This window comes from Nocardioides sp. AE5 (genome assembly GCF_031844485.1).
Lineage (GTDB): Bacteria > Actinomycetota > Actinomycetes > Propionibacteriales > Nocardioidaceae > Nocardioides.
In genome coordinates this window covers 1-111,105 of the sequence record NZ_JAUZVI010000011.1, presented here as the reverse complement: position 1 = coordinate 111,105, position 111,105 = coordinate 1, and the positions used below count along the sequence as shown (strand labels likewise).

Below are 111,105 nucleotides of genomic sequence, written 5' to 3'. Positions count from 1 at the left end.
CGCGGGAGATGCCCTTGCCGTACATGATGTCGAACTCGGCCTGCTTGAACGGCGGCGCGACCTTGTTCTTCACGACCTTGACCCGGGTCCGGTTGCCGACCATGTCGGTGCCGTCCTTGAGGGTCTCGATCCGGCGCACGTCCAGGCGCACCGAGGAGTAGAACTTCAGCGCCCGGCCACCGGTGGTCGTCTCGGGCGAACCGAACATCACGCCGATCTTCTCCCGCAGCTGGTTGATGAAGATCGCGGTGGTGTTGGAGCTGTTCAAGGCACCGGTCATCTTCCGCAGTGCCTGGCTCATCAGGCGGGCTTGGAGGCCGACATGGCTGTCGCCCATCTCGCCCTCGATCTCGGCGCGCGGGACCAGTGCGGCGACGGAGTCGATCACGATCAGGTCCAGGGCACCGGAACGGACCAGCATGTCGGCGATCTCCAGCGCCTGCTCCCCGGAGTCGGGCTGGGAGACGAGCAGGGCATCGGTGTCGACGCCGAGGTTCCTGGCGTATTCGGGGTCCAGCGCGTGCTCCGCGTCGATGAAGGCGACGATGCCGCCCGCGGCCTGGGCATTGGCCACCGCATGGAGGGCGACGGTCGTCTTGCCCGAGGACTCCGGGCCATAGATCTCGACCACGCGGCCCCGGGGCAGTCCGCCCAGGCCCAGCGCCACGTCGAGGGCGATCGACCCGGTCGGGATCACCTCCAGGGGGGCACGGGTCTCGTCGCCGAGGCGCATCACCGACCCCTTGCCGAACTGCTTCTCAATGTTGGCCAGCGCTACGTCCAGCGCCTTGCCACGATCTCCAGCCATGTGCTTCACGTCCTTCTCAGGGTCGGGTCGATGTTGGTGTCCTGCGTCATCACTGACGCTAGGGGGGACCACCGACAGTTGGGTGCCGACCACCTTCAGGGTTGTGGAGAACCCCGGCCGACGGGATCAGCCTAGGCGAACATGTGTTCGATCAGCCCGCGACACGCGGAACGATTTCACCGATCCCGCGCGGGCAGTCCCAGCTCCTGCCACACCGCACGCCACACCAGCCGCGGCTCCTCCCCCGCAGCCAGCGCCTCCTCGACGGTGCGGGAGCCGAGCCCGGGCACGGTGTGTTGCTCGGCCCACGAGCGCGCGTAGCCCGACCCAAGCGCGGCGTCCATCCGCTGCCAGAACTCCGTGTGCCTCATCGCGGGTGCGCATCCCAGGCATGGTGGACCAGGTCGTGCAGGTGGTAGCGCGCGATCGAGTCGACCGTGAACCGCGACCCGTCCGAGCGGCGTCCGGTGCGCTGCCAGGCAGCCGGGCCGTCGCCATGGTCGGCGACCGCGTCATAGGCCGCGGCCACGGTGCCGGCCGCGGCAAGCAACTCGGTGGCCACCTCGCCAGGGTCGCTGGCGGCGTACTCACCCTCGATCGCGGCGTGGTCCTGGTCCCAGGCCGCGAGTTCGGGATCGACCCGCTCCAGCATCAGGGCGACGCGCTCGGCGAAGAGCCGGTTGACGTCGCGCACGTGGCAGGCGTACTCGAGGGGTGACCACACACCGGGAGCGGGTCGCCGGGCCACGTCGGGACCCTTGAGCACGGTGCGCCACTGCTCCGCGTTGGCCCGCACTCCGCTGGCCACCTCGCCGGGCGGCGTACCGGGACCGTCGAACCCGCAGTCGTCGCAGGCCCGGTCGATCACCCAGGTCCAGTCCTTGGTCTCCGGTTCGATCTCGTTCGCTCCCACGGCCACATAGTGAACCACGGCGCCGGGGGCGAGAGCGCCGAGGTGCGATCATGACCCACATGGCTGACTATTCGACCCGCTCCGCCACCGAACGCGACCTGGCCGACATCGCAGCCATCTATTCGTACGCCGTGGACAACTCGCACTCCACCTTCGACCTCGAGCCACCCGACCTCGACCACTGGCGTGCCCGCCTCGAGGGCGACCACCCCGGCGACCACCTGATCGTGGCCGTGGACGCCGATGACCGGGTCGTCGGCTATGCGTACTCGTGGTCCTACCGGCCCCGGCCGGCCTATGACCTCACCCGGGAGACCTCGATCTACCTGGACGAGTCGGTCCGTGGGCAGGGGGTGGGCAAGATGCTCTATCCCGCGCTGCTGGAGACGATGGCGTTCTCCGGCGTACACACCGCTGTCGCGCTGGTCGCCCTGCCGAACCCGGCCAGCGAGCGGCTCCACCTGGCCTGTGGCTTCGAGAAGACCGGCCAGTTGCGCGAGGTCGGCTGGAAGTTCGACCAGTGGATCGACGTGGCGTGGTACCAGAAGATGTTGCCGTCCCTGCCCTGAACGGGACTGTTCAGCGCCGGTCGGCGAGCACGTGCGAGGCAGCAGCCGACGCCGCGGCGGCACCGAGCACGGCTGGCCAGGCCCCGATCTTCTTCGCCAGCGGGTGCGAGGCGCCGAAACCACCGAGGTAGACCGCCGAGAGCGCGGCGGTCGTTGCCGCTCCGCCCTTGGCCAGCCAGGTACGTCCGGCCAGCAGCCCCGCCCCGGCGAGGACCACCCCGCCCAGCGGTCGTACGCCGGTGGTCCGGGCGACCAGGTAGCCACCCACCAGTCCGGCGGCGGCGATGGGGGCGGTGGGCAGGCTCTGTGCGTCAGGGAGGCTCATGGCGCCAACGGTACCCAGCGCCGCCCAGCCGACTCCGGGTCAGGTCAGCAGCAACTTGTCCAGGCGACGCCGGACCAGCAGCAACCCGAGCAGCCCCATCACCACCAGGTAGGCGACCGAGACCGCACTCGCCCAGGAGAGCGCCCCGGTGGTCAGTTCCCGGCAGAGCACCACGCCTCGATACAGCGGCGTCGCCTCAACGACCCAGCGCACTGCGGCATTCCCGTAGGCGGTGATCGGGAAGAAGGTCGCCGAGAAGAGGAACATCGGCAACTGGACCAGGGTGATCTTGTCGAAGTCCTGGAAGGACGTCATGTACGTCGTCAGCCCTATGCACACCGCGCTGAACGCGAACCCGATCAGCAGCGCCGCCGGCAGCGCCAGCACCGCCCACCAGGAGTGGACCATCCCCATCGCGACCATCACCAGCAGGAAGGCAGCCGCATAGGCTGCGCCGCGCAACTGGCCCCAGAGGATCTCCCCGCGGGCCACGTCGGCGGTGGTCAGCGGCGTGGCCAGCATCTGGTCGTAGAGCTTGTCGTACTTGAGCTTGAAGAAGACGTTGTACGTCGAGTCGAGCAGCGCCCCGTTGAACGCACTGGCGGCGAGCATGCCGGGCGCCACGAAGTCGGCGTACGGGATCTGTTGCCCGTTGAACTCGAACGCCTCGATCAACTGGCCGACGCCGATCCCGATCGAGAAGAGGTAGAAGACCGGCTCCAGGAAGCCGGTCAGGAAGAGCTTCCAGAACCGCTTGTACGTCGTGTAATTGCGGTAGGTGATCATCGCGACGGCGCCCGCCGGGCTCAGCGGCGGCACGGGAGCAGGAGTGTTCGCCATCAGCCCACCAACCGCTTCGTCAGCCCGGTGATCGCCAGCCACCAGCCCAGGACGGTCACCGCCACCAGCACCGCCACGTGCACCAGCGCCATCGCCCAGTCGACGGTGTCCAGGCAGAACATCCGCGACAGGTCCACCCCGTGCCACAGCGGGGTGAACCGCGCCACCCAGGCCAGCACGTCGCCGAGGTTGGTGATCGGGAAGAAGGCGCCGGAGAAGAGCGTCAGCGGGATCACCCCGATCCGGAAGACCAGCCCGAATCCCTGCTCGGACTCCATCCGGGCACTGAGCGCGAAGACGATCGCGGCGAAGGACATCCCGACCAGCACCTGGGCGGCCCAGGCCAGGAACGGGCCCCACCACGACTCGAAGACCCCGAACGGCGCCAGCACCACCATGAAGACCGCGCAGGCCGAGGCGACCCGGGCCAGCACGAAGACCAGGTGCGCATTGACGATGTCGCGCGGGTCCAGTGGGGTCGCCATCTGGGCGTGGTAGGTGCGGTGCCACTTGATCCCGCCCATCACCGGATAGGTGGTCTCCCCCACCGCCAGTTGCATGGCATGGGCGGCGACCAGGCCCGGGACGATGAAGGCCAGGTACGACGTGGCTCCCTCCAGCCGGGCCGGGTCACCCTCGATGAACCCGCCCAGCAGCACGCCCATGCCCAGCACGTAGAGCAGCGGCGAGCCGAACGAGGAGACGATGCTGCCGCGCCAGGTCCGCTTGTGCACCGTCCACCAGTAGTCGACCTGGCGCCCGATGCCCTCCGCAATCGTCAGGGCCATCTCAGTCCACCAGCGATCGGCCGGTCAGGCGCAGGAAGACGTCCTCCAGGGTGGAGCGACGGACCAGGGTGGCCACCGGGCGCAGGCCCCGCTCGTGGACCCGGGCGAGCACCTCGTCGCCGTCGTCGGTGTAGAGCAGCAGCCGGTCCGGGAGCGCCTCGACCCGGGTGGCGAGGTCACCCACCCGGGTCGCGATCTCCTCCGGCGTACCCGCCTCGCTGCCCACCACGAAGCGGAGCTCGGCGACCTCGCGCGTGGAGTGCGCGGCGATCAGTTCGGCCGGTGACCCCTCGGCCGCGATGACGCCCTTGTCCATCACCACCAGCCGGTCGCACAGTTGCTCGGCCTCGTCCATGTAGTGGGTGGTGATCACCAGGGTCACCCCGGCATGCTTGAGCCGGTAGAGCTGGTCCCACAGCACGTGGCGCGCCTGCGGATCCAGCCCGGTGGTCGGCTCGTCGAGGAGCAGCAACTCGGGCCGGTTGACCAGCGAACGGGCAATCGTCAGCCGCCGCTTCATCCCGCCGGAGAGCTCATCGACCTTCGCCGTGGCCTTCTCGGTGAGCATCGCGAACTCGAGCAGTTCGTCGACCCGCTCGTTGACCACCTTGCGGGGGATGCCGAAGTAACGGCCATAGATGTACAGGTTGTCGCGCACGTTCAGTTCGTTGTCGAGCGTGTCCTCCTGGGGACAGACCCCGATCCGGGCCCGGATCGCCGGCCCGTCGGTGGCCGGATCCATGCCCAGGATCTGCAGGGTGCCACCGCTGGTCGGCGAGACGGCGGCGATCATCCGCATCGTGGACGACTTGCCGGCGCCGTTGGGGCCGAGGAAGCCGAACGCCTCGCCACGGCGTACGTCGACATCGATGCCACGCACCGCCTCGAAGCCGCCGAAGGACTTGCGCAGGCCGGCGGCATGGATCATCGCGTCACTCACGGGACCCGAGACTAGTCTCACCCGCATGGAACCACTGCTCATCCGCAATGTCTTCCCGGTGCCGCTGGCTCCCGGCGAGGCCCCACCCGCGCATCCGTACGACGTCCTGGTCGAGGGCGGCAGGGTCACCGCGGTCGCCCCGGACATCGCCCAATCCGCCGACATGCGCTGCTTCGATGCCGACGGCCGCTGGATCATCCCGGGCCTGTGGGACCAGCACGTCCACCTGGGCCAGGTGGCGATGACCTCCACCCGGCTCGACCTGTCCACCACCCGCTCCCCGGAGGAGGCGACGTACTTCGTCCGCGAGCGGATGGCCCAGTCGCCCGACTCGCCCCTGATCGCGTTCGGGCACCGCTCCGCGACCTGGGAGCGCGACGGGACGGTCGCCGAACTGGATGCGATCTCGCAGACCGCCCCGATCGTGCTGATCTCCGGGGACGCACACCACGCCTGGCTCAACTCGGTGGCGCTGCGTGGCCTGGGCCTCGCCGAGCGCGACGACGTGGTCCGCGAGGCCGAATGGTTCGACGCCTATCCCCGCCTGGAGGCCCTGGTCGGCCAGGAAGCAACGCCGGCCGCCTACCGCTGGGTCGAGGCCGAGGCGGCCACCCGCGGTGTCGTCGGCCTGGTCGACTTCGAGTTCACCGGCGGGGCCACCGAATGGGCCGAGCGCTGGGCCGACGGCGCGGACCTGCTGCGGATCCGGATGGCGACCTATGCCGCCGGGCTGGACGCGGTGATCGCCGCAGGCCTGCGCACCGGCGACCCGATACCCGGCACCGACCTGGCCGTGATGGGGCCGGTGAAGGTGATCTCGGACGGGTCGCTGAACACCCGGACCGCGTGGTGTTGTGAGCCGTACGCCGACTCCCACGGGTTCGAGTTCCCGCGCGGCTATCCCAACCAGGAGCAGGCCGAACTCGAGGCGCTGCTCGCCCGTGCCCACGCCCACGGCCTCGAAGCAGCCGTGCACGCGATCGGGGACGCCGCGGCCAGCGCTGCCCTCGACGCCTTCGCCGCCACCGGCGCCGGTGGCTCGATCGAGCACCTGCAACTGATCCGCACCAGTGACATCGCCCGCCTGGCCGCCTCGGGGCTGCGTGCCTCGGTGCAGCCGGCGCACCTGCTCGACGACCGCGACGTGACGGAGTATTGCTGGCCCGACCGGATGGACCGGTGCTTCAACCTGCGCTCGATGCACGACGCCGGGGTCCGGCTCGCGCTGGGCTCGGACGCGCCGGTGGCGCCACTGGACCCGTGGCTGGCGATGGCGGCTGCGGTGCACCGCAGCGGTGATGAGCGTGATCCGTGGAACCCCGCCGAGTCGCTGACCGTGCGGGAGGCACTGGCGGCCTCGACCGACGGCTGGGGCACGGTTGCTGCGGGCCACCCGGGCGACCTGGTGGTGCTGGACAACGACCCCCTGCTCGACCTGGGCGACTCCGCCTCGAACAGTGCCCACCTGCGAGCGATGCAGGTCGCCGCCACCTATGTCGCTGGGCGGTTGATCGCTCCGTTGTGGGAGTGAGGTCGCCGCGCCTGCGCCCGGGCATCTGTCGGTGCCATGGTGGAGGATGGGGCAATGGCCGACGCGCTGGAGCAGTTCAGTGGACCCACCCGGGAGTGGTTCACGGCTGCGTTCGCAGCGCCCACGCCGGCCCAGCAAGGGGCCTGGGCATCGATCGGCGCCGGGCGCCACTCGCTGGTGGTCGCACCCACCGGGTCGGGCAAGACCCTGTCGGCCTTCCTGTGGTCGATCGACCGGCTGCTCACCCCTGATCCCGTCGCTGCTGCCCGGCGGTGCCGGGTGCTCTACATCTCCCCGCTGAAGGCGCTCGCGGTCGACGTGGAGCGGAACCTGCGGGCTCCCCTGGCCGGGATCCGCCACACCGCCGAGCGCCTCGGTACGCCGACCCGCGAGGTCACTGTCGGGGTGCGCTCCGGCGACACCCCGGCCGCCGAGCGGCGCCGGCTGGCGACCACTCCCCCGGACATCATGATCACCACGCCGGAGTCGCTCTTCCTGATGCTCACCTCCCAGGCCCGCGAGTCGCTGCGTGGCGTGGAGACGGTGATCGTGGACGAGGTGCATGCCGTGGCCGGGACCAAGCGGGGTGCGCACCTGGCGTTGACCCTGGAGCGCCTCGACGCACTCCTCGACGCACCGGCGCAGCGGATCGGCCTCTCCGCCACCGTCCGGCCCACCGAGGAGGTCGCGCGCTACCTCGCTGGTTCCCGTCCGGTCGAGGTGGTCGCCCCGGCCGCGGAGAAGGCGTGGGACCTGTCGGTGGTCGTCCCGGTCGAGGACATGGCTGCGATCGGCGAGGTGCTCGACGACGACTTCGAGGGTCCGGCCGCAGCCGGACCGCGACGCTCGTCGATCTGGCCACACGTGGAGGAACGGGTCGCGGAGTTGATCACCCAGCACCGCTCGACCATCGTCTTCGCCAACTCCCGCCGCCTGGCCGAGCGACTCACCGCCCGGCTCAACGAGATCGCCACCGGCGACTCCGAGACGCCCGTGGTGATCGCCCGCGCCCACCACGGTTCGGTGGCCCGCGAGCAACGGGCCGCGATCGAGGACGACCTCAAGCGCGGCCGGTTGCCGGCCGTGGTGGCCACCAGCAGCCTTGAGCTCGGCATCGACATGGGTGCGGTCGACCTGGTCGTGCAGATCGAGTCACCGCCGAGCGTGGCCAGCGCCCTGCAGCGGGTCGGCCGGGCCGGCCACCAGGTCGGCGAGGTCTCCCGGGGCGTCCTCTTCCCCAAGCACCGTGGGGACCTGGCCCAGACCGCGGTGACCGTGCAGCGGATGCGCAGCGGCGAGATCGAGTCGCTGCGCATCCCCAGCAACCCCCTCGACGTACTGGCCCAGCAGGTCGTCGCCGCCACGGCGCTGGAGCCGTGGGACGTCGACGAGTTGTTCGCCCTGGCCCGGCGTACCGCTTCCTTCGCGCACCTGCCGCGCAGTGCGTACGACGCGACCCTCGACCTGCTCTCCGGTCGCTATCCCAGCGACGAGTTCGCCGAACTGCGACCCCGGATCGTGTGGGACCGGGTCGCCGGCACCATCACCGGCCGCCCCGGCGCCCAGCGGCTGGCGGTGACCAGTGGCGGCACCATCCCGGACCGGGGACTCTTCGGCGTCTACCTGGTCGGCGACGCGGGCCGGGGCAGCAACCGGGTCGGCGAGCTCGACGAGGAGATGGTCTACGAGTCACGGGTCGGTGACGTCTTCGCCCTCGGCGCGACCAGTTGGCGCATCGAGGACATCACCCATGACCGGGTCCTGGTCACCCCGGCGCCGGGAGTGCCGGGACGGTTGCCGTTCTGGAAGGGCGACACCCTCGGACGACCTGCGGAACTGGGTGGCGCTATCGGGGCGTGGACTCGCCAGGTGGCGCGGCAACGGCGGGACACCGCGATCGCCACCGCGCGGGCGGCCGGGCTCGACGACTACGCGGCCGGCAACCTGGTGGACCACCTGGCCGAGCAGGTCGAGGCGTGCGGGGTGGTGCCCAGTGACACCACGATCCTGGTCGAACGGTTCCGCGACGAACTGGGTGACTGGCGCCTCGTGGTCCATTCCCCGTGGGGCACCCCGGTGCACGCGCCCTGGGCGCTGGCGATCAATGCGCGGCTGCGTGAGCGCTACGGCACCGAGGCATCCGCGGTCGCCTCCGACGACGGGATCGTGCTGCGGATCCCGGACACCGACGCCGAGCCGCCCACCGGCGAGGTGGTCGTCTTCGAGACCGCCGAGATCGAGGAAGTGGTCACCCGCGAGGTCGGAGGGTCGGCGCTCTTCGCGAGCCGTTTCCGTGAGTGCGCTGCCCGCGCACTGCTGCTGCCGCGCCGTGACCCCGGGCGACGTTCCCCACTGTGGCAGCAGCGACAGCGCTCGGCCCAGTTGCTCGAGGTGGCCGCGAAATATCCCTCCTTCCCGATCATCCTCGAGGCGGTGCGCGAGGTGCTCCAGGACGTGTACGACCTGCCCGGTCTGGTCGAGGTCCTGGCCGGGATCGAGCAGCGCCGGGTGCGCGTGGTCGACGTGGCCACGCAGCAGCCCTCGCCGTACGCCCGCAGCCTGCTCTTCGGCTATGTCGCCCAGTTCGTCTACGAGGGCGACTCCCCCATCGCGGAGCGGCGCGCGGCGGCGCTCAGCCTGGACCAGGGCCTGCTGGCCGAACTGCTCGGCCGCGCGGAGTTGCGCGAACTTCTCGACCCCGACGTGCTGGCCGAGGTCGAGGCCGAGTTGCAGCGCCTGGTCCCCACGCGCCACGCCCGCGACGCCGAGGGGGTGGCCGACCTGGTCCGGTTGCTGGGCCCGTTGACCAGCGATGAGATCGCCGAGCGTTGCCAGGGCGATGCATCGGCGGAGTGGATCGCCGCCCTGGTCGACGCCCGCCGGGTGGTGCCGGTGCGGATCGGTGGCGTCGAGCACTGGGCGGCGATCGAGGACGTGGCGCGCCTGCGTGACGGCCTCGGTGTGCCGGTGCCCCCGGGCACGCCGGACGCGTTCACCGAGCCGGTCGAGGATCCGCTGGGTGACCTGGTCGCCCGGTTCGCGCGCACGCATGGCCCCTTCACCACTGCCGAGGTCGCCGCACGGCTGGGCGTCGGGGTGGCGGTGGTGCGCCAGGTGCTGGTGCGCCTGTCCGCCAGCGGCCGGGTCCTGGACGGGGAGTTCCGCCCGGGCGCCCCGACGGGTGAGGAGTGGTGCGATGCGGAAGTGCTGCGCCGACTGCGACGCCGCTCCCTGGCCCGGCTCCGCAAGGAGGTCGAGCCGGTCGATCCCGAGGTGCTCGGCCGGTTCCTGCCCCCGTGGCAGGGCCTCGGTGGGTCGGCCCGGGGCCTGGACGGACTCCTGGGGGTGATCGACCAGTTGGCCGGCTGCCCGGTGCCCGCCTCGGCGCTGGAACCACTGGTCCTGGCCGCCCGGGTCGCCGACTATGAGCCGTCCATGCTGGACGAATTGACCGCATCGGGTGAGGTGGTGTGGGCCGGGCACGGCTCCCTGCCCGGCACTGACGGGTGGGTGTCGCTGCACCCTGCGGAGTCGGCCGCGCTGACGCTGCCGGACCCGTCCGCCTTCGCACCCGACGCCCTCCACCGGTCCCTCCTGGACGCGTTGTCCTCCGGTGGGGCGTGGTTCTTCCGGCAGTTGTCCACGATGATCGGCTCCACCGACGATGCGGCCCTGTCGAATGCCCTGTGGGACCTGGCCTGGGCCGGCCTGGTCACCAACGACACCCTGGCCCCGTTGCGCACCCTGACCGCGAGTGGACCCACCAGCCACCGCACCCGGCGTACCGGACGGGCCCGGTTGCCCAGCCGCACCGGGCCGCCGCAGACCGCGGGCCGGTGGTCGATGCTGCCCGACCTCGACCTGGACCCGACGCGGCGCGCCCACGCCGCGGCCGAGGCACTGCTGGAGCGCCACGGCGTCCTCACCCGCGGCGCCGTGGTGGCCGAGCGGACGCCGGGCGGATTCGCCGCTGTCTACAAGGTCCTCAGCGCGTTCGAGGAGTCCGGGCACTGCCGACGCGGCTACTTCGTGGCCGGCCTCGGCGCCGCCCAGTTCGGCACCGCGGGCGCTGTGGATCGCCTGCGCACCCACGTCGAGACAGTTGCGGACAAGCCCGTCGCGCTCGCCCTGGCCGCGACCGACCCGGCGAACCCGTTCGGTGCAGCCCTGGCCTGGCCGGAACAACCGGAAGGGACCGGCCACCGCCCCGGACGCAAGGCCGGGGCGATGGTGGTGCTGGTCAACGGCTCCCTGGCCCTCTATGTCGAGCGTGGCGGACGGACCCTGCTCACCTTCGCCGCCGAGGAAGAGGTGCTGGCCTGCGCCGCGACGGCGCTGGCCGATGCGGTACGGCGGGGCGCCCTGGGGCGCCTGACCGTGGAGAAGGCCAACGGCACCCCGTTGCTCGGGCGCGCCGATTCCCCGCTGCGCGAGGCCCTGCACCGGGCCGGGTTCGTGGCCACCACGAAGGGACTGAGGATCCGTGCCTGAGGGTGACACCGTCTGGCGCACGGCACGCGCCCTGGACAAGGCGCTCAGCGGCGCCCGCATCACCCTGAGCGACTTCCGGGTGCCCACCCTGGCCACGGTCGACCTGCGTGGGCAGATGGTCCGGGCGACCGTGTCGCGCGGCAAGCACCTGCTCACCCGGATCGGGGACGACACCACCCTCCACACCCACCTGGGCATGGAGGGGGCCTGGCACCTCTACCGCGCCGAGACCCGGTGGCGTCGTCCCGTCGACGAAGCCCGGGTGGTGCTGCGTACGCCGCGCTGGATCGCGGTGGGCTTCGCGCTCCGCACCGTGGAGGTGGTGGCGACCAACCAAGAACAGTCCGTGGTCGGGCACCTGGGCCCCGACCTGCTCGGCGACGACTGGGAACCGGACGAGGCCGTACGCCGCCTCTCCTCCGATCCGGGGCGGACCATCGGCGAGGCGTTGCTGGACCAGCGCAACCTGGCCGGGGTCGGCAACCTCTACCTCAACGAACTCTGCTTCGTGGCCGGCATCCGCCCGCAGGCGCCGGTCGGTTCGGTGACCACGCTGCCCCACCTGGTCGCACGGGCGCAGACGATGTTGGCGGCCAACCGTGATCGTCGCCAGCAGACCACCACCGGCAACACCCGGCGCGGCCTGCAGCACTGGGTCTATCGGCGTACGGGTGAACCGTGCCGGCGCTGCGGGACCCCGATCGAGACCGGAGGGCTGGGACCCGCCGGGCAGGAGCGGACGACCTGGTGGTGTCCTGCCTGCCAGCCCGAGCGTGGGTGATCAGGCGGCGGAGGCGACCACGCCTTCCGTGCGGGAGGCGACCGGGATCGGGGTCGCGGCCACCTGGAGGGCGCGTTCCTCGACGGCCACCGCGTGGCTGACCTCGCGGAGCACCTCGGAGAGCGGCACCTCGAGCGCGTTGCACAGCGAAGCCAGGAGTTCGGAGGAGGCTTCCTTCTGTCCGCGCTCGATCTCGGAGATGTAGCCCAGGCTGACCCGGGCCTCTGCGGAGACCTCGCGCAGGGTCAGGCCACGACGCATCCGCTGGGTGCGGAGCACCTCACCGAGCAGTCGACGAAACAGCACCATGGCGCGTCCTCCTTGAGTTGATGGGACAACGCTACCTGCTCGCTGTTTCTTCCCGCCCTCAGGGCGCGACGCGGCGACGGAAGCGCAACGCCAGCACCATCCCCAGGATCAGGAACAGCGCGCCGGTCCACAGCGCTGCCAGGGGCGGTCCACCGACACCGGGGATGTCTCCACCGGCCCCGGTCCCACCGGACCCGCTGCCACTGCCGCCAGTCCCGTTGCCGCCGTCGTCGCTGCTAGCCGGGACCAGGGTGATGTCGTCCCAGCCGATCAGCGCCCCATCCAGGTCCACCACGGCGACCTTGTGGGCGCCCAGTGCCAGTCCGGTCGGCACCATCACGGTGACGGTCCCGTCTGCCCGGGCGCGGTGCACCCCGGCGGAGACCGGGTCGGAGAAGAAGAGGACCTCCACCTGCTGGCCGGCGTACTCGACTCCGACCACCAGTTCCATCCGGTGGCCCGGTGAAGCCGTCTCCGGGGCACGGACCCCGCCACGGTTGGCATCGGTCAGGTCCGACTCGCTCAGGCCCGGCTCCCCGCCCGTCCCGGGCAAGGGCAACCCGACGACGGTGCCGGACGGGCTCGCCACTGCGGTGATCGTGGCCGGACCGGCCAGGTCCGCGGGAGCGGTGAACTGGATGACTGCGCTGCCTTCGGTCACCGCGAAGGTGCCCATCTCGATCGGCTCGCCCTGCCCGGGGAGGAGGAAGACCTCCACCTCGGTGTTGGTCGGGCTGCCCAGCGAGGTCAGGTCCAGCTTGTTGAGCTCGAAGGCGACCTCGTCACCCGCCTCGACCTGCTCGGGCATGCCGGGCGCCTGGACCTGCTGCCGGGCGAAGTCGGGCGACAGCGGCGAGTTGGCCTCCAGGTAGGAGATCCACAGGTCCCGGTCGACCAGGCCGGTGTCACGTGAGGTCCCGTTGGTGAACCCGGTGAAGGAGTCGCCACCGGCAGCCAGGAACGAGACGGTCGAGACCGTGTAGGTCCGGTCCGGGTCCAGTGGCTTGCCGTCGATGAGCACCGAGGTGATCCGCTGGTGCAGCGGCTGGGACGGGTCGGTGGTCACCGTGACGTTGTCGGAGAGGCCGAGGTTCAGTTCCACGCGGCCCCGGTTCGGGTCCCACTGCTGCTCCAGGACCTGCTTGATGTCGGCGCCGGTCATCTCCACCAGGGACATGTTGTTGACGAACGGCAGGATTGCGTTCGCCTCGGCATAGGTGACCACGCCGTCGGTGTTGGCCGGGTTCTCCGTGGTGTCGCCGGCGTACAGCAACTCGGCGCGGAGTCCGCCTCCTGCGTTGACGATGCCGAGGTCGGCGTGCATCCCCTCCGGCAGCCCGTCGCGGAAGGCGTTGGCCACCAGTTCGCCGAGCGTCGACTCCGAGGCCCGGTCGTCGCGTACGCCGCCGAGGTGCGCGGTGGTGATATCCGCGGTGATCTCCGCGATCGGCTGGTTGCCGATCTCTGCTGCCTGCGCCATCGCGGCGTCGACGATCGCCTTGACCTCGGCGAGCCGCGGATAGGAGGCGATCAGGTCCTCGTCCTCGGCAGTGCTCCGGGGCACGTTGCGCACCGTCGAGGAGGTGACCTCGCCGGTGTCCCGGTCCACCGTGAGCTCGACCTGTCCGATGTTGGCGCCGTACTCGCCGGTCTGCAGGAGCGGTCGGGTGGCGCCGCTCTCCCCGGAGACGGGAGCCTGCCAAGCATAGACCTGGTGGGTGTGGGCGTTGAGGATCACGTCCACGGCAGGGTCGAGGTCGGCCATCGCGGCGAACTCCCCGCCCTTGGCCACCTCGCTCGGATAGTCGGAGTCGACACCCTTGGCGGCGCCGGCGTGCAGGTTGGCCACGATCACGTCGGCCTCGCCGTTCGCCTCGTCGCCGTCGGTGAGTTGGGCGGCAACCCTGTTGACCGCCTCGGTGGCATCGCCGAAGTCGAGGTCGGCGACCCCGTCCGGTGAGACCAGGTCGGGGGTCTCGACGGTGACCACACCGATCACGCCGACGACCAGGCCGTCGACCTCGAAGAGTGCGTATTCCTGCAGGGCCGGATCGCTGGTGCCCTTGTGATAGACGTTGGCGCCGAGGTAGTCCCACTGGGCGTTGGGGTCGCCGGTGTCCCCGATGATCCGGTCGCGCAGGTCGGCGGACCCCTTGTCGAACTCGTGGTTGCCCACCGCCGAGGTGACCATGCCCAGCGTGTTGAGGACATCGATGGTCGGTTGGTCATCGGCGATCGACGAGGCGAACTCCGAGGCGCCGACCAGGTCGCCGGCCCCGATCAGCAGGGTGTTCTCCTCCCCGGCGTCCGCCCGCAGTTGCTCGATGGTCCCGGCCCACTTGACGGTGTTGCCGTTGATCCGGCCGTGGAAGTCGTTGACCGAGAGCAGGTTGATCCGCGCCTCCTCGTCCTCGGCCGGCGCGCCGGCTGTCAGCCCGACGATGACCGGGTCATGGTCGGAGGAGCGGAACGGGCCGTCGTCGTGGAAGTCGGTGGCCCAGTAGTTCCATCGGCTGTATTCCAGGGCGACGGACTCGCCCCCGTTGATGTTCCAGATGTCGGCGCCGGTGGCTCGCTCCAGCGCCGCCTCGTTGGCCAGGATGTGGTCCAGCGAACCGGAGAGGCCGGAGAAGTTGTAGGACCACTTGTCCAGGCCGAAGTGCTGCTCGACGTTCACATAGCCCGCGTCGGCCAGAACCTGGAGCGGGTCCTCCATTGCATAGGAGTTGAAGTCGCCGGTGAGCAGCACGGCCTCCGCGCCGGTCTCGGCCTCGACGCCCGGCAGCCAGTCGCGCAGGGCCTCGGCCTGCTTCACCCGCGAGGCGTTCGAGGCGCCCTGGCCGTCCCCGGTGTCGGCGTCGCCGGGGAACGGCCCGGCCGACCCCTTGGACTTGAAGTGGTTGACGACGACCAGGAACGGCTCGCCGCCGTCGACGGCGGTGAAGGCCTGCGCAATCGGCTCCCGGGCATTGCCGAACGCCTGGCCCGAGGCGCTCTGGTCACCCAGTGCGTGTGCCGCGCCGGTGCGCGTCACTGCGTCGCGGCGGTAGATGATCGCGTTGGTGATCACGTCCTGCTGGGCGAGCGGCGGGAGGTCCGCCGAGGAGGGGTTCGCGGCCCAGATCTGGCCACCGGCGTCGGCATTGAGGGCATCGACCAGGCTGGTGGTGGCCTCGTCGGCAGGCTCGCCGAGCGCTGCGGAGTTCTCGATCTCCATCAGGGCGACCACGTCGGCGTCGAGGGCGTTGATCGCGGTGACGATCTTGGCCTGCTGCCGCTGGAGGTCCTCGGCATCCCAGGCACCGCGCTGGTCACAGCCGGTGCGCACGTTGTTGCGCTCCCCGTCGTACGGCTGGCACGAGGAGTCCTCGTCGCCCAGCGTGGTGAAGTAGTTGAGCACGTTGAACGAGGCGACCTTGATGTCCGCCGTGCCCTCGGAATTGAGGAGGGCCTCGTCGGGGGCATCGGTGCGGGTGTTCTCGAACGACGCCGGCGAGGTCGCGTTCTGTGGTCCGACCACCGGGGCCAGTGGCTGGAACCGGTACGTCGGCGCCGACTGCGATCCACCTTCGGTGAAGATCACGTCGGCGGTGAAGGTGGCCCGGGCACCCACCCGGACCGGTTGGTCGTTGGAGATGTACGCCGGGGTCAGGTCGGCCTTGCCCGCGAAGCTCGCCGAGGAGCCGTCGTCGAGCACGATGCCGCGCGTGGCGTTGTCCGCCTTGACCGCATCCGCCTCGGCCGATCCGGGCCGGGCCACCTGGGTCCACTGGAGCAGCGGTGTGTCGCCGCGGGCCAGGCCGACCTCTCCGTAGTTGCTGGTGCCGTAGGTCTCGGTCACCGTGAAGTCGCCGGCCGGGCGATAGAGCATGCCTTCCAGGCTCTCCCGTTGCGCCGGGCTGGTCGGCCAGGTGGAGACGGCGACAACCGGAGCCGCCTCCTCCGCCAGGACGGCAATGTCGGCAGGAGCCGTGACGGTCACCTGGGTGGCGCCGGCGTGCTCACCGGCCGTCCCGGTGACCTCGACGTGGTCCCCGGGCTCGACCCTCACCGGACCGGCCGACTGGGCCTGGTAGACGAAGATGCCCTGCGAGGCGGTGTGCGTGGCGAGGTCGAGGTCGGTGCCCCCGGAGCCGGGCTCCTGGAGGTAGAAGCCGTAGAGGCCGCCACTCGGGTACGCCGCGGTGACGACGCCGCGGGTGGTGACCCGCTGGCCGGCCAGCGGGGTGGTGGCGCCCGTGCCCTGGATCTCCGCGATCGCGGTGGTGACCGGCTCCGGGTCCGGGTCGGGTTCGTCGTCTCCCCCACCGCTGTTGGCCGGGGTGGGTGCCCCGGCGTTGAAGTCCGCCTGGTTGTTGTCGGTGTCGGCACCGTCGGCGGCACGCGCGACCGAGGTGGTGTTGCTCATCGCGGGGGCAGCGCCGGAACCCTCCCAGACGTTGCTGTCCACGCCGACCAGGTCGACGATCGCCGGGTCCGTGTCCACCGACCCGGTGCCGGGGTCGATCGCCGTGGTGCTGTCCTTGACCAGGATCGCGGTGCCGTTGCTGGCTCCCATGGCCACCGTGCCGGTGACGTCCGGGGTGGGCAGGGCCTGCGTGCCGCCGTTGCCCTTCGCCTGCTGGACCAGGTAGTGCCCACCGGCGGGAACGCTCCCGGTGAGCGGCGTGACCCCGGTCGCCGCGGACGAACCCGACGCGCTGCGCCACTGCACCGACCATCCCTCGACCGGGATGTCGTGGCTGGTCGGGTTGTAGAGCTCGATGAAGTCATGGGTATAGGTGGCGCCGGAGTTACCTCCTCCGCCGTAGACCTCGCTGATGACCAGGCCGTCCCCGGCCGGGGCGGCGCTCGCAGGGCTCGTGGCGATGGCCGTGAGCGGCGCGACGGCAAGGGCGCAGACGGCGGCGGCCGCAGAGGCCACCTTCGTCATCGAGCGCCAGGGCTGGCGTGACATGTGGGCTCCCAGGGCAAGGACCGGACGGTTGCGATCAGGACTCTGGCTGACCCGGGCAACACGACCCACCATGGAGGAAGAACTTCAGGTGACCCTCAGGCGACCAGAAGTGTCGAAGGACGAAATCCCCGAGACAGCATTTCGTCCCGGCAGTGAACCAGCCCGGCCACCGCTATGGCAAGGGTCAGGCGGAACGGGCCTGCGTGCGCTGGCGCCACGCGTCGCGGAAGAACTCGTAGCCCGACCACAGGGTCATCACCACCGCCGCGCCGAGCAGCACCTGGCAGAGGTAGTAGATGACCTCACCGGGCACGTCCAGGGCACCGTCGACCTGCATCAGCGGCAGGCAGAGCCCGCCCAGCGCCAGCGCCTGGAGCATGGTCTTGACCTTGCCGCTCTGGGCGGCCGCGATCACCACGTCCTTCATGATCGACAGGCGCAGCAGGGTCACGCTCCATTCGCGCAGCAGCACCAGGATGGTCACCCACCACCAGATGTCGCCGACGATCGAGAGCCCGATGAACGCCATGCCGGTGATCGCCTTGTCGGCGATCGGGTCGGCGATCTTGCCGAAGTCGGTGACCAGGTTGCGGGCCCGGGCGATGTCGCCGTCGATCTTGTCGGTCACCATCGCGACGAAGAAGATCGCCCAGGCGATGCAGCGCCAGGTGATCGAGTCGCCACCGTCCATCAGCAGGGCGACGCCGAAGAACGGCACCAGGATGATCCGCAGCGTGGTCAGCGCGTTCGGCAGGTTCCAGTTGCTCGGCCGTGCCACGGCCTCCTCGCTCACCGGGCGACCTCCGCGACCAGGTCGACGCCCTCGGTGCCGATGACGGTGGCTGCGACCAGGTCGCCGACCCGGCAGGTCGCGGGCAGGTCGTGGAGCGTGGTGGTGCCGTCGACCTCGGGTCCCTGGTGGGCTGCCCGTCCCTCTGCGATCCCGTCGACCAGCGACTCGATGAGCACCTCGACCTGCTCGCCGATCCGCTCCTCGGCCCTTTGGGCGTTGAGCTCCTCGACCAGGGCGGTGACGTGTTCGGTGCGGGCGCGGACCTCGTCGGCATCGAGCTTGCCGGTGAATCCCTCGGCCTCGGTGCCGTCCTCGTCGGAATAGCCGAAGACGCCGGTGACGTCCATCCGCGCCGCCACCAGGAAGTCACACAGGGTGGCCAGGTCGTCCTCGGTCTCGCCGGGGAAGCCGACGATCACGTTGGACCGCACCCCCGCGGTCGGCGCGAGGGCACGGATCTTATCCAGCAGCCCGAGGAAGCTCTCCGGGTCGCCGAAGCGCCGCATCCGGCGGAGCACCCCGGCCGAGGCGTGCTGGAAGGAGAGGTCGAAGTAGGGCACCACGCCCGGCGTGGTCGCGATCGCCTCGATCAGCGGGTCTCGGGTCTCGGCCGGTTGCAGGTAGGAGACGCGCACCCGCTCGACGCCATCGACGGCGGCCAGCTCCGGGAGCATCGTCTCGAGCAGGCGCAGGTCGCCCAGGTCCTTGCCATAGGAGGTGGAGTTCTCGCTGACCAGGAAGAGTTCCTTCACGCCCTGCGAGCCGAGCCACTGCGCCTCGGCGAGCACGTCGGAGGGACGCCGCGAGACGAACGAACCGCGGAAGCTCGGGATGGCACAGAAGGAGCAGCGGCGGTCGCAGCCGCTGGCCAGCTTGAGCGGGGCCATCGGGCCACCGTCGAGGCGACGGCGTACGGCGCGTGGACCCGAGGCAGGCGCCTGGGACGCAGGCAGGTCGGGGGCGTCAAGGGACGCATGGCCCGGCACGCTGACCGTGCTGGCGTCGCGGTCCACGGGACTGATCGGCAACAGGCGACGCCGGTCCGACGGCGTGTGCGGGTGGTGCTTCTCCCCGGCCAGGATGGAACGGAGCCGATCAGCGATGTCGGGGTAATCGTCGAACCCGAGGACCGCATCCGCCTCGGGCAGCGAGGTGGCCAGGTCCTTGCCATAGCGCTCGGCCAGGCACCCGACCGCGACCACGGCGCGGGGGCGGCCATCGGCCTTGAGGTCAGCCGCCTCGAGCAGGGTGTCGACCGAGTCCTTCTTCGCGGCCTCCACGAAGCCACAGGTGTTGACCACGACGGTGTCCGCGTCCTCCGGGCTGTCGACGAGGCGGAAGCCGTCTGCTTCCAGCCGGCCAGCGAGTTCCTCGGAATCGACCTCGTTGCGGGCGCATCCGAGGGTCACCATCGAAACGGCGATGAGTCCGTCAGCGGGGCGCAAGTGTGAAGTGGTCATGGTTGCCTCTGAGTATGCCGGTCCGGCATCGGTTCGGCACAACCGGAGGCCGCCACGGCGTGCGTGGCTCCGCTCACTCCGCCCGGTAGGTCTTGCTGGCTTCCTTGCCGTCCGCACCCAGGGTGCCGCGGTCGACCCCATCGACAGCGACCTCGATGGCACCCCCGTCGGCGGCGATGACCCGCACCGGCGGGGCGATGTCGATCCGGTGCACCTCACCGAAGTCGACATCGTCGTCGAAGACCACCTGGTCGGCACCGTCGCGCACCTCGAGGTGGGTGCGGCCGGTGGCGCTCACCTTGACCGTGACGTTCTGGGACAACGGAGCCGTCTGGTTCGGCCCGTCCGACCCGTTCAGCACCGGCGCGGGCTGCTGGATCTCCACCGGGGAGTCCATCGCCAGGCGGGCGATCGACCAGGCCAGGACCAGCGTCATCACCACCGCGATCAGCAGCGACCAGTTGGGGCCGCCCTTGGTGCTCCGGATGCCACCGCCCAGCCCCGTGGCCAGTTCGGCCTCGAAGACGCGGCGCGGGTTGATCGGGGCGTCGGCGTACTTGGCGTCGTACTCCTCGAGCAGCGGGGCGACATCCAGGCCCAGCACCCGGCCCAGCGTGCGCAGGTGGCCGCGGGCATAGAAGTCGCCACCGCAGGCGGCGAAGTCGTCGACCTCGATCGCCTCGATCACGTGCGGCCGGATCCGGGTGCGGTCGGCCAGGGTGTCCACGCTCAGTCCGAGGCGGGTCCGTGCCGCAGCGACCTCGGGCCCGATCACCGGCTCGAGCGCGGGGACGGCCGCGAAGTCGTCGATGACCAGCGGCTCGACCGCCTCCCCGGCGGTGGCGATCGGGCGGACCCGGTCACCCCACACGACGGTCTCCTCGACCAGGCTGACGCTGCCGTCACGGCGCAGTTCACGCCCCTCGGGCAGGCCGTCGTCCGTCTCGTCGTCGGCGGTGTCCAGCTTGAGGGCCGCACTGCCCTCCAGGACCAGGTTGGAGCGGACCTCAATCCGCGCCACCGGTGCCGGCGTACGCAGCGGCGACGGGGTGGCGCTCGCGGTCAGCGGCGCTGCCACCGGGCCCGGTGCCACCGGCTCGTCGGCAGGGGACGGCCGGGCGTGGGCGATGGCGCCGGCGACCCGGGCCCGCAGTCCGAGCATGCCTGCCCGCAGCCGGGCGGTGTGCTTGCCGCCACGCGGTGCCTCCGGCGCGGGCTCCTCGTCGGCGCGTGGCTCCTCGGCGACCGGCCCGTTGCCACCGGTCTCGTCGGGGCCGTCCGTGTCGGCGTACGCCGCTTCGACCACCCGGGTGCCCGACGGCCCCGCCAGCACGCGCAGGGAGGTGGTCAGGTCCTCGTCGAGTTCCGCAACCTTGGTGGCGAGGCCGAGCGGCAGGGCCAGCGGGGCGCCGTACATCTTCTGGTTGAGCGTCGCCTGGCGGCGGCCGGCGGCGTCCATCTGGGCGAGGATCCGGTCGGTGTTGTGCGGCTCCATCGCCAGGCGACCGTCGCGCAGCAGGCCGCGTCGCGGACGGTGCTCCACCTCGGCCAGCGCACCCCACGGCAGGCCGCACCAGGCACGGCCCATCCGCAGCCGTACGCCGAGGCTGTCGGCGACCAGGAGCGGCGTACGGGCGTCGACGAAGGCGCGCAGCCACAGGGCAGCAACCAGGCCGATCACGGCGAAGAGCACCCAGTCCAGTGCGTTGCCGGTCTGTGTGGCGCGGGCCAGCCACGCGATGGCGACGGCGGCCGAGGCGACACCGACGATGCCGGCCAGGCCGCCGTTGCGGTGGATCTCCACCGGCTCTGGCGCGGCACCGAGGACGCTGCCGGTGGACTCCTGGTGGCTCCCGTCCTCGTGGAGCGGGTTCCCTGCTGCGCTCACATCTCCCCCTGCAATGTCGCAATCACCGAATCGAGTTCGTCGGGCTTGACCAGCACGTCGCGGGCTTTGGATCCCTCGCTGGGTCCGACCACTCCCCTGCTCTCCATGATGTCCATCAGGCGCCCCGCCTTGGCGAAGCCGACCCGCAACTTGCGCTGCAGCATCGAGGTGGAGCCGAACTGCGTGGAGACCACCAGTTCGACGGCCTGGATCACCAGGTCGAGGTCGTCGCCGATGTCGTCGTCCAGGTCGCGCTTGCTCTGGGCGGGCGCGGTGACGTCCTCACGATAGGTCGGCTGCAACTGTTCCTTGACGTGCTTGACGACGGCGGCCACTTCGGCCTCGCCGACCCAGGAACCCTGGACCCGGACGGCCTTGGAGGCACCCATCGGCAGGAAGAGCCCGTCGCCCTGGCCGACCAGCTTCTCAGCACCCGGCTGGTCCAGGATGACCCGGCTGTCGGCCAGCGACGAGGTCGCGAAGGCCAGCCGCGAGGGCACGTTCGCCTTGATCAGGCCGGTGACCACGTCCACGCTGGGCCGCTGGGTCGCCAGGATCAGGTGGATCCCGGCGGCGCGGGCCAGCTGGGTGATCCGGACGATGGCGTCCTCGACGTCACGCGGGGCGACCATCATCAGGTCGGCGAGCTCGTCGACCACGACGCACAGGTAGGGGTACGGCGCCAGTTCACGTTCGCTGCCCGGGGGCACCTCGACCTTGCCCGCGCGGACGGCCTTGTTGAAGTCGTCGACGTGGCGGAAGCCGAAGTTGGAAAGGTCGTCGTAGCGCATGTCCATCTCCCGCACGACCCACTGCAGCGCCTCGGCGGCCTTCTTGGGGTTGGTGATGATCGGGGTGATCAGGTGCGGGATGCCCTCATAGGCATTCAGTTCGACGCGCTTGGGGTCGACCAGGATCATCCGAACCTCGTCCGGGGTCGCCCGCATCATCAGCGAGGTGATCATCGAGTTGATGAAGCTGGACTTACCCGAACCGGTGGCACCGGCGACCAGCATGTGCGGCATCTTGGCCAGGTTGGCCACCACGAAGCCGCCCTCGACGTCCTTGCCCAGGCCGACCACCATCGGGTGGTGGTCGCTGCGCGCGGTGTTCGAGCGGAGCACGTCACCGAGGGAGACGATCTCCTTGTCCGTGTTGGGGATCTCGACACCGATCGCGGACTTGCCGGGGATCGGGCTCAGGATGCGCACGTCGGCCGAGGCCACCGCATAGGCGATGTTCTTCGACAGCGCGGTGACCTTCTCCACCTTGATGCCGGGGCCGAGCTCGACCTCGTAGCGGGTCACCGTCGGGCCGCGGGTGTATCCGGTCACGTGGGCGTCGATGCCGAACTCGTCGAGCACCTGGGTGAGCCGGTCGACCACGTCGTCGGACGCCTTCGACTTCGGCTTGTGCGTGGAGCCGGCCTTGAGCACGTCGCTGTTCGGCAGTGAATAGGTGATGTCGCCGGAGAGGGCCAGTTGCTCCACCCGCTGCGGGAGCTGCGCGTGGGGCGGCGGCTCGAGGGCCACCTTCTCGTCCTCGGCGGGAGCAGCGTCACTGGCCACGGGTTCCGCGGCGGCCTTGCCCCGGCGCTTCTTGATCTCGCGGTCCTCCAGGACCGGCGAGTCGTACGCCGGGTCGCCCAGGTCGGGGTCGATCTCGTCGTCGACGGGCTGCTTCTTGCGACGGCGGCTGCGGGTCGGCGCTTCCTCCTCGGCCATGGGCTCCTCGGCCTCGGGCCGGGCCCGGCCGAGCAGGCGGTCCCGGGTCTCGGCCAGGCGCGCCGGGATCTGGTAGACCGGCGTGGCTGAGATGACCAGGACGCCGAAGACGGCCAGCAGGACCAGCAGGGGCACCACGACGTACGGCGTGCGGAGCAGGTCGAGCAGGAGGCTCGAGATGACATAGCCGATGGCACCGCCGGCCTGCTGCAGCCGCTCGGTGTCGCCCATCACCGGGCGCGGGCTGCCGTTGGCGATGTGGACGACGCCCAGCACGCCGAAGGCCAGGGCACCCCACCCGATGAGCTGGCGGCCCACCGGGCCGTTGCGCTCGGGGTCGCGCATGTTGCGCCAGCCGATGTAGACCAGCAGCAGCGGGACGAACCAGGCGAGCTTGCCCACCGAGCCGGCGACCATGGTCCGGAATGCGTCCATCACGCCGCCGGGCAGTTGCCACCACACGGCCGCGGCCACGACGAGGGCGAGGCCGAAGAGGAAGAGGCCGATCCCGTCGCGGCGCTGCTCGGGCTGGATCTCGCGGGCGCTGCGCCCGATCGAGCGGGCCACGGCTCCGAGGCCGTGCGCGATGCCGAGCCAGACGGCCGCCAGGGCACTGCCCAGGGCCGTGAAGACACGGAGGATCGGTCCAGGTCCGTTGCGGACGGCTCGAGGGGCCGGGCGCGAGCCCGCGGCGGGCTTGCGCTTGGTCGTGCTCGGCTTTCGCTTGGCCTGGCTGCCAGCACTCCGGGAACGGGAACTCGAACTCCGACCAGAATTGCTCCTGGCTGGGGCCTTGCTCCGCGAACCCGGCGGGGAAGACGTACGGGTCGCCATGGTCAGGACTCTATGCGATCGTCACACCAGTCACATGGATCACAAGGTTGCGTGTCGCGACCTCTGGTCCCTAGTGTGACTCGAGTCACGCACACACCCCCGTGCGCGGCTATCTCGGGAAATATTGGAGGACATCGTGAAGTTCCTCAGGCAGGGCATCGCCCTGGCTGTCGTCGGGGCCGGCCTCGCTGCCGTGCCCGCGATCACCGCAACAGCACCAGCCGTCGCCAAGGATGACGACACCACCCAGATCCAGTCCATGCGCGATGCCGCAGACGGGTCGCCGACCATCCGCCAGGAGGAGGCCACCGGCAAGGTGGGCTTCATCCGCGCCGAGCCCGGCGGGGACCTCTATCCCGCCGCACCGGCAGCGAGGTCCACCGCGTCGGCCCCGGCCGCCAAGGCTGACGCCTACCTCGATGAGTACGCCGCCGCCTTCGGTGCCGAGCCCGACCAGCTCAAGCAGACGGCGGTGACCCCGGGTGACCACGGCACCACCGTCGACTATGTCCAGGAATACCAGGGCGTTCCCGTCTTCGGCACGCTGATCCGCGCACACGTGGACACCGACGGCGACCTCACCAGTGTCAACGGTGAGGCCGTCCCCGACCTCGACCTCTCGGTCACCCCGACCATCGCCAAGGACAAGGCCGCCGCCAACGCGGTCCGCGCGGTCAAGGCCGCTCCCCCGGGCCACGACGGCGAGGCCGCCGACGTCACCGGGATCGAGGCGAAGACCACCGAGTTGATGGTCTACCGGACCGGCATGGTGCGCGGCATCGACGGCGAGAACATGCTGGTCTGGCGCGTCGAGGTCACCAACGAGAAGAACGTGCGCGACATCGTCTTCATCGACGCGACCTACGGCAAGCCGGTCAACCGCTACTCGATGATCCACTCCGCACTGGAGCGGGTCCTCTACGAGGCCGACGACCAGCGCCAGTTGACCAAGGTGTGGGAGGAGGGCGACGACCTGCCCGGCACCTTGAACGAGGACCAGGAGAGCATGGTCCGCTCCACCGGTGAGGCCTACTGGTTCTTCAAGAACGCCTTCGGCCGGGACTCGTTCGACGGTGAGGGCGCCCCGATGCTCACCATCAACAACGACCCGGCGATCCAGTGCCCGAACGCGAACTGGAACGGGCAGACCACCAACTACTGCGACGGAGTGAGCTCCGATGACGTGGTCGCTCACGAATGGGGCCACGCCTACACCGAATACAGCCACGGCCTCATCTACCAGTGGCAGGCCGGTGCACTGAACGAGGCATACTCCGACATCTGGGGCGAGACGGTCGACCTGATCAACAACCGCCTCGACGAGGGCGAGGGCAACCTCAACGCGAAGCGGGCGGTCGACACCTGCTCGAGCAACTCCCCCGCAGTGCCGCTGCTGAGCATCAACAGCCCGAGCGACATCGCCAAGGAGTGCCTCACCGGCGGCGCCTCGTTCGGTGAGCAACTGGACGGAACCGGCATCACCGGCGACGTGGTCACCCCGACCGACGCGGTCGAGGACGGCGGCACGGCGCTGGACGGCTGCTCCCCGTACGACGAGGACGTCACCGGGCAGATCGTCCTGGTCGACCGCGGCTTCTGCCCCTTCACCCAGAAGGCAGAGGTGGCCCGGGATGCCGGCGCCACGGCCGTGATCATCGGCAACAGTGACGATTCGGCCATCGGCATGTCCGGGGACGACCCGAGCCTGCCCCCGACGGTGTCGATCGGGATGGGCGACCGGGAACTGATCCGCTCCGCCATCGCCGACGGCGAGACAGTCAACATCACCATGAAGGACGCTGGCGGTGCGCGGGAGGACTCCTTCCGCTGGCTGATCGGTGAGAAGTCGACCGCCTTCGGTGGCGCGATCCGCGACATGTGGAACCCGACCTGCTACGGCGACCCCGGCAAGGTCAGCGATGCCGAATACAAGTGCTCCACCGATGACAACGGTGGCGTGCACGGCAACTCGGGCGTGCCGAACCACGGCTATGCCCTGCTGGTCGACGGTGGCACCTACAACGGCGTCACGGTGGAGGGCATCGGCCTGACCAAGGCCGCGCACATCTACTACAAGGCGATGGACGAGTACCAGACCCCGATCAGCAACTTCGCCGACCACGCGGACTCCCTGGAGGCCTCGTGCGCCGACCTGACCGGCAAGCGCCTCAACAAGCTCTCCACCAAGGAGGACGACAAGCAGGCCTACAACGAGAAGATCACCGCCGACGACTGCGCCCAGGTCGCTGCCATGGCCGAGGCCGTGGAGTTGCGACTCGACCCGACCGAGCAGTGCGCCTTCGAGCCGCTGCTGCCCGACGAGGCCGGCAGCGCCTGCGGTGAGGGCTTCGAGACGACCACGGCGTTCAGCGAGGACTTCGAGGCAGGCCTGGACGCCTGGCCCCAGTCGGAGGAACTCGCCGAGGGTGCGCAACGCGGCTTCGACTGGGCCGCCTCGACCGAGGCGCCCGGCGGCAACGCCACCGGGGTCGCCTTCGGCACCGACCCGGTCGAGGGTGACTGCGTGCCCGGCAGCGACGACATCTCGAGTGCCAACTCGTTGATCAGCCCGGAGATCGAGGTGCCTGCAGGCGTCACCCCGCTGGTCTCGTTCGACCACTACGTGGCGACCGAGGGTGGCTGGGACGGCGGCGTGGTCCGCCTCTCGGTCAACGGTGGTGACTTCGAGACGGTTCCCTCCTCGGCGTACGTCGTCAACGCACCCAATGGTCAACTGGAGGTGGCTGCCGCAGGCAACACCAACCCGCTCGCCGGCGAGGAGGCGTTCACCGGCACCGACGGCGGCGAACTGGTCGGCACCTGGGGCACCTCGCGCATCGACCTCTCCCAGGTCGGCGCAGGCGCTGGCGACACCATCCAGATCGAGTTCGTGATGACCCGCGACGGTTGCAACGGGTTCGACGGCTGGTACGTCGACAACGTCGAGGTCACCGCGTGTGCCGCACCGGCCGTGATCGCTGCGACCCACGTGCCGGAGCCGAGCCGCTACGGCAACGAGCACTCCCTCGACGTCCAGGTCTCCACCGAGGGCGACGTCGTGCCGAGCGGGACGGTCACCCTCAGCGAGGGCGACCGTGCCTACGGCACCCGGACGGTCGACGCTGACGGCAAGGCCAACTTCAAGTTGCCGCGTGGCCTGGCCGTCGGCTCGCACACCCTGAAGATCGAGTACTCCGGCGATGACGACTTCGCGCCGCAGGAGTCGACCACGAAGATCACGATGAGCAAGGCGAGTTCGCGGACCACGGCCACGGCCACGCCGCTGACGATCAGCAGCACGGGCTCGATCTCGCTCAAGATCACCGTGGACTCCGCGAGCATCGGCACGCCGACCGGACTGGTCACGTTGCTGCGCTCGCAGCAGCCGATCGGCGTCTACGCGCTCTCGGGCGGTCAACGGACGCTGAAGATCGATGCCTCCAAACTCAAGGTGGGCAAGAACTACCTGCAGGTGAGCTATGGCGGGTCGGCCACGTTCGGCATGTCGAAGACCGGATCGATCGTGGTCACCGTGACCAGGTGACCTGAGTCCCGCTGGAAACAACCGGAGCCCTCGGCCGTCCACGGTCGGGGGCTCCGGTGCGTCACGGCAGCGTGGTCACCACAGCAGCAGGCCGCCGCCGAGGTAGACCGCGAACCAGCCGGCGATCGCGGCGATCCCGAGCACCGGGACCCGCTTCGGGTGCGGCGTCCACCAGCGGGTCGCGGTCACGAAGAGGACGAGCCAGACCAGCCACATCCCGACGTAGACCCACCACGGGGCCAACGGCCAGGCGGCGGCGTACAGGAAGAACGCACAGGCCATCGCCCCCATGCCGACGAATGGCCATGGCGAGGCCTTCTCGACGACCCTCACGGTCGGGCCGCCTCAGTCCTCGGTGACGTCGTCGTTCCAGTCCGGGTCGTTCTCCCAGGCCTCGTTCCGCTCGGCGACCTTGTCCAGCGCCCGCGCTGCCTCGGCATGCGAACCGTAGGGCCCCAGCCGGTCGGCGTTGCGGCATCCGTCACGGCCTTCGACCGCGTGGTGCTTGAGGCAGAACCAGTACTCGTCGCTCATGGGGTCGAAACTACCCTCCCCCGCTCCCGAACTACAGTGGCCGCCATGCCTCCCGCCGCCCCACGCACGATCACACCCGGAACCGTCTCACCCCGCCGCCGGGTGCCGAGTTCGATCGTTGCCCCGGAGTACGTCGGCAAGCCCGCACCGTCCCCGTTCACCGGCGACGAGGTCAAGGACGCCGCGACGATCGAGCGGATGCGCAACGCCTGCCGCCTGGCCGCACAGGCACGCGAGGAGGTGGGCCGCCACGTGGTCCCGGGCGTCACCACCGACGAACTCGACCGGATCGGCCACGAGTTCCTCTGTGACCACGGCGCCTATCCGTCCACGCTCGGCTATCGCGGCTTCCCCAAGTCGCTGTGTGCGAGTGTCAACGAAGTGGTCTGCCACGGCATCCCGGACAGCACCGTCGTCGAGGACGGCGACATCGTGAACATCGACATCACCGCATTCCTGGACGGCGTGCACGGTGACACCAACGCCACCTTCTTCGCCGGCGAGCCCGACGAGGAGACCAGGCTCCTCGTCGAGCGCACCCGCACCGCGCTGGAGCGCGGGATCAAGGCGGTCAAGCCCGGGCGCCGGATCAACATCATCGGTCGGGTCATCGAGGCGTACGCCGCCCGGTTCGGCTACGGCGTGGTCCGCGAGTTCACCGGCCACGGCATCGGCACCCACTTCCACTCCGGGCTGGTGGTGCCGCACTACGACGACCCCGCCTACGACGACGAGATCCGGGTCGGGATGACGTTCACCATCGAGCCGATGCTCAACCTGGGCACCCACGCGTGGGACATTTGGGACGACGGGTGGACCGTGGTCACCCGGGACCGGCGGCGCAGCGCCCAGTTCGAGCACACCCTGCTGGTCACCCCCGACGGCGCCGAGGTGCTCACCAACCCGTGAGGCCGCGCGCTCCTCAGCTGGCGAGCCTGTGCTCGACCCGCCGCACCGCCCGCTCATGGTCGGGCGCACCGCTCATCGCTGCGGCCAGGCGCAGGTGCGGCAGCGCCTCGGCCAGGCGGGACTGGCGCTCCAGGACCCGCCCCAGGGTGTGCCGCGCCCACACGTCGGAGGGGTCGTGCTCGACCACGAAGCGGAGGTCCTCCTCCGCCTTGGCGAGCTGGACCCGCACGAAGTAGGCCCACGCCCGCAGCGAGCGGAGCGAGAGCGAGTCCGGCTCGGCGGTGATCGCCTCGTCGAGCACGTCCAGCGCCTGCTCCGGGGCCCGCTGCTCGAGCAGGTCGAAGGCGACCCGGTAGGCGGCCGACGGGTGCTCCTTCTGGCTCGGGAAGACGATCGGCTTCATCTGGATCTCGTCGAACACGGTGCACTCCTCTCGGCGTTGGTGGCCCACTGCGGTGGGTTGACGGCTCAACGCCGTCGGCATCGGGTTCATTCCGCGGGCCGTTCCTGGTCTAGGCTGTGCGTTGCGGATGAGCTGGCCGGGCGACCGCGTCACCTGCAAGGGTGCCGAGGAAGGTCCGGGCTCCACAGGGCAGGGTGGTGGCCAACAGCCACCCGGGGTGACCCGCGGGACAGTGCCACAGAGAACAGACCGCCTCCCGGGACCGATCCGTCGGGACCGGGCGGTAAGGGTGAAACGGTGGTGCAAGAGACCACCAGCGTGCCGGGTGACCGGCACGGCTAGGCAAACCCCACCCGGAGCAAGATCAAGGAGCACGTGTTCGAGGGCGGCCCGCCCGAGCGTGCGGGTGGATCGCTTGAGGCTGCTGGCAACAGCAGGCCCAGATGGATGGTCGCCAACCGGAGTGGTCGCAAGGCCCCCGGCGAACAGAACCCGGCCTATGAGCCAGCTCATCCGCCCCCATGGGGCAGCTCAGAGGGTGAAGGAGATCGACCTCGAGCCGATGTCGGCGGAGTCCAGGGTGACCTGCACCCGCTCCCCGACCGGGACGGGCGCATCGGAGCGCACCCGGGCCTCGATCGCCGGCTCCTCGATGGTGATGTCGCCGCGGGTCGGGTCCTTCTCGTCGACCTCGATCACCACCGCCTCGAACTTCTCCCCCAGGTGCGGCTCGAGGACGGCGGCCTCGACCAGGTTGAGGATCGCGTTCTCGTACTGGCTCGACCGGCGGCCCGACTCCTGCATCGTGGTGGGCAGCTCGCCCAGCTTGTCCAGCACCCAGTCCGGCACCGGCTCGTCGGCACACAGGGCCACGCAGATCTCCCCGGCATAGCGGTCGACCAGGCGTCGCAGCGGCGCGGTGACGTGGGCATATTCCGAGGCGATCGCGGAGTGGTTCGGCTGCTCGGGGAGCTCACCGTCGAAGCCGACGTACCCGCTGCCGCGCAGCAGCCGGGTGCAGGCCACCACCATCGCAGCATGGTTGGGCCGGGCCGGGTCCAGCGAGCGGATGAAGTCGGGGTATTCGAGTTCGGCGGGCCACTCGATGCCGAGTGCCGCGGCCTGGCGGTGCAGGCGTCGTACGTCGCGGGGATCGGCCGGCGGCAGCGTGCGCAGCAGGCCAACCCGGGCATAGACCATCAGGGAGGCAGCAGCCATCCCGGTCAGCAGGGAGACCTGGGCGTTCCACTGCTCGACCGGCAATTGCTCCCGGAAGGCGAGGCGCCAGGTGTCGTCATCGATCTCGATCTCCTGCTCCGGCAGCGGCAGCGAGACCCCGCCGCGGGCGGCCTCGCGGGCCAGGCGCCGCTCCCCCACCTCCTGCAACAGGGTGAACACCTCGGCCGGGGCACCACCGTCGATCTCGTCCTGCACCTGGGCATAGGTCAACTGGGCGCGCGACTTCACCAGGGCACGCTCCACCACCGCACGGGTGCCCTCACCCTCCCCGTCGAGGTCGATGGTCCACAGCAGTGCCGGGCGGACCTGGTCGGGCAGCAGCGACCCGGCGTCCTCGGAGATCACCTTCGGGTGGAGCGGGATCTTGGAGTCGGCGCCATAGAGCGTCTCCCCGCGCCGGTTGGCCTCGAGGTCGATCGGGTCGCCGGGCGTGATGAAGGCGGCCAGGTCCGCGATCGCGTAGAAGACCCGGTGCCCGTCGCCGTTCCGTTCGATGTGCAGCGCCTGGTCGAGGTCGCGCGCCCCGGGCGGGTCGATGGTCACCAGTGGCAGGTCGGTCCGGTCCAGGTCCGGCAGGCGCGGGTCTGCTGCGGCAGCAGCGGCGGCCGCCTCGACCTCGGCCGGGAACTCCTCGCTGAGCCCCATCTCGGAGCGGATCTTCTCGATGCCGGCACGCAGGTCCCGCGCAGCGACGCCCTCGACGTGGGCACGGACTCTCATCACACGGCTCGCCATGCCTCCCACCCTAACGATCGCCTAACCTGTGTCGCGTGCTGATCCTGCTGCCCCCCAGTGAAGGCAAGTCCTCCCCCACCCGGGGCAAGCCACTCGACCTGGCCACGCTCGGTTCGCCCTCCCTGGCCGAGGCCAGGGCCGAGGTGCTCGCCGCGCTGGTCGGCCTGTGCCGCACCGACGAGCCGGCGGCGGCCGCGGCGACCCTGGGCCTGGGCCCCAGCCAGGCCGACCTGGTCGCGCGCAACGCCGCCCTGGCCACGGCACCGACCGCCCGGGCCGACCGGGTCTACACCGGCGTCCTCTTCGACGCCCTCGACTTCGCCACCCTGGACAGTGCCGCCAAGCGTCGTGCCGGCAGCCGGGTCGCGATCACCTCCTCGCTCTTCGGCCTGGTCCGCCCCGGTGACCGGATCCCCGCCTACCGCCTCTCCGGCGACGTGGTGCTGCCCGGTCCCGGCCCGGTGGCGGCCTTCTGGCGCACCCACCTGGCCCCGGCCGCGCTGGAAGCCCTGGGCAGCGGGCTCCTGGTCGACCTGCGCTCCACGATGTACGCCGCCTTCTGGCGCCCGGAGCCGGAACTGGCTTCCCGCGTGGCGACGGTCCGGGTGCTCCACGAGCACAACGGCACCCGCAAGGTGGTCAGTCACTTCAACAAGGCGACCAAGGGGCGGATCGTGCGGGCCGTGCTCACTGACGGTGGCGCGCCACGCACACCCGCCGGCTTCGCGGACCAGTTGCGCGACCTCGGCTGGAAGGTCGAGGAGGGGCCCTCGACCCGGAAGGGCACCCAGCTCGACGTCATCGTCGACGAAGTGTGAGCGGAGGCCCTTCCGGGGTGGCGTTGAACAGGCGCATCGAGCCGACCCGCTCGGTGCCGCTGGCTCCGCCGCCCTCGTAGAACGAGACCACGCTGACCGACGCCGGGGTGAGTTCCATCCGGAAGAGTGCCTCCAGCGGCGCACCGAGGGCATCGGCGATCAGGTTCTTGATCGGGGTGACATGGCTGACCACCACGACGGTCTGCCCCGCGTACGTCGCGAGGGTGCGCTCGAGCCCGGCCAGCACCCGCTCGGAGACCTGGCGCATCGACTCACCACCGGGCGGCGCCACCTCGGTCGAGCCCAGCCAGGCGGTCAACTCGTCCTGGTGCCGCTCGGCGACCTCGCTGAAGGTCAGCCCGTCCCAGGCGCCGAACTCCATCTCGGCAAAGCCCGGCTCGACGACCACCTCGTGGCCGAGCTCCTCGGCGACGATCCCGGCCGACTCGATGGTGCGGCGTACCGGCGAGGCGAGGAGTGCGTCCACCTCCACCTCGCGCAGCCACCGCGCGGTGGCTGCCACCTGTTCCCTGCCCTCGTCGCTCAGCGGCGGGTTGGCGCTGGCCAGGCCACCGGAGAAGCGCTTCTCGACGGTGTGCCCGGTGACGCCGTGGCGGACCAGCACCAGGGTGGTGGGTGGCGGGCCTGGCGGCGACCAGCCGCGGCTCACAGCCCGGATTCCGGGGTGCGGACCAGGATCCGGCCGCATTCCTCGCAGCGGACCACCTCGTCGACGGGTGCCTTGGCGATCACCGCCAGGTCGGAGGGGTTGAGCCGCAACTGGCATCCGCCGCACTGGCGTGCCCGCAGTGCTGCTGCGCCGACGCCCTGCTTCTCCCGGATCCGCTCATAGAGGGCGAGCAGGGGCTCGGGGATGCCGTCCAGGGCGGGGGCACGCTCGGACTCGGCAGTCGCCAGGGCGGCCTGGATCTCTGCGCTGGTGGTGTCGCGGGAGGTGGCCAGCTCGGCCAGCTTCGTCTCCAGGTGGCCCTGCTCGTCGAGCGCGCGGTCCAGTTCTGCCTGGGCCTGCTCGAGCTGCTCCATCACCTCCAGCTCGGCGTCCTCCAGGTCGGAGATGCGCCGCTCGAGCGATTCCAGCTCGTGGGTCATCCGCTGCAGGTCCTTGGGGTTGGTGATCAGCCCCTGGTCCATCCGGGTGCGGTCGCGCTCACGGCGGGCCCGGACCTGCTCGACGTCGGTCTCGGCCTTCTTCTGTTCCTTGGCCAGGTCGGTGACCCGGATCCGGGCGTCACGGACCCGGTCGTCCAGGGTGCGCCGGTTGGAATCGAGTGCCGCGATCTCCTGGACCTGGGGCAGGGTGCGCAGCTGGTGGCGCGCCTGGCCGATCCGGGAGTCGACCTCGGCCAGGTCGAGCAACTTCAGTTGGGCGGAAGGGTCGGCTTTCAGCGTCGGCTCCTCAGATCCGGAATGTCCATGGGTCCGTGCGCACCTCGCTGACACGGGGCTCCACCGTATCCCCCAGCTCTTCGGCCAGACGCGCCGCCACCACGGGGAGCCAGGTCGACTCCGCGGCCCAGTGCGCCACGTCGATCAGCGCCGGGCCGCCCGACTCCACGAACTCTGCCGCGCGGTGGTGGCGCAGGTCGCTGGTCAGGTAGACGTCCACGTCGCTGCGGGCCATCTCGTCGAGCAGGAAGTCGCCGGCTCCCCCACAGACCGCGACGCGGGTCACCGGGCGCTCCGGATCGCCAGCCACCCGGACCCCGTGGGCAGTCTCGGGCAGCGTCTCGGCGACCAGTTGGGCGAAGTCCGCGAGCGTGGTGGGCTCGATGGTGCCGATCCGGCCGGTGCCCACCGACGAGGTGCCGGGGTCGGCGAGCTCGATCACGTCGTACGCCGGCTCCTCGTAGGGGTGGTTGGCCAGCATCGCCCGGACCACCTTGGTCCGCAGCCGCCGGGGCAGCACGGCCTCGATCCGGTGTTCGTCGACGACCGCGATCTCCCCGACCTCGCCGATCGTCGGGTCGGCACCGTCGAGGGGGCGGAACCGGCCCTGTCCCTCCGAGGAGAAGGTGCAGTGGTCGTAGTCCCCCATCGCCCCGGCGCCCGCATCGGCGATCGCGGCGCGCACGGGTGCGGCAGCATCGGCGGGGGCGAAGACGACGATCTTGTCGAGGGGTTCGCCGGGCAGGCCGATAATCGGGGTGAGGTCGCCCAGCCCCAGCGCCAGGGCCAGCGACTCGGAGACGCCGGTGGCCGCCTGGTCGGCGTTCGTGTGGGCGGTGAGCAGCGCACACCCGGTCTTGACCAGCGTGGCCAGGGTCCGCCCCTTGGGGGTGGTGGCAGCGAAGCCGTGCACCGGCTTGAGGAAGAGCGGGTGATGGGTGAGGAGCAGGTCGGCGCCCCACTCCGCCGCCTCACGGGCGACCTCCTCGGTCGGATCGACGGCGAGGAGGACCTTCCTGACCTTCACGTCGGGGTCGCCGTGGACCAGGCCGACCGCGTCCCAGGACTCCGCCGTGGCGGGTGGATACCAACCGTGGATCGTTTCGACGAGTTCAGCCAGTGTGGTCATGGGGCACAGGCTAGCCGCCCCCTCCGACGCCGGGGTTGATGAGGAACCTCTCATCTTCGTCTCATCGCCGTCCCACCACGGTGGTCGATGCTCGGCGCATGGGCAACTCCTACAAGGCCATCCTCGGCATCGCACTCGCCATGCCGATGCTCGCCTACATCGCCGGCGCCCTGGTCGCGGCGAATGCCCCGGCGCCCGAGCGGACACCGATCGTCCTGGTCCAGCCGGGCAGCGCCGCTGCCGGTGGTCCCTCCAGCAGCCCCGCGAGCAACCCCTCCAGTGACACCCCGCAAACCAGCCCGAAGACCAAGGCACCGCAAGAGCCGGCACCCGCACCGAAACGGAACGAACCCCAGGTGGTCAAGCCGCGTCCCTCAGACCTCGATGACGATGGCGACGACCCGGATGACGACGACTTCGACGACGATTCCGACGACGTCTCCGCCGTCTCGCGTGACAGTGACGACTGACCCGGCGGCTGCACCGGCCCGGCCGGCTCGGCCATGATGTGCCCATGACCGCATCGCCACGGACGTCGCGCTCCGGGCTCTCGGTGCGCACCCGGATCACTGCCGCGGTTGCCCTGTTGGTCACCCTCGCCCTGACCAGTGCCGGCCTGATCATCTATGCCCTGGAGTCAGCACGCCTGGAGCGGGCCGCGATGGCCCAGGTCGACCAGGAGATCGCCGAGTTCCGCACGCTCCAGGAGGACGGGCTCGACCCGCGGACCGCGGAGCCCTTCTCCAGCGTCCGGGAGCTGATGCAGGTCTACCTGGAGCGGAACGTGCCCAGCGAGAACGAACTCTTCGTGGCCTGGCTCGACGGGCACGCCGCGATCGTCTCCGCCTCGGATCGCCAGGACCTGGCCACCAGCCCCGAGTTCACCGACCTGGTCCGCGACCGGACCACCTCCGGGGGCGACTTCGAGCACCATACGGCGTACGGCGATGCGCTGATCACCATCCAGCCGGTCCAGGACGACCAGGGCAACGGCGCCCTGATCGTGGTCACCTTCCTCGACGACGGCCAGGCGGAGCTGAGGAGCCTGATCGGCACCTATGCGATCGTCGCCCTGCTCTCCCTCGGGGTGATCACGGCACTGGCCGCCTGGCAGGCCGGTCGACTGCTCGCCCCGTTGCGGGTGATGAACCAGACCGCCCGCGAGATCAGCTCCACGGACCTCTCCCTGCGATTGCAGGAGAGCGGCAACGACGACATCACCGACCTGTCCCGCACCTTCAACGACATGCTCGCCCGCCTGGAGGAATCCTTCACCACCCAGCGCCAGTTCCTCGACGCCGCAGGGCACGAACTGCGCACCCCGCTGACCATCCTGCGCGGCCACCTCGAGGTGCTGGAGACCGGCAACCCGCACGACGTCGCCCAGACCCGGGACCTGCTGCTCGACGAGGTGGACCGGATGTCGCGCCTGGTCAACGACCTGATCCTGCTCACCAAGAGCGGGCGCCCCGACTTCACCCATCCCGAGCCGATCGAGGTCGCTCCCCTGCTGGAGGCCGTGCTGGCCAAGGCGCGTGGGCTCGGCGTACGGGAATGGTCGGTGGAGGCCGGAGCCACCGATGCCGTGGTGGTCATCGACCAGCAGCGGATCACCCAGGCGCTGCTCCAGTTGGCCGACAACGCGGTCAAACACACCACCCCCGGAGACGCGATCAGCTTCGGTGCCCGGGTCACCGGCTCCGAGGCACTGTTCTGGGTCCGCGACACCGGCCACGGCGTCGCCGCCACCGACCGGGAGCGGATCTTCGAGCGCTTCAGCCGGAGCACCGTCCTGCCCGGCGACGAGGGATTCGGCCTGGGCCTCTCCATCGTCCGTGCCATCGCGCAGGCCCACCACGGTTCGGTCCATGTGGAGGACACCGAGCCGCGCGGGGCAACGTTCGTGCTCACCCTTCCCGTCCTGACCCCCTTGCCCGACGAGGGCACGACCGCACCGGAGGACCCATGGCCCGCATCCTGATCGTCGAGGACGAGGCGCGGATCGCCTCGTTCGTGGCCAAGGGCCTGCGCGCCGAGGGCCACCAGACCACCGTCGCCGAGGACGGCCCCACCGGCCTCGACCTGATCCTGGCCGACGACCACGACCTCGTCGTGCTCGACATCGGCCTGCCCGGCATGGACGGGTTCGAGGTGCTGGACCAGATCCGCTCCCAGGGCTCCCGGGTGCCGGTGATCGTGCTGACCGCCCGGGACTCGGTGACCGACACCGTCTCCGCACTCGAGGGCGGGGCGGACGACTACATGGCCAAGCCGTTCCGCTTCGCCGAACTGCTGGCCCGGGTCCGGTTGCGGCTGCGCCAGGCCGGTGAGCAACCGGCCGTCGCGCGCGACGACGTGCTCGAGGCCGGGTCGGTCCGGCTCGACCTGCGCACCCGCAACGCACACGTGGACGGGCACGGCATCGAACTCTCCGCACGCGAGTTCACCCTGCTGGAGATCTTCATGCTCAACCCCGGGCAGGTGCTCTCCCGCGAGCAGTTGCTCGACCACGTGTGGGGCTATGACTTCGACCCTGCCTCGAATGTGGTCGACGTGTACGTCGGCTACCTGCGCAAGAAGGTCGGCGCGAGCGCCATCTCCACGGTGCGGGGCATGGGCTACCGGTTCAACGCCTGATCTTGAAGCCGCCCAGCCGGCCGCGGGGCATCCGCTCCAGCAGCGGCGCGAACGCATCGGCCACCTCGGCCGGTGCCGGACGGTCGCCCGGGAGGGTGGCCAGGCAGGCGTGGATGACGCTGGACACCTCGGCGGGGACCGATTCAGGCAGGTCATAGATCGTGGGCCCGAGTTGCGGCCACACCTTGACCGGGTCGGCAGCGTCCGGGTCCCCCTCGTCGAAGGGGAGGTAGCCGGCGACCGCACGGAACAGGGTGGCCCCGAGGCCCCACACGTCACTGGCCGGGCAGGGCACGGCGTACTCACCGGGCAGGCACTGCTCGGGCGCCATGTAGGCGTCGGTCCCGATCGGCTTGGCCAGGGCCGCGCTGACCTCGGTGGTGCGCATCAGGGAGAGGTCGATCAGCCGGGCCGGGGCGCCCATGATCACGTTGCTGGGCTTGATGTCCAGGTGGACCTGGCCGACCTGGCCCAGGTAGTGGACCGCGGAGGCCAGGTCGATGGCGAGCGGGAGGTACTGCGCCGCCTGCAGGGGGCCGTGGCGGCGCAGCAGGCTGGACAGGCGTGGGCCGTCGATATGCTCGAGGACGACGTGAGGCCGCGGGGACTCCGTGTCATGGCGGAGTCCCCGGACCACCACCGGGTGGTTGACGGCGGCCAGGGCGGCGATCTCGCGGCGCAGGCCACGCATCGACGCCTCGTCGTCGACCTGGTCCGGTCGCAGCACCTTCACCACGACCGGACCGTACGTCGTCTCGTCGAAGGCCAGGTAGGCCTCGTAGGCAGCCCCGCCACCGAGCAGCTTGAGCACGGTGAGCTGGTCGGTGAGCAGGTCACCCTCGGCCAGGCCCCAGCTGCTCTTGGACACGCGCTGCGTGGTCATCGTCAGTCGCGCGAGTCGACGGAGTCGACGCTGTCGCGGGAGTCCACCGAGTCACGCGAGTCCACGCTGTCGCGGGAGTCGACCGAGTCACGGCTGGTGTCCGGGGTGGCGGCCTTCTTCTTCGGTGCCGGCTTCTTCTTCACGACTTCCTTCTTCGCCGGCGCCGGGGCCTTCGTGGCGCCCTGGCGGCTGTCGTCACGCGAGACGTCGACCGAGGCCTGGCCGCGGCTGACGTCACGGCTGACGTCGTTGGTCACGGTGTTGTCGCGCGAGGCGCGGGAGTCACGGTCACGGCTGTCGTCGTCATCGAGGTCCTCCTCGGCCAAGACGAGCTCCTTGGCGTTCTCCTCGCGCTTGGCAGCGTCCTCGTCGGCACTGGCGGACATCGGGACCTGCATGGCGAACAGCCCGACCGACACCACACCGGCAACGGCCAGGGTGGCCACGGATGCGATCTTCTTCATGGTGATTCCTCTCGTCGCGTCCCCGAGGGGACTGTTCCTTGCTGACGAGTAGGACTCTGCCGATCGCGGGTGAGGTCGCGGTGAATCCCTGATGAGAGGGTTCTCATCGACTCTCACCCGGCCTCATCGGAGCGGATCAGTTGACCTGGCGCTCCTGCCCCTCCCAGTAGGGCTGGCGCAGCTTGAACTTCTGCAGCTTGCCGGTCGCGGTGCGGGCCAGCTCGTCGCGGAACTCCACCGACGTGGGTGCCTTGTAGCCGGCGGCACGCTCCTTGCACCAGGCGATCAGGTCGGCCTCGGTGGCCTGTTCGCCGCTGGCCAGCACCACCAGCGCCTTGATCGTCTCGCCCCACTTCTCGCTGGGCACTCCGATCACGGCGACCTCGGCCACGGCCGGGTGCGAGAAGAGCACGTCCTCCACCTCGATCGAGGAGACGTTCTCACCACCGGTGATGATCACGTCCTTCTTCCGGTCGGCGATGGTGAGGTAGCCGTCCTCGCCGATCGCACCGCCGTCACCGGTGTGGAACCAGCCACCGGCCAGGCAGCGCTCGGTCTCCTCCGGGTTCTGCCAATACCCCTCCAGGACCACGTTGGACCGGGCCAGCACCTCGCCCTCGGGGTCGGTGTCCAGCCGTACGCCGAGGGCCGGGGCGCCGGCGCGGACCAGCTTGCTGGCCCGCTCCTCCGGCGCCAGGTGGTCCCATTCGGCGCGGGTGCGGTTGATGGTGAGCAGCGGAGAGGTCTCGGTCAGGCCGTAGATCTGGATGAACTCCCAGCCCAGTTCGGACTCGACACGGGCCACGGTCTTCGTCGGCGGCGGCGCACCGGCCACGATGATCCGCACCTTGTCCCGGCCGGGGATCTCGCCCTCCCAGTCGGCGGCCGCCTCGAGGACCGCGGCCACCACGGCCGGGGCCGCGCACATCACCGTGACGCCGTGCTCGGCGACACGGCGCAGGATCTCGGCGCCGTCGATCTTGCGGATCACCACCTGGGGCACGCCCATGCCTGCCATGGTGAACGGCATCCCCCACCCGTTGGCGTGGAACATCGGCAGCGTGTGCAGGTAGACGTCGCGGTCGGTGACCCCGGCGTGGAGGCCGAAGGTGGCCGCGTTGACCCAGATGTTGCGGTGGGTGATCTGGACACCCTTAGGGCGTGCGGTGGTCCCGGAGGTGTAGTTGATGCAAGCGGTGGCGTTCTCGTCCGGCTCCCACGCCTTGGGCTCGACCCCCTCGGGGGCATAGATGTCGTCGTCGTTGCCGAGCACGTACGTGAACTCGGCCTCCACACCGGAGAGTTCGTCGGCGATCTCCGGATCCACCAGCAGCATCCGGGCGCCGGAGTGCTCGACGATGTAGGAGACCTCGTCGGGGCGGAGCCGGAAGTTCACCGGGACCAGCACCCGTCCGTGCCCGGCGACCCCGAAGAACGAGGTGAGCAGGCGCGCACTGTTGTGCGACACGATCGCGACCCGGTCGCCGAATCCGATCCCGAGTTCGTCCAACTTGGCCGCCTGGCGCCGTGCCCGCGACGCGATCTCGGCGTACGTCAGCGATCCCTGGGCCGGTGCCGGCTGGTCGGGTTCGTCGACGACGCCGATCCTCTCGCCATAGACGGTCTCGGCACGGTCGATGAAGTCAGCGATCTGGAACTGGACGAGCATGAAAGTGGCCTTCCTCATAGGGTTCGTGGCCACTGTAACCACCCCAGAAGGCTGCGTGCATGCCCTGACGGGGCACCTGTCGGTGGGCGGTGCCGCCGGCACGACGAACGGCGCGGGTGGTGCGTCAGGACGGGTTCGAACCGCCGACCGCTCGGGTGTAAACCGAGTGCTCTACCGCTGAGCTACTGACGCCCGGAGCGCGGCACAGACTACGCGATGGCCATCGCCCCGGGGAAACCCGCGTCCCGGGCGGGAAAAGAAGTACGGCCGCTGGCGTCTCGGGTCACCAGCGGCCGTACGTGTTACATCTTGCAAGCCCGTGGGGTGCCTTGTCAGGAGAATGGCGCAACTCTGCAACAACCTGCAGTTTCTGGCCCCAGTCGGGCCAGTCGCTACTCTGCAGCAGCCTGCAACTGGGCCAGGTGCAGGTCGAGGTCGCGCCCCTCGGCGATCGGGTTGTGCACCGCCCAGGCGATCCGCCCGTCACGGCCGACCACGAAGCTGGAGCGACGCGGGCACCCCTTCTTCTCGTCGAAGACGCCGAAGGCACGGGCCACCTCGCCGTGGGGCCAGAAGTCGGAGAGCAGGTGGAAGTTCAGGTCGTCGGCGTCGGCGAAGGCGCGCAGCGCGTAGACCGGGTCGCAGGAGACGCCCAGGATCTCGGTGTCGAAGGTGAGGAACTCGGCCAACCGGTCCCGGATCCCGGCCAGCTCCCCGGTGCACACACCGGAGAAGGCGAACGGATAGAAGAAGACCGCCACGGCCTTGGACCCGGCGTACGACGAGAGCGTGACGTCCTGCCCGAACTGGTCGCGGAGGGTGAAGTCCGGGGCGACGTCACCGATCTTGATCTCGCTCATCGAAGCTGTCCTAGGATTGCTGGCATGTGGGGGCCGAAGCCGCGAAGTCGTCATCTTCCCACCCGCGCCCGCCTGGCCGTCATCGGGATGGTCCTGCTGCTCCCCGCCGCCTGCTCCGGGGACGACCCTGGCCCGGGCCTGGATGCCCGGGTCGGCAAGCCGGCCAGTTCCGCGCCGCCGGACCCGCGCGCCGGGATCCCCGAGGTCGGCCAGTGCCACCTGCTCGACCCCAACGCCGTCAACGTCATCGTCGACACCACCGACCCGCTGCCCGATTGCACCGGCACGCACACCTCGCGCACCTTCCACGTCGACGTGGTCCCACCCGGCACCACCGTCCCGGTCGCCGAGATCGCCTTCGAGGCGTGCGCCGGCGCACTGGAGGCCGGCACCGGCCTCGACTCCGCGCAACTCCTCGGCTCGTTCATCACCTGGCTCTGGTTCGAGCCGACTCCCGAGCAGAAGGAGGCCGGTGCCGCCTGGTTCCGTTGCGACGTGGTCGCATCCGAGGGCGAGGGTGAGCTGATCCCGTTGCCGACCGGCACCGCGACCGGCGACGTCTTCGGCGGCACCGTGGGCCCGGCGTACAAGCGGTGCATCCGCAACGGCGGTGACACCGACGGCGACGGCCTGGACGAGGCGATCCACGTCGCCTGCTCGGGCGAGCACGACTACGAGTGGAGCGGCGCGTTCGATCCCGGGTTCGACACCTATCCGAGCGAGGACGAGTTCTTCGCCCGGGCCCAGGACGAGTGCGGCCGGATCGCTGGCACCGAGGACTGGTGGTCGACCTGGCCCTCACGCGACGCGTGGGAGGGCGGCGAGCACCGGATCTCCTGCTTCCGGGCCGTCTAGGTGCTCTAGGCCTGGCCGTCCCAGTCGACGAGCTCCCGCTTGAGGACCTTGCCGGTGGCGTTGCGGGGCAGTTCGTCGAGGAAGACGATCTCGCGGGGCACCTTGAACCGGGCCAGGTTCTGCTTGACCCACTCCTTGAGGTCGTCCTCGCTCGCCTCCCCACCGAGCACCACGAAGGCACGCAGGCGCTTGCCGAACGCGGGGTCGTCGATGCCGACGGCTGCCGCCTCGATGACGTGCTCGTGGCGGGCCAGGCAGTCCTCGACCTCCTTGGGGAAGACGTTCTCCCCGCCGGAGACGATCATCTCGTCGTCACGGCCCTCGACGTAGAGGCGCCCGTCAGGGCCGAAGCGACCGACGTCGCCCGAGGACATCAGGCCGTCGATGATCTCCTTGTGCCCACCGCCGGTGTAGCCCTCGAAGAGGAGTCCGTTGCCGACGAAGATCCTGCCCGGCTCGCCGTCGGGCACCGGCTTGCCGGCCTCGTCGAGGATCCGGACCACGGTGGCGTGCGGTGGCTTGCCGGCGCTGTCGGGCGCCTCGCGCAGGTCGGTCGGCGTGGCGATCGAGGCGTAGGCGACCTCGGTGGAGCCGTAGATGTTGTATAGGTTGTCGCCGAACTGGTCCATCCAGGCCACGGCCAGGTCGCCGGGCAGTGCGGAGCCGGAGGAGGCGACCACCTTGACCGCCGAGAGGCTGTACTTGTCGCGGGTCTCGGCCGGCAGGTTCAGGATCCGCTGCAGCATCACCGGGATCACCACCATCGACTGGCAGCCGGTGGCCTGGGTGACCCGGAGCGCGTCCTCGGGGTCGAAGCGGCGGGTCAGGACGGCGGTCGAGCCGAGCAGCATGCCCAGGGCCAGGTGGGCGAAGCCCCAGGTGTGGAAGAGCGGCGCGGCGATGTGCGTGCGCCAGCCGGCACGCAGCGGCATCCGCGACAGCAGGGAGACCGCGGCCGGGATCCCGGCCTCGCTGCGCGGCGCGCCCTTGGGCGTGCCGGTGGTGCCCGAGGTGAGGATCACCGTGCGCGAGTGGCGCCGCGGCGGCTCCAGATCAGCAGTGCTGCCGCGGGTGATCAACTGCTCGAGGGTCTCGGTGTCGGGGTCGTCGGAGTCGACCCAGGCCAGGATCCGCTTGGCGTCCCCTGCCCCGGACAGGAGGCCGGTGAACTCCTCGTCGTGGATGACCAGCTTGGGCTGCTCCCGCTCGAGTACGTCGACCAGTTGCGGGCCGGCGAAGGCGGTGTTGAGGTAGAGCACGTCGGCACCGAGCTTGCCGATGGCGAGGCTGGCGTCGACGAAGCCGCGGTGGTTGCGCGCCATCACCCCCACGCTGTCGCCCTCCTTCACGCCACGGACGGCCAGCTGGCGGGCGAGTGCGTTGCTGCGCTCGTGGATCTCGCCGAAGGTCAGGGTGCCCAGTTCGTCGATCAGCCCGGGCCGGGTGGGCCAGCGGACGGCCAGCGAGTGGAAGCCCCCGGCGGGACCGGTGCCCCAAGTGAGGACGGTCCGCGCCAGCCGGACGAGCTTCCGTGGCCCGAAGGGCTGGATCACCCCGGACCCCGCGAGCACCCGTGCCGAGGTCGCCCCCGAGGCGACCCGCTGCGCGACCTTGTTCTGACCGATCCTGCCCATGGTTCCCCGTTCGTACGTCGTTGGTCGTTGCGTCAGTGAGCGGTCTTGGGCGCCACCAGGCGCGTTGCTGCCCAGTCCTGGCTCACCGCCGCGGTGGTGGTCTGGTTGAGCCCGGCGATCGGTGCCGCCTCGGCGATGTCGGCCGCATCGACCGTGCCCGGCCGGCCCACCTTGGGGGTCAGCAGCCAGATCACGCCGCCACCGGTGAGGTCGGTGAGCGCGTCGACGAGGGCATCGACCAGGTCGCCGTCCTCGTCGCGCCACCACAGCAGGACCGCGTCGACCACGTTGCCGTGGTCGCCGTCGACCATGTCGGCGTCGATGCCGTCCTCGATCGCGACCCGGAGTTCGTCATCGGTGTCGTGGTCCCAGCCGAGTTCCTGGATCACCATCCCCGGTGTCAGGCCAAGGCGCTCGGCGGCTCCGGCGGTGGGGGCTCGGTCGCCGCCCGTGGTCGAACTCAACTGCATCCTCCAGTCAGATCTGATGAAAATCGGTGCCCGTAGTCCACCGGACATCACGCGGGCGCGCAACCCTGCGTCCGCCGAGGGCCGCGATGTGGACCGCTCCGGGGCGCTCTGCACCGGGGCGTGGACGTACTCATCGGTAGATTTCTTCCCCTCCTCCAGCGTGCCAAGATGGCAAGCGTGAGCGACACCACCCCGTCAACGACACCGCCAGTGATCCACGAAGGGCTGCCCACCCAGCTGCCCGACATCGACCCGGACGAAACCCGGGAATGGATCGATTCCTTCGACGCCATGATCGCCGACCGCGGTCGCGATCGAGCCCGCTACATGATGCTGCGCCTGCTGGAGCGGGCCCGCGAGAAGCAGGTCGGCGTACCGGCCCTGCGCAGCACCGACTACATCAACACGATCCCGCCCGAGCGCGAGCCGTGGTTCCCCGGCGACGAGGAGACCGAGCGGCGGATCCGCGCCTTCATCCGGTGGAACGCGGCCGTGATGGTCTCCGCGGCCAACCGCAAGGGCCTCGAGGTCGGCGGCCACATCGCCACCTACCAGTCCGCGGCCAGCCTCTACGAGGTCGGCTTCAACCACTTCTTCCGCGGCAAGGACCACCCGGGCGGCGGCGACCAGGTCTTCATCCAGGGCCACGCCTCCCCCGGCATCTATGCCCGCGCCTACCTCGAGGGCCGGTTGCCCGAGGAGAAGCTCTACCGCTTCCGCCAGGAGGTGCAGCACGGCACCGGCGCCGGGCTGCCGTCGTACCCGCACCCGCGGTTGATGCCGGACTTCTGGGAGTTCCCCACCGTCTCGATGGGCCTGACCGGGATCAACTCGATCTACCAGGCCAGGTTCAACCGCTACCTGCACAACCGCGGCATCAAGGACACCTCCGGCCAGCACGTGTGGGCCTTCCTCGGCGACGGCGAGATGGCCGAGCCGGAGTCGCTCGGCGCGATCCGGGTCGCGGCCCGCGAGGAGCTGGACAACCTCACCTGGGTGATCAACTGCAACCTGCAGCAACTCGACGGCCCGGTGACCGGCAACGGCAAGATCATCCAGGAGCTGGAGTCCAACTTCCGCGGCGCCGGCTGGAACGTGATCAAGGTGATCTGGGGCCGCGAGTGGGATGCCCTGCTGGCCCGCGACGTCGACGGCGTCCTGGTCAACCGGATGAACACCACCCCGGACGGGCAGTTCCAGACCTATGCCCGCGAGGACGGCGGCTATGTCCGCGACCACTTCTTCGGCACCGACCAGCGACTGCGCAAGATGGTCGAGCACATGAGCGACCTGCAGATCCAGAAGCTGCCCCGCGGCGGCCACGACTACCGCAAGGTCTTCGCTGCCTTCGACGCCGCCGACAAGCACGTCGGCCAGCCGACGGTGATCCTGGCCCACACCATCAAGGGGTGGACCATCGATGCCCTGGAGGCGAAGAACGCCACCCACCAGATGAAGAAACTCACCCCCGACGACCTGCGCAAGTTCCGCGACCGGCTGATGCTGCCGATCTCGGACCGCGACCTGGAGATCTCCTATGAGAAGACCGGCACCGCGCCGTTCTTCCACCCGGGTGCGGACTCCCCGGAGATCCAGTACATGCTCGAGCGCCGCGCCGCCCTCGGCGGCTCGGTGCCGGAGCGGGTCAACCGCGCGAAGATGCTGAAGCTGCCCGGGGACGCGGTGTACGCCGAGTTGAAGCAGGGCTCGGGCAAGAACAAGGTGGCCACGACCATGGCCGCGGTCCGCCTGCTCAAGGACTGGATGAAGGACGACGGCATCGGGGCGCGGCTGGTGCCGATCGCACCCGACGAATACCGCACCTTCGGCATGGACGCGATGTTCCCGACCGCGAAGGTCTACAACCCCGGCGGGATGCAGTACGAGTCGGTGGACCGCAAGTTGCTGCTCGCCTACAAGGAGTCCGAGCAGGGCCAGATGCTCCACGAGGGCATCTCCGAGGCGGGTGCGGTGGCCTCCGCGACGGCTGCCGGGTCGGCGTACACCACGCACGGCGAGCACATGATCCCGTTCTACATCTTCTATTCGATGTTCGGCTTCCAGCGCACCGGCGACTCGATCTGGGCGATGGCCGACCAGATGGCCCGCGGGTTCCTGATCGGCGCCACCGCCGGTCGCACCACGCTGACCGGCGAGGGCCTGCAGCACGCGGACGGCCACTCGCCGCTGCTGGCCGCGACCAACCCGGCAGTGGTCCACTACGACCCGGCGTTCGCCTACGAGGTCGGCCACATCATGCGTTCGGGCCTGGAGCGGATGTACGGCGGCTCCGAGGCGCACCCGGCCGGCGAGGACGTGATCTTCTACCTGACCGTCTACAACGAGCCGGTCCCCCAGCCCGCCGAGCCGGCCGACGTCGACGTGGAGGGCCTGCTCAAGGGCCTGCACAAGACGTCGTCCTCGTCGGCATCGGGTCCGCGGGTGCAACTGCTCGCCTCCGGTGTCGCCTATCCGTGGATCGACGAGGCGGCCCGGATCCTGGCCGAGGAGTGGGGCGTGGCCGCCGACACCTGGTCGGTCACCTCGTGGAACGAACTGGCCCGCGACGCGGTGGCCTCCGAGGAGTGGAACCTGCTCCACCCCGACCAGGAGGGGCGCACCGCGTGGGTCTCGGAGAAGCTCACCGGCCATGACGGCCCGGTGGTCGCGGTCAGCGACTACATGTGTGCGGTGCCGCTGCAGATCGCCCGCTGGGTGCCGGCCGATTACCGGGTGCTCGGCACCGACGGGTTCGGCTTCGCCGACACCCGCCCGGCAGCGCGGCGCTTCTTCCATGTCGACGCGGAGTCGGTCGTGGTCCAGGCGCTGCAGGCGCTGGCCGACGACGGCCAGGTCGAGCGGTCGGTGGTGGTCAAGGCGTTCGAGAAGTACCGCATCGACGACCCGACCGCGGTCTCCGGACGCGCACAGGAGGGCGGGGACGCCTGACCAGGTCCGATCCCGTGCCCACCTCCGGTCCCGATCCCGCCCGCCAGGCACGTGCCCTCGAAGCGCTGCGGCGCTGCGAGGGCCAACTCGGCACGGCGGCGATGGCCGGCATGGAGGCGAGCAAGGAGTGGTTCAGCGACCTCACTGCGGAGGATCGTGCCTGGGTGGGCACGATCCTGCAGGCGGGGGTGAAGGAGTTCATCCGCTGGTTCGGCGGCGAGTCCGCGTCGGCCGGGGCGGCCTCGCGTGACTCGGCGATCGCGGCGCAGGTCTTCGGCGCCGCGCCGCGGGCGCTGACCGGGGTGATCACGCTGGCCCAGACCGTGGAACTGGTCCGGCTCAGCATCGAGGTGGTCGAGCAGAACCTGGACGGCCTGCTCGAGGCCGACCTGGCGCCACTGGTCCACGACGCGCTGTTGCGCTATGGCCGGGAGATGGCGTTCGCCACGGCCGAGGTCTATGCCCGCGCCGCCGAGACCCGGGGCGCCTGGGATGCCCGACTGGAGGCGCTCGTGGTCGACTCGGTGCTGCGCGCCGAGGGCGACGCGGGTGTGCTCTCCCGGGCCAGCGCGCTGGGTTGGGGAGAGCGCGGCAGCGTGGTGGTGGTGCTCGGGTCGATGGCCCAGGGCGAGGCGATCACCGTCTTCGACGACGTACGGCGGACCGCGCGCACGGCCGGGATGGACGCGCTCTGCGCGGTGCAGGGCGACCGGATGGTCGTCGTGCTGGGCGGGGCCACCGACCCGGGGGGCGCAGCAGCATCCCTGGTCGACCACTTCGGGAGCGGGCCGGTGGTGCACGGCCCGCCGGCCGACGACCTCGCCCAGGCCTGGACCTCGGCCGCGGCAGCGCTCTCGGCACACCGGGTGGCCGGCGCCTGGCCGGCAGCACCGGTCCCGGTCGCCGCCGACGACCTGCTCCCCGAGCGGATCCTGGCCGGTGACGCGGCGGCCCGCAGCCAGTTGGTCGCGCAGGTCTATGGCCCGTTGGCCCACGGGCGCGGTGTGCTGCTGGAGACCCTGGAGGCGTGGTTCGACCATGGCCGCTCGGTCGAGGCGACGGCCCGGGCGCTCTTCCTGCACCCGAACACGATCCGCTATCGGCTCCGCCAGGTGGGTGAGACGACAGGCCTGGCACCGAGCGAGCCACGGCAGGCGCACACGCTGGCCATCGCCCTGACATGTGGGCGTCTGGAAGAACTCACCAGTCAGTAACCTGAAATTGTCAGAACCCAACAAGGAATCGCCCGGAAACTTCGTCCGTGGCGTCAACACGTAGGCTACCTCTGACAAGGCAGAGTGGATGCCGTGCTCGTACTCGTCGCCCCAGGCCAAGGTGCCCAGTCCCCCGGTTTCCTCACCCCCTGGCTCGAGGACCCGGTCTTCCGGTCCCGCTTCGAATGGCTCTCTGCCGTGGCCGGGCTGGATCTGGTCCACTACGGCACCGAGGCGGACGCGGAGACGATCCGCGACACCCGGATCGCCCAGCCACTGCTGGTGGCTTCGGGCCTGGTCGCGGCCCTGGAACTCTTCCCCCACCCTGCCGACGCCTTCGGCATGATCGGCGCAGTCGCCGGCCACAGCGTCGGCGAACTGACCGCCGCCGCAGGTGCCCGCGCGATCACCGCCGAGCAGGCGATGGTCCTGGTCCGCGAGCGCGGCAACGCGATGGCCGAGGCTGCTGCGGTGACGCCGACCTCGATGACCGCCGTCCTCGGTGGTGACCGTGACGAGGTGCTCGCCGCGCTGGCCAGGCACGGCCTGACCCCGGCCAACGACAACGGCCCCGGCCAGATCGTCGCCGCCGGCACCGTGGAGCAGCTGGCCGCGCTGGCTGCCGACCCGCCGGCGAAGGCGCGGCTGATGCCGCTCTCGGTGGCCGGCGCCTTCCACACCGACCACATGACCCCGGCCGTGGACCGGATGGCCTCACTGGCCCGCGCGGTCTCCACCCACGACCCGCGCACCGTGGTGATCTCCAACGCCGACGGCAACGTGGTCCACGACGGGCGCGACGTACTCACCCGCATCGTCGGCCAGATCGCCCGCCCGGTCCGCTGGGACCTGTGCCTGGAGACGATGCGCGACCTGGGTGTCACCGGCATCCTGGAGATGCCCCCGGCCGGCACCCTGACCGGGATCGCCAAGCGCCAGTTGAAGGGCGTGGAGACGTTCGCCCTGAAGACCCCCGACCAGCTCGACGACGCCCGCGCCTTCTGCCAGCGCCACGGCGAGAGCTCCCAGATCAACACCACCCCCACCTGGCGGATGATCGTCTCGCCGGCCAAGGGCACCTTCCACCTCGACGACGCGGCCAGCGCCGCCGCCGAACTCGCTGCCCGCGCCACCATCGGCACGGTCTCCAGCCTGCGTGACCACACCGCCGTCACCGCCCCGCACGGCGGCACCGTGGTGGAGTGGCTGGTCGAGGACGGCGACCTGGTCTCCCCCGGCCAGCCCCTGCTGCGGTTGCACCCCATGGGCGCCGCCTGATGGGTACGCCGATCAACACGGCGGCCGGCGCGGCCCACGCGGCCATCCTCGGGGTCGGTGCCTACCGCCCCCGCACCGTGGTGCCCAATGCTGACGTCATCGAGGCGATCGACTCCAGTGACGAGTGGATCCAGCAGCGCTCCGGCATCAAGACCCGCGGCTTCGCCCAGGACGACGAGACCGTGGTGATGATGTCGGTCAACGCCTCCCGGCAGGCCCTGGACCGCGCCGGCATCGGCCCGGAGCAGGTCGGCACCGTCATCGTCGCCACCGTCAGCCACCTGCTCCAGACACCCTCGGCGGCCACGATGATCGCCCACGAACTGGGCACCAACAAGGCCGCGGCGTTCGACATCTCCGCGGCCTGCGCCGGCTTCTGCCACGGGGTGGCCCTGGCCGCGGACATGGTCCGTTCCGGCTCCTCGGGCCATGTGCTGGTGATCGGGGTCGAGCGCCTCTCCGACATCACCAGCCCGAGCGACCGGGGCACCGCCTTCATCTTCGCCGACGGCGCCGGCGCCGTCGTGGTGGGTCCCTCCGAGGTGCCCGGCATCGGCCCGGTGGTGTGGGGCTCCGATGGCGAGCACTATGACCACATCCGCCAGGACGTGCCCTGGGACGACGCGCTGGAGCAGGCGACCAGCGGTGAACTCGCCGAGGCGCCGCACCTGGTGATGCAGGGCAGTGCCGTCTTCCGCTGGGCCGCCTTCGAGATGGCCAAGGTCGCCCAGGAGGCACTCGACCGGGCCGGGATCACCCCCGAGCAACTCGACGTCTTCGTGCCGCACCAGGCCAACAACCGGATCACCGACGCGATGGCCCGTGCGATGAAGCTGCCCGAGACCGTGCAGATCGCCCGCGACATCATCGACCAGGGCAACACCTCGGCGGCCTCGGTCCCGATGGCGCTGGAGCGGATGATCTCCGACGGGCAGGCCCGCAGCGGCGACACCGCACTGCTGATCGCCTTCGGTGCCGGCCTGGCGTACGCCGCCCAGGTCGTCACCGTTCCCTGATTTTCACGCAGCACCCATCACACAACAAGGAGAACCACTGAGCATGGCCACCACCGAAGAGATCCGCACCGACCTCGCCGAGATCGTCAACGAGGTCGCGGGCATCCCCGCCGACGACGTCCAGCTCGACAAGTCGTTCGTCGACGACCTCGACGTCGACTCGCTCTCCATGGTCGAGGTCGTCGTGGCCGCCGAGGAGAAGTTCGGCGTCTCGATCCCCGACGACGAGGTGAAGAACCTCAAGACCGTCGGCGACGCCGTCTCCTTCATCGAGAAGGCCCAGGCCTGAGGCCCCAGCCAGCTTGATCCGCCTCTCCCCGAGGCACCGCACCCCCTAACCGACGAAGGCGAAGGAACTCATGTCACTCAAGCGCGTGGTCGTGACCGGCCTGGGCACCACCAATCCGCTCGGCGGAGACGTCGCGAGCACCTGGACGGCGCTGCTGGAAGGCACCTCCGGGATCCGCAGGCTCGATGACGAGTGGACGGCCGACCTGCCGGTGAAGATCGCCGGTCGGGTGGCCGTCGAGCCCTCCGAGGTGCTGGAGCGGGTGAAGGCTCGCCGGTGGGACCGCTCGACCCAGTTCGCCATGGTCGCGACCATGCAGGCGTGGACCGACGCCGGCCTGGACGGCGTCGAACTGGACGGGACCCGACTCGGTGTCGCGGTGGCCTCGGGGATCGGCGGCGTCACCACGCTGCTGGACAACTACGACGCGCTCAAGGAGAAGGGGCCCCGCCGGGTCTCCCCCTTGGCCGTCCCGATGCTGATGCCGAACGGGCCTGCCGCCAACGTCGGGCTGTACGTCGGCGCCCGCGGCGCGGTCAACGCCCCCACCTCGGCCTGCGCATCGGGCAACGAGGCGATCTCGATGGGCCTGGACCAGATCCGGCTCGGCCGCGCCGACGTGGTCGTGGTCGGCGGCACCGAGGCCGCGATCCACCCGCTGCCGATGGCCGCCTTCGCCAACATGATGGCGCTCTCCAAGACGGCCAGCGGCGACGACGGCCGCGACCCGGCCTCGGTCTCGCGACCGTGGGACACCGGCCGCGACGGGTTCGTCCTCGGCGAGGGCGCCGGCATCCTGGTGCTGGAGTCCGAGGAGCACGCCCGTGCCCGCGGCGCGAAGATCTATGCCGAACTGCTCGGCTCGGGGATCAGCAACGACGCCCACGACATCGCCCAGCCGGACCCGGAGGGCCGCGGCGGCACCCGCGCCATCCAGTTGGCGCTCGCCTCCGGCGAGATCGACCCTGCCGACGTGCACCACGTCAACGCCCACGCCACTTCCACGCCGCAGGGCGACATCGCCGAGGGCCTGATGCTCCACGCCGTGCTCGGCAAGCGCGCCAGCGAGGTAGCGGTGACCTCCACCAAGTCGATGACGGGCCACCTGCTCGGCGGCGCCGGGGCCCTGGAGGCCGTGGCCACCGTGCTGGCGGTCCGTGACCGGGTCAGCCCGCCGACGATCAACCTGGACGACCAGGACTCGGCCGTCGAGCTCGACATCCCGACCAAGGCGCGTGACCTGCCCGCCGGTGACATCGTGGCGCTGAACAACTCCTTCGGCTTCGGCGGCGCCAACGTGGCCGTCGCGTTCGGGAGCATCTGATGTCGACCACCCAGGCCCGCACCGTCGCCAAGCTCCCCTGCGAGGAGGACCCGCGCCACCCGTTGCACCGGATGGGCGCCCTCTTCGACGAGGGCAGCCTGGAGCTGCTCACCGAGAACGACGACTCCGGCATGCTGGCCGCCCGAGGGCTGGTCGACGGCTCCCCGGTGGTCGCGTTCTGCTCCGACCCCACCGTGATGGGTGGCGCCATGGGTGATCAGGGCTGCAAGGCGGTCCTGGTCGCCTATCGGCGCGCACTGCTCGACGAGGTCCCGGTCATCGGCCTGTGGCACTCCGGCGGCGCCCGGCTGGCCGAGGGCGTGCTCTCCCTGCACGCGGTCGGCGAGATCTTCCACATCATGACCCAGGCCTCGGGCCGGATCCCGCAGATCTCGGTGGTGCTCGGCCCGGCCGCCGGGGGTGCGGCGTACGGCCCGGCGCTGACCGACGTGGTGATCCTGGGCCCGGAGGGCCGGATCTTCGTGACCGGGCCCGACGTGGTCCGCTCGGTCACCGGCGAGGACGTGGACATGCTGCGCCTGGGCGGCCCCGAGCCGCACGGGCGCCGCTCCGGTGTGGTGCACATCCTCACCGAGACCGAGGCCGAGGCCCTGGAGCGGGCCCGCGCGGTGGCCACGTTGCTCGGCGCCCAGGGCGAGATGGACCCGGGTCTGGTCGAGGACCGCGACCTGGCCGGCGCCTTGCCGGAGTCGAAGAAGCGCGCGTACGACGTACACCCACTGGTCGCCGAACTCCTCGACCGCAACGCCGACGGCTCCAGCACCGGCGTGGAGTTGCACGCCAAGTGGGCGCCGAACATCGTCACCACGCTGGGCCGGATGGGTGGACGCACCGTCGGTGTGATCGCGAACAACCCGCTGCGCCTGGGCGGCTGCCTGGACTCCTCCTCGGCGGAGAAGTCGGCCCGGTTCGTGCGGATGTGCGACGCCTTCGGCGTACCGCTGGTGGTCGTGGTGGACGTGCCGGGCTACCTGCCCGGAGTCGGCCAGGAGTGGGACGGCGTGGTGCGCCGCGGCGCGAAGTTGTTGCACGCATTCGGCGAGGCGACGGTCCCCCGGGTCACCCTGGTCACCCGCAAGACGTACGGCGGCGCCTACATCGCGATGAACTCCCGCTCCCTGGGCGCGACCCGGGTCTTCGCCTGGCCCGGGGCCGAGGTCGCCGTGATGGGCGCGGTCGCCGCGATCCGGATCCTGCACCGCCGCAAGCTGGTCGACCTGGCCCCCGACGTCCGGGCCGAGGTGGAGGCCGAACTGGCCGCCGAGCACGAGCGGATCGCCGGTGGCGTGGAGAAGGCCGTCGAGATCGGCGTGGTCGACGAGATCGTCGAGCCCGGCCTCACCCGCTCCGCGCTGGCGCGGGCGATTGCCGGTGCCGCGCAGGTGCGTGGGGAGCACGGGAACATCCCGCTCTGACCTGGGCGCTCGCCCTCCTGCTCCGCGATAGCCTGCGGCCATGACTGACGACTTCGAGACCCTTGCCTGGAACGTGGACGCCGACGGCATTCTGACCCTGCGCCTCAACCGCCCCGAGCAGCTGAACTCGTTCACCGTGACCATGGCCGACGAACTGGAGGCCGCGTTCAACCGGGCCAGTGAGGACGACGCCGTGCGCGCGGTCGTGGTCACCGGTGAAGGGAAGGCGTTCTGTGCCGGGATGGACCTGACCCGCGAGGGCAACGTCTTCGGTCTCGACGAGTCCCAGTCCCCCACCCTGGGCGATCTGACCGAGCGGCTCGACGACCCCGCGATCCATGCCGGGGTCCGCGACACCGGGGGCCGGGTCACCCTGGCCATCTTCAACTGCAAGAAGCCGGTGATCGGCGCGGTGAACGGCGCCGCGGTCGGCATCGGCGCCACCATGCTCTGCGCGATGGACATCCGGCTGGCCTCGGAGAAGGCCAGGATCGGGTTCGTCTTCGGCAGGCTCGGGATCACTCCCGAGGCGGCCTCGACCTGGTTCCTGCCCCGGATCGTGGGCATCTCACAGGCGCTGGAGTGGATCTATTCCGCCGACATCCTCACCGCCGAGGAGGCGCGCGAGGGCGGCCTGGTGAAGTCAGTCCACGCTCCCGACGACCTGCTCGACGCGGCGTACGCGCTGGCGAAGAAGTTCACCCACAACCGCTCGCCGGTCGGTGTCGCCCTGGCCCGGCAGATGCTCTATCGCAACAGCGCCACCACGCACCCGCTCGAGGCGCACCAGGTCGATTCGCTGTCGATGTTCTACACCTCGATCGGCGACGGCAAGGAGGGCGTGGCTGCGTTCCTGGAGAAGCGGGATCCGGAGTTCACCTCCAAGGCATCCCAGATGCCGCCGTTCTATCCCTGGTGAACGCGCCAAGCGGCGGCTGGACTACACGACCTGGTGCAGCCAGCGCACGGGGGCGCCGTCGCCCGCGTGGCGGAAGGTCTCCAGTTCGTCGTCCCAGGGCTTGCCGAGCAGCTTGTCGATCTCGTTGAGCACGGTGGTCTCCCCCAGCGCCGCCTTGACCACGGCAGCCTTGAGCCGGTCCTCGGGGATCATCACGTCACCGTGCAGGCCAGTGACGGCGTGGAAGACACCGAGCTCGGGGGTGAACGAATAGCGGGCACCCTCGGTGGAAGGGGTCGGGTCCTCGGTGATCTCGAAGCGCAGGTGGTTCCAGCCGCGCAGCGCCGAGACGACGGCGGCAGCCGAGCCGGCGTCCCCGGTCCAGGAGAGCTCGGCACGGTAGGTGCCGGACTGGGCCGGTTGCGGCGTCCAGTCCAGGTTCACGGCAACGCCAAGTACGCCGCCCACCGCCCACTCGATGTGCGGGCACAGTGCGGACGGCGCAGAGTGGATGAAGAGGATTCCCCTCGTCACCGGGTTGTTGTTGCGCGTAGCAGTCGTGGTCACTGTGACCTCCTCCATCTCAAGGCGTCGAGATACGCCTTCCCCAGCGGTCATCGACAAGCGAGACGGAGTCACTCAAGTGACACCTGTGTAGTTATGCAGTCATTGTGACCCATGGGGCCGCAGAATGCCAGTGGTACGCCGTACACCCAGGCTGGCGAGCGTGCCCAGCACCTCCTCGGCGACCCCGAGCCCACCCAGGTGGCTCTCCCCCGCGATCGTGCGCAACTCCGCATCGGGAATCAGCGCGGTGGTGTGCTCACCGTGCGCGAACGGCACGATGTGGTCGTCATCCCCGTGCCACCAGCGCACCGGGACCTCGATGTCGGCCACCCGGAAGCCCCAGTCACGGGTGAAGAGGACCAGGTCGCTGAGCGGCGCCGAGGTCTGGAAGCGGGATCCGTTGAGGAGGTCGTCAAGGAACATCGCCTTGAACTCGGGCCGGCTGAGCAGGTTCTTGTCGCCGGGCGGCTGGAACGCCGCATACAGGTCCAGGCCGGCGCCGGCGGCCGGCTTGACCAGGCGGATCGCCCGGGTGAGTGCGTGACCCAGCGGCACCCGCACCGCCGAGATCACCGGGGCCAGGCGCACCGCCAGCTGGATGATCCCGCCCTCGGCCGCCTCCTCCCCGACGGTCGGCGCGACGCCGCCGAGCACGCCCACACCGTGCACCCGGTCGGGCAGGCCGTGCCCGCCGGCCAGCGCGTAGGGGCCGCCACCGGAGAGCCCGATCAGGCTCATCTGCTCCACCCCGAGGGTGTCGGCCAGGATCTCCAGGTCCGCGACCCAGTCGGCGATGTCCGGATAGAGGTGTGGCGTCGAGGAACCGATCCCGGGGCGGTCCACGCCGATGATGCGCAGCCCGTTGGCCACGGCGTACGCACGCGCCTCGAGCGGGATCTGGCGGCGCCCGCTGGGGGTGCCGTGGAGCCAGATGACGGGGGCGCCGTCGCGGTGGCCGTATTCGGCGAAGCTCAGGCGGCGGTGATCACGGACGGCGACCGTGCCCTCCAGGGCCGGACGTTCCAGGGACTTCATGTCTCCTCCAACCGGGGAGCGTCGGCAAATGTTACGGATCGGAACCTGCTTGCTCGTCTGCCGGACAAGAGCGGGCGCAACGACCTACGCTGTGCTGCATGAGCCCGAGCACCGTGCTGCCGCCCCCGGGGTTGGAGATCACCCCACGGCGCTGGCTGCGCTGGCTCTGGATCCCGGTCGTCTTCGCGGTGCTCGCCGTCGGGCTGTGGTGGCTGGGCCACCCCCAGGACCTCGCCACCCAGGACCGCACCGCGAGCGCCCAGGCCACCGTCGGGCGGACGGTCTACCTCGGCGTCACCGACACCAGCCAGGCAGGCCGGACGGTCCGGGTCACCGAGGTGACGGTGCCCGAGGCGAAGGGCGGCACGGCCAGCGTCAAGGCGCTGATCTGCGTGGACGGCTCGATCGCCCAGACCACCGACGCCACCCGGTTCTGCAGCGCACTCGTCGACGCCGCCGACCGCGACCTGCGCATCGGCACCGACCAGTTGATCCTCTCCATCACCGCACAGGACGCCGCGACCATCGAACTCGACCGGGTCCGGGTGGCCTTCCGTGACGGCCTGCAGCGCGGTGAGAGCGCTGCAGGCCCCACCTTCGCCGTCACCTTCCTCGGCTGAGGCTATTCGCCCCAGCCCATCGGGAACACCTCGAACGGCGCCGCAAACGGCGTACCCAGTCGCTGGCCGGCTGCACGGGCCGCTCCCTCCAGGAACTCGCCGGCGTCCCAGTCCGCCCAGCCGAGTCCGTCGATGTAGGCGCGGTGGGCCTCCAGCGAGGCCACGCCGGTGGCGAAGGTGTCGCTGGTATCGACCGCGTGGGTCGCCTGCGGCGAACCGAAGGCCCACACCTCCTGTACGCCGCCCCATGGCTCGACCCCGCCGACGAGCTGCTCGGTGAAGATCCACCGGTTGCCGGCATCGCGCACCGCGTCCACCACGGCCCGGCCGACTGCGATGTGGTCGGCCTGGTTGAGGTTCTTCCCGCCCCAGGTCTCGCGGAAGTTGCCGGTGATCACGATCTCGGGGCGGTGGCGGCGTACCACTGCGGCGAGCAGGCGCCGCAGTTCCACGCCGTATTCCAGGATGCCGTCGGGCTGGCGCAGGAAGTCGACCTTGTCCACGCCCACGATCCGGCATGACTCGACCTGCTCGGCCTCGCGCACCTCACGGCACTGCCCGGGCGTCATCGCGTCGATGCCCGCCTCGCCGCTGGTCACCAGGCAATAGGCGATCTCCTTGCCCTGCCCGGTCCAGCGTGCCACCGCGGCCGCAGCACCGAACTCCATGTCATCAGGGTGGGCCACGATGGCCAGTGCCCGGGTCCAGTCTTCGCGCAGGGGCTCGAGTGTGTCAGGTGCCATGCGTCGAGCATGACACCCGGAGCCCACCCGGGCCAGTGTCCCGCCTGCGGTCAGCGTGAAGCTACGCGTCGAAGGGGAGCAGGCGGAAGCTGTCGCCACCCCACAGGGGCTTGACGGCACGGAAGTGGCGCTGGTCCACCGTGAACAGGTCGCGGGTGCGGTAGTCCTGTGCGTGGATGACGAGGGTGGCGTCGGTCAGGCCGAGGGGCAGTCTCCGTAGACCCCCGCCACGCTGGCCGCTCGGACGACGGTGTCTTGGTCGAGGCCGACGACGGTCATGGTGTCCAGGACATCGGCGATCACCGTGGCGCGTGCCTGCTCACCGAGGCGGACACCGACCAGGTGATCCAGTTCCGCCAGGACCAGGGCAGGCACCCGCAGCTTCTCGTCGAGGTCAGTGAGGAATGCCTTCACTGCGGCGTGATGGGTATCGGAGCGGTCGTAGCAGGCGTAGATCGCTCCGGTGTCGGCGATCAGTGTCACGCCGCGCCGAATCCGGTTTCGGCCAAGACCTCGTCGACATCGGTCGATGTGGTGGAGGTGCCACTGTCGAAGAGGCCGAACCGCATGTCGCGGGCCGTCTTGCCCGGGCCGCGCAGCTTCTCGGCCAGCGCCTCGCGGATAATGTCGGACTCGGTGCGCCCGTCAGCCTCCGCGCGTGCTTCAAGCGCGGCCTTGAGGTCGTCGGGCAAGTAGATCGTCGTGCGCACCATGCCAACATCGTGCGCCATACGTATATGGCGCGACGGCTTGGGTAGGGCGGGTGGGGCTCGAACCCACGACCGGGAGGTTATGAGTCTCCTGCTCTAACCGATTGAGCTACCGCCCCCTGGTGGTGCCGGGTGAGCCTATCGGAGTCAATTCCTGAGGTGCGCGAGGACCAGCCCGATCGGGACGGTCACGGCAAGCACCGCCAGCACCAGCGCGTAGGCCCAGCCCCATCCGCGTCGTACGCCGCCGCGCACCCTCCACACCGCGGAGCCGACGACTGCCAGGAGGAGCACGCCGCCGGCGTCGACCACCCACGGCGACTTCACCATGGTGCCGGTCACCACCAGCGCGTTGCCGAGGTTCCAGGCGGCGAACTGGGCCCACCACAGGCGTACCGGCACCGGCCGCTGCACCAGGTGTTCCTGGGCCCGCCCAAGCGCCGCCAGACAGACTCCGCAGACCAGCACGACGTACGCCGCGAGCCAGCTGCCCTTGTAGAGGTCCAGCGGGCTGGTCACCGCGGCGATGAGCCCGCCGAGCACCACGAAGCCGACGCCGATCCAGTAGAAGGCGTCAGAGGGTCGCACGGATCTCCCCCACCGGCACACCGCCGCCGAGCAGCACGTGCTCGCCGGTACGCCGCACGGCCGCGGTGTCCACCCCGGCCTCGGTGTCGACGCCACTGCGGCGCAGGGCCGCGGCCATCACTACGGGCCTGGCCCGGTCGCCACCGTCCTCGATCTTGAGGGCAAAGGCGCGGCCATCGGCCAGGGCCACGACGTGGCAGGCCTCGGCACCGAACTTCGCGATCGCGCCGGGGATTGCCTCCAGGAGCGCGCGCTCGTCGCGGCGGGTGCCCGACACGTACGCCGGGTGGGTGCGGATGGCTTCCGCGATGCGGTGCGCGGGCCCCGCGGTGGCGCGCGCCAACCGGCGGAACGCCCTCGCCAGGCCGACCATGGAGGTCGAGAGCAGCGGCGCCCCGCATCCGTCGACGGCATGGTGGGCGACCGGCTCGCCGGTCATCTCGGTGAAGACCTGGACGGTGAACCGCTGCAGCGGGTGCATCGGGGCGAGGTAGGTCGCCGGGTCCCAGCCGGTGGTGACGCAGGTGGCCAGCATCGCGGCGTGCTTGCCGGAGCAGTTCATCAGGATCGGGGCCTTGTCGCCGCCCGAGCGGATCACGTCGTGGCGGGCCTGCTCGTCGAGCGGGAAGTCGGCCGGGCACTGCAGCGCCGACTCGTCCAGGCCCGCCGAGGCCAGGATCCGGCGTACGCCCTCAACGTGGAACGGCTCCCCGGAGTGCGATGCGCAGGCCAGTGCCAGCAGGTCGGGCGGCAGGTCCAGCCCGGCCCGGACCATCGCCAGCGCCTGCAGCGGCTTGTTGCACGAGCGGGGCAGGATCGGCTCCTCGACCTCACCGACCGCCCAGTCCACGCTGCCGTCGTCGCGCAGGGCGACCACGGATCCGTGGTGCTTGCCCTCCACCACGCCGTTGCGGACGATCTCGGCGACGACGGGCATCACCGCGGCACGAGGGCCCACAGGTCGAGGTCCAGCAGCACGCCGGCGGCGTACTTCCCGTCCTCGCCGCGCAGTGTCATCGACTCGTCGCGTCCCTTGCTGGCGACCAGGCGCAGCCGCAGTGCGCCGACGCCGGGTGCGGAGGTCTCGGCCTTGTCGAGCACTTCGGACCAGGCATAGACGGTGTCGCCGGCGAACGCGGGGGCGGTGTGGGCCCCGCCGTTGATGGCCGCGATGAGCTGGGCGTTGGCCAGGCCGTTGAAGGAGAGCGCGCGGGCCATCGAGATGACGTGGCCGCCATAGATCAGCCGGTTGCCGTCCGGGCGGGCCTCTGTGTTGAAGTGCACCTTGGCGGTGTTCTGCCACAACCGGGTGGCCTGCTGGTGCTCGGAGTCGGTGAGCGTGACGCCGTCGACGTGGTCGATCTTCTCGCCCACCTGGTAGTCGTCGAAGCGGTGCGGCTCCCCGGCCGCGGTGAAGTCATAACCGGTGAAGTCCAGTCCCTCGGGCACGATCAGGTCCTCGGGCGCGACCACGTCGGCCAGCTCGGGTACGACGGTCTCCGGGGCGGGCGCGTCGTGGTTGCGCTTGTGGACCATCACCCAGCGGGCCCAGTCGAGGACGACCTCGTCGCGCTGGTTGACCGCGGTGGAGCGGACGTGGACCACGCCGGTCTTGCCGTTGGAGTTCTGCTTGAGGCCGATCACCTCGGAACTGGTGGAGAGGGTGTCGCCGGGCACCACGGGGCGGTGGAAGCGGAGTTCGGCATACCCGAGGTTGGCCACCGCGTTGAGCGAGACGTCGGGCACGGTCTTGCCGAAGGCGATGTGGAAGGCGATCAGGTCCTCCACCGGGTGGGGCGCCAGGCCGACCGACGCCGCGAACTCCGCCGAGGAGGGCACCGCGAAGCGGGTCGGGTAGAGCGATCCGTAGACCGCACGGTCACCGTCGGTGACGGTGCGCGGTGTGGCGTGGCGGATCACCTGTCCGATGGTGAAGTCCTCGAAGAAGTTGCCCGGGTTCGTCTTGCTCAGCGTCTCGCTCATGGGGCCATTGTGTCGCTTCGCTGTTGACGGTCGACACCGTGTCCGGCATGGAGTCGCATAAGTCGGAATAACGGCCGCGCTATTCCGACTTACCGGCCCTCCGCCCGGCAGCCTGGCCCGAACATGGAACAAGGCCCCGGGCCCGCACATTTCGCGGGCCAGAGGCCTTTCACTTGCTCCCCCGGTTGGACTCGAACCAACAACCCTCCGGTTAACAGCCGAATGCTCTGCCAGTTGAGCTACAGGGGATCGCTTGGCAGCCCGGGAAGAATAGCAAGGACGCCGCCGCGTTGCGAATCCGGGCCGGGCTCAGAAACCGGTCTCCTCGCGGGCCCGGGCCAGGGCCTGGGCGGCGAGGCGTCGTACGTCCGGGTCGTCGGGGTCCACCCCGGCGTCGAACTCGTGGAACCAGTGGATCGGCTCGTCGCCGCGCGGGGCCCGGCGAGCGATCACCTTGCCGCCCAAGGTGTCGGTGATCCGGAAGTGGCGCTGCAGCACCACACTGGCGGTGACGCGCTCGCGGACCAGTTCCAGCAACTGGCCCGGCTCGGGCAACGCCAGCTCGAAGTGCGGCTTCTGCTCGCCCCAGGTGCCAACGCCGACCACGGTCAGGAGGCCGGTCTCGGCGTCCCAGTCGGCGCGCTCGATCTCTTCCCAGCCGAGCCGGGTCGTTCCTTGGGCAAGCGCCAGGTGGAGCGCGTCGCGGGTGCCGATGACTGCCTGGCCGTCCTCGGTCACCGCACCGGCCAGTGCCTTCTCCCCCGGCGGCAGCGCCACGGCACGGGCGGCGGCCGGGAGCCGGTTCATCTTCTTCATCCCGGGGATCTTCATGCGCCCATCGCCCGCTGGCGCAGGAGGCGGCGCTGCTGTTCCATCGCGACCAGCTCCGCGAAGACCGACTGGTGCTCCTCGGGGTGCTCGACCTGGCTGGTCCGCTGCAGCCGGCTCTTCAGGTCCTCGATGCGCCGCAACGCGGTGACCTCCTGGAGCCGGTAGACGTGGGCGTGCACATAGTCGGTGTCCGGCTCGCCGCGCTTGAGCAACGGCTCCACTCCCAGCCCGCTGACCGCGGCAGCGACGGCGTCGTCGGTCGCGGCGGCCCGTACGCCGGCCAGCCAGGTCGGCGTTGCCGCGGCAGGTCCCCCGGTGCTGGCGATCGCCTGCCACACCCCGCGGTACGTCGGGTGGGTGAAGTCGGCGGGCCCGAGGCCGTCGGCGGAGCGGACCACCACCTGCGGGTGCTGCAGGACCAGCTTCAGCGTCTCCCGCTCGAGCGCGAACCGGGGGTCACGCAGGTCCGGCAACGGCGGCGCCTGTGGCTGCTGGACCGGCTGGACCTGGCGTTGCTGGGGTCGCGTGCTGCGTGCCGGGCGGGAGCTGGCGCGGCGTACCTCGGCACGCGCGACGTCGACGTCGATGCCGATCATCCGGGCCAGTTCGCGGGTGAACGCCTCGACCTTGGACTTGTCGCGCACGCTGGCAACCAGGTCGGAAGCCTCGCGCAGCGCATCGACCCGACTGTCGGCGCGGTCGAGGTCGAAGCGGGCCACGATGTTCTCGAGTGCGAAGCGATACAGCGGCACCCGTCCCTCGACGAGTTCCTGCACCGCCGCATCACCGCGCTTGAGGCGCAGGTCGCACGGGTCCATCCCCTCCGGCGCCACCGCAACGTACGTCTGGGAGGAGAAGTTCTGGTCGCTGCGGAAGACCTTCATCGCCGCGTTCTGCCCGGCCGCGTCGCCGTCGAAGGTGAAGATCACCTCGCCCTTCATCCGGTCGTCGTCGACCAGGAAGCGGCGCAGCACCCGGGCGTGCTCGTCGCCGAACGCCGTACCGCAAGTGGCCACCGCGCTCGTGACGCCGGCCAGGTGGCAGGCCATCACGTCGGTGTAGCCCTCGACCACCACCGCGCGCGAGGTGTCGCGGATCGTCTTGCGGGCAAGGTCGATGCCGTAGAGCACCTGGGACTTCTTGTAGATGGGGGTCTCGGCGGTGTTGAGGTATTTGGCCTCGATCCGGTCGTCGTCGAAGATCCGCCGGGCGCCGAAGCCGATCACGTCACCGGAGGCGTCCCGGATCGGCCACATCAACCGACCGCGGAACTTGTCGTAGAGGCCGCGACCGCGCCCGACCAGGCCGGCCACGACGAGTTCCTCGTCGTTGAACCCCTTGGTCCGCAGGTGGCGCAGCAGGTCCTCTCCCCCGCGCGGCGAGAACCCGACACCGAAGAGCGTCGCGGCGTCGCGGTCGAACCCGCGCTGGTCGAGGAACTGGCGGGCCACCAGGGCATCCGGGCTGCCCAGCGCGTCGGCGTAGAACTCCTGCGCGTGCCGGTGCGCATCGACCAGGCGACTCCGGTTGGGGCCCCGCGGCTTGGTCGGCCCGTCGCCGTCCTCGCGCCGCAGCTGTACGCCGTACTTCTCGGCCAGTCGCTCGACGGTCTCGGTGAAGGTGAGGCCATCGATCTTCATCAGGAAGTCGAAGACGTCGCCGCCTTCCTGACAACCGAAACAGTGGAAGAATCCGCGCGAAGGGGTGACGTGGAAGGACGGGGACTTCTCGTCGTGGAAGGGGCACAGGCCCTTCATCGAGCCGCTGCCGGCGTTGCGGAGCGTGACATAGGACGAGACGACGTCGTCGATCTTCGCCTTCTCGCGGACCTCCGCGATGTCTTCGTCCTTGATCCGTCCGGCCACGTGGCGGAGTCTACGTCCCCTACGAGGCGCGGGAGGCGTAGGTCAGTGCGGCCCTGTGGACAGCGTGCACGTAGTCGGCGGAGTGGTTGTAGGAGAAGATCGCCCGACCCCACGCGTCGGAGTCCAGGCGACGACCGTCCGCGCACAGGTAGCGCGCCGCGGCCCAGGCGGCATCGTCGATGTCATGCGGGTCGGCGGTGCCGTCGCCGTCACCATCGGCACCCCACCTGGCCCAGGTCGAGGGGATGAACTGCATCGGGCCGATCGCGTGGTCCCACTGCGGGTCGCCGTGCCACCGGGTCGACTCGGGCGTGGCCCGGATCGCCGCGAATCCGTTGGTGCCGTTGAGCGCCGGGCCATAGATCTCGCGCGAGGAGCGACCGTCCTCGCCCAGGGTGCGGGAGTCGATCGTGCCGTGCTGGGACTCGATCTGGCCGATGCCGGCCAGGGTGGTCCAGCCCAGGCCACAGCGGGGTTGCTCGGCCGCCATCCGCAGCGTCGCATGGCCATAGGCACGCACCGCGGGTTCGGGGATCCCGGTCACTGCGGCGACCCGCGCCACCCAGGCCGGGTCGACCAGGGAACTGCTCCCGGCGGCAGGCGCGACCGCCTCGGTCTTCACCTGGCCCTGCGTCGGCGCGGAGAGTTCCTGGAGTTGGCGGGGCACCTGGTCGGCGACATGCTCGCGGACCGGTCCCGGATCCGGTGTGAACCGATGGAGCGCGGCCAGCAAGCCGACCGAGATCAGCGCGACCAGGACCACGTAGGCGCCCACCACGGCGAGCAGGCGCACCGGAAGCTTCTTCTTCACCGGACGGTTCCTGCCCCAGCGGTGGTCAGGCGGCGGTGCCAGGCCAGCGCCGAGGAGTCGGTCAGCGAGGCCACCCGGTCGATGACCACGCGGAGTCGGGCTGCGTCGTCCGGGGCTGCGGCATGGTCCGCGGCGAACGGTGCGTCCAGGTGCTCGGGACGCTCGACCAGGACGGCGACCAGTTCGGTGAGGACGTCGCGCTGGACCGCCATCACTTCGCGCCGCTCGTCGGAGAGCATCACGTAGTGCGCAGCGATCCCCTTCAGCACCGCGATCTCGTCCAGGGTCGCCTCCGGCACCAGCAGGTCGGCCTCGTGGCGGCGGAACTGCTCCGGGGACCACTCCCGGGCCACGGCAGCCTGGGCCGAGCCGCAGAAGCGTCCGATCAGGTCACTGGTCAGGTTCTTCAGCGCGGCCAGCGAGCGGCGACTGTGGTCGTGGTGCTCCGCCGGCCACCCCTCGATCGCCTGCATCCGCTCCAGCGCTGCGTCCAGGCGGTCGTCATCGGCGGCGGGCAGGTACCAGTCGCGCACGGTGGCCCACACCGTACGACGTTCGGCGGCGGAGGTGAGGCGGGTCAGGTCGATCCGGTCGGCCACGATGCCGTCCTCGACGTCGTGCACCGAATAGGCGATGTCGTCGGCCAGGTCCATCACCTGTGCCTCCACGCACTTGCGCCGGCCGGTGATGCCGTCGCGCAGCCAGGCGAAGACGGCGAGGTCGTCGTCGTACACCCCGAACTTGGTGCCGGGGGCGTCGCGCTGCCACGGATACTTGGTGCAGGCGTCCAGGGTGGCCCGGGTGAGGTTGAGCCCCACCGACTGGCCGCTCGCGTCGAAGGTCTTCGACTCCAGCCGTGCCAGCAGGCGCAGGGTCTGGGCGTTGCCCTCGAACCCGCCGCAGGCCTGACTGAGGTCGTCGAGGACCTTCTCCCCGTTGTGCCCGAACGGCGGGTGGCCCAGGTCGTGGGCCAGCGCGGCGGTCTCGGTGATGTCGGGGTGGCAGCCGAGCGCGCGGGCCAGGTCGCGGGCGATCTGGGCGACCTCGAGGGAGTGGGTGAGCCGGTTGCGCACGAAGTCGTCGCTCTGCGGACCGACCACCTGGGTCTTGGCGGCCAGGCGCCGCGAGGCAGCGGCGTGGACCACCCGGGCGCGGTCGCGCTCGAAGGCGGTCCGGATCGGCGCGTCCACCCGCTTCGGCGGCTCGGGGACGATCCGCTCGCGGTCGTGGTCGGTGTAGGCGGCGTTCATCGAGCCTGAGAGTAGCCCGAGACATACGCCCTATCGTTGATTCATGCCCATGATCCAGATCCGCGATGTGCCCGAAGACGTCCACCGACGCCTCAAGGCACGTGCCGTCATGGAAGGAGTTTCACTCTCTGACCTGGCCCTCGCCGAGTTGCGCCGCTCCCTGGATCGGCCGACCCGTCGTGAACTTCTTGAGGACGCAACATTGGTCACGACTGACGCCCGGATAGCGGGAGCACCCGGCCCGCACGCAAAGGTCGATGTCATCGCAACCCATTGATCAGGTCACCGCTCGGGGACGGTGAGCCCGGGGCTTGCGGCGAGTTCCACGAGCTCGTCGATCCCCGGCAGGTTGGTGGCGGGCGTCGAGCCGGATGGCTTGTTGTTGCCCCAGACACCGGCGGTGCTGACCGCAACAGTGAGGCCGTCGGCGCGCTCGACGATGACCGCGCTCCCACCGCCGTTCGCGGCGTACGTCGTGACATGTGCCGTGCGGACACCAGCCGGGAGGTCGCCCGCATAGGCTGTCCAGCGGAAGTGGTCGAGCACGACTCGAGGCTCCTCGGCGTGCTCAGGCGCGACGACCTCGATCTCGATCACCCCCAGTGCCGCACCGTCGGTCCACCCGATCTTGGTGCCGAGGCTGGTGAGCTGCCCTCCCGCCTCCGGGGCGCAGTGGAAACCAGCCTGGATGTTGCCCGAGCGCTCGTTGTCCACGGAATCCAGGTGCTCGCCCGTCGGGTCGAGGATGGCGACCGCAGTCTCGTGATAGGCCACCACTGCCGCGATCACCTCGGGTTCATCCTCGATCGCCTGGGCGCCACTGTCGTCGGAGGTGGAGGTGCCGATCGACTCCTCCGCGCCGTGCCGGCCCTGCACCGTGTCCAGCGCGTCCTCGCCGGCAAGAGCACATGGATCTGTTGCGGGGAGCGTGGGCGAGGCCGCATCGGAAGGTGCCGCGGCGGGATCGACCGCGGTGCTGTCGCCACCTCCGGGCAGGTGGAGCCCGGGGAGGCCGACAGCGACCACCCCGGCGGCAACCAGGACGGAGGTGACACCGGCCGCGCTGCGGGCGTGGCGGCGTCGCAAGGCGATGCGACCTCGGCGGATGTCCATCTCCACCCCGGTTGTCGGGATCGGCGCGTGCTGCCCGAGTTCGTGGAGCCGGTTGGCGAGCTGGTCGTGGTCGTTCATCGGGCTTCTCCTGGGCTGTCGTTGGTTGGTGTTGCCGAGGTACCGGCGGGGACGAGCAGGCGACGCAACGCCCCGAGTGCCGCAGAGGTCTGGCTCTTGACGGTGCCGACGATGACCTCGAGATCATGAGCGGTCTCCTCGACGGAGAGACCCCAGTAGTGGCGCAGCACGACGATGCGGCGTTGCCCTGCGGGGAGTGCACGCAGTGCGGTCCAGAGTTCGTCGGCCTCCTCGCCTGGCGGAGGGGTCGCAACAACCTCCGGCGGCTGGGAGGTCAGGCGTTCCCTGCGCCACGGCCGACGGCTCTCGTCAATGTTGCCGTTGACGATCATCCGCCGCACATAGGCGTCGACGCTTCCTGCCCGGGAGATCCGTGGCCAGGCGACGTACACCTTGGTCAGGGCTTCCTGAACGAGGTCCTCGGCCCGGTGTGGATCCCCGCAGAGCAACCAGGCGCTCCGATAGAGGTGCGGGCGCCGCCCAGCGACGTACGCGCCGAACTCCTCGTCTCGTGACACGCTTCCTCCTGCCTTCGTCCTCAACCACCATGACGGAAGTCAGGTCACGAAGGGTTGGCCCGAGCGGGGTCTATTTTTCCCCTGCCAGGCTCCAGGCCCGGGACGAGTCAGGGAAGGTCACGCGGGGGCGCCGAGGTTCTCGACGGCAATCAAAGGGGCGAACCGGGCGAAGTGTCGCGTGTTGTCGGTAACGATCGCCTTGGCTTGGTGCGCCAGGGCCACGGCCACGACGTTCGCGTCGTGAACCTGCTTGCCTGCCGCGGATCGGTCGCCGATCAGTTCGATCAGCTGGCGTGTCGTGGAGATGCCCTCGGCCAGGAGCTCCATGTCGTCGAGGAACTGCTCCAGGTTGTCCGCGGCGTCCTTCCCGGACAGGCCGAATCCGTTTGCCTCAATGGGCCGCGTCGACACCGCGAGGTACTCCCTCGCAATCTGGGGAGTCAACGCCAGACGGCGCAGGTCCTCGTTGAGAAAATCGGTAGCCGCCTGGTGCGCTGCGCGACTTCGATCGGTGGCGGCCAGCAACACGTTGGTGTCGACCACCACCAGCGCGAGCAGGTCAGCGCTCGTCGTCATCGTAGAAGTCAGCCCGGTCGAACGAATCGATGCGACCAGTCGCCACCGTCCTCAGGCGCAGCGGGAGCGGGCGCCCTCCTGCGACCGGCTCGGCCGCCAGCTTGTCGAGGGCCTCTCGCAACTCCTGCTGCACCGAGTGGCCCCGACGCGCAGCACGCCGTTTGATGGCAGCCACCGTCTCTTCGGGGACGTCCCTGATGTGCAGCGCAGTCATGCCACCATGCTAGCACTTCATGCTAGCGCTGGCAGTTTCAGTACGTCGTGACGTGCACGTGGTCGTAGTGGTTCGCGGTCGAGGAACCCCGGTCCTCCATGCCGCGCCACCCCTCGCCGGAGCGGTCGACCGACCAGATCTTCTGCGCATATATCACGTATTCGACGCCGAGCGCAGAGGCGTTGGCGCGGACGTATTCAGCGATCTCCCAACCACGCGCGCCGGAGACCATGATGTCGATCGCGCGGCCCTGGGAGTGCTCGCCGTCGCCACGGAACGTGCCATAGGAGCCGACGTCGGGATAGCGGGCGCAGACTGCCTGGTGCACCTTCTTGATGTTGGCGCTCACCCCACCGGGGACCGAGGTCCCGTTGGAGCAGGTGCCACCGGTGCCGGCAGGAGTGCTGCTCGGCTCCTCGTCACTCAGGTAGCCCGAGGTCACCCAGCGCGACTTGCCGGAGACGACGACCTCGGTGCGGCCCGAGCGCTCGCGGCCGGTGACCAGGACCTGCTTGCCGGCCTTGAGCAGGCCGACCTGGCTGGCGGAGTCGCCGCTGGCGTCCCACAGGTTCAGGTCGGTGGTCGCCCATGCCTTCTCGCTGGCACCGGCGACGGCCTTCTTCGTTGCGGCGGCCTCGGCTGCGGCGGCTTCCTTGCGCTTCGCCTCGGCCTCGGCGGCTTCCTGCTCGGCGGCCTGCTTCTCAGCGGCCTCGGCGCGGCTGCCCGAGCGGGAGGCCTGCTCGGAGCGGGACGGGAGGGTGATCTCGGACTGCGCGATGGCGGAGAGCGAGTTCGCGGCCTGGGTGTTCGCCTCCCGGGCGACAACGTCCTTGACGTTCGGGTCGGAGGCGGCAACGCCTGTCACGACAACGGCAAGGGTGGCAACTGCGGCCACGGGGGCGGCCACCTTGGCCCAGGTGCGGGTCGAGAGGGTCGGGAGGGTCCAGCGGGCATTGGTGTCCCGCTTGTGGCTTGGATTCGCCACAGCGCTGATCCTTTGCATCGGGGTCATGGTCCGGCGCTGCGAACGGATTGCGAACACGGCGCGACGTCGAGTGAAACACAGACCCGGTTGCGATCCGGCACCGGTGACGCGAGGCCTGGGCCACATTCAGGCGCAAAACGGACCCATCATGTGGGCGACTTCACCCTCCGGAGGCGGCCAGCACGTCCTCGGCGACGCACGTCCCGGAGCCATCGGCGTCCCCGAGCCATCCCTCGGGCAGGACCACGTGGCGCCGCGGCGCACCCTGGCGACCCCGCGGCGTACCCAGCTCCCCGACCGGGAACGATTCGTCCGGGTCGAGCTCGGCGAGCAGTGCGTCCAGCGTGGCCAGGCTGTCCACCAGGGCCAGCGCGTGGCGCAGCGGGCCGCCGGCGCGGAAGCCCTTGAGATACCACGACACGTGCTTGCGGAACTCCTTGCAGCCGCGCTCCTCCCCCATGTGCCGGGAGAGCAGTTCGGCATGGCGGCGCATCATCGCGGCGACCTCGCCCAGGGTGGGCAGGGTGGCGATGCTCTCGCCGGCGAAGGCCGCAGCCAGGTCGCGGAAGAGCCACGGCCGCCCCAGGCATCCGCGGCCCACCACGACACCGGCGGCACCGGTCTGCTCGACCATCCGCAGCGCGTCGGCGGCCTCCCAGATGTCGCCGTTGCCGAGCACCGGGATGTCCACGTGCGCGACCAGCTCGGCGATCGACTCCCAGTCGGCAACGCCGGAATAGGCCTGCTGCACGGTCCGCCCGTGCAGTGCGATCGCGGCGACGCCGGACTCCTGGGCGATCCGCCCGGCGTCGAGGTAGGTCAGGTGGTCGTCGTCGATGCCCTTGCGGGTCTTCATCGTCACCGGCACGTCGTACGGCGCGGCGGCGCGCACGGACGCCTCGAGGATCTCGCCGAGCAGCCCCCGCTTCCACGGCAACGCTCCCCCGCCACCCTTGCGGGTCACCTTGGGCACCGGGCAACCGAAGTTGAGGTCGACGTGGGCCACGCCGTACTCCGCGCAGAGGATCTCGGTCGCCTTGCCGACGTACGCCGGATCGGTGCCGTAGAGCTGGACGCTGCGGACGGTCTCCAGCTCGTCGAAGGTGAGCATCGACTTGGTCATCGCGTCGCCCTCGACCAGCCCGCGTGAGGTGATCATCTCGCAGACGAAGAGGCCGTCGGCCCCGCGCGCACCCATCTGCTCCAGGCACAGCCGGCGATAGGCAGCGTTGGTGATGCCCGCCATCGGCGCAAGGACCACGGGGGTCTCGACGCTCAGGGATCCGAGTTGCAGGGGCACCCGGTCATTGTCCGCCCGCCGGCCGCGGGCCGACAAATCAGCCGGTCGGGCTGGCCGACGGATCCGGCGTCACATCCGCCGAAGCGCTCGGGGCCGGGGGCTCGCTGACCTGGCCGGTCCAGTCGATCTGCTCGAACCCCTCGCGCGGCAGCAGCGCCAGCGAGCGCAGTTCGGTGCCCTTCGGCGCGAAGAAGACCAGGCACAGGTCAGCCGTGGCGTCCTTGGCGAACTCCTCGGGCAGGGCGCGGGGACCGCACTTGTCGTAGTTGGGGAAGACCACCGACGGGAAGAGCGTGGCGCTGCCGTTGTCCAGGTAGATCGGCAGCACGCTGCCCCCGACGTCCGCGTCCCCGACGTTGGTCACCGAGACCTCGACGAAGTACGGCGTACTGGCGCGCAGGTCGTCGGTCAACTGGTAGCCGGCGAAGTCGTCCATCGAGACCACCTTCACGCCCTCGACCGTCGCCTCCACCTTGCCCGCGGCACCCTCGCTCGGCTCCCACACGAAGGTGGCCCTTTCACCGAAGGCGAGGTCCAGGCCCTCGACGGTGACCCCGTCGACCATGGTCGGCTCGGCGGTCGGCTCCTTGTCGGCCTCCTCGCCGTCGTCTCCGCTGCAGGCGCCCAGCGCCAGCCCGGCCACCAGGGCAAGGCTGACCAAGGCGGGCCGGGCGGTGAAGGATCGGCGGTTCGGCGGCGTCATGGCGCCATTGTGCATCAGGCGCCGACGAGGCGTGCGGCAAACCACGCACTGATGCCGTCGAGGCTGATCCGCTCCTGGTTCATCGAGTCGCGCTCGCGCACGGTCACCGCGTTGTCCTCGAGGGTGTCGAAGTCGACGGTAACGCAGTACGGCGTACCGATCTCGTCCTGGCGGCGGTAGCGGCGACCGATCGCGCCGGAGTCGTCGAACTCGACGTTCCAGTTGCGGCGCAACTCGGCAGCGAGCGCCTTCGCCTTGGGCGACAGGTCCGCGTTGCGGCTCAGCGGCAGCACCGCCACCTTGACCGGGGCCAGGCGCGGGTCCAGGCGCAGCACGGTGCGCTTGTCGACGCCGCCCTTGGTGTTGGGCGCCTCGTCCTCGTGGTAGGCGTCGACCAGGAAGGTCATCAGGCTCCGGGAGAGCCCGGCTGCCGGCTCGATGACATAGGGGACGTAGCGCTCGTTGTTGGCCTGGTCGAAGTAGGAGAGGTCCGCACCGGAGTGCTTGGCGTGGGTGGAGAGGTCGAAGTCGGTGCGGTTGGCGATGCCCTCGAGCTCACCCCACTCCGAGCCGGCGAACCGGAAGCGGTATTCGATGTCGGTGGTGCCCTTGGAGTAGTGGCTCAACTTCTCCAGCGGGTGCTCGAAATGGCGCAGGTTGTCCGGGTTGATGCCGAGGTCGACGTACCACTGGGTGCGCTCGGCGATCCAGTACTTGTGCCACTCCTCGTCCTCGCCCGGCTTGACGAAGAACTCCATCTCCATCTGCTCGAACTCGCGGGTGCGGAAGATGAAGTTGCCCGGGGTGATCTCGTTGCGGAAGCTCTTGCCGATCTGGGCGATGCCGAACGGGGGCTTGCGCCGGCTCGAGGTGACCACGTTGGCGAAGTTGAGGAAGATGCCCTGGGCGGTCTCGGGGCGCAGGTAGTGCAGCCCGGACTCGTCCTCGACCACACCGAGGTGGGTCTTGAGCATGCCGGAGAACTCACGGGGCTCGGTCCAGGCGCCGCGGGTGCCGCAGTTGGCGCAGGCGACGTCCTTGAGGTCGACGTCGTCGGGGTTGTCGATCCCCTTCTTCTCGGCGTACTGCTCCTGGAGGTGGTCGGCACGGAACCGCTTGTGGCACGACTGGCACTCGGTCAGCGGGTCGTTGAAGGTGTCGACATGGCCGGAGGCGACCCAGGTCTCGCGGGGCAGGATGATGCTGGAGTCGAGGCCGACGACGTCCTCGCGCCCCTGCACCATCGCCTTCCACCACTGGCGCTTGATGTTCTCCTTGAGCTCGACGCCGAGCGGGCCGTAGTCCCAGGCCGAGCGGGTGCCTCCGTAGATCTCGCCGCACGGGAAGACGAAACCTCGCCGCTTGGCGAGGGAGACGACGGTGTCGACGATCGAGGGGGGCGGCTTCGCCACGGGGCACTCCTGGGCTCTGGCCGGCTGGCTGCCGGTCGGGTGTGCTCAGCCTAGCGATCGCGCCCGGGCCACATTGAGGTCGGTGCCGGGTTCGTCGATCTCGTAGGCACTCGGCTCGTCGAGGGCATGGCCCAGCACGGGCACCGCGCGCAGCTTCACGTCGTACGTCGAGAGCGCCCGGCGATAGGCGCCGACGTTGCGCCAGCGCGTGGAGAGCACCCATAGTTCCGGGTCGTCGACGTTGCGCGCGACGTGGCCATCCACCCAGCCATCACAGGCGGCCAGGGCCGCGCGGGCGTCATGGAGTTGGTCGCGGAAGGAGGCCGACGTGGCCTCGGGGACGCGGAACCTGGTGACGACGAGCACCTGGCCAACCTATCCCGTGCCAACTTGTCCCGCGCCAAGTTGACAACCGTTCTCAGATAGATTGACAATGATTCTCATGTCAATCGTTCGCCATGCCGTTCCCCTCGCCCTGGGCGCCTCCCTCCTCCTCTCCGGATGCGGAGCCTTCTCCGACGACGTCGAGGTGGACCAGACCCGGATCACCGCCTCCTTCTATCCGCTCGCGTACGCCGCCGAGCGAGTCGCAGGCGACCACTTCGAAGTCATCAACCTGACCCAGCCCGGAGTTGAACCCCACGACCTGGAGTTGAGCGTTCGCCAGACCGCGCAGGTCGCCGACGCCCGCCTGGTCGTCTACTCCACCGGCATCCAGTCGGCCGTCGACAAGGCCGTCGAGCAGAACGCCGCCGGGGACGTGCTCGATGCTGCCGAGGTGATCACGCTGCGCGAGTACGGCGCGGAGCACGACCACGGTGATGAGCACGGTGATGAGGAGCACGACCACGAGCACCATGAGGGGCACGACCATGACCACGGCGAGCACGACCCGCACTTCTGGCTCGACCCGCTGTTGATGGCCGACTTCGCCGACGCCATCGCCGACCGCCTGGCCGACATCGACCCCGACCACGCCGCGGACTACACCGCCAATGCCGAGGCCTTCCGCACCGAACTGGAACAACTCGACGCGGCTTACGCCGATGGGCTGGCCAACTGCCAGCGCCACCTGGTCGTGGTCAACCACGACGCGTTCGGCTACCTGGCCCGCTATGGCCTCGAGTTCGAGTCGATCACCGGCCTCTCCCCCGGCGCCGAGCCGACCGCCTCGGAGAAGGCCCGGATCCAGGACCTGATCCGCGCCGAGGGCCTGACCACCGTCTTCTCCGAGACGCTGGCCAGCAAGAAGTCTGCCGAATCCATGGCCGCAGACCTGGGCATCACCACCGGCGTACTCGACCCGATCGAGGGCCCGGGTGACGCCAACTCGTCCGACGACTACGTTTCCCTCATGGAGAAGAACCTGGAGGCCCTCAAGGAGGCCAACGCTTGTTGAGCCCCACCAGCGCCGGCGAAGTCGTCCTCGAGATCGAGAACGGCTCCGTCGGCATCGCCGGACGTCCCATCCTGCGCCACATCGACCTGCGCATCCATGCCGGCGAGTTCGTCGCCCTGATGGGCGCCAACGGCTCCGGGAAGTCCACCCTGGTCCGCGCCATGACCGGGCTGCGCAGGCCCTCGGGCGGGCAGGTGCGGATCTTCGGCGATGACCTGGCGGACTTCCGTGACTGGCACCGGATCGGCTTCGTGCCGCAACGGGCCACCGCGGCCGGCGGCGTACCGGTCTCGGTCTGGGAGATGGTCGCCTCCGGGCGCCTCACCCGGCGCCGCTGGCTGCGTCCGTTGCTGCGCAACGACCGCCAGGCGATCAACGACGCCCTGGAGGTGGTCGGCCTGCGCGATCGTGCCCGCGACGGCATCACCACCCTGTCCGGTGGCCAGCAGCAGCGCGTGCTGATCGCCCGCGCCCTGGCCGGGGAGCCGGAACTCTTCTTCCTCGACGAGCCCACGGCCGGGGTCGACCTGCCCAACCAGCGCGCCCTCGCTGATGCCCTCACCGTGCTCAAGGAGCGCCGGGCCACCGTGGTGCTGGTCGCCCACGAACTCGGCCCGATGGCGCCGCTGGTGGACCGGGCGATCGTGATGCGTGACGGCCGGATCGCCTATGACGGCGGTCCGCTGGTCGACCACGAGGTGCACGGGCCGCTCTTCGCTCCCCACCTGCACGACCCCACGCCGCGCTCGCGCGACCACATCCCCCACGTCGCCTCGCCGCTGGACACCGCGGCCGAGCCGGAGGGGGCGAACTGATGGAACTGCTCCTCGTCCCCTTCATGCTCCGCGCCCTGATCGCGGCGCTCTTCACCGGCATGGCTGCCCCCGTGGTGGGCACCTACCTGGTCCAGCGACGCCTCTCCCTGATGGGCGACGGCATCGGCCATGTGGCAGTCACCGGGGTCGCCCTGGGCCTGCTCACCGGCACCTCCCCCACCTGGACCGCGGTCGCCGTGGCCATCGCCGGTGCCGTACTGATCGAGGTGATCCGCGAGCGTGGTGCCGCCAACGGCGACGTCGCCCTGGCCCTGCTCTTCTACGGCGGCATCGCCGGCGGCGTACTGATCACCGGCATCGCGGGCCAGAGTGCGGCGCGCCTGCAGGAGTTCCTCTTCGGCTCGATCACCACGCTCTCCCCCGACGACGTGGTCGTCACGATGGTGCTCGCCGCGATCGTGATCGTGATCGGCCTCGGCCTGGCCCCACAACTCTTCGCGGTTGCCCAGGACCAGGAGTTCGCCAAGGTGGCCGGGCTCAACATCCGCTTCTACAACATCCTGGTCGCGGTGCTGGCCGCCGTCACCGTCACGATCGCCATGCGCACCGTGGGCCTGCTGCTGGTTTCGGCGCTGATGATCATCCCGGTGGCCACCTCCCAGCAGGTCACCCGCAGTTTCCGGACCACCTTGCTGGCCTCGATGGCGATCGGCGTCTTCGCCTCCGTCGGCGGCCTGGTCTTCGCTGCCCTGGTCGCCGATGTGGCGCCCGGCCCGACCATCGTCCTGCTGGCGCTGGCCTGCTTCGCCCTCACCTGGCCGCTGGGGGCCTGGCTGCGCCACCGGCGACGCCGCCTGCAACCCTTCGACGAGATCGACCCGCTCAGCCATCATGAGATCGCCGACCACCCCCACGAGCACGGGGAGAACTGTGGCCATCCGGCCATCCAGCACGGGGACCATGTCGACTACGTCCACGACGGCCATCGACACGCGCCACACGGAGTGCACTATGACGAACACTGAAGAACGCAAGTCCGCCGCCGCACCGCTGGCAGGGTCCCGCCCGACCCGCCAACGACTGGCCGTGGCCCGGGTCCTGGACGGGCACGACGACTTCCGCACCGCCCAGGAGATCCACGCCCTGCTCGTCGCCTCGGGCGAGAAGGTGGGCCTGGCGACCGTCTATCGCAACCTGCAACGCCTGGCCGAGGCCGGCGAGGTCGACGTGCTGCGCACCGAGGAGGGCGAGGCCGCCTACCGCCGCTGCTCCGCCACGCACCACCACCACCTGGTCTGCCGCTCCTGCGGCGCCACGATCGAGGTGGAGGGGCCGGCCGTGGAGCGCTGGGCGGATGCGATCGCCGCCGAGCACGGCTTCAGCAACCTCAGCCACACCCTGGAGATCTTCGGCACCTGCCCCTCCTGCACCTGATCGCCGAGTCGGCACGTGTTGACACTTTTCTACGTCGAGTCGGCGTCAATTGACGCCGACTCGACGAATGCAGGGCGTCAGAGGAACCGGGTCCGGCGCTCGAACGTACGCCGCGCCTCGACCACGGCATCCGACAGTGCCCAGTCCGCATCCTTGGCCCGCCCATAGACGTCAGCACGACGGAACACCTCGATCTGCCACCCACCGCGCTGGGTCATCCGCTCCCGGCGCACCCGATCATGCGAGACGTCTCGATCACTCGAATGCCACTCCTCCCCGTCGTACTCTGCGGCGAACCTGAGATCGGGCAATCCCATGTCGAGGTAGTAGAGGGCTCTTCCATCCTCCAGGTACGGGACCTGCAATTCAGGTGGCGGCAGGCCCGCGTCGTACCAGTGCAGGCGCAGGGCGGACTCGCCCGGAGACTCCGACCGCCCATCGGCGAGAGGGGCCATGGCACGCAATTGTCGTACGCCCCGCTGGCGGGCGAAGCGTTCCACGCCGGCTATCAGTTCTTCTCGACCAAACTGCCCGAGCCTCAACAACGAATCCATCGCCGAGAGTGCTTGCGCCCGACGGAGGAAGCGCCCCAGGTCCAGCGCCGTACGCAACGGCGATGTGACGAGGAGCCCCTGGATCTCCACCAGGTCCCCCGGCGCCAGGGCGCGCTCGCCGCTGACGACCATTTCGCGTCGTGTCCGGTCCCGGCCGGGCAGGTGGAACACCGAGACCCTGGGCACCGTGAGGTGGTCGTTCGGAGCCAGGATCATGTTCGCCCCGTGGAGCCATCCGGCAGTGCGGTCAGCAACGAACGAACCAGGCGGGACCACCTTGGACAGGATCCGCACCCGCGTGTCGAGTGAATCAGGGACGCGGTGATCGACGAAGACTCCGCGCACGGGTCTGCGCAACAGGGCCGCATCGATGAGTGCACGCAAGGTCCGGTCGGTCACGCCGCAGGCAAGCGCCTCCTGCCGGGTGAACGGCTGGTCCACCGGCAGCGGGAACCAATGATCCAGGGGTTGGGCAAGATCGGGTTGCATGCCCATGAACCAACCCCAACCCGGGACCTCCCACAAGGGGTGCCGCACCAGCCTGTGGACAGGAGCCTGAAATACGCGTCAACACGTGCCGCCTCGGCGTACTCAGGCGGAGCCGTAGCGGCGGTCCCGGCGCGCGTAGGTGTCGATCGCGGCCCACAGGTCGCGCCGGTCCACGTCGGGCCAGAGCACGTCGGAGAAGACGAACTCGCTGTACGCCGCCTGCCACAGCATGAAGTTGGAGAGTCGCTGCTCCCCCGACGTACGCCAGACCAGGTCGGCATCGGCCAGTTCGGGGACGTAGAGGTGGCGGGCGAACGTCTTCTCGTCCACCTTCCTCGGGTCCAGTCGCCCGGCAGCGACCGCCTCGGCGATGGAGCGCGCGGCGTCGGCCACCTCGGCACGGCCGCCGTAGTTGACGCACATGGTCAGGGTGCAGACCTTGTTGTCCTTCGTCATCTCCTCGGCGACCTGCAACTCGCGGATCACCGACTTCCACAACCGCGGCGCCCGCCCGGCCCAGCGCACCCGCACCCCCAACTCGTGCATCTCGTCGCGGCGGCGGCGGATCACGTCACGGTTGAAGCCCATCAGGAACCGCACCTCGTCGGGCGAGCGCGACCAGTTCTCGGTGGAGAACGCGTACGCCGAGACCGCCTTCACCCCGATCTCGATGGCGCCCTCGACCACGTCGAAGAGCGACGACTCGCCCTGCTCGTGTCCGGCCGTACGGGGCAGGCCGCGCTCCTTGGCCCACCTGCCGTTGCCGTCCATCACGATGGCGACGTGGCGGGGCACGAGTTCCTTCGGGATCGCCGGCGGACGGGCGCCGGAGGGGTGCGGAGTCGGTTTGCGGATCGCGCGAGTCACGGAATACACCCTATGCGGGGGCAATCTCGTCCTATGCTTCCCACGTGGTGAATCAGAACGATCAGATCGAGCAGCAACTCTTCAAGATGCTGCGCCGTACCCAGGCCATCCACGTGCGCACCGCCTCCGGTGACGTGGAACTGGAGCGTTCCAGCTATGGCATCCTCTGCCTGCTCTCCGACGACGGCCCGCAGCGGCTGGGCTCGATCGCCAATGCCTTCCGCCTCGATCCGTCCACCATCACCCGCCAGGTCCAGGCCGTGGTCCGCCTCGGGCTGGCGGAGAAGCACGTCGACGAGCGCGACCGTCGCGCCACCGTGCTCAGCCTCACCGACCAGGGCGCCGAGGCTGTCGCGGAGGCTCGCGCCCACCGCCGCCAGATGCTCGACGCGCTGCTGCACGAGTGGACCAAGGCGCAGCGCACCGAGTTCCTCGCCTCACTGACCCGCTTCAACGAGACGGTCGACAGCTGGATCGAGCGCGAGGACGACGCGGACAGCTGACCTGCCCCGGGCGCGTCAGCGCTCGACGTACGCCAGCGAGCGCAGTCCGCGCTCCAGGTGCCAGTGCAGGTACGCCGCGACCAGGCCGGTCGCCTCGCGCAGGTGGCGCTGGCTGGCCCCGGCCACGTGCGCCCAGTCACCGGCGAGCAGCGCGCCCATCAGTGCCACGGTCTCTGGCGCCGGGTTCGCCGACCCCGGCAGTCGGCAAGTGGTGCACAGGATGCCGCCGGCGGCAGGGTTGAACCACCGGTGCGGCCCGGGCGCATCGCAACGGGCGCAGGTGTCGAACGACGGGGCATAGCCGGCCACCGAGAGCGAGCGCAGGAAGTAGGAGTCGAGCACCTGCCCGGGCTGCCGCTCGGGGCTGGTCAGGGCCCGCAGCCCGCCGACCAGGAGCAGGAACTGCTGCACCGCCGGTTGCCGCTCCTCGGTGACCAGGCGCTCGGCGGTCTCGAGCATGGCCGTCCCGGCGGTGTAGCGGTCATAGTCCATGCCCAGCCGCGCCGCGAACGGGTCGATCGCCTCGGCCTGGGTGATCACATCCAGGTTGCGCCCCTCGGCCAGTTGCAGGTCCACGTGGGTGAACGGTTCCAGCCGCGAACCCCAGCGCGACGTGGTCCGACGTACGCCCTTGGCCACGGCACGCACCAAGCCCTGCTCGCGGGTGAGCAACGTGATGATCCGGTCCGCCTCACCGAGCTTGTGGGTCCGCAGCACCACGGCTTCGGCGCGATAGAGGGGCATGGGTCCATTGTGCCGCCTCAGGCGCGGCTTTTCCCGCCCCGCGCGCGTGTCCCGGCTGCCGCCGGCGCCCAGCACTCGTCCACGAAGGCGACCGCTTCGGCATCGAGCCGCTGCGGCGCCAGGCGCCACTCCAGGATGCTGCGCGCCTGGACGAATCGGGCGTCGGGCACCTCGGCGGCCAGCATTGCGGCATCGGCCGCCGGATGGATCGGGTCGGAGGGGTGCCCGACCACCATCGTGGGTACGTCGATCGCACGGCGTTCCCGGGTCGGTGGGGCGATTCGGCCGAAGACGATGCCGTGCAGGACCGCGGCCATCGAGTCGGCGCGCTGGTCCAGCGTGTCGAGCAGGACCCCTGCCCAGAACGGCACCAGGCCCCGCGGCACCGGCCGCGAGAGCATCCGGACCGCGCCGACGGTGACGGGCAGGTAGCGCGCCGCCAGCATCATCGGCCCGAACGCGACCAGGCCGGCCTCGACCGCGTTGTCCAGCACGGGCATCTCCGCCAGCAGGCCGCGCACCCGCTCGGGCGCTATCGCCGCGACTTCCAGGGAGACGTTGGCCCCCAGCGAGGTGCCACCGATCACGGCGGTGTCGGCGCCGAGGTGGTCGAGCAGCGCCACCACCTGCTCGGCGAATGCGGTCATCGAATAGACCATCGGATCCGCGGGGCGGTCCGACCGCCCGTGGCCGAGCAGGTCGAGGGTGATCACGTGGTTGCCCTCGGCGGCCAGGGCCCGGGCCAGCGGCTGGCACATCCGGCGCACCATCAACTGGCCGTGGATGAGGACCACCCAGCGCTCGCCTGCGCCGTACTCGGTGTATTCCAGCCGGTCCTCGCCGACGAAGAACTGGCCGATGCGTTCGGAGACCAACGGGGTGCGTGGCATGGGAGCAATCTAGACGAGAACGGCGTCGTCGACAGCGATCGAGCCCGTCACCGCCACGTCGGCGTACACCGCGAACCTGAGATCCCGGTGGCCACCGATCGCCTTCAGCAGCCCGGGCTCCCGGGCCACTCCGTCCTGGGCGATGTCGACCATCCGGCACCGCGGGATCACCGCGACCGGGCGGAGTACGACGCTCCCGATGCGCACCTCGTGGCCGAGCCACCCCTCCTCCTCCCAGGGAACCTCGGTCTCGATGACCAGGTTGACCCGGAACCTGCGTGGGTCCACCTCGGTGCCGAGCAACGCGCCGAGGGCGGCCAGGGATGCCGTCCCGACCAGGGAGACCCGGCCCGAGTCCATGTGGTCGACCGGGCCCTCGGGTCGAAACCGGACCGGTCGGGCGAAGTGGGCGCGGAGCCTGGCGTCGGCGTCCGGACCGTCCACCGGGAGCCATGCCGCGGAGTCCGGGAAGCGCACCTGCGGCACCGGCCGATCGCCGAGCCGTGCGGCCAGCTCGAAGACCGGGTCCAGTCGCCGAAAGCGGCGGGTGTCCTTGCCCGAGGCGAGTTTCCCGTCCTCGTCGCCCACGGCCCAGCCCCGGTCGCCGGCCAGGCCACGCGCCTCGACGGCCACCTCGTCGAGGCTCTCGCCGGCGCAGGACTTCACCGGATAACGGCGCACACGCACGACTCGCATCGGCCCATTGTAGGCACCCGAGCGCGTCGACCTGAGAGTCTTGTCCCATGCCGAGCCGCCCACCCAAGCAGCCACCCCTGGCGAACTATCCCTCGAAGCCTCCGGTCGGGGTCGCCGACTGGACGATGCTGGCGATCGCGATCATTTCGGTCGCGCTCCTGGTCTGGATCACGTTCTGGGACGTCGAGCCGGCGACCGAGCGCCGGGTGATCCTTGCCGACTATGCGATCTGTGCGCTCTTCGCGGTCGAGTTCTGCTGGCGCTGGGGTCGCTCCGGGGACGGCTGGAAGTTCCCGTTGAAGTACTGGTACGAGGTGCTCGGGATGATCCCGATCTCCCACCCCGCCTTCCGTGCCTTCCGGCTGCTCCGCATCGTCATCGTGCTGGCCCGCCTGGGGCGTGCGGCCGACCGCGCCTTCGGCGACCGGGTGACCGCAGCCATCGTCAAGCAGGGCACCGAGACGATCGTGGAGGTGATCAAGCGCCCGGTCACCATCGCGGTGATCGACGAGGTGGCGGCGGTGCTGCAGACCGGGAACTACACCAGCAACATCGCCCGGGCACTCGAGGAGAACCGCGCCGAACTCGATGCGATGGTGCTGGAACTGGTCCGCAAGGACGCCCAGGTGGGCCGGTTGAAGTTCCTGCCCTTCCACGACGACGTGGTGCGCCTGGTCAGCGACACCGTCTTCCGGCTGGTCTTCGAGATGCTCAGCGACCCGCGCACCGACGAACTGATCTCCGATGCCCTGCGGGAGAACATCGACCAGATGCGCGCGTCGGTGCGCGGGCGCTACGAGGAACAGCAGGCCGGCACCCCGGCCCGCTGAGGCGGGTCAGCCGGCGCGGTTGATCGCCGAGATCACGGCCTTGAGCGATGCGGTGACGATGTTGGCGTCCAGCCCGACGCCCCACAGCACCTGGTCGCCGACCGCACATTCGACGTACGCCGCGGCGATGGCGTCACCACCGGCCGAGAGCGCGTGCTCGGCGTAGTCCAGGACCCGCACCTCGCCACGGTTCTCGAAGAGCGGGTTCCCCTTCGCCTGCTCGGCCTCGACCAGGTCGGCGAGCGCGTTGGTGAAGGCGTTGATCGGGCCGTTGCCGGAGCCCACCAGTTCCCGCTGCTCGCCGTCGACGTAGATGTTCACGGCCAGGTCGTCCTTGCCGCCCTCGGTGGAGGAGGTGCGCACCGAGTTGAGCCGCAGCGGCTCGGTCCGCTCGAGGTATTCACCGCGGAAGACGTCCCAGATCTGCTCGGGCGTCATCTCGCCGCCCTCGGAGTCGGTGTGCCCCTGGACCACCCGGCTGAACTCGATCTGCGCGCGGCGCGGCAGGTCCAGCTTGTGCTCGGCCTTGAGGATGTAGGCCACCCCGCCCTTGCCGGACTGGCTGTTGACCCGGATCACCGCTTCATAGGTGCGGCCGACGTCCTTGGGGTCGATCGGCAGGTACGGCGCCTCCCACGCGATGTCGCGCACCGAGATGCCGCGCTCGGCGGCCTGGCGGTCCAGGTCTTCCAGGCCCTTCTTGATGGCGTCCTGGTGGGAGCCGGAGAAGGCGGTGTAGACCAGGTCGCCGGCGTACGGGTGGCGCGGGTGCACCGGCAGGCCGGTGCAGTATTCGACGGTACGCCGCACCTCGTCGATGTCGGAGAAGTCGACCTGCGGGTCGATGCCCTGGCTGAACAGGTTCATGCCCAGGGTGACCAGGTCGACGTTGCCGGTCCGCTCGCCGTGCCCGAAGAGGCACCCCTCGACCCGGTCCGCACCGGCCATCAGGGCCAGTTCGGTGGCCGCCACCGCGGTGCCGCGGTCGTTGTGCGGGTGCAGGCTGACGGCGGAGTGCTCGCGCCGGGTCAGGCCACGGCTGAAGTATTCGATCTGGTCGGCATAGGTGTTCGGGGTGGACATCTCCACCGTCGCCGGCAGGTTGAGGATGATCTCGCGACCCGCCTCGGGCTGCCACACGTCGGAGACGGCCTCGCAGACGGCCAGCGCGAAGTCGGTATCGGACTGGGTGAAGATCTCCGGGGAGTACTGGTAGCCGAAGGCGCAGTCGCCGAGCAGTTCGTCGGCGTACTTCATCACCATCTCGGTGCCGCGCACGGCGATGTTGATGCACTCCTCGGGGGTCACCCCGAAGACCACGCGCTGGAAGAGCGGCGCGGTGGCGTTGTAGAGGTGGATGGTGGCCCGGTCGGAGCCGACCAGCGACTCCACGGTCCGCTCGATCAGGTCCTCGCGCGCCTGGGTCAGCACCGAGATCTGTACGTCATCGGGGATCCGGTCTTCCTCGATCAGCTTGCGCACGAAGTCGAAGTCGGTCTGGCTGGCGCTGGGGAAGCCGACCTCGATCTCCTTGTAGCCCATCTTCACCAGCAGCTCGAACATGGTCAGCTTGCGGGCGGGCGTCATCGGGTCGATCAGCGCCTGGTTGCCGTCGCGCAGGTCGGTGGAGAGCCAGCGCGGGGCGTGGGTGATCTTCTTCGTCGGCCAGGTCCGGTCCGGCACGTCGACCGGCTCGAAGGCGGTGTAGCGGCCGAACGGCATGCCGCTGGCGTGCTGGTGGTTGCTGGTGTTGCCCAGATCAGTGTTCTGCAGTGTCACGATGGTGTCCTCGTCGTATCCGTGGGGTGCCGGGCACAGCACGCTCTCCGCAACGAGGGGGCCGGCTCTCAGGCCTCGTTGCGGCAGCCAAGGAGGAGGTTGCGCATCTTCATGACCACGCCACCCTAGCATTGACGCCATGGCCACGCTGCTCGTCGTCCACCACTCCCCCACCAGATCCATGCAGGCCCTCACCGAAGCGGTCCTGGCCGGCGCCGGCAGCGAGGGCCTGGAGGAGGTCGAGGTGGTGGTCCGCCCCGCCCTGGAGGCGAGCGCCGACGACGTCCTCGCTGCCGATGGCTACGTCCTCGGTACGCCGGCCAACTTCGGCTACATGTCCGGGGCACTCAAGCACTTCTTCGACTCCACCTTCCTCGCCGTTGGCGGCGCCCTGGACCCCGACGGCGGCGCGGGCGAGTCGGCCGGGGCCACCCAGAAGCGGCCGTTCGGCCTCTACGTCCACGGCCGCTACGACACCACCGGGGCGGTCCGCTCGGTGCAGTCAATCACCGGCGCGCTCGGCTGGCGCCCGGCGTACGACGTACTGGAGGTGCTGGGCGAGGTGGAGGACGCGCACACTTCGGCGGCCATGGAACTGGGCGGTACGATCGCCGCACTGTTGACGACGTGAGGACTCCGCTGACCGTGCACCGCCGACGCCGACTGGGGATTGCCGCGGCCGCCGCTGCCCTCCTCCTCCCCTTGGCGGCCTGCTCCGACGACGCTGCCGACCGGATCGACCCCGAGCAGGTCGACGCCGTCGAGCCTCCCGAACTGGGCGCCTGCCGGATGCTCACCCCCGAGGACGTCGGGCAGTCGTCGAACGCCACGAAGACGGTCGACTGCGCCGAGCCGCACACCGCGGAGACCTATGCGATCGGCACCATCCCTGACGAGGTGGCCGAGAGCGGCTACACCAGCGAGAAGCTGGGGCTGTGGGCCTACCAGACCTGCGCCGCCGCCTTCGAGAAGTTCCTCGGCGCCAACGAGTCGCTGGTGATGCGCAGCGTGGTGAGCTGGGCCTGGTTCCGCCCCTCGGAGAAGGCGTGGGCCGACGGCGCGCGGTGGTATCGCTGCGACATCGTCGGCGGCGGTGACCAGGCGAAGTCGTACGTGAACCTGCCGGAGACGGCCAAGGGACTCCTCTCCGGGCAGCCACCGGATGACTGGATGGTCTGCGCGCAGGGCGAGAGCGTCGTCGGTTCGGTCAAGGTGCCGTGCGCCCAGGACCACGACTGGCGCGCGGTGACCACGATCGTGATCGGCAAGCCGGAGGACCCCTACCCGGGCGACCGGCTGGTCGAGGTCCGCAGCCGCGACTACTGCTCCGACTCGGTGGGTGCGTGGATGAACTACCCGGTCGACTACGACTATGCCTACACCTGGTTCCACGAGCCGGAGTGGAAGGCCGGCAACCGGCGTTCGATCTGCTGGGCGAGGACCTCGGAATGAGCAGGGTCCACACCACGCGGGCCCGGCTCGGCGCGGGCCTGGGCGCCCTCGTGCTGGCACTGGGCGTGCTCGGCGCCTGCTCCGGCGACGAGGAGCCCACCGCTGCGCCGTCGGAGTCCGCAAGCCCGACGCCCGCCGTGGCACCGGCCGGGCCCGAGGTCGGCGAATGCCACGACCTGGCCTATGCCGACGCGCTCTCCCCCACCGACACCGCCGAGCCCGTCGACTGCGCCGGCGCGCACACCTCCCAGACGTACGCCGTGGGCGAACTCGACACGGTCGTGGACGGCCACCTGGTCGCGGTCGACTCCGCCCACGTGCGCGAGCAGGTCGCTGCGGCGTGCCCGGCGCGGCTGGCGAAGTTCGTCGGCGGCTCCGAGGAGGCGCTGCGGTTGAGCATGATCCGGCCGATCTGGTTCAGCCCCACGCTGGAGCAGTCCGACGCGGGCCACAACTGGTATCGCTGCGACGCCGTCGTCCTGGCCGGGCCGGAGAAGTTCCTGCCCCTGACCGCCGATTTGAAGGGCGTGCTGGGCACCAGCGAGGGCCGGGAACGGTTCGCGCTGTGCAGCACCGGCAAGCCCGGCACCGACGACTTCTCCCGGGTGGTGTGCAGCGCCAAGCACAGCTGGCGGGCGATCTCGACGACCACCATCAAGGCAGGCGCTGACGGTGCCTGGCCGGGCGAGAAGGCAGCCCGTGCCGCCGGTGAGTCGGCGTGCAAGGCCGAGGCCCAGGACCGGGCCGAGGACAAGCTCAAGTTCACCTGGAGCTATGAGTGGCCCTCGCAGGAGCAGTGGGCGGCCGGCACCCGGCACGGCACCTGCTGGATCCCGGCCAGCTGACCTGCGACTGACTCGCGGAGTGCTCAGAAGCCGAGACGGCGCAGCTGGCGTGGGTCGCGCTGCCAATCCTTGGCCACCTTGACCCGCAGGTCCAGGAAGACCTTGGTGCCGAGCATCGCCTCGATCTGCTGGCGTGCGTCGGAGCCGACCTGGCGCAGGCGTGACCCCTTGTGGCCGATCACGATCCCCTTCTGGGAGTCGCGTTCGACGAAGACCGAGGCGTGGATGTCGAGCATCGGGTTGTCCTTGTCGCGGCCCTCGCGCAGCGACATCTCCTCGACCACGACGGCGATCGAGTGCGGCAACTCGTCACGGACGCCCCCCAGGGCTGCCTCGCGGATCAACTCGGCAGCGATTGCCTCCTCGGGGGCGTCGCTGAGTTCCCCGTCGGGATAGAGCGGCGGCCCCTCGGGGAGCTTGCCGACGAGGAGGTCGGCAAGCAGGTCCACCTGGTCACCAGCCACAGCGGAGACGGGCACGATCTCGGCCCATTCGGTGCCGGTCTCGGCACCCAGCGCCTGGATGGCGAGCAGGTGCTCACCGATCTGCTCGGGGGTTGCGAGGTCCGTCTTGGTGGCGACCGCGATCTTGAGGGTGCGGCGCACCTTGGCGAGTTCGTTGACGATGAACCGGTCGCCCGGCCCGATCTTCTCGTTGGCCGGGAAGCAGACCGCGACCACGTCGACCTCGGCCCAGGTGGTGCGGACCAGGTCGTTGAGCCGCTCCCCGAGCAGGGTGCGCGGGCGGTGCAGGCCGGGGGTGTCGACGAGGACCAGTTGGGCGTCGTTGCGGTGCACGATGCCGCGTACGACGGTGCGGGTGGTCTGCGGCTTGGAGGAGGTGATCACCACCTTGGAGCCGACGAGGGCGTTGGTCAGTGTCGACTTGCCGGCGTTCGGACGCCCGACGAAGGAGACGAAGCCGCTGCGGAACCCGTCGGGGCGGGTGCCGTACAGCGGGCCGGCCGGCGCGACGCCGTCGACGTCGAAGTCACGGTCCGCCTCGCGCCCGTGGGAGTCCTTGGTGGTCATTCCGCCTCCCGTGCCGCGTCATAGTCGGCCCAGATCTCTTCGTCGCTCTTGCCTGCTGCCTTGCCGGCCCGATAGATCGGTCCCGGGTCGACGGCGCGGGGTTGGCGCCTGGCCACGCCCCGCCAATAGCCCATCACGTCATAGTGCGTGCTGGGCAGCTTCACTTCCCGCATCAGGTGCTTGCGGATCGCCCGCATCTGCGCGGATTCGCCGGCCATCCAGAAATAGCCCGGCGACTCGGGGAAGGTGAGCCCCTCCACCAGACCGGCCAGGCCGGAGCCTTCCTCCGGGGATCCGACCCAGGTCACGTCGTCGGCCGGCAGGTCGTCGCCGAAGTAGTCACCCAGGTCGTCGGGCACCTCGGCCCACGCGTGCAGCGGCACCTGCTGGTTCTCGCGTGCGATCCGGGCCATGGCCGGCAGCGCGGTCAGGTCGCCGACCAGGTAGATCCACTCGGCGTCGTCGGGCAGCCGGTAGGAGCCCTTGGCCTCGGTGATCGTCACCTCGTCGCCGACGCACTCGCCGCGGGCCCATTCGGTGACCAGGCCGACGTCGTGGACGACGATGTCGAGGACCAGTTCGCTGCCGTCCCAGGAGCGGACCGTGTAATAGCGGCTCTGGAACTGCCCGGGCACGATCAGCCCGACCCACTCGTCGGGGATGCCGGTGCTGGTGAAGCCGGCCAGGTGCTCGCCGCCGAGGACGATGCGGACCAGGTGCTCGGTGATCTGCTCACGGCGCAGCACGGTCGCGACGTACTGTTCGGCTCGGGTGCTCACCTGCGCAAGGTTAGTCCCTGCCGTTGGTCAGAAGGTGTGGCGCATCGGGTACGACGGGTCGCCGGTCGCGTCGTTGCGGGTGGCAAGCACGTGGTGCAACTCGATCTCGTCGCGTTCGAAGGCGAGCCGCGATCCGGCCATGTAGATCCCCCACACCCGGGCGGTCCCCTCACCTACCTCGGCGACGCAGGCGTCCCAGTTCTCGACCAGGTTCCGGCTCCACCCGGCGAGGGTGTGCGCGTAGTGGCGTCGGAGGTTCTCGGTGTGCTGCACCTCCAGGCCGGCGTCCTGGGCCGCGGTGATGATGGTGCCGGAGCCGGTCAGTTCGCCGTCGGGGAAGACGTAGCGGTCGATGAAGGCGCCGGTCTCGGTGGGCCGGTTGTGCGGGCGGGTGATGCAGTGGTTGAGCAGGCGCCCGCCGGGGCGGAGCCGGTCGCGCAGGAAGGAAAAGTACGCCGGATAGTTGCGCACGCCGATGTGCTCGGTGAGGCCGATCGAACTGACTGCGTCGAAACCGGACTCGGACACCTCGCGATAGTCCAGGTGGCGCACCTCGGCCAGGTCGGCCAGGTCCTCGCGCTCGATGGCTTCCTGGGCCCACTGTGCCTGCTCGGCCGAGAGGGTCACGCCGAGTGCGCGTACGCCGTACTCCCGGGCCGCGTGGCGGACCATGCCTCCCCAGCCGCACCCGACGTCGAGCAGGCGCTGGCCCGGCTGCAGGTCGAGCTTGCGGGCGACGAGGTCGTACTTGGCGCGCTGGGCTTCCTCCAGGGTGGCGTCCGGGGTCTCGAAGAGGGCGCAGGTGTAGGTCATCGACGGGCCCAGGACGAGTTCGTAGAAGCGGTTCGAGACGTCGTAGTGGTGGGCGATCACGTCGGCGTCGCGGGACCTGCTGTGGCGCAGGCCCTCGACCGCGCGGCGCCACCGTGGTGCGTGCTCCTGCGGCGGGATCGGCGGCGGGACCAGGTTGGAGACGCCGAGGCCGCGGACCAGGCGGAGCGCTTCGCCGATGGTGGGGCGGCGGAACCGCAGGTGGCTCATCAGCAGCACCATCGCGTCGTACGGGTTGCCCGGGTGGACGCCGCGCACCTCCAGGTCGCCCATCACGTAGGCACGTGCCATGCCGAGGTCGCCGGGGGCGGTCATGATGTAGGAGAGGCCGCGTTCGTTCTTCAGGTGGAGCCCGATCTCGGCGTCGGCCGGGCCGGCCGCGCTGCCGTCGTACGCCGTGAACCGCACCGGGACGCCGTCGCGGAGCAGGGACTCGATCGCCTCGCCGATGGTGACCGGGTCGGCCTGGAGCTGGAGGGTCATCGTCGTCGTACCGCCTTGTCGTGGAGTGAGGTGAACCTGTCGTCGGGATCGTGGCGCGCCTTGACCGCGGCGAGGTTCGCCCCGTCGTACAGCGCGTCGAACGTCTCCTTGTCGTAGAAGGCCTCGGAGTAGAGGGACTTGTGGCCGCCGAGTTGGTGGACGCGCTCCTCGATGGCGCGGTTCATCGGGGCTTGGTCGGCGTCGGGGCCGACGGGGACGGTGCCCCAGAAGCCGATGTTGACATAGGTGGTGGCGGGCTGGAGCGGGTACGTCGGCCAGGTGCGGTCGCCGCGCAGGCGCAGGGGGCAGAGCCAGACCGGGCGCATCCCGACGTGTTCGTCGAACCAGGCGAGGAAGTCGGGGAGGTTCTCGACGGGGACCTCGACGTCCTGGATGACGCGCTCGCGCTGGGGGCGGCCCTTGCGCCGGTCGATCCGGTCGATGATGCCGAAGCGCCGGTCGAGGCCGACGAGCTTGTGGTAGACGTCCGAGCGGCGCCAGCGCTTGGGCCACAGGCGGCGGATGCGCGGATTGTGCAGGCCGAAGGCGCCGGAGCACCAGAACCAGTCGGTGTCCCAGCGCCACAGGTAGTCGTGCACGGTGAGCAGGTCGTGCTCGCGCTGCTGGAGGGAACGGTAGTAGATCTCCTGGCCGGTGTAGTCCGAGGTGCCGCCGAGTGGGTCGTCGGTCCAGCGGGCGAGGGTGAGGTAGTGCTCGCCGGGTTGGAAGGAGACGCCGTCGAGTCCGTCGACCGGCTCGCCCTGCCAGGTGCGCTCGGTGACGATCTCCTCGATCGCCTTGGCCATCAGGGTCGCGTCGTCGAAGCGGACGTGTTGCAGTGCGACGAACCTGGGCACGCGCTCGAGTTCGATCCGCAGGCGGGTCGCGTAGCCGAGGGACCCGTAGGAGTTGGGGAAGGTGGCGAAGAGGTCGCTGTTCTCCCCCGGGTTTTCGGTCGTGCCGGCCGTGGCGGTGACGATCTCGCCGGCGCCGGTGAGGACGTCCATCTCGAGGACGGATTCGTGCGGCAGCCCGTTGCGGAAACTGGTGGACTCGATGCCGAGTCCGGTGACCGCGCCGCCGAGGGTGATGGTGCGCAGTTGTGGCACGACGAGCGGGATCAGGCCGTGCGGCAGCGTTGCCGCCACCAGGTCCTCGTAGGTGCACATCCCCTGTACGTCGGCGGTCCGCGTCGTCGGGTCGACGGAGAGGACGCCGTCGAGGCCCGAGACGTCCAGGCCCGGTACGCCGGTGCGGGCGCGTGGCCGGAAGAGGTTGGAGGTCCGCTTGGCGAGGCGGACAGGCTCCCCGGGTGGAATGGCATGGAAGGACTGGAGGAGCCTGCGTTCAGCTTCTCGATGAGTAGTGAGGTTCCGCCCTTGCGAGGAGGTCACGCATCCACGCTAGTTGGTCACCGCAAGCCATTCCAGCCCTGGCGGGGTCGGGCCCGGCGATCAGAAGGGTGGGGTGTCGTCGTCGACTGCTGCTGGTGGTGGGTCCCAGGGTGGGGTGCCGGGGCTGGCGTAGTCGTCCCACTCGGGTTCCCACGGTTCGGGGACGTGTTCGTATTCACCGCGGTGACACAGATCATCGGGTGGGTCGATCGGCCACCCCGGCGGACCGTACCGCTCAGCGACGGTCGCGAGGTTGCCCTGGAGGCGGGCGCGGTGTTCGCGTAGGTCGGCGGGTGTCCACTGGTGCTCGGCGGCGCGTTCGGTGCAGCCGTCACCGGGTGCGGTTGGTGTGGTGAGGTCGAGGGTGCCGTTGTGGTCACGTAGGTAACACCTGCCCCGCGGGGAGGTCCACACGAACACTCCCGAGCGGGGTTGGTGGTACTCCCACCCGGTGAAGGTCTTGTAGCGGTGATGACGACGACACAACGGCGCCAGATTGCAACTGCACGTAGCGCCACCCTCACCGTGAGGGATGGTGTGGTCCTTGTCGCAGGCCCTGGCCGCTCGGGTGCACCACGGGAACACACACGACGGATGCGTCTGCTCGACCTGGCGGACCAACCGGTCGGGGATCTCGTAACGATCCACGTGGATGTGCTCACCGGTATCAATCACCGGCGTAACCACCAGATCAGTATCAGAACGACCGCACCAGTTCGCCACCATCGATGCCAACACCGGAACATCGTCGCGCTCCAGACGTCCTACCGCGACCGTGCCCGGGCAACCGCACCCGCAGTCGCTGTGGCTGTTGCTGCGGCTGTGACCGGTGAGGGCGTCTGCGGACAGGTGCACCACCAGGCGGACCTGCTTGCGGCGGGCACCAGGCCGCGCCGGCTTGGTGGGTTGGGCGGGACGAGCGTCTTCGGTGGGACGCTGCGAGCCAGCCGCAACTCCTGCCTCGCCGTCACCGGAGCTCGCGTCACTGGCTACGTCGGCGGCGGTCTGGTCCGGCGCAGCTTCCTCGCCGTCGCGGGCCGCGTCGGTGATGTCGCTGCTGCTGTTGAGTAGCGTCAACGCGGCAGCCGGGTCCGCGAGGATCCCCACCGCCAGCGACCGTCGTACGTCCAGTGACTCCTCACACCCTGCTTCGCCCAACCGGGCTGCGAGGGCGTTGACGGTGTGCATGAAGTCGTCACAGTCCTTGAAGTCGGCATCGATCACGATGTGCGCCACCATCGAAGCCGACACATTCGCCAACATCCGCACCTGCCGCGCATCCAACGCAGCCTTGTCCGCTGCCTCCCGCTCCGCCGGATGCAACCGCAACATCGCCTCATCGAGCAGCTTGTCCAGCTTGCCCACACCCACACGTGCCGCCACCGGAGCTACCCGCTCATCGACCCACGCCGCCACATCACCAGGGTGGCCGAGTGTGTGCTGTGCGATCCGCCGGGCCCGCCACGCCTGGACCCGACCGGCCAGCACCTCACCCCACACACCGGGTAGCCGGTGCCGCAACTCCAACGCCTCAGCGAGTAGTCGCTCCCCGGCGGCCTGCGACATCCCCAGTGCGGCAGCGAACTCCACGCCCGCGTCCCACGCCACTGCCGGCAACTCATCCCAGTCCGGCACCTCGGTGCCATCCACCAGGCACGGACCCGTCACGGCTTCTTCGTCACCTTCGGCGGGATGGGCGTGGGCCCATGCCACCGCTGTGACCAGCAGTTGACGCTCCGCATCATCAGCGACCCAACGCCACCGGACCGCATCACCCAGCACGTCACCAGCACCCGGCACGGGGCCCTGGGACTGGGGGTGAGCGGTGGTGGTCATGGGCCCGATTCTACCGTGGGCAGGTGTTCGAAAACAACACTTCGAACGGAATCGTTGGGATTGTTTCCGCAGGTCAACACATGTTTTGGCTCATCGCATGCGTCGCCGAGTCAACCCTCGCACACACCCCCGACACTTGCCCCCAGGAGACAGCGCGGACATTCTCAGATCCCGATCTCGGATAGGCGCCATGCGCCGTTCTCCTCCAGGAAGACGTCCCACGTATGACTGCTGGTCGAGAACTCCTCGGACTCCGAGCCTGCATCGCTCTGGTTCTCTCCGGCGTTGAACCTGACGGTGATCGTTACTCGTGTTTCACCGGACGGCATCGACTCGACGCTTTCCACGGACACCACCTCGGCAGGCGGACCAGCCACCGTGATCATGCCCACGCCCTCATATAACTCCTCGACGGCATCGAGCATGGAGGCGCAGGTCAAGCATTCCTTTGCGCTCATCGACCGAACTCGTGAGGTATCGCCGGTAACGCTCGCCTGCCCATACGCATCCACCCACGCACGCACGAACTCCTCCGGCTCCACCTCACTCGCCGGCAACTCCTCGACACCCAGCGACTCCGACGCACTCGGCGAACCCGAAGCCGACGGCGACGGCGACGGCGACATCTCCATCGGCTCCCCCGCCGGCTCGCCATCGCCACAACCAGCCAGCACCAACGCCGGCACATACGCCACGACCACCGCGACTCGTCGTACGAACCTCATCAGACCGTCCTCTTCCCGAGACAACACGAACAACGACTCCCCCAGCGCATGCGCATGCGGTCAGCTCACGTGCCGATCTCCGCCACGATCCAGTGACCGTCCACCCGCTCGAGGATGAAGTCCCACGTGTCCCGCGTTACTTCGAACTGAATCGGTTCAGATCCTTCCCGTTCACGCGTAACACCTGCAGGGAAGACCAAGTCCACCGTGACCATGGCCCGCTCAAAGTCGGCGGAACCGGATTGGACACTCACCACCGTCACATCTGTGTATTGCCTGCCGACGTCGATCGAGCCGCCGTTCCTCTCAACGTCATCAATTCCCTGCGCAATCGATCCGCAGGTGAAGCAATCCTCTGCGCTCATGCTCCGCATACGGGTCGTATCGCCCGTGAAGGTGGCTTCGTCGTACGCCTCCACCCACGCACGTACGAACTCCTCCGGCGCCACCTCATCGGCCGGTAGGTCCTCGATCCCGACCGGCTCCGACACGCTCAGCGACGATCCCGCCGACGGTGAGAGCGACGGCAATTCCACCGGCTCCCCGGACTGCTCTTCGTCGCCACAAGCCGCCAGCGCCAATAACGGCACACACGCCATGACCACCGCGACCCGTCGCACGAAGCCCATCAGACCGTCCCACGGAAGCACCTGAACGCCGGAAGGAACGGACCAGCATCCGCGTCGTGCTCCGCAGCGCACACCATGTCGACGTTCACCATCGCCGCAGGTCGAGTTGATGAAGCGAGTACGTTCGTCAAACGCCCACATCCGAGACTCGCCATTGCCCGTCGACCAGAACCAGGTAGAAGACCCAGTCATCTTCGCTCGCCGGGTACGCCGTTGGTTCCGCGTCCCCCTCGCTGGACTTCCCTGCATTGAACTTCAGGCTCGCTTCGACACGCGTGAAGCCACCTGCCTCGGTGGCGTTGCTCAAGGCTGAGACCTCTGCTGGCAGTGCGCCGTCGTCGATCGTGACTCCTCCGCCGGCTGAGTAGGCACCTTCGTAGGCCTCTGCGAAGCCGGTGCAGGTGACGCACGCGTCCAGGCTGAGAGCGCGTATCCGGCTGGCATCCCCGGTCAAGGCTGCATGGTTGTACGCGTCTACCCACGCGCGCACGAACTCCTCCGGCTCAACCTCATCGGCCGGAAGGTCCTCGACCTCCACCGACTCCGACATGCTCGGCAACGATGCCGCCGACGGTGACAGCGACGGCAACTCCACCGGCTCCCCCGCCGACTCGTCATCGCCACAACCAGCCAGCACCAACACCGGCACACACGTCGCGACCACCGCGACCCGGCGCACCACACCCATCAGACCGTTCACCTCCCGAGACAACAACGAACGGCGGTGCCGCCCACGGCCTCCGGACAGATCGGCGAGCCCCGCCATCGGCACGGAGTCCCGATTCATCCTCAGACCCCGATTCCCGCGACACGCCAGGAACCACCGACCACGTAGAGGTCGACGATCCATTCCTGCTGCTCGGCGGAGAACTCGATGGGATCTCCGTCAGCTGTTTCGTACGTCGTCCCCGAGCTCACGGTGAGCTTCAAGGTGAACCGTGCACTCGTACTATCTGAGCTCTCCGGGTCGACCGAGTCGATGACGTGAGCAGGCCCCACGGGGTCAACGGATCCACCTGCGCCGTAGATCTCCTCGAGTTGCGTGGCAAACCCGTCGCACGTCATGCACTCCTCAGCGCTCATCGCGCGCATCCGCGTCGTGTCCCCATCGAGCGTGGCCGCGTTGTACGCATCCACCCACGCACGCACGAACTCCGCCGGCTCCACTTCACTCGCCGGCAGGTCCTCCGCACCCTGCGACGCCGACACGCCCGGCAACGATCCCGCCGACGGTGACAGCGACGGCAACTCCACCGGCTCGGCCGGCTCGTCATCGCCACAACCAGCCAGCACCAGCACCGGCACACACGCCACGACCACCGCGACCCGCCGCGCCACACCCATCCGACCTCAACCACCCGAGACCAGGACCGGAACCGCTTCCTTCACCTGCAACCCGACACCCGGACCGGTCGTGGTTACCGTGCCTGCGACCGGCAGGAACGGACCACCGTCCACGCTGTACTCCGCAGCCCACACCACATCCACACTCACCATCACCTGCTCATGCACATCCGGGTACGTATGCGAGACGTAGTCACTCATCGGACGCCCCTTCTCGAACACCCTCCCCGGCGACGTCGTCGAGAACGACGACCCATCGCCCGGATGCCACACGAACTGCACCGGACGGATCCGCAAGACCACCTGGCGCCCCAACAACGACACCGATTCTTCGAACGGCGTTGCCTCCGTACGGAACAACGTCTCCAGGTTCACCAACGTCACCCCACCCGGCGGCTGCACCACCACCGCCGACGCCGGGATCACCACATCCTCGAACGCCTGCCGCACCAAGGTCGCCGTGTCCACGCCACCCTCGACCACCTCAACACAACGATTCGTCACCGTACGACGATCCGCATGCCCCACCTGCTCGAAGAACTGGAAACAGTGCTCCCACTCCAACGACCCCACCACCGTCGGCACCGAGGTACGACGCCACTCCACCCGCCGCGTGGAAGTTGGGCGCCCGGAACCACAGCCTGTCTTGTCCATGCCACGGATCGTCACGCCACGTGCATTCGTTGCTCCGGTGATCGACCTCGTGCATGGTCGAATGTCACTCGCTCCAGCCGAACTTTCGTCGTTCTGGGGAGCCGCAGGATCCGCGCCTGCAATTGCAGCCTGGTTCGGTGACAGCAGGAAGACCAGCGGAATGAGGAGCAGCGTCGTGAATGGCCTCATAGGGCCACCTCAGTGACAATCCAACGTTCCTCGATGACTGCCACGTAGAACACCCAGGTCTCGGTGCTCGCCCCGAACTCGATGGGTTCAGAATCGCGAGTCTCTCTGGTGACTCCTGCCGGGAATCCCAGTTCCACCGTGACCTCCGTGGCACCGCTGCTCTTCTCCGGGTTCAGTTGTTCAGTCACGTCGACCCGAGTCGGCGTATCACCGACATCGACGCTCCCGCCATTGGCCACGATTTCTTCCATGGCCGTGGCGAGCGATTCACAGGTCAAGCATTCTGGTGAGCTCATGCTCCGCATGCGAGTCGCGTCGCCCGTGAAGGTGGCTTCGTCGTACGCCCCCACCCACGCGCGCACGAACTCCTCCGGCTCCACCTCACTCGCCGGCAACTCCTCGACCCCCACCGACTCTGACGCACTCGGCGACACCGGCGCTGAAGGCGACAACGACGGGAACTCCACCGGCTCACCCGGCTCGTCATCACCACAACCAGCCAGCACCAACACCGGCACACACGCCACAACCACCGCGACCCGTCGCATCAAACTCATCAGACCGTCCTCTTCCCGAGACAACAACGAACGGCGAAACCACCCACGACCCTAGAACGGACCCGGACAATCCGGAAAGGCGTCCCAGCCAGCCTGTGGACAACCGTCATGCCGACCGCGCCAGCGCGGAGAGCTGCCACCCGTTCTCCCCGCGCACGACGAACTCCAGGTCATACAGCTCCTCCAGCAATGCCAGGACCGAGCGCAGGCTCATCCCGGCGGCGCGCGCGATCGACTCGGTCGGGGCCTCCTGGGCAGCCGGGACCGCATCCAGCACCTGGGCCTGCCGCAGGTTCAACCGGTCCCGGGGCCGCTCCTCACCACGCGGCTCGGCCATCAGGTGGTCCCCTGATGCCCCCGTCAATTCAAGGACCTCACCACCACACGTGACCAGCGACGCCGCTCCCGAACGGATCAACTGGTGGCAACCGGCCGACGGTTCACTGGTCACGGGGCCAGGCACCGCCATCACGGGCCGGCTCAGCGACTGGGTCCAGTTCGCCGTGCTCAGCGCACCGGATCGCAGCGCGGCCTCGACGACCACCGTGCCCGCACCGAGCGCCGCGATGATCCTGTTGCGCGCCAGCAGCCTCCAGCGGGTGACCGTGCAGCCCAGCGCCAGCTCCGAGACCACCAGTCCGTGCTCGGCGATGTAGCGGACCAGGTTCGTGTGGGCAGCCGGATAGACGCGATCCAGGCCATTGGCCATCACCGCGATCGTCGGCCCCTCGGCGGCCAGCGCACCCCTGTGTGCCGCCTGGTCGATCCCGAACGCCGCTCCCGAGACAACACAGGTGCCTGCCTCCGCCACGGTCGCGCCGATCTCGATGGCCACCTCCGCGCCGTACGACGTGGCCGAGCGCGACCCCACCACAGCAACCGAGTGCGCCACCTGGTCGAGCCGCAGTGGCCCCTGCACCCAGAGTCCCAGTGGCACTCCTTCGCGTCCCGCCTGGCCGCCGCACTCGGCCAGCGCATCGAGGCGCGTCGGCCATTCGGCGTCACCGGGGATCACGAACCGGATGCCGCGTGCGTCTGCTCGCTCCATGTCGCGCTCGGGGTGGATGTCGGCCAGGCGTACGGCGGCGTCCTCGCGCATCCCGAACAGGTCCCGCTCACCGCGCAGGTGCTCATACAACTCGACCACACCGACCGAGGCCGCGGTCCGGATCAGCTTGGGGTCACCGGGCTCGGTCAACTGGCTCAACGCGATCCTGGCGAGCCGCTCCTCGTCGCGATCGCTCACGAAGCCCTCCCCTGCACGACGTCCAGCGGCAGCGGATCACCCAACCTGAGTCGCAGCGCCACATCGACCTCGAACTCCCCCGGCTGCTCGATGCCGGCGAGATCCGCCACCGTCCACGCCAGCCGGTGCACGCTGGTGGCGCCACGGCGCGTGATCCGACCCGCATAGATCGCCTCGTCCAGGAGGTCCGTGCCGCGCGGGGTCAGCGGCCACTCCTCGCGCAGCCGCGCGCCTGGCGCCTGGCCGTTGACGCGCCAGTGCGTCCCGGCGTACCTCTGGGACTGCGTACGCCGTGCCGCCGTCACCCGTTCGCGGATGACTGAGGACCGCTCCGGGCGGGCGAACCGGTCCTCGGCCTCGTGCTTGCCGACGGGCATCACGTTGCGGGTGATGTCGATGCGGTCCATCACCGGACCCTCGAGCTTGCGGCGATATTCGCGGCGCTTCACCTCCCCGCAACTGCAGGGGTCGCCGTCGATCGGGCTGGGCGTGTAGTTGCCGCACGGGCAGGGATTCGCCGCGAGGACGAACATCGCGCGCGCCGGATAGGTGGCCGTCTCCTCACCGCGGGCGATGGTCACCTCGCCCGATTCGAGTGGCTGGCGCAGCGACTCGACGATGTCGTTGTTGAAGTGCGGGAACTCGTCCAGGAAAAGTACGCCGTGGTGCGCCCGGCTCAACTCCCCCGGACGGACCTTGCCACTGCCGCCGCCGAGCAGGCTGGCCCGGGTGCAGCTGTGGTGGGGCGCGAAGAAGGGCCGTTGGGTGATCAGGTCCTGGCCCGCGTCGAGTACGCCGGAGAGCGAGCAGATCGCGGTCAATTCCAGCGCCTCGTCGACGTCGAGGTCCGGCAGGATGCCGGGGATCCGCTCAGCGAGCGACGTCTTGCCGGCGCCCTTGGGTCCGCTGAGCATCAGGTGGTGTCCGCCAGCCGCGGCGACCTCCAGCGCGTAGCGGGCCTCGTGCATCCCGATCAGGTCGCCCATGTCGACCTCGGCCAGTCGCTCGCTGCCGCGCCAGTTCAGCAGGGAGCCGGACGGGCTGGCGTCCACGGGTGGCGCGTGGGGCACCTCGACCCCGCGCAGTTCGGCGATGACCTGGGCGAGCGTGCGGAACCCGAAGACCGTCATCCCGGGAACCATTGCCGCCTCGCGGGCCTGGGGTTCCGGGACGAAGACGCGGGAGAAACCGCGCGCGGACGCAGCGAGGGTCATCGCGAGTACGCCGGGGACGGTGCGCAGACGCCCGTCGAGGGTGAGTTCGCCGAGCATCACCGTGTCGCGCAGTGCCTCGCGCAAGGTGTCCTTCTTCTCGGCTGCGGCGAGTACGCCGACCGCGATGGCGAGGTCGAAGTGCGTGCCGCGCTTGGGCAGGTCGGCGGGCGAGAGCAGGATAGTGACCCGACGCGTGGTGGGCCACTCGAAACGGCTGTTGGTGATCGCGGTGCGGATCCGGTCACGCGACTCGTTGATCGAGGCGTCGGGACGGCCGACCAGGCTGGTGGCAACCGCTCCCTGTGAGACGTCGACCTGGACGTCGATCAGGTGGCCGACGGCGCCCTGCAGTGCGACGCAGTGGGTGGTGGCGACAGGCATCAGCCCACCCCGCGAACGTGCTCGATCTGCGGTGCTCCGTGCGCCGGCGCAATGATGCCCACCATGTCGAGGCGGAACTCGGGAGCGCGGGTCCCCGTTGCCGTCAGCCAGGCGGCACCGAGCCGCCTCATTCGGGCGATCTTCAGTGCCGTGACCGCTTCGAACGGGCTGCCGTAGCGTGCCGAGCGGCGTGTCTTCACCTCACAGAAGACGAGCGTCCTTCCCTCGCGTAGAACGAGATCGATCTCGCCCTCGGGGCAACTCCAGTTGTGGTCGAGCAGATCCATGCCCCGCTCGACCAGGTAGCGCGCCGCGAGTGTCTCCCCGTAGGCGCCCAGCCTCTGCTTGTCCGTAGTCCTGTGACCCATGTCTGACCTCCTGGGCCCAGACTCCCCGCTTTCAGGGATGAGTCAGGAGGTCAATTTCGACCCTGTGGATAACTAAGCCTCGAGGGGAGGCTGTGGACGATAAGTGGGTTCAGCCCCGGAGAGCAGTGCCGTCGCACTTCGGGTAGCGGTGCACGAAGACGTCGGCTCCGGAGATGTCCAGACCGAGGCTGGCGAGTAGGGGAGTCAGAAGAACCTCATCCAAGGACTTGAGGAGTGGATTGATCAGTAGGTCAGTCAATGGAGTGAGAATGATTCCGAGCACGGAGCCCAACGGCAACCCGAGAAGGCGTAACTGGCTGAAGTCCGCGGTGATGCCGGGCAGTCCGCTGCTGTTGTTGTCGTAGTGAAACGCCTGGTCATAGCGATCCTCGGAGTCGAGAACGAGTTCTTTGGAGGTTGGATCTATCTGGCTGTCCGCTTTGAGGAGGATGGGCCCAGTGATCGCACCCAGGAAGGCCAGTGCGGTGATGCGAACCTCCAGCCGTAGGTCAATGACTAGCAGTGCATCACTGACCTGGATGACGACAGAGTTGGGCGCGCACGATATCCCTTCCAGTTTGCCCTTCGCGCTCGCGGCCTGAACCGACCCCGAGAGGGAAACTCGAGTGTTCAGAATGCCGAGGTTTAGGTTGACGGCATCTGCAGACAGCTGCACTCGCGCAGCGGCACTCTGTGGCAACTCGGCTTCGGTGTCATTGCTGCGCCCGCAGTATGTCCGCGGCGCCTCAATGACGTTGACGCTGGCATTCACGTTGGCCAGTGGGCCCAGGTTGACCTGGAGGCCAGGCAAGGAGACTCCAGCCTGCTTGTTGGCCAGGGCCGCGCCAGCGGTGACCAGGTCCAGCAGGTTCAGATCACTGTCCAGTCCAGCTGCGCCACCAGTCCCCAAGGCCAAGAGGTCAGCGACCGGAATCTGGGTGCCGGGCACCTGCGGAGCAATCGTCTCCAGCAGGACTACTTCAGCGGTATTCCCGCTCTGGGCGCGAAGCGCCGAAGCAGCGAGCAGATAGAAGTCGCCCAGACTCACGAGTTGATCCCCACGGATCAACTCGCTCATCGTTCCTGCACCGATATCGGCACCGAGGAAGTAGAGAAGGTCGACGTTAGTGTTCGCCAAGCCCTCGTAGTTGGCCGCGGTCAGGTTGATGTTGCCGCCGAGGGCAGTCAACAGCGGGCCGAGAATGGGTGATGCGCCCGTGTCCAGTTCCGCCGCGTACGACCCGATCGAGAAGCACGCACCGCCGGCAGACTCGGCGTACGCGGTCTTGTTCACCCACCCGCCATTGGCGAAGATCGGGAAGAAGAAGTCGACCTTGGTCCGGGTGATCACCCGGACATGCGTCGCACCGTCGGAACCGCTGTCGACGAAGGACCCATCGATCGGGTTGTAGATGCCTGGCGTCGCACAGATCTCGGCACCCGTGAGTTCGGTCTGTGCGACTGTGCACGTCACCACGGTCAGCGGTTCGCCGACGGTGTCATTGTCGTTGCGGGCCAGGCTCGCAGCAACGGCGGCATTCCATTCGTCGGTGCCATTGAGCGTCGAGGTCGTGTTCCCCTTCAGGGTCCGAGCCATGTCGAGTGCCACCAGGTCTGCGACGGCCTGCATGTCGCGTGCGGCCACTCGCTGATAGCCGATGTCCACGGCAAGGGAGCAGACTCCCACCAGGACAATCGTGAGCACTCCGACCATGATGGCGATCGCACCACGCTCGTCGCGCGGTTTGTTGGCGGGACTGAACCAGGCAAGGACCCTCGATGGTCGGTGCATCAGTTGACCTCTGCCTGCGAGGTGAACTCCAACTCGCCGGGCATCGGCACCAACGGCAGCTTGAAGGGGTCGAACGTCTTGTAGTTGAGGGTCAGGGTGACCTTGACGCAGTCCCCTCCTGAAGCCGAGTCACAGTCCGAATCCAGCGCGGTGGTGCAGACCAGGCCGCGCTCCCCGCACTTGAGGCCCGTGCCTCCCAGCGCGTCGTTGACAGCGCTGGACGCCTTGTCGACCGCAGTTCCCTCCGGGGCGACAGCACCAGCCCGGGCGCCCTCGGCCGCGGCCTGGGTCATCGCCTGGCGCACGGTGAACATGTATCCATAGCTGATGATCCCGAAGAGCAGCAGCGCAAGCACAGGGAAGACGAGCGCGAACTCAACAGCAGACGCGCCGCTCTCGTCGCGCGTGCGTCGCTTCACACCAGTCACGTCTGCCCCACCCTGACACGTCCAACAGCAGGTCCCGACGACCCACCCCAGACAAGGATAAGCAACAAACGCCGTTCTGTCCCGAAATCTGCCCTCAGGACTTGGGCGGCTCGAAGTCGGACGCCGCCAGTTCCTCCACGTTCACGTCCTTGAAGGTCAGCACTTTCACGTTCTTGGCGAACCTCGCCGGGCGATACATGTCCCACACCCACGCATCACTCATCGACACCTCGAAGAACACATCACCCGACTCCGTGCGCGCCTTCACATCAACCGCATTGCACAGGTAGAAGCGCCGATCCGTCTCGACGACGTATTTGAAGATCGACACGACGTCGCGATATTCGCGATAGAGGTTGAGCTCCATCTCGGTCTCGTACTTCTCGAGATCCTCGGCACTCATCGCATCTCCTCCATCCTCGGCTCCGGTGAGTCTAGGACGCCAGCCGGCACCGCGCCCGCCACCACTCCGGGCAGGCTCCACGATCGCCGGTGTACGTCGCAGGGCCCGAGCCGGCGCAACGCCTCGACGTGCTCGGGCGCCGAGTAGCCCTTGTTCTGCTCCCAGCCATACTCCGGCCACTGCCGCGCCAGCCCGGCCATGATCGCGTCCCGCTCGGTCTTCGCCAGGATGCTCGCTGCCGCCACCGCCGCACACCGCATGTCCGCCTTGATCGCGGTCCGCACCGGCGGCACCCGATCCAGCATCCCCTCCGGCCCGAAGAGCGGCATCTCCGCGGGCAGCGACAGGTAGTCATGCTTGCCGTCCAGTAGTACGACGTCCGGTTCCACGCCCAGCCCGGCCAGCGCCCGGTGGCCCGCCAACCGCAGCGCCACCGTCATCCCGAACTCATCGATCTCCGCCGGGCTCGCATGGCCCACCGCGTGGTGCGGTGCCCACCGGCGTACCTTCGGCGCCAGCGCCGCCCGCGCCGCAGGCGTCAACAACTTCGAGTCGCGTACGCCGCGTGGCGCCGTGCGGGTCTGCTCGGAGATCACCACCATGCCGATCGTGACCGGGCCACACAGCGCACCGCGGCCCACCTCGTCGGCAGCCGCGAGCAGCCGGTGCCCCTCACGCAGCAGGCTCCGCTCCAGGCGCAGTGTCGGCGTGCTCACGGCGAGTCGGGCACGCCCTCGAACACCTCGGGCCGGTGCACCCGATGGAAGCGGTCGGTGGGCCACACCAGCGCCCACACCTTGCCGACCACGAGTTCCTCCTTGACCAGGCCCCGCGTCGGCGAGCACTCCTGGACCACCGGGTCGTGGCACATGTGCGCGGTCGAGTCCTGGGAGTTGCCGCGGTTGTCGCCCATCATCAGCAGGTATCCCTCGGGGATCTCCACGTCGAGGTCACAACTGATCATCGGGGCGGCGCAGTCCGCACTGCCCTCCTTGACGTACGCCGACTCGTCCATCGCGTGCCCGTTGATCGACAACCGGCCCTGGTCATCGCAACAGACCACGTGGTCGCCGCCGACCCCGATCACCCGCTTCACCAGGTGCCCACCGGTCGGGTAGAGCCCGATCTTCGCCATCGTCTTGGTCAGCACGTTGGTCGGTCCCTGGGACTCGCTGCTGCCCAGCCAGCCGCCGGGATCCTTGAAGACCACCACGTCACCGCGCTGCGGCGAACCGCTGCCCCAGTAGGAGACCTTCTGGACCAGGATCCGGTCGTTCACGATCAGCCCGGGCTCCATCGACTGGCTCGGGATGTAGAACGCCTGCAGGAAGAAGGCCTTGATGATCACCGCCAACAGGACGGCGATGCCGACCAGCAGGATCGTCTCCTGCCAGATCGGCATTTCCTTCTTCTTCTTGTGGGACGACGAAGACCGCGACTCGTCGGAACCAGGGGTTCCTTCCTCGTCGGGGAGGGAGTCGCGGTCTTCAGAAGTCACGCGGGTGAGCCTAGCCAGTCCTGTGCAGGATCTGGGGATCAGGCCTCGCGGCGTTCCTTGATCTTGGCAGCCTTGCCGCGCAGGTTGCGCAGGTAGTAGAGCTTCGCCCGGCGCACGTCACCGCGGGTGACGACCTCGATCTTCTCGAAGATCGGAGAGTTCAGCGGGAAGGTCCGCTCGACGCCGACGCCGAAGGAGACCTTGCGGACGGTGAAGGTGCGGCCGATGCCGGAACCCTGCACGCGGATCACCACGCCCTGGAAGACCTGGACACGGGAGCGGCTGCCCTCGATGACCTTCACGTGGACCTTGATGGTGTCACCGGCGCGGAAGTCCGGGACATCGCTGCGCAGGTTCGCCTGGGCAAGTTCGTTGATGACGTTCGTCATGGTTCTCTCCTCGCGAATGCCACAGGTCAGCCGCGGAATCAGTGTTCGATCCGGTTGGTCCAGCCATCCTTGGCCGGCGGCGCCAGTTCCCCCTGTGGCAGGAACCTGACGCGGACCCTCCTTCGTGGTGCGGAGCGGTCCGTCTTCGGCCGGCTGGGCCAAGGAAGAAGTTTGCCATACGGGCCCGTGCCAGCAGAAATCCCGTGCTCTCCCCTGTTCCCGACCCACTCAGCGCCGCGGCTTGCCCATCAGCACCGCACCGTCGGGCGCTTCGCCCTCGACCAGGCGATAGCCGGCCTTGCGATACATCCGCTGGTTGTCGGTGCTCTGCACACCGGTGAAGAGCAGGAACCGGCGCGCGTCCGGCGGCGCCAACGACTCGGCGTACCCCAGGAGCCAGCGGCCCAGCCCCCGCCCCTGCAGGTCGGGCGCCACCATCAGTCGCCCCACGTGCCACGCGTCGCCCTCGAGTCGCCCGCGGCACGCCCCGACCAGGCGGCCGTGGTGGCGTACGACGTGGGTGGTCCACTCCGCCAGGCCCGCGACCACGTCGTCGAGCGTCTCGCCGAGCGCCGGGATCTCCACCCCCGGGTTGGCCTGCCCCTCGGCCAGCCAGCACGCGCGCTGCAGGGTGAACAACTCACCTGCGTCCCCGCGGGAGGCCGGGCGTACGTCGAGTTCGTCCAGCGCATCGAGGGAAAGCGTCGCGGATCCGTGCAGCAGGTCCGGCCGTCGCTCCGCCGTACGCCGGATCGCCTGGTCGCGGCGCCAGTCGGCGATCGCGCCATGGTTGCCCGACAGCAGCACGTCGGGTACGTCGTGGCCGCGCCAGGTGGCGGGCTTGGTGTAGACGGGGTATTCGAGGAGTCCGTCCTCGTGGGACTCCTCCACGAGCGACTCGGCATTGCCCATGAAGCCGGGCAGCAGCCGCACCACCGCCTCGGTGATTGCCAGCGCGGCGACCTCTCCCCCGTTGAGCACGTAGTCGCCGATCGAGATCTCACGGACCTCCGCCCTGCTCGCGGCATGGTCGATGACCCGCTGGTCGATCCCCTCGTAGCGGCCACATGCGAAGACGAGGCGTTCGCGGGTGGCCAGGTCGCGGGCGATCTGCTGGCTGAACGGCGTACCGCTCGGGGCGGTGAAAACGACGCACGCGCCGTCGATGCCGATCTCATCGAAGGCGGCCCCGAAGGGTTCCGGCTTCATCACCATCCCGGCCCCGCCGCCGTACGGCGTGTCGTCGACGGTGTGGTGCCGATCGGTGGCCCACTGGCGCAGGTCGTGCACCGCGATGTCCAGCAATCCCTTGGCGCGGGCCTTGCCCGGCAGCGAAAGGTCGAGGGGGCGCAGGTAATCCGGGAAGATGGAGAGGATGTCGATCCGCATCGGCTCAGTCGTCCAGCGGGGTGACCAGGCCGGGGCGGTCAGCCACGACGACGCGGGCGGCGGCCAGGTCCACTTCGGGGACCAGCGCCTTCACGAAGGGCACCAGCCCGTCGTGGCCGTCCGGCGTACGGATCTCGAGCAGGTCCTGGGCGCCACCGTGGACCACACGGCGTACGGTGCCCAACTCGCGGCCGTCCACGTCGTACGCCGCCAGCCCGATCAGCTGGTGGTCGTAGTACTCGTCCGGGTCCTCGGGGCTGGCGTCCGCGGGCAACTCGGCGTGGAGCACCAGTCCGCGGGCCGCCTCGGCGGCGTTGCGGTCGGCGATTTCCTCCAGGCCGAGCAGCAGCCGACCCTGGTGCCAGCGGCGCGAGGCGACCGTCACCGAGGTGAGCGAGTGGGTGGCCCCCCGGGGCGACTCGGCGCGGAGCACCTGGCCGACGGCGAAGCGGAGCTCGGGCTCATCGGTGCGTACGTCGATCGTCACCTCACCCTTGATGCCGTGCGGCTTCCCGATCCGGCCGACGACAACTTCGATCACGCTCTCTTCCACGACAGGGAGCCTAACTGGGTGAGTGGGGTGAAATGGCGACCGGGCGCACCCACGAGGGATGCGCCCGGTCGAGTGGTGCTTGTTCAGCGGTGGCGGTCGACGTCCACGAAGTCGATCCGCGCGCCACCGCGACCCGCGAGGGCCGAGATGACGGTGCGGAACGCGGACGCGGTGCGCCCACCACGGCCGATGACCTTGCCGAGGTCGTCGGGGTGCACCCGCACCTCGAGGACCGAGCCACGGCGCAGTTGCTTGTCGCGGACCGAAACCTCGTCGGGGTTGTCGACGACACCACGGACCAGGTGCTCGAGTGCGTCAGCAAGCATGATGCTCAGGCCTCTTCGGCCGTGGCCTCGTCAGCCTTGGCCTCCTCGGCAGGAGCGTCCTCGGCCGGCTTCTCCTCGGCGGGTGCTTCGGCCTTGGCCTCGTCGGCGGGCTTCTCCTCGGCCTTGTCGGCCTTCTTCTTGGAGGTCACCGCGGCACCCTTGGGCTCGTTCTGGGCTTCCTTGAGCGCCTCGTTGAAGATCTCGAGCTTGTCGCGCTTCGGCTCGGCAACCTTCAGGGTGCCCTCGGCGCCCGGCAGGCCCTTGAACTTCTGCCAGTCACCGGTGATCTTCAGGATCGCGGCAACGGCCTCGGTCGGCTGGGCGCCGACGCCGAGCCAGTACTGCGCGCGCTCGGAGGTCACCGAGATGAAGGAGGGCTCCTCCTTCGGGCGGTAGGCACCGATCTCCTCGATGACCTTGCCGTCGCGCTTCTTGCGCGAGTCGACGACGACGATGCGGTATTGCGGCACACGGATCTTGCCCATGCGCTTCAAGCGAATCTTGACGGCCACGTTTGTGGTGTCTCCTTGGGAATTGAGGTGTGGGTGAGCGCCACGAACCGGGTGGGGACCAGGCCGGGAGGCTCGGCGGATCCGGCGCGTCCGGGTGAGAGGGTCCGCATGCGCAGGAGTCAGCGTGAGATTCTGCCAGAGACCGGGGCAAGGTTCGAAATCCTGTTTGACGCAGCACCGCGCGAGGAAGGGAGGACAGCATGGAGCAGCATGCGATCGTGTTCATCAGCCTGGGCGTGGGCGGCCCGCTGTTCGCCGCACTGATCGTCGGGGTGATCCTCTACGCCGGCAAGGCACGACCGCGCCCCGACCTCGGCGTCCGCCCTGCCCCGGCCGATCATCACGCCCTTGCCAGCGCGACGCCGCCGGGCGGTCGCTGGAACATGCAGCTCCTCTCCTCCTCACTCTTCGGGAAGCTCGGTGGCACCCTCGGCTCGACGAACGGTGAAGTCGAGATCGCCAACGGGCATCTGGGCTTCTTCCCGCGCGGCTCGAGCCAGCCGGCATGGTCCTATCCGTGCCACCAACTCGCCGTACGCCCGCAAACCGCCTTCAACGCGGCGGGCCTCCTGCTGTGGACGCCGCACGGGCAGATCCGCTGCAACGTGAGCCGCGAGCACATCAACATCTTCAGCCGGAACACGATCAAGACACTGCGCGAGCCGCGCTACTTCCGTGAATTCGCCGAGGTTCTCTGGGCCAACGGCGCCCAGCGCAGGTGATCACTCACGCGGCGAGGGCACGCTCGATGTCGGCCGCAAGCTTCTCCGGCTTGGTCGTCGGCGCATAGCGCTCGATCACCTGTCCGTCACGCCCGACGAGGAACTTGGTGAAGTTCCACTTGATCCGGTCCCCGAGCAAGCCACCGGCCTGCGAGCGCAGCCAGGCATAGACCGGGTGCGCGCCGGCCCCGTTCACGTCGACCTTGTCGAACATCGCGAAGCTGACGCCGTAGTTGCGCTGGCAGAAGTCGCCGATCGCCCCCGCATCGCCCGGCTCCTGCCCGGCGAACTGGTTGCAGGGAAACCCGAGCACGGCGAGCCCGCGGTCGGCGTACGTCCGCTGGAGCGCCTCCAGGCCCTCGTACTGCGGGGTGAGGCCGCACTTCGACGCAGTGTTGACCACCAGGACCACCTGGCCCGCGAACTCCGACAGGGACTGGTCCGTGCCGTCGAGCCGGGTCGCGGTGAAGTCGTGCAGGGTCGTCATCGGCTGCCTTTCGTCGGGAAACGTCGGGTCAATTGTTGAACATCGCCCCGCGCAGCACCACCACGGTGGGCTCGGCCAGCACGGAGAGGTCCTCGAGCGGGTTCCGCGGATAGACCACGAAGTCGGCCGGCGCACCCTCGTCCAGCCCGGCATTCCAGCCCAGCCACTCACGACCACGCCAGGAGGCCGCACCGAGCGCATCGAAGGCGCTCATGCCCAGGTCGGCCATCGCGATCACCTCACCGGCGATGTTGCCGTGGCGGGAGACACCGCCGCCGTCGGATCCGGCGTACATCGGGACACCCGCCTCGTACGCCGCCATCAACGTCGCCCGGCGCCGCGCGAACAGGTCGTCCATGGTCGCGGCGTACGTCGGGAACTTCGCCCGCCCCGCCTCGGCATGCTCGGGGAACTTCTCCAGTTGCATCACCGTGGGCACCAGCGCAGTGCCGCGGGCGACCATCGCCTCGATCAGGTCCTCCCCCAGGCCGGTGCCGTGCTCGATGCAATCGATGCCGGCCTCGATCAGGCCCGGCAGCACCGCCCGGCCGAAGCAGTGCGCGGTGACCTTGGCGCCGTGCTCGTGCGCGACCTCGATCGCGCGGGCGAACTCCTCGGCCGAGAAGCTGGGCATCAGGTCGCCGTCCTCGCGCGAGATCCAGTCCCCCACCAGCTTGACCCAGCCGTCGCCGCGCTGCGCCTGCAACGCCACCTCGGCGGCGAGGTCATCGGGCTCGACCTCGGCGGCATAGTTGCGGATGTAGCGCTTGGTGCGGGCGATGTGCCGACCGGCGCGGATCAGTCGGGGCAGGTCGTCGCGCTCATGGATCCAGCGGGTGTCGGCAGCCGACCCGCAGTCGCGGATCAACAGGGCGCCGGCGTCACGGTCGGAGACCGCCTGCTGCTCGGTCTCCTCGTCACTGACCGCACCCCCGTCGTCGAGGCCGAGGTGGCAGTGCGCGTCGACCAGGCCGGGCACGATCCACCCCTGGGCCGCCGTCTCGGCGCCGGGTTGCCGCTCCAGGGTGATCCGGCCGTCGACGACGTACAGGTCACGGGCCTGGCCGTCGGGCAGCACCGGGCCGGAGAACTTCAAAGCACTCATGGCACGACCGTAGCGCGTCCGCCCCAGCGCCCGGCGCCTACAACTGGTCGAGCAGCCAGGACGGCGACATCGCCGTTGCGCCGGCCCCACCGACCAGGGCACGCAACAACTGGTCGGCGGTGATCACGGTGACCCGGTGGCCCTTGCCGAGGGCTGCGCGGGCCTCGGCGACGATGGTGTCGTCCCCGGCGCCCTTGGCGTGCACGGTGCGCACGTGGGCATCGCGACCGGCCTTCACCCCACCCTTGGCGGCGCCCTCGAGGACCATCACGATCTCGTCGTACGCCGTGTCGGCCACCATCAGCTGCTCGTGCAGCCGCCGTGCCGCGCGGGCGCGGTCCTTCCACCATCCGTCGGGCCGGGAGCCGACCACGTTGGCGGCGTCGACGACGAGGACGTTCACGTCAGGACTCGGTCACTTGAGGAACTTGGAGAAGTCCTTGGGCAGGTCCAGGTTCTGCGCAGCGGTCTCGTAGTCGATCCCCTCGGGGTTGCCGAACGGGTTGCCGGACGCGGCCTTCTCGCTCGCCGCTGCCTTCGCCGCGGCACGCTGCGCCGCGGCCTTGGCGGGGTTGCCGGAGACGCGCTTCTTCTTGCCCTGCTGCTTCTTCTGCTTGACGCGGCCGCCACCACCGGGCATCCCCGGCATGCCGGGCATCCCCGGGATCCCGCCACCCTTGGCCATCTGCTGCATCATCTTCTTCGCCTCGAAGAAGCGGTCCACCAGCGTGTTCACGTCCGAGACCTGGGTGCCGGATCCCTTGGAGATCCGCAGCCGGCGCGAGCCGTCGATGATCTTCGGGTTGTCCCGCTCGGCCGGCGTCATCGAATAGATGATCGCCTGGATCCGGTCGATCTCGCGCTCGTCGAAGTTCTCCAACTGGTCGCGGAACTGGCCCATCCCGGGGAGCATCCCCATGATCTTGGTCAGCGAGCCCATCTTGCGGATCTGCTGCATCTGGGCGAGGAAGTCGGTCAGGGTGAAGTCGCCACCACCGGCCAGCTTCTCCGCAGCCTTCTGCGCCTCGGCCGCGTCGAAGGTCTTCTCGGCCTGCTCGATCAGGGTGAGCATGTCGCCCATGTCGAGGATGCGCGAGGCCATCCGGTCGGGGTGGAAGAGGTCGAAGTCGGTCATCTTCTCGCCGTTGGAGGCGAACATGACCGGCTTGCCGGTGATCGAGGCGATCGAGAGCGCGGCACCACCGCGGGCGTCACCGTCGAGCTTAGTCAACACGACGGCGTCATAGCCGACGCCCTCCTGGAAGGCGAGCGCCGTGTTGACGGCGTCCTGGCCGATCATCGCGTCGACGACGAAGAGCACCTCGTCTGGCTGGACCGCGTCGCGGATGTCGGAGGCCTGCTGCATCAGCTCGGCGTCGATGCCGAGGCGACCGGCGGTGTCGACGATGACCACGTCGTGCAGCTTCCGCTTCGCCTCCTCGACGGCGTCGCGGGCGACCTGGACCGGGTCCCCCACGCCGTTGCCGGGCTGGGGCGCGAAGACGGGTACGCCGACCCGCTCACCGTTGACCTGGAGCTGGTTGACGGCATTGGGCCGCTGCAGGTCCGCAGCGACCAGGAGCGGCGAGGTGCTCTGCTCCTTGAGCCACAGCGCCAGCTTGGCCGCCAGCGTGGTCTTGCCGGCGCCCTGGAGGCCGGCCAGCATGATCACGGTCGGGCCGTTCTTGGCGAAGCGGAGGCGACGGGTCTCGCCACCGAGGATGTTGACCAATTCCTCGTTGACGATCTTGATGATCTGCTGCGCCGGGTTCAGCGCCTGGGAGACCTCGGCACCACGGGCGCGCTCCTTGACCGCTCCGACGAACTCCTTCACCACCGGCAGCGCGACGTCGGCCTCCAGCAGCGCGATCCGGATCTCGCGCGCGGTGGCGTCGATGTCGGCCTCGGAGAGCCGTCCCTTGCCGCGCAGGTTCTTGAAGGTGTCGGCAAGACGGTCGGAAAGTGTGGCGAACAAGTCGGGCATCCCCTGGGGTGACGGCGGTCAAACGGTGGTCACAGGGTAACTGCCCGCAACCCAGCGCCCCAACGGAGCGTCCTCACTCCCCCTTCCAGTCCGCGAGCCACTCCACGGTCCCGTCCTCGTGCACCATCGGGGTGGCGTAGAACTCACCGAC

Annotated in this window: 112 protein-coding genes, 3 tRNA genes and 1 other RNA gene (1 of these 116 only partly in view); 32 read left to right on the top strand and 84 right to left on the bottom strand. The window is 69.6% G+C overall.

Features of this window, described 5'->3' with window-relative positions; genetic code table 11:
• The 3 genes from recA to Q9R27_RS15500 form a co-directional block, all read right to left on the bottom strand.
• A protein-coding gene (gene recA, locus Q9R27_RS15510) for a recombinase RecA (protein WP_311253303.1) crosses the window boundary here: on the bottom strand, positions 1-808 show its 5' portion. It extends 224 nt beyond the left edge of the window; 808 of the gene's 1,032 nt are visible here — the first part of the coding sequence; the start codon lies at positions 806-808; its stop codon lies off the left edge, out of view.
• A 176-nt stretch (positions 809-984) separates the two neighbouring features.
• The gene (locus tag Q9R27_RS15505) at positions 985-1,179 is read right to left on the bottom strand and encodes a DUF3046 domain-containing protein (RefSeq protein WP_311253302.1); all 195 of its coding nucleotides are present in this window, start codon (positions 1,177-1,179) and stop codon (positions 985-987) included.
• Complete coding sequence (locus tag Q9R27_RS15500) at positions 1,176-1,721, bottom strand: DinB family protein (RefSeq protein ID WP_311253301.1); 546 nt, start codon at positions 1,719-1,721, stop codon at positions 1,176-1,178. The genes Q9R27_RS15505 and Q9R27_RS15500 overlap by 4 nt, the downstream gene beginning before the upstream one ends.
• A gap of 50 nt (positions 1,722-1,771) precedes the next feature.
• On the opposite strand from Q9R27_RS15500, the gene Q9R27_RS15495 reads away from it, so the two are divergent.
• Positions 1,772-2,290, top strand: a complete 519-nt coding sequence (locus tag Q9R27_RS15495; protein ID WP_311253300.1) for an N-acetyltransferase family protein — start codon at positions 1,772-1,774, stop codon at positions 2,288-2,290.
• A gap of 10 nt (positions 2,291-2,300) precedes the next feature.
• On the opposite strand, the gene Q9R27_RS15490 is transcribed toward Q9R27_RS15495, so the two are convergent.
• From Q9R27_RS15490 to Q9R27_RS15475, 4 genes are read right to left on the bottom strand one after another with little or no spacing between them, the layout of a single operon-like run.
• Positions 2,301-2,615, bottom strand: a complete 315-nt coding sequence (locus Q9R27_RS15490; protein ID WP_311253299.1) for a hypothetical protein — start codon at positions 2,613-2,615, stop codon at positions 2,301-2,303.
• 39 nt (positions 2,616-2,654) lie between these two features.
• Positions 2,655-3,455 carry an ABC transporter permease gene (locus Q9R27_RS15485; RefSeq protein WP_311253298.1) on the bottom strand — a complete coding sequence of 267 codons (801 nt, stop codon included), beginning with the start codon at positions 3,453-3,455 and terminating at the stop codon, positions 2,655-2,657.
• Positions 3,455-4,243: an ABC transporter permease gene (locus Q9R27_RS15480; protein ID WP_311253297.1), complete on the bottom strand. Its 789-nt coding sequence runs from the start codon at positions 4,241-4,243 to the stop codon at positions 3,455-3,457. Before Q9R27_RS15480 ends, Q9R27_RS15485 begins: the two co-directional genes overlap by 1 nt.
• A 1-nt stretch (position 4,244) precedes the next feature.
• Positions 4,245-5,210 (bottom strand): ABC transporter ATP-binding protein, encoded by a 966-nt coding sequence (locus tag Q9R27_RS15475; RefSeq protein WP_311253296.1) that lies wholly within the window; start codon positions 5,208-5,210, stop codon positions 4,245-4,247.
• Between Q9R27_RS15475 and Q9R27_RS15470 the strand changes: the two genes are divergently transcribed.
• Genes Q9R27_RS15470 through Q9R27_RS15460 form a run of 3 tightly spaced genes read left to right on the top strand, consistent with a single transcriptional unit; the run spans position 5,209 to position 11,986 of the window.
• Positions 5,209-6,714, top strand: coding sequence for an amidohydrolase family protein (locus tag Q9R27_RS15470; protein ID WP_311253295.1), 1,506 nt, complete (start codon positions 5,209-5,211; stop codon positions 6,712-6,714). The genes Q9R27_RS15475 and Q9R27_RS15470 overlap by 2 nt on opposite strands.
• Positions 6,715-6,768: 54 nt before the next feature.
• Positions 6,769-11,205, top strand: a complete 4,437-nt coding sequence (locus Q9R27_RS15465) for an ATP-dependent helicase (RefSeq protein WP_311253294.1) — start codon at positions 6,769-6,771, stop codon at positions 11,203-11,205.
• Entirely contained in the window at positions 11,198-11,986 is a 789-nt protein-coding gene (locus tag Q9R27_RS15460; RefSeq protein ID WP_311253293.1) for a DNA-formamidopyrimidine glycosylase family protein, read from the top strand. Before Q9R27_RS15465 ends, Q9R27_RS15460 begins: the two co-directional genes overlap by 8 nt.
• On the opposite strand, the gene Q9R27_RS15455 is transcribed toward Q9R27_RS15460, so the two are convergent.
• From Q9R27_RS15455 to Q9R27_RS15430, 6 genes are all read right to left on the bottom strand, one after another.
• Positions 11,987-12,295, bottom strand: coding sequence for a helix-turn-helix transcriptional regulator (locus Q9R27_RS15455; RefSeq protein WP_311253292.1), 309 nt, complete (start codon positions 12,293-12,295; stop codon positions 11,987-11,989).
• Positions 12,296-12,353: 58 nt separating this feature from the next.
• Positions 12,354-17,252, bottom strand: a complete 4,899-nt coding sequence (locus Q9R27_RS15450) for an ExeM/NucH family extracellular endonuclease (RefSeq protein WP_311253291.1) — start codon at positions 17,250-17,252, stop codon at positions 12,354-12,356.
• Between the two features lie 184 nt (positions 17,253-17,436).
• Complete coding sequence (gene pgsA, locus Q9R27_RS15445) at positions 17,437-18,045, bottom strand: CDP-diacylglycerol--glycerol-3-phosphate 3-phosphatidyltransferase (RefSeq protein WP_311253290.1); 609 nt, start codon at positions 18,043-18,045, stop codon at positions 17,437-17,439.
• Positions 18,042-19,469, bottom strand: a complete 1,428-nt coding sequence (rimO, locus tag Q9R27_RS15440; protein ID WP_311253330.1) for a 30S ribosomal protein S12 methylthiotransferase RimO — start codon at positions 19,467-19,469, stop codon at positions 18,042-18,044. Before rimO ends, pgsA begins: the two co-directional genes overlap by 4 nt.
• Before the next feature lie 109 nt (positions 19,470-19,578).
• Complete coding sequence (locus tag Q9R27_RS15435; protein ID WP_311253289.1) at positions 19,579-21,393, bottom strand: RodZ domain-containing protein; 1,815 nt, start codon at positions 21,391-21,393, stop codon at positions 19,579-19,581.
• The gene (locus Q9R27_RS15430; RefSeq protein ID WP_311253288.1) at positions 21,390-23,951 is read right to left on the bottom strand and encodes a DNA translocase FtsK 4TM domain-containing protein; all 2,562 of its coding nucleotides are present in this window, start codon (positions 23,949-23,951) and stop codon (positions 21,390-21,392) included. The genes Q9R27_RS15435 and Q9R27_RS15430 overlap by 4 nt, the downstream gene beginning before the upstream one ends.
• A gap of 136 nt (positions 23,952-24,087) precedes the next feature.
• Here Q9R27_RS15430 and Q9R27_RS15425 point away from each other — a divergent pair, with 136 nt between their 5' ends.
• The gene (locus Q9R27_RS15425) at positions 24,088-27,495 is read left to right on the top strand and encodes a M4 family metallopeptidase (protein WP_311253287.1); all 3,408 of its coding nucleotides are present in this window, start codon (positions 24,088-24,090) and stop codon (positions 27,493-27,495) included.
• A gap of 75 nt (positions 27,496-27,570) precedes the next feature.
• On the opposite strand, the gene Q9R27_RS15420 is transcribed toward Q9R27_RS15425, so the two are convergent.
• Positions 27,571-27,828, bottom strand: coding sequence for a hypothetical protein (locus Q9R27_RS15420; RefSeq protein WP_311253286.1), 258 nt, complete (start codon positions 27,826-27,828; stop codon positions 27,571-27,573).
• A 12-nt stretch (positions 27,829-27,840) separates the two neighbouring features.
• Positions 27,841-28,029: a hypothetical protein gene (locus tag Q9R27_RS15415; protein WP_311253285.1), complete on the bottom strand. Its 189-nt coding sequence runs from the start codon at positions 28,027-28,029 to the stop codon at positions 27,841-27,843.
• Positions 28,030-28,074: 45 nt separating this feature from the next.
• Between Q9R27_RS15415 and map the strand changes: the two genes are divergently transcribed.
• Entirely contained in the window at positions 28,075-28,938 is an 864-nt protein-coding gene (gene map / locus Q9R27_RS15410) for a type I methionyl aminopeptidase (protein ID WP_311253284.1), read from the top strand.
• 13 nt (positions 28,939-28,951) lie between these two features.
• On the opposite strand, the gene Q9R27_RS15405 is transcribed toward map, so the two are convergent.
• The gene (locus tag Q9R27_RS15405; protein ID WP_311253283.1) at positions 28,952-29,359 is read right to left on the bottom strand and encodes a tetratricopeptide repeat protein; all 408 of its coding nucleotides are present in this window, start codon (positions 29,357-29,359) and stop codon (positions 28,952-28,954) included.
• 110 nt (positions 29,360-29,469) lie between these two features.
• On the opposite strand from Q9R27_RS15405, the gene rnpB reads away from it, so the two are divergent.
• An RNA gene (rnpB, locus tag Q9R27_RS15400) (RNase P RNA component class A) lies at positions 29,470-29,857 on the top strand.
• A gap of 15 nt (positions 29,858-29,872) precedes the next feature.
• Here rnpB and Q9R27_RS15395 read toward each other — a convergent pair.
• Positions 29,873-31,315: an RNB domain-containing ribonuclease gene (locus Q9R27_RS15395; protein WP_311253282.1), complete on the bottom strand. Its 1,443-nt coding sequence runs from the start codon at positions 31,313-31,315 to the stop codon at positions 29,873-29,875.
• Positions 31,316-31,350: 35 nt separating this feature from the next.
• Here Q9R27_RS15395 and yaaA point away from each other — a divergent pair, with 35 nt between their 5' ends.
• Positions 31,351-32,133, top strand: coding sequence for a peroxide stress protein YaaA (yaaA, locus tag Q9R27_RS15390; RefSeq protein ID WP_311253281.1), 783 nt, complete (start codon positions 31,351-31,353; stop codon positions 32,131-32,133).
• On the opposite strand, the gene Q9R27_RS15385 is transcribed toward yaaA, so the two are convergent.
• From Q9R27_RS15385 to Q9R27_RS15375, 3 genes are read right to left on the bottom strand one after another with little or no spacing between them, the layout of a single operon-like run.
• The gene (locus tag Q9R27_RS15385; protein WP_311253280.1) at positions 32,114-32,803 is read right to left on the bottom strand and encodes a histidine phosphatase family protein; all 690 of its coding nucleotides are present in this window, start codon (positions 32,801-32,803) and stop codon (positions 32,114-32,116) included. The two genes, yaaA and Q9R27_RS15385, sit on opposite strands and share 20 nt — an antisense overlap.
• Positions 32,800-33,510, bottom strand: coding sequence for a C4-type zinc ribbon domain-containing protein (locus Q9R27_RS15380; RefSeq protein WP_311253279.1), 711 nt, complete (start codon positions 33,508-33,510; stop codon positions 32,800-32,802). Before Q9R27_RS15380 ends, Q9R27_RS15385 begins: the two co-directional genes overlap by 4 nt.
• 40 nt (positions 33,511-33,550) lie before the next feature.
• Positions 33,551-34,669 carry a Nif3-like dinuclear metal center hexameric protein gene (locus Q9R27_RS15375; protein WP_311253278.1) on the bottom strand — a complete coding sequence of 373 codons (1,119 nt, stop codon included), beginning with the start codon at positions 34,667-34,669 and terminating at the stop codon, positions 33,551-33,553.
• 98 nt (positions 34,670-34,767) lie between these two features.
• Between Q9R27_RS15375 and Q9R27_RS15370 the strand changes: the two genes are divergently transcribed.
• The 3 genes from Q9R27_RS15370 to Q9R27_RS15360 are packed head-to-tail and all read left to right on the top strand — an operon-like array spanning position 34,768 to position 37,306.
• Complete coding sequence (locus tag Q9R27_RS15370) at positions 34,768-35,139, top strand: hypothetical protein (RefSeq protein WP_311253277.1); 372 nt, start codon at positions 34,768-34,770, stop codon at positions 35,137-35,139.
• 44 nt (positions 35,140-35,183) lie between these two features.
• Entirely contained in the window at positions 35,184-36,650 is a 1,467-nt protein-coding gene (locus tag Q9R27_RS15365; protein WP_311253276.1) for an ATP-binding protein, read from the top strand.
• Positions 36,635-37,306, top strand: a complete 672-nt coding sequence (locus Q9R27_RS15360) for a response regulator transcription factor (protein WP_311253275.1) — start codon at positions 36,635-36,637, stop codon at positions 37,304-37,306. The genes Q9R27_RS15365 and Q9R27_RS15360 overlap by 16 nt, the downstream gene beginning before the upstream one ends.
• Here the strand turns inward: Q9R27_RS15360 and Q9R27_RS15355 are convergent.
• From Q9R27_RS15355 to Q9R27_RS15335, 5 genes are all read right to left on the bottom strand, one after another.
• Entirely contained in the window at positions 37,296-38,189 is an 894-nt protein-coding gene (locus tag Q9R27_RS15355; protein WP_311253274.1) for a serine/threonine-protein kinase, read from the bottom strand. The genes Q9R27_RS15360 and Q9R27_RS15355 overlap by 11 nt on opposite strands.
• Before the next feature lie 2 nt (positions 38,190-38,191).
• Positions 38,192-38,653: a hypothetical protein gene (locus tag Q9R27_RS15350; RefSeq protein WP_311253273.1), complete on the bottom strand. Its 462-nt coding sequence runs from the start codon at positions 38,651-38,653 to the stop codon at positions 38,192-38,194.
• A gap of 136 nt (positions 38,654-38,789) precedes the next feature.
• Entirely contained in the window at positions 38,790-40,340 is a 1,551-nt protein-coding gene (locus Q9R27_RS15345; RefSeq protein ID WP_311253272.1) for an AMP-binding protein, read from the bottom strand.
• Between the two features lie 99 nt (positions 40,341-40,439).
• A tRNA-Val gene (locus Q9R27_RS15340) sits at positions 40,440-40,514 on the bottom strand.
• A 200-nt stretch (positions 40,515-40,714) separates the two neighbouring features.
• Complete coding sequence (locus tag Q9R27_RS15335; RefSeq protein ID WP_311253271.1) at positions 40,715-41,182, bottom strand: peroxiredoxin; 468 nt, start codon at positions 41,180-41,182, stop codon at positions 40,715-40,717.
• 24 nt (positions 41,183-41,206) lie between these two features.
• On the opposite strand from Q9R27_RS15335, the gene Q9R27_RS15330 reads away from it, so the two are divergent.
• A complete protein-coding gene (locus Q9R27_RS15330) occupies positions 41,207-42,037 on the top strand; it encodes a septum formation family protein (protein WP_311253270.1) in 831 nt (276 codons plus the stop codon).
• 5 nt (positions 42,038-42,042) lie between these two features.
• Here the strand turns inward: Q9R27_RS15330 and Q9R27_RS15325 are convergent, their stop codons facing one another.
• Both Q9R27_RS15325 and Q9R27_RS15320 read right to left on the bottom strand, forming a co-directional pair.
• Positions 42,043-43,671, bottom strand: a complete 1,629-nt coding sequence (locus Q9R27_RS15325) for an AMP-binding protein (protein WP_311253269.1) — start codon at positions 43,669-43,671, stop codon at positions 42,043-42,045.
• A 32-nt stretch (positions 43,672-43,703) separates the two neighbouring features.
• Positions 43,704-44,135 carry a DUF3052 domain-containing protein gene (locus Q9R27_RS15320; protein ID WP_311253268.1) on the bottom strand — a complete coding sequence of 144 codons (432 nt, stop codon included), beginning with the start codon at positions 44,133-44,135 and terminating at the stop codon, positions 43,704-43,706.
• 174 nt (positions 44,136-44,309) lie between these two features.
• On the opposite strand from Q9R27_RS15320, the gene aceE reads away from it, so the two are divergent.
• From aceE to Q9R27_RS15280, 8 genes are all read left to right on the top strand, one after another.
• The gene (gene aceE, locus Q9R27_RS15315) at positions 44,310-47,090 is read left to right on the top strand and encodes a pyruvate dehydrogenase (acetyl-transferring), homodimeric type (protein ID WP_397219869.1); all 2,781 of its coding nucleotides are present in this window, start codon (positions 44,310-44,312) and stop codon (positions 47,088-47,090) included.
• A 14-nt stretch (positions 47,091-47,104) separates the two neighbouring features.
• Positions 47,105-48,304: a helix-turn-helix domain-containing protein gene (locus Q9R27_RS15310; protein WP_311253266.1), complete on the top strand. Its 1,200-nt coding sequence runs from the start codon at positions 47,105-47,107 to the stop codon at positions 48,302-48,304.
• Positions 48,305-48,397: 93 nt separating this feature from the next.
• On the top strand, positions 48,398-49,582 hold the full coding sequence (locus tag Q9R27_RS15305; RefSeq protein WP_311253265.1) for an acyltransferase domain-containing protein: 1,185 nt from the start codon (positions 48,398-48,400) through the stop codon (positions 49,580-49,582).
• Positions 49,582-50,598, top strand: a complete 1,017-nt coding sequence (locus tag Q9R27_RS15300; protein ID WP_311253264.1) for a beta-ketoacyl-ACP synthase III — start codon at positions 49,582-49,584, stop codon at positions 50,596-50,598. Before Q9R27_RS15305 ends, Q9R27_RS15300 begins: the two co-directional genes overlap by 1 nt.
• A gap of 43 nt (positions 50,599-50,641) precedes the next feature.
• A complete protein-coding gene (locus Q9R27_RS15295; RefSeq protein ID WP_311253263.1) occupies positions 50,642-50,887 on the top strand; it encodes an acyl carrier protein in 246 nt (81 codons plus the stop codon).
• Between the two features lie 70 nt (positions 50,888-50,957).
• On the top strand, positions 50,958-52,211 hold the full coding sequence (locus Q9R27_RS15290) for a beta-ketoacyl-[acyl-carrier-protein] synthase family protein (protein ID WP_311253262.1): 1,254 nt from the start codon (positions 50,958-50,960) through the stop codon (positions 52,209-52,211).
• Entirely contained in the window at positions 52,211-53,647 is a 1,437-nt protein-coding gene (locus tag Q9R27_RS15285; RefSeq protein ID WP_311253261.1) for a carboxyl transferase domain-containing protein, read from the top strand. Before Q9R27_RS15290 ends, Q9R27_RS15285 begins: the two co-directional genes overlap by 1 nt.
• Positions 53,648-53,687: 40 nt before the next feature.
• Positions 53,688-54,566, top strand: coding sequence for a crotonase/enoyl-CoA hydratase family protein (locus Q9R27_RS15280; protein WP_311253260.1), 879 nt, complete (start codon positions 53,688-53,690; stop codon positions 54,564-54,566).
• Between the two features lie 21 nt (positions 54,567-54,587).
• On the opposite strand, the gene Q9R27_RS15275 is transcribed toward Q9R27_RS15280, so the two are convergent.
• Positions 54,588-55,127 carry a DUF3145 domain-containing protein gene (locus Q9R27_RS15275; RefSeq protein ID WP_397219864.1) on the bottom strand — a complete coding sequence of 180 codons (540 nt, stop codon included), beginning with the start codon at positions 55,125-55,127 and terminating at the stop codon, positions 54,588-54,590.
• An 84-nt stretch (positions 55,128-55,211) separates the two neighbouring features.
• On the bottom strand, positions 55,212-56,147 hold the full coding sequence (locus tag Q9R27_RS15270; RefSeq protein WP_311253259.1) for an alpha/beta hydrolase: 936 nt from the start codon (positions 56,145-56,147) through the stop codon (positions 55,212-55,214).
• A 98-nt stretch (positions 56,148-56,245) separates the two neighbouring features.
• Here Q9R27_RS15270 and Q9R27_RS15265 point away from each other — a divergent pair, with 98 nt between their 5' ends.
• A complete protein-coding gene (locus Q9R27_RS15265; protein WP_311253258.1) occupies positions 56,246-56,767 on the top strand; it encodes a hypothetical protein in 522 nt (173 codons plus the stop codon).
• 2 nt (positions 56,768-56,769) lie between these two features.
• Here the strand turns inward: Q9R27_RS15265 and Q9R27_RS15260 are convergent, their stop codons facing one another.
• The 12 genes from Q9R27_RS15260 to Q9R27_RS15205 all read right to left on the bottom strand — a co-directional run bounded on the left by Q9R27_RS15260 (position 56,770) and on the right by Q9R27_RS15205 (position 65,548).
• Positions 56,770-57,510, bottom strand: a complete 741-nt coding sequence (locus Q9R27_RS15260; RefSeq protein ID WP_311253257.1) for a PIG-L deacetylase family protein — start codon at positions 57,508-57,510, stop codon at positions 56,770-56,772.
• Positions 57,511-57,705: 195 nt separating this feature from the next.
• On the bottom strand, positions 57,706-57,993 hold the full coding sequence (locus tag Q9R27_RS15255; RefSeq protein WP_311253256.1) for a PIN domain-containing protein: 288 nt from the start codon (positions 57,991-57,993) through the stop codon (positions 57,706-57,708).
• Positions 57,990-58,223 (bottom strand): CopG family transcriptional regulator, encoded by a 234-nt coding sequence (locus Q9R27_RS15250; protein ID WP_311253255.1) that lies wholly within the window; start codon positions 58,221-58,223, stop codon positions 57,990-57,992. The genes Q9R27_RS15255 and Q9R27_RS15250 overlap by 4 nt, the downstream gene beginning before the upstream one ends.
• 42 nt (positions 58,224-58,265) lie before the next feature.
• Positions 58,266-58,339 (bottom strand) — tRNA-Ile (locus Q9R27_RS15245).
• Between the two features lie 28 nt (positions 58,340-58,367).
• Entirely contained in the window at positions 58,368-58,808 is a 441-nt protein-coding gene (locus tag Q9R27_RS15240; protein ID WP_311253254.1) for a hypothetical protein, read from the bottom strand.
• Complete coding sequence (locus tag Q9R27_RS15235) at positions 58,795-59,745, bottom strand: asparaginase (RefSeq protein WP_311253328.1); 951 nt, start codon at positions 59,743-59,745, stop codon at positions 58,795-58,797. The genes Q9R27_RS15240 and Q9R27_RS15235 overlap by 14 nt, the downstream gene beginning before the upstream one ends.
• Positions 59,745-60,791, bottom strand: a complete 1,047-nt coding sequence (locus Q9R27_RS15230) for a MaoC family dehydratase (RefSeq protein ID WP_311253253.1) — start codon at positions 60,789-60,791, stop codon at positions 59,745-59,747. Before Q9R27_RS15230 ends, Q9R27_RS15235 begins: the two co-directional genes overlap by 1 nt.
• A gap of 176 nt (positions 60,792-60,967) precedes the next feature.
• Positions 60,968-61,040, bottom strand: a tRNA-Asn gene (locus Q9R27_RS15225).
• A gap of 60 nt (positions 61,041-61,100) precedes the next feature.
• Positions 61,101-61,622: a hypothetical protein gene (locus Q9R27_RS15220; RefSeq protein ID WP_311253252.1), complete on the bottom strand. Its 522-nt coding sequence runs from the start codon at positions 61,620-61,622 to the stop codon at positions 61,101-61,103.
• Entirely contained in the window at positions 61,619-63,487 is a 1,869-nt protein-coding gene (gene dnaG, locus Q9R27_RS15215; RefSeq protein WP_311253251.1) for a DNA primase, read from the bottom strand. The genes Q9R27_RS15220 and dnaG overlap by 4 nt, the downstream gene beginning before the upstream one ends.
• Before the next feature lie 19 nt (positions 63,488-63,506).
• Entirely contained in the window at positions 63,507-64,298 is a 792-nt protein-coding gene (locus tag Q9R27_RS15210; RefSeq protein ID WP_311253250.1) for a lytic murein transglycosylase, read from the bottom strand.
• On the bottom strand, positions 64,295-65,548 hold the full coding sequence (locus Q9R27_RS15205; protein WP_311253249.1) for a deoxyguanosinetriphosphate triphosphohydrolase: 1,254 nt from the start codon (positions 65,546-65,548) through the stop codon (positions 64,295-64,297). The genes Q9R27_RS15210 and Q9R27_RS15205 overlap by 4 nt, the downstream gene beginning before the upstream one ends.
• A 43-nt stretch (positions 65,549-65,591) precedes the next feature.
• On the opposite strand from Q9R27_RS15205, the gene Q9R27_RS15200 reads away from it, so the two are divergent.
• The gene (locus Q9R27_RS15200; protein ID WP_311253248.1) at positions 65,592-65,825 is read left to right on the top strand and encodes a FitA-like ribbon-helix-helix domain-containing protein; all 234 of its coding nucleotides are present in this window, start codon (positions 65,592-65,594) and stop codon (positions 65,823-65,825) included.
• Between the two features lie 5 nt (positions 65,826-65,830).
• Here Q9R27_RS15200 and Q9R27_RS15195 read toward each other — a convergent pair whose 3' ends face one another.
• The 9 genes from Q9R27_RS15195 to Q9R27_RS15155 all read right to left on the bottom strand — a co-directional run bounded on the left by Q9R27_RS15195 (position 65,831) and on the right by Q9R27_RS15155 (position 72,813).
• On the bottom strand, positions 65,831-66,739 hold the full coding sequence (locus Q9R27_RS15195; protein WP_311253247.1) for a hypothetical protein: 909 nt from the start codon (positions 66,737-66,739) through the stop codon (positions 65,831-65,833).
• On the bottom strand, positions 66,736-67,257 hold the full coding sequence (locus Q9R27_RS15190) for a SigE family RNA polymerase sigma factor (protein ID WP_311253246.1): 522 nt from the start codon (positions 67,255-67,257) through the stop codon (positions 66,736-66,738). The genes Q9R27_RS15195 and Q9R27_RS15190 overlap by 4 nt, the downstream gene beginning before the upstream one ends.
• A gap of 117 nt (positions 67,258-67,374) precedes the next feature.
• Entirely contained in the window at positions 67,375-67,833 is a 459-nt protein-coding gene (locus Q9R27_RS15185; protein WP_311253245.1) for a PIN domain-containing protein, read from the bottom strand.
• Positions 67,817-68,047, bottom strand: a complete 231-nt coding sequence (locus tag Q9R27_RS15180) for a FitA-like ribbon-helix-helix domain-containing protein (RefSeq protein WP_311253244.1) — start codon at positions 68,045-68,047, stop codon at positions 67,817-67,819. The genes Q9R27_RS15185 and Q9R27_RS15180 overlap by 17 nt, the downstream gene beginning before the upstream one ends.
• A gap of 37 nt (positions 68,048-68,084) precedes the next feature.
• Positions 68,085-69,032 carry a hypothetical protein gene (locus tag Q9R27_RS15175; protein ID WP_311253243.1) on the bottom strand — a complete coding sequence of 316 codons (948 nt, stop codon included), beginning with the start codon at positions 69,030-69,032 and terminating at the stop codon, positions 68,085-68,087.
• A 160-nt stretch (positions 69,033-69,192) separates the two neighbouring features.
• Positions 69,193-70,332: a tRNA dihydrouridine synthase DusB gene (dusB, locus tag Q9R27_RS15170; protein WP_311253242.1), complete on the bottom strand. Its 1,140-nt coding sequence runs from the start codon at positions 70,330-70,332 to the stop codon at positions 69,193-69,195.
• 37 nt (positions 70,333-70,369) lie between these two features.
• Entirely contained in the window at positions 70,370-71,035 is a 666-nt protein-coding gene (locus Q9R27_RS15165) for a hypothetical protein (RefSeq protein ID WP_311253241.1), read from the bottom strand.
• A 14-nt stretch (positions 71,036-71,049) separates the two neighbouring features.
• On the bottom strand, positions 71,050-72,447 hold the full coding sequence (locus Q9R27_RS15160; RefSeq protein ID WP_311253240.1) for a glycine--tRNA ligase: 1,398 nt from the start codon (positions 72,445-72,447) through the stop codon (positions 71,050-71,052).
• Positions 72,448-72,492: 45 nt separating this feature from the next.
• Complete coding sequence (locus tag Q9R27_RS15155) at positions 72,493-72,813, bottom strand: antibiotic biosynthesis monooxygenase family protein (RefSeq protein WP_311253239.1); 321 nt, start codon at positions 72,811-72,813, stop codon at positions 72,493-72,495.
• A 76-nt stretch (positions 72,814-72,889) separates the two neighbouring features.
• Between Q9R27_RS15155 and Q9R27_RS15150 the strand changes: the two genes are divergently transcribed.
• The 4 genes from Q9R27_RS15150 to Q9R27_RS15135 are packed head-to-tail and all read left to right on the top strand — an operon-like array spanning position 72,890 to position 76,056.
• A complete protein-coding gene (locus Q9R27_RS15150; RefSeq protein ID WP_311253238.1) occupies positions 72,890-73,846 on the top strand; it encodes a metal ABC transporter substrate-binding protein in 957 nt (318 codons plus the stop codon).
• A complete protein-coding gene (locus Q9R27_RS15145; RefSeq protein WP_311253237.1) occupies positions 73,843-74,661 on the top strand; it encodes an ATP-binding cassette domain-containing protein in 819 nt (272 codons plus the stop codon). The genes Q9R27_RS15150 and Q9R27_RS15145 overlap by 4 nt, the downstream gene beginning before the upstream one ends.
• Complete coding sequence (locus tag Q9R27_RS15140; protein WP_311253236.1) at positions 74,661-75,647, top strand: metal ABC transporter permease; 987 nt, start codon at positions 74,661-74,663, stop codon at positions 75,645-75,647. Before Q9R27_RS15145 ends, Q9R27_RS15140 begins: the two co-directional genes overlap by 1 nt.
• A complete protein-coding gene (locus Q9R27_RS15135; RefSeq protein ID WP_311253235.1) occupies positions 75,634-76,056 on the top strand; it encodes a Fur family transcriptional regulator in 423 nt (140 codons plus the stop codon). Before Q9R27_RS15140 ends, Q9R27_RS15135 begins: the two co-directional genes overlap by 14 nt.
• 77 nt (positions 76,057-76,133) lie before the next feature.
• On the opposite strand, the gene Q9R27_RS15130 is transcribed toward Q9R27_RS15135, so the two are convergent.
• On the bottom strand, positions 76,134-77,105 hold the full coding sequence (locus Q9R27_RS15130; protein ID WP_311253234.1) for a hypothetical protein: 972 nt from the start codon (positions 77,103-77,105) through the stop codon (positions 76,134-76,136).
• Positions 77,106-77,201: 96 nt separating this feature from the next.
• The gene (locus Q9R27_RS15125) at positions 77,202-77,966 is read right to left on the bottom strand and encodes an isoprenyl transferase (RefSeq protein ID WP_311253233.1); all 765 of its coding nucleotides are present in this window, start codon (positions 77,964-77,966) and stop codon (positions 77,202-77,204) included.
• Positions 77,967-78,010: 44 nt separating this feature from the next.
• On the opposite strand from Q9R27_RS15125, the gene Q9R27_RS15120 reads away from it, so the two are divergent.
• A complete protein-coding gene (locus Q9R27_RS15120) occupies positions 78,011-78,469 on the top strand; it encodes a MarR family transcriptional regulator (protein WP_311253232.1) in 459 nt (152 codons plus the stop codon).
• Between the two features lie 15 nt (positions 78,470-78,484).
• Here the strand turns inward: Q9R27_RS15120 and recO are convergent, their stop codons facing one another.
• Genes recO through Q9R27_RS15105 form a run of 3 tightly spaced genes read right to left on the bottom strand, consistent with a single transcriptional unit; the run spans position 78,485 to position 80,799 of the window.
• Complete coding sequence (recO, locus tag Q9R27_RS15115; RefSeq protein ID WP_311253231.1) at positions 78,485-79,213, bottom strand: DNA repair protein RecO; 729 nt, start codon at positions 79,211-79,213, stop codon at positions 78,485-78,487.
• Between the two features lie 17 nt (positions 79,214-79,230).
• The gene (locus tag Q9R27_RS15110; protein ID WP_311253230.1) at positions 79,231-80,103 is read right to left on the bottom strand and encodes an alpha/beta hydrolase; all 873 of its coding nucleotides are present in this window, start codon (positions 80,101-80,103) and stop codon (positions 79,231-79,233) included.
• 9 nt (positions 80,104-80,112) lie between these two features.
• Entirely contained in the window at positions 80,113-80,799 is a 687-nt protein-coding gene (locus Q9R27_RS15105) for an MOSC domain-containing protein (RefSeq protein WP_311253229.1), read from the bottom strand.
• Between the two features lie 47 nt (positions 80,800-80,846).
• Between Q9R27_RS15105 and Q9R27_RS15100 the strand changes: the two genes are divergently transcribed.
• Entirely contained in the window at positions 80,847-81,629 is a 783-nt protein-coding gene (locus Q9R27_RS15100) for an ion transporter (RefSeq protein WP_311253228.1), read from the top strand.
• 6 nt (positions 81,630-81,635) lie between these two features.
• On the opposite strand, the gene leuA is transcribed toward Q9R27_RS15100, so the two are convergent.
• Positions 81,636-83,351, bottom strand: a complete 1,716-nt coding sequence (gene leuA, locus Q9R27_RS15095) for a 2-isopropylmalate synthase (protein ID WP_311253327.1) — start codon at positions 83,349-83,351, stop codon at positions 81,636-81,638.
• A gap of 196 nt (positions 83,352-83,547) precedes the next feature.
• On the opposite strand from leuA, the gene Q9R27_RS15090 reads away from it, so the two are divergent.
• From Q9R27_RS15090 to Q9R27_RS15080, 3 genes are read left to right on the top strand one after another with little or no spacing between them, the layout of a single operon-like run.
• Positions 83,548-84,039 carry an NAD(P)H-dependent oxidoreductase gene (locus Q9R27_RS15090; RefSeq protein WP_311253227.1) on the top strand — a complete coding sequence of 164 codons (492 nt, stop codon included), beginning with the start codon at positions 83,548-83,550 and terminating at the stop codon, positions 84,037-84,039.
• Positions 84,036-84,860 carry a septum formation family protein gene (locus Q9R27_RS15085; protein WP_311253226.1) on the top strand — a complete coding sequence of 275 codons (825 nt, stop codon included), beginning with the start codon at positions 84,036-84,038 and terminating at the stop codon, positions 84,858-84,860. The genes Q9R27_RS15090 and Q9R27_RS15085 overlap by 4 nt, the downstream gene beginning before the upstream one ends.
• Positions 84,857-85,705, top strand: a complete 849-nt coding sequence (locus Q9R27_RS15080) for a septum formation family protein (protein ID WP_311253225.1) — start codon at positions 84,857-84,859, stop codon at positions 85,703-85,705. The genes Q9R27_RS15085 and Q9R27_RS15080 overlap by 4 nt, the downstream gene beginning before the upstream one ends.
• 23 nt (positions 85,706-85,728) lie before the next feature.
• Here the strand turns inward: Q9R27_RS15080 and era are convergent, their stop codons facing one another.
• From era to rpsP, 24 genes are all read right to left on the bottom strand, one after another.
• The gene (era, locus tag Q9R27_RS15075; RefSeq protein ID WP_311253224.1) at positions 85,729-86,736 is read right to left on the bottom strand and encodes a GTPase Era; all 1,008 of its coding nucleotides are present in this window, start codon (positions 86,734-86,736) and stop codon (positions 85,729-85,731) included.
• Positions 86,733-87,515 carry a siderophore-interacting protein gene (locus Q9R27_RS15070; RefSeq protein WP_311253223.1) on the bottom strand — a complete coding sequence of 261 codons (783 nt, stop codon included), beginning with the start codon at positions 87,513-87,515 and terminating at the stop codon, positions 86,733-86,735. The genes era and Q9R27_RS15070 overlap by 4 nt, the downstream gene beginning before the upstream one ends.
• A gap of 27 nt (positions 87,516-87,542) precedes the next feature.
• Positions 87,543-88,829, bottom strand: a complete 1,287-nt coding sequence (locus tag Q9R27_RS15065; RefSeq protein ID WP_311253222.1) for a class I SAM-dependent methyltransferase — start codon at positions 88,827-88,829, stop codon at positions 87,543-87,545.
• Positions 88,826-90,223 carry an FAD-binding oxidoreductase gene (locus Q9R27_RS15060; RefSeq protein ID WP_311253221.1) on the bottom strand — a complete coding sequence of 466 codons (1,398 nt, stop codon included), beginning with the start codon at positions 90,221-90,223 and terminating at the stop codon, positions 88,826-88,828. The genes Q9R27_RS15065 and Q9R27_RS15060 overlap by 4 nt, the downstream gene beginning before the upstream one ends.
• 60 nt (positions 90,224-90,283) lie before the next feature.
• Positions 90,284-92,059, bottom strand: a complete 1,776-nt coding sequence (locus Q9R27_RS15055; protein WP_311253220.1) for a hypothetical protein — start codon at positions 92,057-92,059, stop codon at positions 90,284-90,286.
• Between the two features lie 164 nt (positions 92,060-92,223).
• Entirely contained in the window at positions 92,224-92,754 is a 531-nt protein-coding gene (locus Q9R27_RS15050; protein ID WP_311253219.1) for a DUF6318 family protein, read from the bottom strand.
• 95 nt (positions 92,755-92,849) lie between these two features.
• Complete coding sequence (locus tag Q9R27_RS15045; RefSeq protein ID WP_311253218.1) at positions 92,850-93,413, bottom strand: DUF6318 family protein; 564 nt, start codon at positions 93,411-93,413, stop codon at positions 92,850-92,852.
• 127 nt (positions 93,414-93,540) lie between these two features.
• Positions 93,541-94,200 carry a DUF6318 family protein gene (locus Q9R27_RS15040; protein WP_311253217.1) on the bottom strand — a complete coding sequence of 220 codons (660 nt, stop codon included), beginning with the start codon at positions 94,198-94,200 and terminating at the stop codon, positions 93,541-93,543.
• Positions 94,201-94,202: 2 nt separating this feature from the next.
• A complete protein-coding gene (locus tag Q9R27_RS15035; RefSeq protein WP_311253216.1) occupies positions 94,203-94,757 on the bottom strand; it encodes a DUF6318 family protein in 555 nt (184 codons plus the stop codon).
• A gap of 6 nt (positions 94,758-94,763) precedes the next feature.
• Positions 94,764-95,411 (bottom strand): hypothetical protein, encoded by a 648-nt coding sequence (locus tag Q9R27_RS15030; RefSeq protein ID WP_311253215.1) that lies wholly within the window; start codon positions 95,409-95,411, stop codon positions 94,764-94,766.
• A gap of 185 nt (positions 95,412-95,596) precedes the next feature.
• The gene (locus tag Q9R27_RS15025; protein ID WP_311253214.1) at positions 95,597-96,157 is read right to left on the bottom strand and encodes a DUF6318 family protein; all 561 of its coding nucleotides are present in this window, start codon (positions 96,155-96,157) and stop codon (positions 95,597-95,599) included.
• A gap of 106 nt (positions 96,158-96,263) precedes the next feature.
• Entirely contained in the window at positions 96,264-97,403 is a 1,140-nt protein-coding gene (gene dprA, locus Q9R27_RS15020; RefSeq protein ID WP_311253213.1) for a DNA-processing protein DprA, read from the bottom strand.
• Entirely contained in the window at positions 97,400-98,998 is a 1,599-nt protein-coding gene (locus tag Q9R27_RS15015; RefSeq protein ID WP_311253212.1) for a YifB family Mg chelatase-like AAA ATPase, read from the bottom strand. The genes dprA and Q9R27_RS15015 overlap by 4 nt, the downstream gene beginning before the upstream one ends.
• Positions 98,998-99,366: a YraN family protein gene (locus Q9R27_RS15010; protein WP_311253211.1), complete on the bottom strand. Its 369-nt coding sequence runs from the start codon at positions 99,364-99,366 to the stop codon at positions 98,998-99,000. The genes Q9R27_RS15015 and Q9R27_RS15010 overlap by 1 nt, the downstream gene beginning before the upstream one ends.
• A gap of 109 nt (positions 99,367-99,475) precedes the next feature.
• On the bottom strand, positions 99,476-101,158 hold the full coding sequence (locus Q9R27_RS15005) for a hypothetical protein (protein ID WP_311253210.1): 1,683 nt from the start codon (positions 101,156-101,158) through the stop codon (positions 99,476-99,478).
• Complete coding sequence (locus Q9R27_RS15000; RefSeq protein ID WP_311253209.1) at positions 101,158-101,577, bottom strand: TadE/TadG family type IV pilus assembly protein; 420 nt, start codon at positions 101,575-101,577, stop codon at positions 101,158-101,160. The genes Q9R27_RS15005 and Q9R27_RS15000 overlap by 1 nt, the downstream gene beginning before the upstream one ends.
• A 103-nt stretch (positions 101,578-101,680) precedes the next feature.
• Positions 101,681-101,989, bottom strand: a complete 309-nt coding sequence (locus tag Q9R27_RS14995; protein ID WP_311253208.1) for a DUF2469 domain-containing protein — start codon at positions 101,987-101,989, stop codon at positions 101,681-101,683.
• Entirely contained in the window at positions 101,986-102,705 is a 720-nt protein-coding gene (locus Q9R27_RS14990) for a ribonuclease HII (protein WP_311253207.1), read from the bottom strand. Before Q9R27_RS14990 ends, Q9R27_RS14995 begins: the two co-directional genes overlap by 4 nt.
• On the bottom strand, positions 102,702-103,487 hold the full coding sequence (gene lepB, locus Q9R27_RS14985; protein WP_311253206.1) for a signal peptidase I: 786 nt from the start codon (positions 103,485-103,487) through the stop codon (positions 102,702-102,704). The genes Q9R27_RS14990 and lepB overlap by 4 nt, the downstream gene beginning before the upstream one ends.
• A gap of 38 nt (positions 103,488-103,525) precedes the next feature.
• Positions 103,526-103,876 (bottom strand): 50S ribosomal protein L19, encoded by a 351-nt coding sequence (gene rplS, locus Q9R27_RS14980; RefSeq protein ID WP_311253205.1) that lies wholly within the window; start codon positions 103,874-103,876, stop codon positions 103,526-103,528.
• Positions 103,877-104,104: 228 nt separating this feature from the next.
• The gene (gene trmD / locus Q9R27_RS14975; protein ID WP_311253204.1) at positions 104,105-105,265 is read right to left on the bottom strand and encodes a tRNA (guanosine(37)-N1)-methyltransferase TrmD; all 1,161 of its coding nucleotides are present in this window, start codon (positions 105,263-105,265) and stop codon (positions 104,105-104,107) included.
• A 4-nt stretch (positions 105,266-105,269) separates the two neighbouring features.
• Positions 105,270-105,818: a ribosome maturation factor RimM gene (gene rimM / locus Q9R27_RS14970; RefSeq protein ID WP_311253203.1), complete on the bottom strand. Its 549-nt coding sequence runs from the start codon at positions 105,816-105,818 to the stop codon at positions 105,270-105,272.
• A gap of 83 nt (positions 105,819-105,901) precedes the next feature.
• The gene (locus tag Q9R27_RS14965; RefSeq protein WP_311253202.1) at positions 105,902-106,144 is read right to left on the bottom strand and encodes an RNA-binding protein; all 243 of its coding nucleotides are present in this window, start codon (positions 106,142-106,144) and stop codon (positions 105,902-105,904) included.
• Between the two features lie 5 nt (positions 106,145-106,149).
• Positions 106,150-106,656 (bottom strand): 30S ribosomal protein S16, encoded by a 507-nt coding sequence (gene rpsP / locus Q9R27_RS14960; RefSeq protein ID WP_311253201.1) that lies wholly within the window; start codon positions 106,654-106,656, stop codon positions 106,150-106,152.
• A 200-nt stretch (positions 106,657-106,856) separates the two neighbouring features.
• Between rpsP and Q9R27_RS14955 the strand changes: the two genes are divergently transcribed.
• A complete protein-coding gene (locus Q9R27_RS14955; RefSeq protein WP_311253200.1) occupies positions 106,857-107,378 on the top strand; it encodes a hypothetical protein in 522 nt (173 codons plus the stop codon).
• 4 nt (positions 107,379-107,382) lie between these two features.
• On the opposite strand, the gene Q9R27_RS14950 is transcribed toward Q9R27_RS14955, so the two are convergent.
• Genes Q9R27_RS14950 through ffh form a run of 4 tightly spaced genes read right to left on the bottom strand, consistent with a single transcriptional unit; the run spans position 107,383 to position 110,945 of the window.
• Positions 107,383-107,865, bottom strand: a complete 483-nt coding sequence (locus tag Q9R27_RS14950; RefSeq protein ID WP_311253199.1) for a glutathione peroxidase — start codon at positions 107,863-107,865, stop codon at positions 107,383-107,385.
• A 28-nt stretch (positions 107,866-107,893) separates the two neighbouring features.
• Positions 107,894-108,970 (bottom strand): amidohydrolase family protein, encoded by a 1,077-nt coding sequence (locus Q9R27_RS14945; protein ID WP_311253198.1) that lies wholly within the window; start codon positions 108,968-108,970, stop codon positions 107,894-107,896.
• Positions 108,971-109,007: 37 nt separating this feature from the next.
• Entirely contained in the window at positions 109,008-109,373 is a 366-nt protein-coding gene (locus tag Q9R27_RS14940; RefSeq protein ID WP_311253197.1) for an NYN domain-containing protein, read from the bottom strand.
• A 12-nt stretch (positions 109,374-109,385) separates the two neighbouring features.
• Complete coding sequence (gene ffh / locus Q9R27_RS14935) at positions 109,386-110,945, bottom strand: signal recognition particle protein (RefSeq protein ID WP_311253196.1); 1,560 nt, start codon at positions 110,943-110,945, stop codon at positions 109,386-109,388.
• Between the last annotated feature and the right edge of the window lie 160 nt (positions 110,946-111,105).

What these genes read in the sequence shown, in the direction of transcription:
- Q9R27_RS15465 (WP_311253294.1), top strand. Translation starts at nt 6,769, where the DNA reads ATGGCCGACGCGCTGGAGCAGTTCAGTGGACCCACCCGGGAGTGGTTC.
- Q9R27_RS15220 (WP_311253252.1), bottom strand. Translation starts at nt 61,622, where the DNA reads ATGAAGATCCCCGGGATGAAGAAGATGAACCGGCTCCCGGCCGCCGCC.
- Q9R27_RS15005 (WP_311253210.1), bottom strand. Translation starts at nt 101,158, where the DNA reads ATGCACCGACCATCGAGGGTCCTTGCCTGGTTCAGTCCCGCCAACAAA.
- Q9R27_RS15290 (WP_311253262.1), top strand. Translation starts at nt 50,958, where the DNA reads ATGTCACTCAAGCGCGTGGTCGTGACCGGCCTGGGCACCACCAATCCG.
- Q9R27_RS15200 (WP_311253248.1), top strand. Translation starts at nt 65,592, where the DNA reads ATGCCCATGATCCAGATCCGCGATGTGCCCGAAGACGTCCACCGACGC.
- Q9R27_RS15300 (WP_311253264.1), top strand. Translation starts at nt 49,582, where the DNA reads ATGGGTACGCCGATCAACACGGCGGCCGGCGCGGCCCACGCGGCCATC.
- Q9R27_RS15490 (WP_311253299.1), bottom strand. Translation starts at nt 2,615, where the DNA reads ATGAGCCTCCCTGACGCACAGAGCCTGCCCACCGCCCCCATCGCCGCC.
- Q9R27_RS15205 (WP_311253249.1), bottom strand. Translation starts at nt 65,548, where the DNA reads ATGAACGCCGCCTACACCGACCACGACCGCGAGCGGATCGTCCCCGAG.
- Q9R27_RS15455 (WP_311253292.1), bottom strand. Translation starts at nt 12,295, where the DNA reads ATGGTGCTGTTTCGTCGACTGCTCGGTGAGGTGCTCCGCACCCAGCGG.
- Q9R27_RS15335 (WP_311253271.1), bottom strand. Translation starts at nt 41,182, where the DNA reads ATGAGCGAGATCAAGATCGGTGACGTCGCCCCGGACTTCACCCTCCGC.
- Q9R27_RS15370 (WP_311253277.1), top strand. Translation starts at nt 34,768, where the DNA reads ATGGGCAACTCCTACAAGGCCATCCTCGGCATCGCACTCGCCATGCCG.
- Q9R27_RS15475 (WP_311253296.1), bottom strand. Translation starts at nt 5,210, where the DNA reads ATGCGGGTGAGACTAGTCTCGGGTCCCGTGAGTGACGCGATGATCCAT.
- Q9R27_RS15285 (WP_311253261.1), top strand. Translation starts at nt 52,211, where the DNA reads ATGTCGACCACCCAGGCCCGCACCGTCGCCAAGCTCCCCTGCGAGGAG.
- Q9R27_RS15495 (WP_311253300.1), top strand. Translation starts at nt 1,772, where the DNA reads ATGACCCACATGGCTGACTATTCGACCCGCTCCGCCACCGAACGCGAC.
- Q9R27_RS15235 (WP_311253328.1), bottom strand. Translation starts at nt 59,745, where the DNA reads ATGCCCGTCGTCGCCGAGATCGTCCGCAACGGCGTGGTGGAGGGCAAG.
- Q9R27_RS15505 (WP_311253302.1), bottom strand. Translation starts at nt 1,179, where the DNA reads ATGAGGCACACGGAGTTCTGGCAGCGGATGGACGCCGCGCTTGGGTCG.
- rplS (WP_311253205.1), bottom strand. Translation starts at nt 103,876, where the DNA reads ATGACGAACGTCATCAACGAACTTGCCCAGGCGAACCTGCGCAGCGAT.
- Q9R27_RS15275 (WP_397219864.1), bottom strand. Translation starts at nt 55,127, where the DNA reads ATGGAGGAGGTCACAGTGACCACGACTGCTACGCGCAACAACAACCCG.
- Q9R27_RS15480 (WP_311253297.1), bottom strand. Translation starts at nt 4,243, where the DNA reads ATGGCCCTGACGATTGCGGAGGGCATCGGGCGCCAGGTCGACTACTGG.
- Q9R27_RS15330 (WP_311253270.1), top strand. Translation starts at nt 41,207, where the DNA reads ATGTGGGGGCCGAAGCCGCGAAGTCGTCATCTTCCCACCCGCGCCCGC.
- Q9R27_RS15270 (WP_311253259.1), bottom strand. Translation starts at nt 56,147, where the DNA reads ATGAAGTCCCTGGAACGTCCGGCCCTGGAGGGCACGGTCGCCGTCCGT.
- Q9R27_RS14950 (WP_311253199.1), bottom strand. Translation starts at nt 107,865, where the DNA reads ATGACGACCCTGCACGACTTCACCGCGACCCGGCTCGACGGCACGGAC.
- Q9R27_RS15030 (WP_311253215.1), bottom strand. Translation starts at nt 95,411, where the DNA reads ATGGACAAGACAGGCTGTGGTTCCGGGCGCCCAACTTCCACGCGGCGG.
- Q9R27_RS14945 (WP_311253198.1), bottom strand. Translation starts at nt 108,970, where the DNA reads ATGAGTGCTTTGAAGTTCTCCGGCCCGGTGCTGCCCGACGGCCAGGCC.
- Q9R27_RS14955 (WP_311253200.1), top strand. Translation starts at nt 106,857, where the DNA reads ATGGAGCAGCATGCGATCGTGTTCATCAGCCTGGGCGTGGGCGGCCCG.
- Q9R27_RS15185 (WP_311253245.1), bottom strand. Translation starts at nt 67,833, where the DNA reads ATGACGACGAGCGCTGACCTGCTCGCGCTGGTGGTGGTCGACACCAAC.
- Q9R27_RS15165 (WP_311253241.1), bottom strand. Translation starts at nt 71,035, where the DNA reads ATGACGCCGCCGAACCGCCGATCCTTCACCGCCCGGCCCGCCTTGGTC.
- Q9R27_RS15350 (WP_311253273.1), bottom strand. Translation starts at nt 38,653, where the DNA reads ATGAAGAAGATCGCATCCGTGGCCACCCTGGCCGTTGCCGGTGTGGTG.
- Q9R27_RS15345 (WP_311253272.1), bottom strand. Translation starts at nt 40,340, where the DNA reads ATGAGGAAGGCCACTTTCATGCTCGTCCAGTTCCAGATCGCTGACTTC.
- Q9R27_RS15045 (WP_311253218.1), bottom strand. Translation starts at nt 93,413, where the DNA reads ATGGGCTTCGTGCGACGGGTCGCGGTGGTCATGGCGTGTGTGCCGTTA.
- Q9R27_RS15150 (WP_311253238.1), top strand. Translation starts at nt 72,890, where the DNA reads ATGTCAATCGTTCGCCATGCCGTTCCCCTCGCCCTGGGCGCCTCCCTC.
- Q9R27_RS15130 (WP_311253234.1), bottom strand. Translation starts at nt 77,105, where the DNA reads ATGGGCATGCAACCCGATCTTGCCCAACCCCTGGATCATTGGTTCCCG.
- Q9R27_RS15450 (WP_311253291.1), bottom strand. Translation starts at nt 17,252, where the DNA reads ATGTCACGCCAGCCCTGGCGCTCGATGACGAAGGTGGCCTCTGCGGCC.
- Q9R27_RS15180 (WP_311253244.1), bottom strand. Translation starts at nt 68,047, where the DNA reads ATGACTGCGCTGCACATCAGGGACGTCCCCGAAGAGACGGTGGCTGCC.
- Q9R27_RS15065 (WP_311253222.1), bottom strand. Translation starts at nt 88,829, where the DNA reads ATGACCCTCCAGCTCCAGGCCGACCCGGTCACCATCGGCGAGGCGATC.
- recO (WP_311253231.1), bottom strand. Translation starts at nt 79,213, where the DNA reads ATGCCCCTCTATCGCGCCGAAGCCGTGGTGCTGCGGACCCACAAGCTC.
- Q9R27_RS15135 (WP_311253235.1), top strand. Translation starts at nt 75,634, where the DNA reads ATGACGAACACTGAAGAACGCAAGTCCGCCGCCGCACCGCTGGCAGGG.
- Q9R27_RS15040 (WP_311253217.1), bottom strand. Translation starts at nt 94,200, where the DNA reads ATGAATCGGGACTCCGTGCCGATGGCGGGGCTCGCCGATCTGTCCGGA.
- Q9R27_RS15375 (WP_311253278.1), bottom strand. Translation starts at nt 34,669, where the DNA reads ATGACCACACTGGCTGAACTCGTCGAAACGATCCACGGTTGGTATCCA.
- Q9R27_RS15280 (WP_311253260.1), top strand. Translation starts at nt 53,688, where the DNA reads ATGACTGACGACTTCGAGACCCTTGCCTGGAACGTGGACGCCGACGGC.
- Q9R27_RS15090 (WP_311253227.1), top strand. Translation starts at nt 83,548, where the DNA reads ATGGCCACGCTGCTCGTCGTCCACCACTCCCCCACCAGATCCATGCAG.
- Q9R27_RS15110 (WP_311253230.1), bottom strand. Translation starts at nt 80,103, where the DNA reads ATGCCACGCACCCCGTTGGTCTCCGAACGCATCGGCCAGTTCTTCGTC.
- Q9R27_RS15055 (WP_311253220.1), bottom strand. Translation starts at nt 92,059, where the DNA reads ATGACCACCACCGCTCACCCCCAGTCCCAGGGCCCCGTGCCGGGTGCT.
- Q9R27_RS15430 (WP_311253288.1), bottom strand. Translation starts at nt 23,951, where the DNA reads ATGGCGACCCGTACGTCTTCCCCGCCGGGTTCGCGGAGCAAGGCCCCA.
- Q9R27_RS14965 (WP_311253202.1), bottom strand. Translation starts at nt 106,144, where the DNA reads ATGCTTGCTGACGCACTCGAGCACCTGGTCCGTGGTGTCGTCGACAAC.
- era (WP_311253224.1), bottom strand. Translation starts at nt 86,736, where the DNA reads ATGACCACCAAGGACTCCCACGGGCGCGAGGCGGACCGTGACTTCGAC.
- Q9R27_RS15105 (WP_311253229.1), bottom strand. Translation starts at nt 80,799, where the DNA reads ATGCGAGTCGTGCGTGTGCGCCGTTATCCGGTGAAGTCCTGCGCCGGC.
- Q9R27_RS15015 (WP_311253212.1), bottom strand. Translation starts at nt 98,998, where the DNA reads ATGCCTGTCGCCACCACCCACTGCGTCGCACTGCAGGGCGCCGTCGGC.
- Q9R27_RS15035 (WP_311253216.1), bottom strand. Translation starts at nt 94,757, where the DNA reads ATGGGTGTGGCGCGGCGGGTCGCGGTGGTCGTGGCGTGTGTGCCGGTG.
- aceE (WP_397219869.1), top strand. Translation starts at nt 44,310, where the DNA reads ATGGCAAGCGTGAGCGACACCACCCCGTCAACGACACCGCCAGTGATC.
- Q9R27_RS15010 (WP_311253211.1), bottom strand. Translation starts at nt 99,366, where the DNA reads ATGGGTCACAGGACTACGGACAAGCAGAGGCTGGGCGCCTACGGGGAG.
- Q9R27_RS15485 (WP_311253298.1), bottom strand. Translation starts at nt 3,455, where the DNA reads ATGGCGAACACTCCTGCTCCCGTGCCGCCGCTGAGCCCGGCGGGCGCC.
- Q9R27_RS15140 (WP_311253236.1), top strand. Translation starts at nt 74,661, where the DNA reads ATGGAACTGCTCCTCGTCCCCTTCATGCTCCGCGCCCTGATCGCGGCG.
- Q9R27_RS15260 (WP_311253257.1), bottom strand. Translation starts at nt 57,510, where the DNA reads ATGGCACCTGACACACTCGAGCCCCTGCGCGAAGACTGGACCCGGGCA.
- Q9R27_RS15470 (WP_311253295.1), top strand. Translation starts at nt 5,209, where the DNA reads ATGGAACCACTGCTCATCCGCAATGTCTTCCCGGTGCCGCTGGCTCCC.
- map (WP_311253284.1), top strand. Translation starts at nt 28,075, where the DNA reads ATGCCTCCCGCCGCCCCACGCACGATCACACCCGGAACCGTCTCACCC.
- Q9R27_RS15230 (WP_311253253.1), bottom strand. Translation starts at nt 60,791, where the DNA reads ATGAGCGAGACGCTGAGCAAGACGAACCCGGGCAACTTCTTCGAGGAC.
- Q9R27_RS15100 (WP_311253228.1), top strand. Translation starts at nt 80,847, where the DNA reads ATGCCGAGCCGCCCACCCAAGCAGCCACCCCTGGCGAACTATCCCTCG.
- Q9R27_RS15195 (WP_311253247.1), bottom strand. Translation starts at nt 66,739, where the DNA reads ATGAACGACCACGACCAGCTCGCCAACCGGCTCCACGAACTCGGGCAG.
- Q9R27_RS15415 (WP_311253285.1), bottom strand. Translation starts at nt 28,029, where the DNA reads ATGAGCGACGAGTACTGGTTCTGCCTCAAGCACCACGCGGTCGAAGGC.
- Q9R27_RS15250 (WP_311253255.1), bottom strand. Translation starts at nt 58,223, where the DNA reads ATGGTGCGCACGACGATCTACTTGCCCGACGACCTCAAGGCCGCGCTT.
- Q9R27_RS15360 (WP_311253275.1), top strand. Translation starts at nt 36,635, where the DNA reads ATGGCCCGCATCCTGATCGTCGAGGACGAGGCGCGGATCGCCTCGTTC.
- Q9R27_RS15395 (WP_311253282.1), bottom strand. Translation starts at nt 31,315, where the DNA reads ATGGCGAGCCGTGTGATGAGAGTCCGTGCCCACGTCGAGGGCGTCGCT.
- Q9R27_RS15365 (WP_311253276.1), top strand. Translation starts at nt 35,184, where the DNA reads ATGACCGCATCGCCACGGACGTCGCGCTCCGGGCTCTCGGTGCGCACC.
- Q9R27_RS15355 (WP_311253274.1), bottom strand. Translation starts at nt 38,189, where the DNA reads ATGACCACGCAGCGCGTGTCCAAGAGCAGCTGGGGCCTGGCCGAGGGT.
- Q9R27_RS15295 (WP_311253263.1), top strand. Translation starts at nt 50,642, where the DNA reads ATGGCCACCACCGAAGAGATCCGCACCGACCTCGCCGAGATCGTCAAC.
- Q9R27_RS15325 (WP_311253269.1), bottom strand. Translation starts at nt 43,671, where the DNA reads ATGGGCAGGATCGGTCAGAACAAGGTCGCGCAGCGGGTCGCCTCGGGG.
- Q9R27_RS15080 (WP_311253225.1), top strand. Translation starts at nt 84,857, where the DNA reads ATGAGCAGGGTCCACACCACGCGGGCCCGGCTCGGCGCGGGCCTGGGC.
- Q9R27_RS15265 (WP_311253258.1), top strand. Translation starts at nt 56,246, where the DNA reads ATGAGCCCGAGCACCGTGCTGCCGCCCCCGGGGTTGGAGATCACCCCA.
- Q9R27_RS14995 (WP_311253208.1), bottom strand. Translation starts at nt 101,989, where the DNA reads ATGAGTGCCGAGGATCTCGAGAAGTACGAGACCGAGATGGAGCTCAAC.
- Q9R27_RS15025 (WP_311253214.1), bottom strand. Translation starts at nt 96,157, where the DNA reads ATGAGTTTGATGCGACGGGTCGCGGTGGTTGTGGCGTGTGTGCCGGTG.
- trmD (WP_311253204.1), bottom strand. Translation starts at nt 105,265, where the DNA reads ATGCGGATCGACATCCTCTCCATCTTCCCGGATTACCTGCGCCCCCTC.
- leuA (WP_311253327.1), bottom strand. Translation starts at nt 83,351, where the DNA reads ATGCCGTTCGGCCGCTACACCGCCTTCGAGCCGGTCGACGTGCCGGAC.